Source organism: Pseudomonas sp. H3_C08, assembly GCF_054669455.1.
Genome location: NZ_CP162803.1, coordinates 4718015 through 4832046 on the forward strand (window position 1 = coordinate 4718015; position 114032 = coordinate 4832046).

Annotated in this window: 106 protein-coding genes, 1 pseudogene and 1 riboswitch (2 of these 108 running past the window's edge); of the genes and pseudogenes, 57 read left to right on the forward strand and 50 right to left on the reverse strand. The window is 59.9% G+C overall.

The window, feature by feature from the left end; all coding sequences use genetic code 11:
• Together gbdR and AB4N74_RS21585 are read right to left on the reverse strand one after the other, a co-directional pair.
• Positions 1-527, reverse strand: partial view of a choline metabolism transcriptional regulator GbdR gene (gbdR, locus tag AB4N74_RS21580; RefSeq protein ID WP_007949927.1) — the beginning only. It extends 577 nt beyond the left edge of the window; 527 of the gene's 1104 nt are visible here — the first part of the coding sequence; its start codon is at positions 525-527; its stop codon lies beyond the left edge, outside the window.
• 515 nt (positions 528-1042) lie between these two features.
• Entirely contained in the window at positions 1043-2419 is a 1377-nt protein-coding gene (locus tag AB4N74_RS21585; protein WP_460097185.1) for an L-serine ammonia-lyase, read from the reverse strand.
• 436 nt (positions 2420-2855) lie between these two features.
• On the opposite strand from AB4N74_RS21585, the gene AB4N74_RS21590 reads away from it, so the two are divergent.
• The 3 genes from AB4N74_RS21590 to choV all read left to right on the forward strand — a co-directional run bounded on the left by AB4N74_RS21590 (position 2856) and on the right by choV (position 5887).
• Positions 2856-3800 carry a choline ABC transporter substrate-binding protein gene (locus tag AB4N74_RS21590; protein WP_007918300.1) on the forward strand — a complete coding sequence of 315 codons (945 nt, stop codon included), beginning with the start codon at positions 2856-2858 and terminating at the stop codon, positions 3798-3800.
• A 66-nt stretch (positions 3801-3866) separates the two neighbouring features.
• Positions 3867-4712: a choline ABC transporter permease subunit gene (gene choW / locus AB4N74_RS21595; protein ID WP_093429887.1), complete on the forward strand. Its 846-nt coding sequence runs from the start codon at positions 3867-3869 to the stop codon at positions 4710-4712.
• Complete coding sequence (gene choV / locus AB4N74_RS21600) at positions 4709-5887, forward strand: choline ABC transporter ATP-binding protein (protein WP_034153601.1); 1179 nt, start codon at positions 4709-4711, stop codon at positions 5885-5887. Before choW ends, choV begins: the two co-directional genes overlap by 4 nt.
• A 240-nt stretch (positions 5888-6127) precedes the next feature.
• Here the strand turns inward: choV and AB4N74_RS21605 are convergent, their stop codons facing one another.
• Positions 6128-8068, reverse strand: coding sequence for a BCCT family transporter (locus AB4N74_RS21605; RefSeq protein WP_460101202.1), 1941 nt, complete (start codon positions 8066-8068; stop codon positions 6128-6130).
• A gap of 486 nt (positions 8069-8554) precedes the next feature.
• Between AB4N74_RS21605 and betI the strand changes: the two genes are divergently transcribed.
• The 9 genes from betI to yccS all read left to right on the forward strand — a co-directional run bounded on the left by betI (position 8555) and on the right by yccS (position 22406).
• The gene (gene betI / locus AB4N74_RS21610; RefSeq protein WP_008085771.1) at positions 8555-9148 is read left to right on the forward strand and encodes a transcriptional regulator BetI; all 594 of its coding nucleotides are present in this window, start codon (positions 8555-8557) and stop codon (positions 9146-9148) included.
• An 89-nt stretch (positions 9149-9237) separates the two neighbouring features.
• Positions 9238-10710 (forward strand): betaine-aldehyde dehydrogenase, encoded by a 1473-nt coding sequence (gene betB, locus AB4N74_RS21615; RefSeq protein WP_460097188.1) that lies wholly within the window; start codon positions 9238-9240, stop codon positions 10708-10710.
• Between the two features lie 153 nt (positions 10711-10863).
• Positions 10864-12567: a choline dehydrogenase gene (gene betA, locus AB4N74_RS21620; RefSeq protein WP_099757387.1), complete on the forward strand. Its 1704-nt coding sequence runs from the start codon at positions 10864-10866 to the stop codon at positions 12565-12567.
• Between the two features lie 281 nt (positions 12568-12848).
• Positions 12849-14291, forward strand: a complete 1443-nt coding sequence (locus tag AB4N74_RS21625) for a TldD/PmbA family protein (protein WP_460097190.1) — start codon at positions 12849-12851, stop codon at positions 14289-14291.
• Positions 14291-15628: a TldD/PmbA family protein gene (locus AB4N74_RS21630; protein ID WP_460097192.1), complete on the forward strand. Its 1338-nt coding sequence runs from the start codon at positions 14291-14293 to the stop codon at positions 15626-15628. The genes AB4N74_RS21625 and AB4N74_RS21630 overlap by 1 nt, the downstream gene beginning before the upstream one ends.
• A gap of 151 nt (positions 15629-15779) precedes the next feature.
• Positions 15780-17207: a multidrug transporter subunit MdtD gene (mdtD, locus tag AB4N74_RS21635; RefSeq protein ID WP_099757388.1), complete on the forward strand. Its 1428-nt coding sequence runs from the start codon at positions 15780-15782 to the stop codon at positions 17205-17207.
• Between the two features lie 80 nt (positions 17208-17287).
• A complete protein-coding gene (dbpA, locus tag AB4N74_RS21640) occupies positions 17288-18673 on the forward strand; it encodes an ATP-dependent RNA helicase DbpA (RefSeq protein ID WP_460097193.1) in 1386 nt (461 codons plus the stop codon).
• Positions 18674-18804: 131 nt separating this feature from the next.
• Positions 18805-19983, forward strand: a complete 1179-nt coding sequence (locus tag AB4N74_RS21645; RefSeq protein WP_150729903.1) for a BaiN/RdsA family NAD(P)/FAD-dependent oxidoreductase — start codon at positions 18805-18807, stop codon at positions 19981-19983.
• A gap of 230 nt (positions 19984-20213) precedes the next feature.
• Positions 20214-22406, forward strand: a complete 2193-nt coding sequence (gene yccS, locus AB4N74_RS21650; RefSeq protein WP_460097194.1) for a YccS family putative transporter — start codon at positions 20214-20216, stop codon at positions 22404-22406.
• 112 nt (positions 22407-22518) lie between these two features.
• On the opposite strand, the gene AB4N74_RS21655 is transcribed toward yccS, so the two are convergent.
• On the reverse strand, positions 22519-23256 hold the full coding sequence (locus AB4N74_RS21655) for a substrate-binding periplasmic protein (protein WP_460097195.1): 738 nt from the start codon (positions 23254-23256) through the stop codon (positions 22519-22521).
• 255 nt (positions 23257-23511) lie between these two features.
• Between AB4N74_RS21655 and AB4N74_RS21660 the strand changes: the two genes are divergently transcribed.
• On the forward strand, positions 23512-23964 hold the full coding sequence (locus AB4N74_RS21660; RefSeq protein WP_099757392.1) for a GNAT family N-acetyltransferase: 453 nt from the start codon (positions 23512-23514) through the stop codon (positions 23962-23964).
• Positions 23965-24150: 186 nt separating this feature from the next.
• On the opposite strand, the gene AB4N74_RS21665 is transcribed toward AB4N74_RS21660, so the two are convergent.
• Genes AB4N74_RS21665 through AB4N74_RS21675 form a run of 3 tightly spaced genes read right to left on the reverse strand, consistent with a single transcriptional unit; the run spans position 24151 to position 27133 of the window.
• A complete protein-coding gene (locus tag AB4N74_RS21665) occupies positions 24151-24447 on the reverse strand; it encodes a winged helix-turn-helix domain-containing protein (RefSeq protein ID WP_099757393.1) in 297 nt (98 codons plus the stop codon).
• Between the two features lie 24 nt (positions 24448-24471).
• Complete coding sequence (locus tag AB4N74_RS21670; protein WP_320336212.1) at positions 24472-24966, reverse strand: M48 metallopeptidase family protein; 495 nt, start codon at positions 24964-24966, stop codon at positions 24472-24474.
• 43 nt (positions 24967-25009) lie between these two features.
• Positions 25010-27133, reverse strand: a complete 2124-nt coding sequence (locus AB4N74_RS21675) for a putative bifunctional diguanylate cyclase/phosphodiesterase (RefSeq protein WP_320336211.1) — start codon at positions 27131-27133, stop codon at positions 25010-25012.
• 321 nt (positions 27134-27454) lie between these two features.
• On the opposite strand from AB4N74_RS21675, the gene AB4N74_RS21680 reads away from it, so the two are divergent.
• From AB4N74_RS21680 to AB4N74_RS21700, 5 genes are all read left to right on the forward strand, one after another.
• Entirely contained in the window at positions 27455-28123 is a 669-nt protein-coding gene (locus AB4N74_RS21680) for a polysaccharide lyase family 7 protein (protein ID WP_320336210.1), read from the forward strand.
• 469 nt (positions 28124-28592) lie between these two features.
• Positions 28593-28955, forward strand: a complete 363-nt coding sequence (locus AB4N74_RS21685) for a DUF6124 family protein (protein WP_116254339.1) — start codon at positions 28593-28595, stop codon at positions 28953-28955.
• Positions 28956-29056: 101 nt separating this feature from the next.
• A complete protein-coding gene (locus AB4N74_RS21690) occupies positions 29057-29308 on the forward strand; it encodes a helix-turn-helix domain-containing protein (RefSeq protein ID WP_007913766.1) in 252 nt (83 codons plus the stop codon).
• Positions 29305-30504, forward strand: a complete 1200-nt coding sequence (locus AB4N74_RS21695; RefSeq protein ID WP_257356488.1) for a type II toxin-antitoxin system HipA family toxin — start codon at positions 29305-29307, stop codon at positions 30502-30504. The genes AB4N74_RS21690 and AB4N74_RS21695 overlap by 4 nt, the downstream gene beginning before the upstream one ends.
• A gap of 385 nt (positions 30505-30889) precedes the next feature.
• On the forward strand, positions 30890-31159 hold the full coding sequence (locus AB4N74_RS21700; protein ID WP_257356490.1) for a hypothetical protein: 270 nt from the start codon (positions 30890-30892) through the stop codon (positions 31157-31159).
• 96 nt (positions 31160-31255) lie between these two features.
• Here the strand turns inward: AB4N74_RS21700 and fba are convergent, their stop codons facing one another.
• The 6 genes from fba to tkt form a co-directional block, all read right to left on the reverse strand.
• Positions 31256-32320, reverse strand: coding sequence for a class II fructose-bisphosphate aldolase (gene fba, locus AB4N74_RS21705; protein WP_007913760.1), 1065 nt, complete (start codon positions 32318-32320; stop codon positions 31256-31258).
• A gap of 271 nt (positions 32321-32591) precedes the next feature.
• Positions 32592-32924, reverse strand: a complete 333-nt coding sequence (locus tag AB4N74_RS21710) for an MliC family protein (RefSeq protein WP_008081029.1) — start codon at positions 32922-32924, stop codon at positions 32592-32594.
• Positions 32925-32981: 57 nt separating this feature from the next.
• Positions 32982-33203, reverse strand: coding sequence for a hypothetical protein (locus AB4N74_RS21715; RefSeq protein ID WP_460097196.1), 222 nt, complete (start codon positions 33201-33203; stop codon positions 32982-32984).
• 34 nt (positions 33204-33237) lie between these two features.
• Entirely contained in the window at positions 33238-34401 is a 1164-nt protein-coding gene (locus AB4N74_RS21720) for a phosphoglycerate kinase (protein ID WP_242209568.1), read from the reverse strand.
• A gap of 12 nt (positions 34402-34413) precedes the next feature.
• A complete protein-coding gene (gene epd, locus AB4N74_RS21725) occupies positions 34414-35466 on the reverse strand; it encodes an erythrose-4-phosphate dehydrogenase (protein WP_460097197.1) in 1053 nt (350 codons plus the stop codon).
• Positions 35467-35616: 150 nt separating this feature from the next.
• Entirely contained in the window at positions 35617-37614 is a 1998-nt protein-coding gene (gene tkt, locus AB4N74_RS21730) for a transketolase (protein ID WP_093429867.1), read from the reverse strand.
• A gap of 259 nt (positions 37615-37873) precedes the next feature.
• Here tkt and AB4N74_RS21735 point away from each other — a divergent pair, with 259 nt between their 5' ends.
• From AB4N74_RS21735 to AB4N74_RS21750, 4 genes are all read left to right on the forward strand, one after another.
• Complete coding sequence (locus AB4N74_RS21735; protein WP_093429866.1) at positions 37874-38869, forward strand: ArsR/SmtB family transcription factor; 996 nt, start codon at positions 37874-37876, stop codon at positions 38867-38869.
• Positions 38870-38887: 18 nt separating this feature from the next.
• Positions 38888-40078, forward strand: coding sequence for a methionine adenosyltransferase (metK, locus tag AB4N74_RS21740; RefSeq protein ID WP_093429865.1), 1191 nt, complete (start codon positions 38888-38890; stop codon positions 40076-40078).
• A gap of 230 nt (positions 40079-40308) precedes the next feature.
• A complete protein-coding gene (ligB, locus tag AB4N74_RS21745) occupies positions 40309-41985 on the forward strand; it encodes an NAD-dependent DNA ligase LigB (protein ID WP_460097200.1) in 1677 nt (558 codons plus the stop codon).
• A 97-nt stretch (positions 41986-42082) separates the two neighbouring features.
• The gene (locus AB4N74_RS21750) at positions 42083-42478 is read left to right on the forward strand and encodes a DUF1090 domain-containing protein (RefSeq protein WP_093429863.1); all 396 of its coding nucleotides are present in this window, start codon (positions 42083-42085) and stop codon (positions 42476-42478) included.
• A 78-nt stretch (positions 42479-42556) separates the two neighbouring features.
• Here AB4N74_RS21750 and AB4N74_RS21755 read toward each other — a convergent pair whose 3' ends face one another.
• Positions 42557-43006: a c-type cytochrome gene (locus AB4N74_RS21755; protein WP_093429862.1), complete on the reverse strand. Its 450-nt coding sequence runs from the start codon at positions 43004-43006 to the stop codon at positions 42557-42559.
• Between the two features lie 128 nt (positions 43007-43134).
• On the opposite strand from AB4N74_RS21755, the gene mltA reads away from it, so the two are divergent.
• Positions 43135-44313 carry a murein transglycosylase A gene (gene mltA, locus AB4N74_RS21760; RefSeq protein ID WP_460097202.1) on the forward strand — a complete coding sequence of 393 codons (1179 nt, stop codon included), beginning with the start codon at positions 43135-43137 and terminating at the stop codon, positions 44311-44313.
• Positions 44314-44434: 121 nt separating this feature from the next.
• Here the strand turns inward: mltA and AB4N74_RS21765 are convergent, their stop codons facing one another.
• On the reverse strand, positions 44435-44818 hold the full coding sequence (locus AB4N74_RS21765; RefSeq protein ID WP_008081053.1) for an MAPEG family protein: 384 nt from the start codon (positions 44816-44818) through the stop codon (positions 44435-44437).
• A 38-nt stretch (positions 44819-44856) separates the two neighbouring features.
• Positions 44857-45690: an EamA family transporter gene (locus AB4N74_RS21770; protein WP_093429860.1), complete on the reverse strand. Its 834-nt coding sequence runs from the start codon at positions 45688-45690 to the stop codon at positions 44857-44859.
• A 211-nt stretch (positions 45691-45901) separates the two neighbouring features.
• Between AB4N74_RS21770 and AB4N74_RS21775 the strand changes: the two genes are divergently transcribed.
• The gene (locus AB4N74_RS21775; protein ID WP_093429859.1) at positions 45902-47071 is read left to right on the forward strand and encodes an MFS transporter; all 1170 of its coding nucleotides are present in this window, start codon (positions 45902-45904) and stop codon (positions 47069-47071) included.
• 267 nt (positions 47072-47338) lie between these two features.
• The gene (locus AB4N74_RS21780) at positions 47339-48604 is read left to right on the forward strand and encodes a cation:proton antiporter (protein ID WP_099757401.1); all 1266 of its coding nucleotides are present in this window, start codon (positions 47339-47341) and stop codon (positions 48602-48604) included.
• Here AB4N74_RS21780 and AB4N74_RS21785 read toward each other — a convergent pair whose 3' ends face one another.
• The gene (locus AB4N74_RS21785) at positions 48605-49492 is read right to left on the reverse strand and encodes a formate/nitrite transporter family protein (protein ID WP_093429857.1); all 888 of its coding nucleotides are present in this window, start codon (positions 49490-49492) and stop codon (positions 48605-48607) included.
• A gap of 174 nt (positions 49493-49666) precedes the next feature.
• Positions 49667-50074 (reverse strand): acyl-CoA thioesterase, encoded by a 408-nt coding sequence (locus AB4N74_RS21790; protein ID WP_016984776.1) that lies wholly within the window; start codon positions 50072-50074, stop codon positions 49667-49669.
• Positions 50075-50272: 198 nt separating this feature from the next.
• A riboswitch (S-adenosyl-L-homocysteine riboswitch) is annotated at positions 50273-50371 on the forward strand.
• Between the two features lie 23 nt (positions 50372-50394).
• Here AB4N74_RS21790 and ahcY point away from each other — a divergent pair.
• The 4 genes from ahcY to AB4N74_RS21810 all read left to right on the forward strand — a co-directional run bounded on the left by ahcY (position 50395) and on the right by AB4N74_RS21810 (position 55870).
• Complete coding sequence (ahcY, locus tag AB4N74_RS21795; protein ID WP_064388105.1) at positions 50395-51804, forward strand: adenosylhomocysteinase; 1410 nt, start codon at positions 50395-50397, stop codon at positions 51802-51804.
• Positions 51805-51960: 156 nt separating this feature from the next.
• Complete coding sequence (metF, locus tag AB4N74_RS21800) at positions 51961-52806, forward strand: methylenetetrahydrofolate reductase [NAD(P)H] (protein WP_093429977.1); 846 nt, start codon at positions 51961-51963, stop codon at positions 52804-52806.
• A gap of 145 nt (positions 52807-52951) precedes the next feature.
• The gene (locus AB4N74_RS21805) at positions 52952-53764 is read left to right on the forward strand and encodes a substrate-binding periplasmic protein (RefSeq protein ID WP_093429856.1); all 813 of its coding nucleotides are present in this window, start codon (positions 52952-52954) and stop codon (positions 53762-53764) included.
• Positions 53765-53986: 222 nt separating this feature from the next.
• Positions 53987-55870 (forward strand): DEAD/DEAH box helicase, encoded by a 1884-nt coding sequence (locus AB4N74_RS21810; RefSeq protein WP_093429855.1) that lies wholly within the window; start codon positions 53987-53989, stop codon positions 55868-55870.
• A gap of 261 nt (positions 55871-56131) precedes the next feature.
• On the opposite strand, the gene AB4N74_RS21815 is transcribed toward AB4N74_RS21810, so the two are convergent.
• The 3 genes from AB4N74_RS21815 to AB4N74_RS21825 all read right to left on the reverse strand — a co-directional run bounded on the left by AB4N74_RS21815 (position 56132) and on the right by AB4N74_RS21825 (position 59674).
• Entirely contained in the window at positions 56132-56710 is a 579-nt protein-coding gene (locus AB4N74_RS21815; RefSeq protein ID WP_038358767.1) for a YceI family protein, read from the reverse strand.
• A gap of 31 nt (positions 56711-56741) precedes the next feature.
• Positions 56742-57293 (reverse strand): cytochrome b, encoded by a 552-nt coding sequence (locus tag AB4N74_RS21820; RefSeq protein ID WP_077574882.1) that lies wholly within the window; start codon positions 57291-57293, stop codon positions 56742-56744.
• 611 nt (positions 57294-57904) lie between these two features.
• Positions 57905-59674, reverse strand: a complete 1770-nt coding sequence (locus tag AB4N74_RS21825; RefSeq protein ID WP_460097207.1) for a flavin monoamine oxidase family protein — start codon at positions 59672-59674, stop codon at positions 57905-57907.
• A gap of 223 nt (positions 59675-59897) precedes the next feature.
• Here AB4N74_RS21825 and AB4N74_RS21830 point away from each other — a divergent pair, with 223 nt between their 5' ends.
• Both AB4N74_RS21830 and AB4N74_RS21835 read left to right on the forward strand, forming a co-directional pair.
• Positions 59898-61304 carry an adenosylmethionine--8-amino-7-oxononanoate transaminase gene (locus AB4N74_RS21830; protein ID WP_460097209.1) on the forward strand — a complete coding sequence of 469 codons (1407 nt, stop codon included), beginning with the start codon at positions 59898-59900 and terminating at the stop codon, positions 61302-61304.
• A 145-nt stretch (positions 61305-61449) separates the two neighbouring features.
• A complete protein-coding gene (locus AB4N74_RS21835) occupies positions 61450-62169 on the forward strand; it encodes a 16S rRNA (uracil(1498)-N(3))-methyltransferase (protein WP_099757406.1) in 720 nt (239 codons plus the stop codon).
• Between the two features lie 175 nt (positions 62170-62344).
• On the opposite strand, the gene trhA is transcribed toward AB4N74_RS21835, so the two are convergent.
• Positions 62345-62962, reverse strand: coding sequence for a PAQR family membrane homeostasis protein TrhA (gene trhA / locus AB4N74_RS21840; protein WP_007964065.1), 618 nt, complete (start codon positions 62960-62962; stop codon positions 62345-62347).
• Positions 62963-63104: 142 nt separating this feature from the next.
• Between trhA and AB4N74_RS21845 the strand changes: the two genes are divergently transcribed.
• On the forward strand, positions 63105-64025 hold the full coding sequence (locus AB4N74_RS21845) for a LysR family transcriptional regulator (protein WP_460097211.1): 921 nt from the start codon (positions 63105-63107) through the stop codon (positions 64023-64025).
• Between the two features lie 227 nt (positions 64026-64252).
• On the opposite strand, the gene madM is transcribed toward AB4N74_RS21845, so the two are convergent.
• The 16 genes and pseudogenes from madM to pilG all read right to left on the reverse strand — a co-directional run bounded on the left by madM (position 64253) and on the right by pilG (position 82633).
• Complete coding sequence (gene madM / locus AB4N74_RS21850) at positions 64253-65017, reverse strand: malonate transporter subunit MadM (RefSeq protein ID WP_016984761.1); 765 nt, start codon at positions 65015-65017, stop codon at positions 64253-64255.
• 9 nt (positions 65018-65026) lie between these two features.
• Positions 65027-65416: pseudogene (madL, locus tag AB4N74_RS21855) on the reverse strand (malonate transporter subunit MadL); the annotation flags it as partial.
• 65 nt (positions 65417-65481) lie between these two features.
• Positions 65482-66402 (reverse strand): malonate decarboxylase subunit epsilon, encoded by a 921-nt coding sequence (gene mdcH / locus AB4N74_RS21860; protein ID WP_099757408.1) that lies wholly within the window; start codon positions 66400-66402, stop codon positions 65482-65484.
• A complete protein-coding gene (locus AB4N74_RS21865; RefSeq protein WP_016984758.1) occupies positions 66399-67019 on the reverse strand; it encodes a malonate decarboxylase holo-ACP synthase in 621 nt (206 codons plus the stop codon). Before AB4N74_RS21865 ends, mdcH begins: the two co-directional genes overlap by 4 nt.
• Positions 67013-67798, reverse strand: a complete 786-nt coding sequence (mdcE, locus tag AB4N74_RS21870) for a biotin-independent malonate decarboxylase subunit gamma (protein WP_099757410.1) — start codon at positions 67796-67798, stop codon at positions 67013-67015. The genes AB4N74_RS21865 and mdcE overlap by 7 nt, the downstream gene beginning before the upstream one ends.
• The gene (locus AB4N74_RS21875; protein WP_320336202.1) at positions 67795-68646 is read right to left on the reverse strand and encodes a biotin-independent malonate decarboxylase subunit beta; all 852 of its coding nucleotides are present in this window, start codon (positions 68644-68646) and stop codon (positions 67795-67797) included. The genes mdcE and AB4N74_RS21875 overlap by 4 nt, the downstream gene beginning before the upstream one ends.
• Positions 68639-68938, reverse strand: a complete 300-nt coding sequence (locus tag AB4N74_RS21880; RefSeq protein ID WP_007913697.1) for a malonate decarboxylase subunit delta — start codon at positions 68936-68938, stop codon at positions 68639-68641. Before AB4N74_RS21880 ends, AB4N74_RS21875 begins: the two co-directional genes overlap by 8 nt.
• Complete coding sequence (locus AB4N74_RS21885) at positions 68938-69810, reverse strand: triphosphoribosyl-dephospho-CoA synthase (RefSeq protein ID WP_320336201.1); 873 nt, start codon at positions 69808-69810, stop codon at positions 68938-68940. The genes AB4N74_RS21880 and AB4N74_RS21885 overlap by 1 nt, the downstream gene beginning before the upstream one ends.
• Positions 69810-71480, reverse strand: coding sequence for a malonate decarboxylase subunit alpha (mdcA, locus tag AB4N74_RS21890; RefSeq protein ID WP_098966058.1), 1671 nt, complete (start codon positions 71478-71480; stop codon positions 69810-69812). Before mdcA ends, AB4N74_RS21885 begins: the two co-directional genes overlap by 1 nt.
• A 296-nt stretch (positions 71481-71776) precedes the next feature.
• Entirely contained in the window at positions 71777-72142 is a 366-nt protein-coding gene (locus AB4N74_RS21895; protein ID WP_093429845.1) for a DUF6124 family protein, read from the reverse strand.
• Positions 72143-72677: 535 nt separating this feature from the next.
• Complete coding sequence (locus tag AB4N74_RS21900; RefSeq protein WP_460097216.1) at positions 72678-73148, reverse strand: chemotaxis protein CheW; 471 nt, start codon at positions 73146-73148, stop codon at positions 72678-72680.
• A complete protein-coding gene (locus tag AB4N74_RS21905) occupies positions 73141-79038 on the reverse strand; it encodes a hybrid sensor histidine kinase/response regulator (protein ID WP_460097218.1) in 5898 nt (1965 codons plus the stop codon). The genes AB4N74_RS21900 and AB4N74_RS21905 overlap by 8 nt, the downstream gene beginning before the upstream one ends.
• 11 nt (positions 79039-79049) lie before the next feature.
• A complete protein-coding gene (locus tag AB4N74_RS21910; protein ID WP_460066326.1) occupies positions 79050-81098 on the reverse strand; it encodes a methyl-accepting chemotaxis protein in 2049 nt (682 codons plus the stop codon).
• A gap of 154 nt (positions 81099-81252) precedes the next feature.
• The gene (locus tag AB4N74_RS21915; protein ID WP_186620027.1) at positions 81253-81792 is read right to left on the reverse strand and encodes a chemotaxis protein CheW; all 540 of its coding nucleotides are present in this window, start codon (positions 81790-81792) and stop codon (positions 81253-81255) included.
• Positions 81793-81802: 10 nt separating this feature from the next.
• Entirely contained in the window at positions 81803-82168 is a 366-nt protein-coding gene (gene pilH, locus AB4N74_RS21920) for a twitching motility response regulator PilH (RefSeq protein ID WP_026000666.1), read from the reverse strand.
• Between the two features lie 60 nt (positions 82169-82228).
• Positions 82229-82633, reverse strand: a complete 405-nt coding sequence (gene pilG, locus AB4N74_RS21925) for a twitching motility response regulator PilG (RefSeq protein ID WP_007913673.1) — start codon at positions 82631-82633, stop codon at positions 82229-82231.
• Between the two features lie 225 nt (positions 82634-82858).
• On the opposite strand from pilG, the gene gshB reads away from it, so the two are divergent.
• The 7 genes from gshB to AB4N74_RS21960 all read left to right on the forward strand — a co-directional run bounded on the left by gshB (position 82859) and on the right by AB4N74_RS21960 (position 88906).
• Complete coding sequence (gene gshB / locus AB4N74_RS21930) at positions 82859-83830, forward strand: glutathione synthase (protein WP_093429841.1); 972 nt, start codon at positions 82859-82861, stop codon at positions 83828-83830.
• A gap of 107 nt (positions 83831-83937) precedes the next feature.
• Positions 83938-84837: an energy transducer TonB gene (locus AB4N74_RS21935; RefSeq protein ID WP_093429840.1), complete on the forward strand. Its 900-nt coding sequence runs from the start codon at positions 83938-83940 to the stop codon at positions 84835-84837.
• 172 nt (positions 84838-85009) lie between these two features.
• Entirely contained in the window at positions 85010-85582 is a 573-nt protein-coding gene (locus tag AB4N74_RS21940) for a YqgE/AlgH family protein (protein ID WP_016985971.1), read from the forward strand.
• The gene (ruvX, locus tag AB4N74_RS21945) at positions 85582-86019 is read left to right on the forward strand and encodes a Holliday junction resolvase RuvX (RefSeq protein WP_064589634.1); all 438 of its coding nucleotides are present in this window, start codon (positions 85582-85584) and stop codon (positions 86017-86019) included. The genes AB4N74_RS21940 and ruvX overlap by 1 nt, the downstream gene beginning before the upstream one ends.
• Before the next feature lie 80 nt (positions 86020-86099).
• Complete coding sequence (gene pyrR / locus AB4N74_RS21950) at positions 86100-86606, forward strand: bifunctional pyr operon transcriptional regulator/uracil phosphoribosyltransferase PyrR (RefSeq protein WP_034153653.1); 507 nt, start codon at positions 86100-86102, stop codon at positions 86604-86606.
• Positions 86607-86633: 27 nt separating this feature from the next.
• Positions 86634-87638 (forward strand): aspartate carbamoyltransferase catalytic subunit, encoded by a 1005-nt coding sequence (locus AB4N74_RS21955; RefSeq protein ID WP_007913665.1) that lies wholly within the window; start codon positions 86634-86636, stop codon positions 87636-87638.
• Positions 87635-88906: a dihydroorotase gene (locus AB4N74_RS21960; RefSeq protein ID WP_093429839.1), complete on the forward strand. Its 1272-nt coding sequence runs from the start codon at positions 87635-87637 to the stop codon at positions 88904-88906. The genes AB4N74_RS21955 and AB4N74_RS21960 overlap by 4 nt, the downstream gene beginning before the upstream one ends.
• 93 nt (positions 88907-88999) lie before the next feature.
• Here AB4N74_RS21960 and AB4N74_RS21965 read toward each other — a convergent pair whose 3' ends face one another.
• On the reverse strand, positions 89000-89431 hold the full coding sequence (locus tag AB4N74_RS21965; RefSeq protein WP_007913651.1) for an NINE protein: 432 nt from the start codon (positions 89429-89431) through the stop codon (positions 89000-89002).
• 248 nt (positions 89432-89679) lie between these two features.
• Between AB4N74_RS21965 and AB4N74_RS21970 the strand changes: the two genes are divergently transcribed.
• A complete protein-coding gene (locus AB4N74_RS21970) occupies positions 89680-90303 on the forward strand; it encodes a C40 family peptidase (protein WP_460097223.1) in 624 nt (207 codons plus the stop codon).
• 151 nt (positions 90304-90454) lie between these two features.
• Here AB4N74_RS21970 and AB4N74_RS21975 read toward each other — a convergent pair whose 3' ends face one another.
• Positions 90455-91489 (reverse strand): type IV pilus twitching motility protein PilT, encoded by a 1035-nt coding sequence (locus AB4N74_RS21975; protein WP_041063525.1) that lies wholly within the window; start codon positions 91487-91489, stop codon positions 90455-90457.
• 56 nt (positions 91490-91545) lie between these two features.
• Between AB4N74_RS21975 and AB4N74_RS21980 the strand changes: the two genes are divergently transcribed.
• The 10 genes from AB4N74_RS21980 (at position 91546) to AB4N74_RS22025 (ending at position 98668) form a co-directional block, all read left to right on the forward strand.
• Positions 91546-92232, forward strand: coding sequence for a YggS family pyridoxal phosphate-dependent enzyme (locus tag AB4N74_RS21980; RefSeq protein WP_460097225.1), 687 nt, complete (start codon positions 91546-91548; stop codon positions 92230-92232).
• Positions 92233-92255: 23 nt separating this feature from the next.
• The gene (gene proC, locus AB4N74_RS21985) at positions 92256-93074 is read left to right on the forward strand and encodes a pyrroline-5-carboxylate reductase (RefSeq protein WP_460097227.1); all 819 of its coding nucleotides are present in this window, start codon (positions 92256-92258) and stop codon (positions 93072-93074) included.
• A 10-nt stretch (positions 93075-93084) separates the two neighbouring features.
• On the forward strand, positions 93085-93675 hold the full coding sequence (locus AB4N74_RS21990) for a YggT family protein (RefSeq protein ID WP_099757419.1): 591 nt from the start codon (positions 93085-93087) through the stop codon (positions 93673-93675).
• Positions 93672-93968, forward strand: a complete 297-nt coding sequence (locus AB4N74_RS21995; RefSeq protein ID WP_007913642.1) for a DUF167 domain-containing protein — start codon at positions 93672-93674, stop codon at positions 93966-93968. The genes AB4N74_RS21990 and AB4N74_RS21995 overlap by 4 nt, the downstream gene beginning before the upstream one ends.
• Positions 93969-94298: 330 nt before the next feature.
• Positions 94299-95438 carry a homoserine O-succinyltransferase MetX gene (gene metX / locus AB4N74_RS22000; protein ID WP_460097229.1) on the forward strand — a complete coding sequence of 380 codons (1140 nt, stop codon included), beginning with the start codon at positions 94299-94301 and terminating at the stop codon, positions 95436-95438.
• Positions 95439-95445: 7 nt separating this feature from the next.
• A complete protein-coding gene (metW, locus tag AB4N74_RS22005; RefSeq protein WP_008083798.1) occupies positions 95446-96066 on the forward strand; it encodes a methionine biosynthesis protein MetW in 621 nt (206 codons plus the stop codon).
• A 26-nt stretch (positions 96067-96092) separates the two neighbouring features.
• The gene (locus tag AB4N74_RS22010; RefSeq protein WP_099757420.1) at positions 96093-96527 is read left to right on the forward strand and encodes a DUF4426 domain-containing protein; all 435 of its coding nucleotides are present in this window, start codon (positions 96093-96095) and stop codon (positions 96525-96527) included.
• Positions 96524-97120 (forward strand): RdgB/HAM1 family non-canonical purine NTP pyrophosphatase, encoded by a 597-nt coding sequence (rdgB, locus tag AB4N74_RS22015; RefSeq protein WP_008083802.1) that lies wholly within the window; start codon positions 96524-96526, stop codon positions 97118-97120. Before AB4N74_RS22010 ends, rdgB begins: the two co-directional genes overlap by 4 nt.
• Positions 97117-98322 carry a radical SAM family heme chaperone HemW gene (hemW, locus tag AB4N74_RS22020; protein ID WP_460097231.1) on the forward strand — a complete coding sequence of 402 codons (1206 nt, stop codon included), beginning with the start codon at positions 97117-97119 and terminating at the stop codon, positions 98320-98322. The genes rdgB and hemW overlap by 4 nt, the downstream gene beginning before the upstream one ends.
• Before the next feature lie 22 nt (positions 98323-98344).
• Positions 98345-98668 (forward strand): DUF3392 domain-containing protein, encoded by a 324-nt coding sequence (locus AB4N74_RS22025; RefSeq protein WP_007913629.1) that lies wholly within the window; start codon positions 98345-98347, stop codon positions 98666-98668.
• A gap of 130 nt (positions 98669-98798) precedes the next feature.
• On the opposite strand, the gene trmB is transcribed toward AB4N74_RS22025, so the two are convergent.
• From trmB to AB4N74_RS22045, 4 genes are all read right to left on the reverse strand, one after another.
• Positions 98799-99524, reverse strand: a complete 726-nt coding sequence (gene trmB, locus AB4N74_RS22030) for a tRNA (guanosine(46)-N7)-methyltransferase TrmB (RefSeq protein ID WP_123454329.1) — start codon at positions 99522-99524, stop codon at positions 98799-98801.
• 9 nt (positions 99525-99533) lie between these two features.
• Entirely contained in the window at positions 99534-100328 is a 795-nt protein-coding gene (locus tag AB4N74_RS22035; protein WP_007913621.1) for a thiazole synthase, read from the reverse strand.
• Between the two features lie 60 nt (positions 100329-100388).
• Positions 100389-100589 carry a sulfur carrier protein ThiS gene (thiS, locus tag AB4N74_RS22040; protein ID WP_122604433.1) on the reverse strand — a complete coding sequence of 67 codons (201 nt, stop codon included), beginning with the start codon at positions 100587-100589 and terminating at the stop codon, positions 100389-100391.
• Positions 100590-100660: 71 nt separating this feature from the next.
• Entirely contained in the window at positions 100661-101041 is a 381-nt protein-coding gene (locus AB4N74_RS22045) for a DUF423 domain-containing protein (RefSeq protein WP_095049454.1), read from the reverse strand.
• A gap of 74 nt (positions 101042-101115) precedes the next feature.
• Here AB4N74_RS22045 and mtgA point away from each other — a divergent pair, with 74 nt between their 5' ends.
• The gene (gene mtgA, locus AB4N74_RS22050; protein WP_093429826.1) at positions 101116-101838 is read left to right on the forward strand and encodes a monofunctional biosynthetic peptidoglycan transglycosylase; all 723 of its coding nucleotides are present in this window, start codon (positions 101116-101118) and stop codon (positions 101836-101838) included.
• A 182-nt stretch (positions 101839-102020) separates the two neighbouring features.
• Here the strand turns inward: mtgA and rpoH are convergent, their stop codons facing one another.
• From rpoH to ftsY, 4 genes are all read right to left on the reverse strand, one after another.
• Positions 102021-102875 carry an RNA polymerase sigma factor RpoH gene (gene rpoH, locus AB4N74_RS22055; protein WP_003229146.1) on the reverse strand — a complete coding sequence of 285 codons (855 nt, stop codon included), beginning with the start codon at positions 102873-102875 and terminating at the stop codon, positions 102021-102023.
• A gap of 115 nt (positions 102876-102990) precedes the next feature.
• Positions 102991-104016, reverse strand: coding sequence for a permease-like cell division protein FtsX (gene ftsX / locus AB4N74_RS22060; protein WP_077574909.1), 1026 nt, complete (start codon positions 104014-104016; stop codon positions 102991-102993).
• A complete protein-coding gene (gene ftsE, locus AB4N74_RS22065; protein WP_008065082.1) occupies positions 104013-104684 on the reverse strand; it encodes a cell division ATP-binding protein FtsE in 672 nt (223 codons plus the stop codon). Before ftsE ends, ftsX begins: the two co-directional genes overlap by 4 nt.
• Positions 104681-106189: a signal recognition particle-docking protein FtsY gene (gene ftsY / locus AB4N74_RS22070; protein ID WP_460097235.1), complete on the reverse strand. Its 1509-nt coding sequence runs from the start codon at positions 106187-106189 to the stop codon at positions 104681-104683. Before ftsY ends, ftsE begins: the two co-directional genes overlap by 4 nt.
• Positions 106190-106533: 344 nt before the next feature.
• On the opposite strand from ftsY, the gene AB4N74_RS22075 reads away from it, so the two are divergent.
• The 5 genes from AB4N74_RS22075 to AB4N74_RS22095 all read left to right on the forward strand — a co-directional run bounded on the left by AB4N74_RS22075 (position 106534) and on the right by AB4N74_RS22095 (position 111881).
• Positions 106534-107889, forward strand: a complete 1356-nt coding sequence (locus AB4N74_RS22075) for a M16 family metallopeptidase (RefSeq protein ID WP_007913612.1) — start codon at positions 106534-106536, stop codon at positions 107887-107889.
• The gene (locus AB4N74_RS22080; protein WP_099757426.1) at positions 107882-109369 is read left to right on the forward strand and encodes a M16 family metallopeptidase; all 1488 of its coding nucleotides are present in this window, start codon (positions 107882-107884) and stop codon (positions 109367-109369) included. Before AB4N74_RS22075 ends, AB4N74_RS22080 begins: the two co-directional genes overlap by 8 nt.
• On the forward strand, positions 109369-109983 hold the full coding sequence (gene rsmD / locus AB4N74_RS22085; protein ID WP_038358861.1) for a 16S rRNA (guanine(966)-N(2))-methyltransferase RsmD: 615 nt from the start codon (positions 109369-109371) through the stop codon (positions 109981-109983). The genes AB4N74_RS22080 and rsmD overlap by 1 nt, the downstream gene beginning before the upstream one ends.
• Before the next feature lie 63 nt (positions 109984-110046).
• The gene (locus AB4N74_RS22090; RefSeq protein ID WP_460097237.1) at positions 110047-111042 is read left to right on the forward strand and encodes a hydrolase; all 996 of its coding nucleotides are present in this window, start codon (positions 110047-110049) and stop codon (positions 111040-111042) included.
• The gene (locus AB4N74_RS22095) at positions 111039-111881 is read left to right on the forward strand and encodes an AraC family transcriptional regulator (RefSeq protein ID WP_257356546.1); all 843 of its coding nucleotides are present in this window, start codon (positions 111039-111041) and stop codon (positions 111879-111881) included. Before AB4N74_RS22090 ends, AB4N74_RS22095 begins: the two co-directional genes overlap by 4 nt.
• Positions 111882-111983: 102 nt before the next feature.
• Here the strand turns inward: AB4N74_RS22095 and AB4N74_RS22100 are convergent, their stop codons facing one another.
• Positions 111984-112838, reverse strand: coding sequence for a sulfurtransferase (locus AB4N74_RS22100; protein ID WP_460097239.1), 855 nt, complete (start codon positions 112836-112838; stop codon positions 111984-111986).
• Positions 112839-112870: 32 nt separating this feature from the next.
• Positions 112871-113542 carry a TetR/AcrR family transcriptional regulator gene (locus tag AB4N74_RS22105; RefSeq protein ID WP_007913599.1) on the reverse strand — a complete coding sequence of 224 codons (672 nt, stop codon included), beginning with the start codon at positions 113540-113542 and terminating at the stop codon, positions 112871-112873.
• A gap of 146 nt (positions 113543-113688) precedes the next feature.
• On the opposite strand from AB4N74_RS22105, the gene AB4N74_RS22110 reads away from it, so the two are divergent.
• Positions 113689-114032, forward strand: the start of a protein-coding gene (locus AB4N74_RS22110) for a coniferyl aldehyde dehydrogenase (protein ID WP_460097241.1). The gene runs 1087 nt beyond the window's last position; only the first 344 of its 1431 coding nucleotides appear in the window; the start codon lies at positions 113689-113691; the stop codon falls past the right edge of the window.

The following is a 114032-nucleotide window of genomic DNA, read 5'->3' on the forward strand; positions in this document are numbered from 1 at the left end:
AGCGGCGCGGTACCGCCGGAGCTGGTGAAACGGTTACGGTCGAGGGTGAACAAACGGGTGCTCATGGCCACGCGCGGGAAAGCTTCCTGCATCGCCGCCAGACATTCCCAGTGCACGCTGCAATCGAAACCGTCGAGCAGACCCGCGCAGGCCAGGGCCCAACTGCCGGTGCATACGGCGCCGAGGCGCTTGGACTGGCGCGCCTGGCTTTGCAGCCAGGAAACGTGTTCACGGGTAACGGTGCGTTGAATGCCGATGCCGCCGCAGACAATCACAGTGTCCAGTGGCGGGGCTTTGTGCATGGAGGCGTCTGGCGTGATTTGCAGACCGTCACTGGCCCACACCTGGCCGCCATCGACGGTGAGAGTGCTCCAGCGATACAGCTCGCGACCGGACAATTGGTTGGCCATGCGCAGGGGTTCTACTGCGGAGGCCAGAGAAATCAGCGTGAAATTGTCCAGCAGCAGAAAGCCGATGGATTGAGGCGCACGGTTCTGGGGTTGGGCCCCGGAGTTGAACGACGTCATCGCGGTATCTCCTCACACAAAGCGGGTGATGGCCTCAGGCGGAGGCTCTTGTTATTGCCAGCGTTCTCGCGTGGGAGACGGGCTTTGTTATGACAGAGCAATTGCCATGCCTAAAATTGAATGGCTGTTCAATAACTCCTGAAAACGACGTCGCGACGTGTCTATACGAGCCGTCCGACGAAAGGTGTTTCGAAGTGCCATCAGCGTTGCTGAGCGCCCTGCCCCCAGGGGTGTGAGCAAATCGGTAGCACTTGTGGGAACTGGCCTGCGCGCAGTTTGTGGGGAGTGTCACCGCAAGCACGGGTGACGGACGGTAGGGGGTGCTGAATGCATGTAACAGCTGGGAAAGACTCTTATCTGTTTGCGACGCGCTAAAAGGTGGCGTGATTTATTGTCTGTGTTCACTTGATGAGCAATTTTGACTGGTCTGACGCTATCGCGAGCAGGCTCACTCCTACATTTGGAATGCGTTCCCCTGTAGGAGCGAGCCTGCTCGCGATGGAGGCGACTCGGTCTCAGCACTCAACCGCACTGACCGCCAATCCACCACGCGATGTCTCTTTATATTTGTCATGCATATCAGCGCCGGTATCACGCATGGTGCGGATCACCCGATCCAGCGAGATAAAGTGCTGACCATCGCCACGCAATGCCATTTGCGCCGCGTTGATCGCCTTGACCGCGGCAATCGCATTACGCTCGATGCACGGCACCTGCACCAGGCCACCGACCGGATCGCAAGTCAGCCCAAGGTTGTGTTCAAGACCAATCTCCGCTGCGTTGCACAACTGCTCCGGCGTGGCACCAAGAATCTCCGCCAGCCCCGCCGCCGCCATCGCACACGCCGAACCGACTTCGCCCTGGCAACCCACTTCGGCGCCCGAGATCGAAGCATTCTTCTTGCACAGAATCCCCACCGCCGCTGCACCGAGGAAGTAATCGACCACGTTGGCGTCAGTCACCGCTTCACTGAACTTCATAAAGTAGTGCAACACCGCCGGAATGATGCCCGCCGCGCCATTGGTCGGCGCCGTGACCATGCGCCCACCCGCCGCGTTTTCTTCATTAACCGCCAGAGCGAACAGGTTGACCCACTCCATCGCGCTCAGCGTCGAGCCGATCACATTGGGCTTGCCCAATTCCTGAAGACTGCGATGCAACTTCGCCGCACGTCGACGTACATTCAAACCGCCGGGCAGGATGCCTTCGTGCTTGAGGCCCTGCTCAACGCAATCCTGCATCGCCCGCCACAGTTTCATCAGCCCGGCGCGGATCTCTTCTTCACTGCGCCAGACCTTTTCGTTGGCCATCATCAATTCGGCAACGCGCAGGTTGTTTTTCTTGCACAACTCCAACAGCTCAACCGCGCTGGAAAAGTCGTAGGGCAACTCAGTGCGATCCAGATCGACCACGCCGCTGGAGGCCTGCTTTTGATCGACGACAAAACCGCCACCCACCGAATAGTAGGTGTCGCGATGCAGTTCGCCGTGATCGCCGTCAGCAACAATCGTCATGGCATTGGGATGGAAAGGCAGATTTTCATCGATCAGGCGCATGTCCCGCGCCCAGACAAACGGCACCGACAAACGACCATCCAATAAAAGTGTGTGAGTTTCGCGCAGGGCCTGAATCCGCGGGCCGATCTGCGAGGGGTCGATTGCGTCCGGCCACTCGCCCATCAAACCCATGATCACCGCGTTGTCGCTGCCGTGACCGATACCGGTAGCCGACAGCGATCCGAACAATTGCACTTCTATACGACGCACCTGTTCCAACTGGTGCTTGTCCCGAAGCGACTCGACGAACAACGCCGCGGCGCGCATGGGCCCGACGGTGTGGGAACTGGAAGGGCCGATGCCGATTTTGAACAGGTCGAAAACGCTGATAGCCATTGCTGCAGAGCTCCTGAGGATGCCGGTCCGGGGCGTGAAGCGCCCGCTGGCGGAGCTGCTACGCTCAAGCTGCGATCCGCCGGAATGCCCGCATCATCAGGCTTTTGTCGGAGCGCACGGCGTCTGACACCGACGCACTCATGTCCACCAGCGCCGCGCCGTTTTCGCCCCGGTTTTTCGCCGTTTTTGTGCGGTTCAGATGGCCATTCGGGGCTGAAAAAAGCTGTAAACGACGTCACTGACACTGGATGCGACCATCCCTGTACTGGATACGACCCCCCCTGTAGGCGTCAGATTTTCACTGGTACATGATCGTTATGACTCGATTGCAAGGCGCCGTGGTAGAGCTGTCTCCAGAACGCCATCCAACCGCAACCTATAAGTGCGGTGGTCCACAGTCGGAACACTGCCAAAAAAAACACCAAGGAGTCCATCCATGAAAGGTTCCCCGTCGTTGTTGTTGGCCGCCATGCTGAGTCTGCCGTTACTGGCGCAAGCTGCAGAACCGGCACAGTGCAGTACCGTTAACTTCTCCGATGTCGGCTGGACCGACATCACCGCTACCACCGCTACCACCTCCGTTGTCCTCAACGCCCTCGGCTACAAGACCAAGACCACCATGATCTCCGTGCCCGTGACCTACAAGTCGCTGGCCGACGGCAAGAACATGGACGTGTTCCTCGGTAACTGGATGCCGACCATGGAAAACGACATCAAGGCCTACCGCGACGCCGGCACCGTAGAAACCGTGCGCACCAACCTCAAGGGCGCCAAGTACACCCTCGCCGTGCCGCAAGCCCTGTATGACAAAGGTCTGCATGACTTCGCCGACATCGCCAAATTCAAGAAAGAACTCGACGGCAAGATCTACGGCATCGAGCCTGGCAATGACGGCAACCGTCTGATCCAGAGCATGATCGACAAGGACGCTTTCGGCCTGAAAACCGCCGGTTTCAAAGTCGTCGAATCGTCGGAAGCGGGCATGCTCTCGCAGGTGGATCGCGCGCAAAAACGCGACACCGCCGTGGTCTTCCTCGGCTGGGCGCCACACCCGATGAACAAGCGCTTCAAGATTCAATACCTGACCGGTGGCGATGATTTCTTCGGCCCCGATTTCGGTGCTGCGACCGTAGCGACCAACACCCGCAAGGGTTACGCCGAGGAATGCAGCAACGTCGGTCAGTTGCTGAAGAACCTGGAGTTCACCGTCGACATGGAAAGCGAACTGATGGGCAACATCCTCGACGACAAGATGAAGCCTGACGCGGCCGCGAAGGCCTGGCTGAAAAAGAATCCACAAGTGCTCGATACCTGGCTCGCTGGCGTGACCACCATTGACGGTAAACCTGGCCTGGAGGCCGTGAAAGCCAAGCTTCAGTAATCGCTTATGCCGGGTGGGTTCGCCCGCCCGGGCTGTTTATTTCCTTGCATGCGGACGTTCACTACCATGCTGATTGATCAGAAAATACCTTTAGGCCAGTACATCGCGGGCTTCGTTGAATGGTTGACGCAACACGGCGCCAACACCTTCGACGCAATCGCCGTGACACTGGAAACGATGATCCACGGCGTGACGTTTGCGCTGACCTGGTTCAACCCACTGGTCTTGATTGGCCTGATCGCACTACTCGCTCACTTCATTCAGCGTAAATGGGGCCTGACTGCGTTCGTCATTGCCTCCTTCCTGCTGATCCTCAATCTGGGGTACTGGCAGGAGACCATGGAAACCCTCGCCCAGGTCATGTTCGCAACCCTGGTCTGCGTGGTCATCGGCGTGCCGTTGGGCATCGTCGCCGCGCACAAACCGATGTTCTACACGGTCATGCGTCCGGTACTCGATCTGATGCAGACCGTACCGACCTTCGTTTACCTCATTCCTACCCTGACCCTCTTCGGGCTGGGTGTGGTGCCAGGCCTGATCTCCACAGTGGTGTTCGCCATCGCTGCGCCGATCCGCCTGACCTACCTGGGCATCCGCGATGTCCCGCAAGAACTGATGGACGCCGGCAAGGCCTTCGGCTGCTCGCGTCGCCAATTGCTCTCACGGATCGAACTGCCTCACGCCATGCCGAGCATCGCGGCCGGCATCACCCAGTGCATCATGCTGTCGTTGTCGATGGTGGTGATCGCTGCACTGGTAGGCGCCGATGGACTCGGCAAACCGGTGGTCAACGCACTGAACACTGCTGATATCGCCCTGGGCTTCGAAGCGGGCCTGGCGATCGTACTGCTGGCGATCATGCTCGACCGTATCTGCAAACAACCCGACGCTAAAGCAGGGGGTGACGCATGAGCATAATTCGCTTCGAAGACGTCGACGTAATCTTCTCCAAAGACCCGCGCGAGGCGCTCAAGCTGCTGGATCAGGGCATGACCCGCAACGAGATCCTGAAGAAGACCGGACAGATCGTCGGCGTGGAAAAAGCCACGCTGGACATCAATAAAGGCGAGATCTGCGTGCTGATGGGCTTGTCCGGCTCGGGCAAGTCGAGCCTGCTGCGCTGCATCAACGGCCTCAACACCGTGAGTCGCGGCAAGTTGTTCGTCGAGCATGAAAACCGTCAGATCGACATCGCCTCCTGCACCCCGGCCGAACTGAAAATGATGCGCACCAAACGCATCGCCATGGTCTTTCAGAAGTTCGCCCTGATGCCTTGGCTAACGGTGCGCGAGAACATCAGTTTCGGTCTGGAAATGCAGGGTCGCCCGGAGAAGGAACGCAAGAAGCTCGTCGACGAGAAACTCGAACTGGTCGGCCTGACCCAATGGCGCAACAAGAAGCCCGACGAACTCTCCGGCGGCATGCAGCAGCGTGTTGGTCTGGCGCGGGCGCTGGCGATGGACGCCGACATTCTATTGATGGACGAACCGTTCTCGGCCCTCGACCCGCTGATCCGTCAGGGCCTGCAGGATGAACTGCTGGAACTGCAACGCAAGCTGAGCAAGACCATTGTCTTCGTGAGCCACGACCTCGACGAGGCGCTCAAATTGGGTAGCCGCATCGCGATCATGAAAGACGGCCGGATCATCCAGTACAGCGTGCCGGAAGAGATCGTGCTGAACCCGGCGGACGACTATGTGCGCACTTTCGTTGCGCACACCAATCCGCTCAACGTACTTTGCGGTCGCAGCCTGATGCGCACCCTGGACAAGTGCAAACGCATCAATGGTTCGGTGTGCCTCGATCCGGGCGGCGATTCGTGGCTGGACCTGGCCGAAGGCAACACCATCAAAGGTGCGCGGCAGAATGGTTCGGTGCTGAACCTGCAGAACTGGGCACCGGGGCAAGCGGTAGAGGGGCTGGAGCGCAAGCCGACGCTGGTGGACTCGAACATCGGTATGCGCGATGCACTGCAGATTCGTTATCAGACCGGCAACAAGCTGGTGCTGCACGATGACAATCATGTGGTGGGGATCTTGGGCGACAGCGAGTTGTATCACGCGTTGCTGGGCAAGAATCTCGGTTAAGGCGGGATAAAAAAAGGGATCGCGGTGAGCGATCCCTTTTTTATTGGGTCAGGAAAAAAGCCCCTCATCGGAACGCCGCCCGCCTAGCCCTCTCCCAGAGGGAGAGGGGACTGACCGAGTTGTACTTTCAAGCTATATCGACCTGAGAAATCGAGTCGAACTCAGTTATTGAAAAGCCCCCGATCTGCTCCCTTCCCCCTCTCCCTTGGGGAGAGGGTTGGGGTGAGGGGGCTTTTGACTTTAGCTATACACCCGGCCAAGGAGCTGCCGATGGCTTTCAAACTGATCGAGCACATCCCGCGTGATCTGATCCTGCGTGAAGCCCATCAGGTCGTAATCCTGGCTGCCGTTGTGCAGGTACACCTCGGCGCGGTAGTAACGCTGGCGCGCTTCATCGGATTGCGCCGATTCGGTCGGGGTCGCCAGATAGCCGTCCAGGCTCACTTCGTAAACGAAAGGGTTGCCCTCTTCCATCTCGATACGCACACCCATGCAGCGCTTGGATTTACCCAGCAGCGTCTGCACTTCCAGACCCTGCGCACGCATCTGCGCAGCAGCATCTTCCAGCGCCGGGCTGACCTGCTTGTCCATGAAGCGTTGCACCACCGATTGGCTCGGTTGCAGATCCAGTTGCGTCAGACGCTCGCTGAAACCACGACGACCGCGCTCCGCCAGCTGCGCCTGCTCCTGTTCGATCTGCACGTCCTGACGCATGGCCTTGTGCAAGCCGAACATGAAGAACACCAGCACCACCGAGAACGGCAGACCGGCCAGCACCACCATGGTTTGCATGGCTTCGAAGTTACCGGCAAACAGCAGACCGATGGTCACCAGGGTGATCACCACCGACCAGAAGATCCGCAGCCAGTGCGGCGCATCTTCATCGACGTTACCGCCCTTGCAGGACAGATTCGCCATCATCACCGCGCCGGAGTCGGCCGGGGTCAGGAACAGCACGAAGCCAACAAAGATCGACACACCGATAACGACTTTCGACGCCGGGTAGTGCTCAAGCAATTGATAGATCGCCATCGACGGCTGTTCCAGTGCCGTCTTGCCAAGCTCCACCGCCCCCTGGTTCATCACCAGGTCCAGTGCCGAGTTACCGAAGATCGACAGCCAGGCCAGGGTGAAGCCCAGCGGAATCAGCAGCACGCCAGCGACCAGCTCACGCACGGTACGACCACGGGAAATACGCGCGATGAACATGCCTACGAATGGCGCCCAGGAAATCCACCACGCCCAGTAGAACAGGGTCCACAGGCCCATCCAGCGCTCGGACTTGGCGTTGTCGCCTTCGTACACATAAAGGTCGAAGGTTTTCAGCACGATGCCATTGAGGTAGTCGCCGATGTTCTGCACGAAGCCGTTGAGCAGGTGCAAAGTCGGGCCAAACAACAGCACGAAAATCAGCAGACCGCTGAACAGCACGATGTTCAGGTTGGACAGACGGCGGATGCCGTTTTCCACGCCGGACACGGCTGCGATGGTCGCCACGGTGCTCATCACGATGATCACGATCAGCAGGTTGGTGTTGCTGTGTTCCATGCCGAACAGGTTTTCCAGGCCCGAGGACACTTGCAGCGAACCAATCCCCAGGTTGGTCACCAGACCCAGCAGGGTCACGAACATGCCGAAGCCGTCCACCGCGTGACCGGCCGCGCCCTTGACCCAACGCTCGCCGACCAGCGGATACAGCGCCGAACGCAGGGCCAGCGGCTGGTTATGCCGGTAAGCAAAGTACGCCACGGCCAGACCGACCAGTGCGTAGATCGCCCAGCCGTGCAGACCCCAATGCAGGAACGTCAGCTGTACTGCCTGACGCGCGGCCAAGTTGCTGGCCGAAGCGCCTTCCGGCGGATTGAAATAGTGATCCAGTGGCTCGGATGCGCCGAAGTACAACAGCGAAATACCGATACCCGACGAGAACAGCATCCCCGCCCAGGCGCCGTAACTGAAATCCGGGGTGTCGTCCTTGCTGCCCAGTTTGAGTTTGCCGTACGAAGAAAACGCCAGGCCCACCACAAACACCAGGTAGGCGGCGATGACCACCATGTAGTACCAGCCGAAGCTGCGCGACAACCAGGCCTGAGCGATACCCAACAGTCTGCCGGCCTCTTGCGGGGCGATAATCAGAATGGCGGTCAACAACAGAATCAGCGCGGTAGAGGTGTAAAACACCCAACCGTTGACCGTCACCTTCTCGGGCGGGGTCTTTATAAGCGAGGCAGAACTCATGGCACAAATGCTCCAGGCAGTGCGAGAGAAGAACACAAGGCAACACGGAACCCGACCAATCGGTTAGTTGGCAGCCGACCGGCGGGTGATATAAAGACACCCCGAAAAAAGCCCGAACCTGCCGAAATGGCGCTGCGAATCGCTTTCGTGGCCGAAGGTGGACGGACGGTCATCCGAAACCTGGCCCTGAGCGTCTTGCCCTTTCAACACGTCCATCGAATCGCGAACCGCGCCATGCCCCACGCAGGTTTCGAGCTGTTTCGGATGTCGGTTTTATCGCCACTTACACGTAGGAAAAAGCTGTAGGCAGCGACGATTTGTCGCAGATCTTATTCTTTGTTGATTGAACGTTCAATCAAAACAAAATAGACTGGCCCTCAATCCGATCGGCGTGATTCGCCGCTCGGAAGGCCTAAGGAGATGTGCAAGATGCCCAAGGTCGGTATGCAACCCATCCGCCGCCAACAACTGATCGAAGCCACATTGCAGGCGGTCGATCAGGTCGGAATGGGGGACGCCAGCATTGCGCTGATCGCCCGTTTGGCCGGTGTCTCGAATGGCATCATCAGTCATTACTTTCAGGACAAGAACGGCCTGATTGCCGCCACGATGCGGTATCTGATGACCGCCCTCAGCGAGAGCGTCACCGCGCGCCGTCAGGCGCTGGCAGATGACAGCCCACGGGCACATCTGCAGGTGATCATCGAAGGCAACTTCGACGCCAGCCAGGTCAATGGCCCGGCAATGAAAACCTGGCTGGCCTTCTGGGCCACCAGCATGCACCAGCCGTCTTTGCACAGGTTGCAGCGGATCAACGATCACCGTCTGTATTCCAACCTGTGCTGTCAGTTCCGCCGTGTGCTGCCGCTCGAAGATGCGCGCAGCGCAGCGCGGGGGCTGGCAGCGTTGATTGACGGCTTGTGGTTGCGCGGCGCGCTGTCGGGAGACGCTTTCGACACGGCGCAGGCGCAACAGATCGCTTACGAATACATGGATTTCCAATTGGCCAAGAAGGTGAGCTAGAGCACACAGAAAACGCTCGGCCCCTGAACCGCCACCGCAGCCTCACCGCGGTGGTCAACGCCAACCACCAATGCACTTGCGAGGACACTATGGCCCGTTTCGAACTGCAAAAACTTTACATCGATGGCGCGTACTCCGACGCCGGCAGCGATGCCACCTTCGAAGCCATCAACCCGGCTAACGGTGAAGTCCTCGCACAGGTGCAACGTGCGACCAAGGAAGACGTCGAGCGTGCTGTGGTCAGCGCTGAAAAGGGCCAGAAAATCTGGGCCGCGATGACCGCCATGGAGCGTTCGCGCATCCTGCGTCGCGCCGTCGACATCCTGCGCGAGCGCAACGATGAACTGGCCACGCTGGAAACCCTGGACACCGGTAAATCCTTCTCCGAAACCAAGTACGTCGACATCGTTACCGGTGCTGACGTGCTGGAATACTACGCAGGCCTGGTGCCAGCGATCGAAGGCGAGCAGATCCCGCTGCGCGACACTTCTTTCGTCTACACCCGTCGCGAGCCGCTGGGCGTTGTCGCCGGTATCGGCGCGTGGAACTACCCGATCCAAATCGCGCTGTGGAAATCCGCGCCAGCCTTGGCTGCCGGTAACGCGATGATCTTCAAGCCAAGCGAAGTGACCTCGCTGACCACCCTGAAACTGGCCGAGATCTACACCGAAGCCGGCGTTCCAAACGGTGTGTTCAACGTCCTGACCGGCAGCGGCCGTGAAGTCGGCACCTGGCTGACCGAGCACCCGCGCATCGAAAAAATCTCCTTCACCGGCGGCACCGACACCGGCAAGAAGGTTATGGCCAGCGCTTCGGCTTCGTCGCTGAAAGACGTGACCATGGAACTGGGCGGCAAGTCTCCGCTGATCATCTGCGACGACGCCGATCTCGATCGTGCTGCCGACACCGCGATGATGGCCAACTTCTACAGCTCCGGCCAGGTCTGCACCAACGGCACTCGCGTGTTCGTTCCGGCGCACCTGAAAGCCGCTTTCGAAGCCAAGATCGTTGAGCGCGTTGCACGCATCCGCGTCGGCAACCCGGAAGACGAAAACACCAACTTCGGCCCGCTGGTCAGCTTCGCGCACATGGAAAGCGTGTTGGGTTACATCGCCAAGGGTAAAGAACAAGGCGCCCGCGTGCTGTGCGGCGGCGACCGTCTGACCGACGGCGAATTCGCCAAAGGCGCGTTCGTGGCACCTACCGTGTTCACCGATTGCACCGACGACATGACCATCGTTCGCGAAGAAATCTTTGGCCCAGTGATGGCGATCCTCTCCTACGAGACCGAAGAAGAAGTGATCCGCCGCGCCAACGACACCGACTTCGGTTTGGCCGCCGGTATCGTCACCAAAGACCTGAACCGCGCACACCGCGTGATTCATCAACTGGAAGCCGGTATCTGCTGGATCAACGCCTGGGGCGAGTCCGACGCAAAAATGCCGGTCGGCGGTTACAAGCAGTCGGGTGTTGGCCGTGAGAACGGCATCAGCTCGCTGAACAACTTCACCCGCATCAAATCGGTACAGGTCGAGCTGGGCGATTACGTCTCGGTGTTCTAAGACCCGAGTCTTGTATTGCTCGTGAGGCCGTCTTCGCGAGCAGGCTCGCTCCCACATTGGAACAGTGTCTCCTATGGGAGTGAGCCCGCTCGCGATTCGAGTGCAAAGCACTCGTCAGGCCCGACCTGACCACATCTAAAGAGGGTGCATTCAATGTCCCAAGAATTCGATTACATCATCATCGGTGCCGGCTCGGCCGGTAACACCCTGGCGACCCGTCTGACTGAAGACGAAGGCGTCACCGTTCTGCTGCTCGAAGCTGGCGGTCCGGACTACCGTTTCGACTTCCGCACGCAAATGCCCGCTGCCCTGGCATTCCCGCTGCAAGGTCGTCGCTACAACTGGGCCTACGAAACCGATCCAGAGCCACACATGGACGGTCGCCGCATGGAATGCGGTCGCGGCAAAGGCCTCGGCGGTTCCTCGCTGATCAACGGCATGTGCTACATCCGTGGCAACGCGATGGACTACGACGGCTGGGCAAAACTGCCAGGCCTGGAAAACTGGTCGTACCTCGACTGCCTGCCGTACTTCCGCAAAGCGGAAACCCGCGACATCGGCCCGAACGACTACCACGGTGGCGAAGGCCCGGTCAGCGTGACCACGCCGAAGGCGGGCAACAACCCGCTGTTCCACGCCATGGTGGAAGCCGGTGTACAAGCCGGTTACCCGCGCACCGAAGACCTCAACGGTTACCAGCAGGAAGGCTTCGGCCCGATGGACCGCACCGTGACGCCGAACGGCCGTCGTGCATCCACCGCCCGTGGCTACCTCGACGTCGCCAAGAAGCGTTCGACCCTGACCATCGTCACCCACGCCCTGACCGACAAGATTCTGTTTGAAGGCAAACGTGCGGTCGGCGTGCGTTACCTGGTCGGCGACGCTGAAGAGCGCGTTGAAGCCAAAGCGCGCAAAGAAGTGCTGCTGTGCTCCGGCGCCATCGCTTCGCCGCAGATTCTGCAGCGTTCCGGTGTCGGCCCTGCCGAACTGCTGAAATCCCTAGACATCCCGGTCGTTCACGACCTGCCGGGCGTCGGTGAAAACCTGCAGGATCACCTTGAGCTGTACCTGCAATACGCTTGCACTCAGCCGGTTTCGCTGTACCCGTCGCTGCTCTGGTACAACCAGCCAGCCATCGGTGCCGAGTGGCTGTTCAACGGCACCGGCATCGGCGCCAGCAACCAGTTCGAAGCCGGCGGTTTCATCCGTTCGCGTCCGGAATTCGAATGGCCGAACATCCAGTACCACTTCCTGCCGGTAGCGATTAACTACAACGGCAGCAACGGTGTGAAAGAGCACGGCTTTCAGGCACACATGGGTTCCATGCGTTCGCCAAGCCGTGGTCGCATCCAGGCCAAGTCGAAAGACCCGCGCCAGCACCCGAGCATCCTGTTCAACTACATGGCCACCGAGCAAGACTGGCAGGAATTCCGCGACGGCATCCGCCTGACCCGTGAAATCATGCAACAGCCGGCGCTGGACGCTTTCCGTGGCCGCGAAATCAGCCCGGGCATCGAAGTGCAAACCGATGAGCAACTGGACAAGTTCATCCGCGAGCACGCCGAAACCGCGTTCCACCCGTCCTGCTCGTGCAAGATGGGCACCGACGAGATGGCTGTAGTGGATGGCGAAGGTCGCGTGCACGGCATGCAGAGCCTGCGTGTGGTCGATGCCTCGATCATGCCGATCATCACCACCGGCAACCTCAACGCGCCAACGATCATGATCGCCGAGAAAATCGCCGACAAGATCCGTGGCCGCCAGCCGCTGCCGCGTAGCACCGCGCCGTACTACGTCGCGGGCGATGCGCCGGTGAAGGGCAAGCCGATGCGTGATATCACCCCGGCTGCTCAGTAAGACGTAATACCGAGGCGCGGCCTTCGCGAGCAGGCTCGCTCCCACAGTAGATCTCCAGTGAACACAAAATTTGTGAACACCCGGAATCCAATGTGGGAGCGAGCTTGCTCGCGAAGGGGCCCTCACATTCAGCAAAAATTCCCCCGCTACACAGTAAATCCCCCTACACCCCCTCTTCACTTGATCCTACCCCCACGCAGGCCTACTCTAGACCTCGCGCAACCGTTTCACCCCCTCCCCGCCGCTGCTCTACCGCTTCCCCCTGACAAGGAGGTTCCCGAATGTTCGATTTCCACCCCCAGCTCAAGCAGCGCTTCGCTGCCTTGCGCACGGGCGCTGAGTTTTTTTCCCTGCGGTATGTACGCGAGTCCGGGCAATATCTGTCGGTGCGCAAGAATGTCGCCGAGCCGCCGAGCCTGAGACGCGACGAAGGCGCGATGCTCACAGTGCGCGTCAATGGCGTTGAGGCCTACGCGGCGACCAACGACCTCTCGCAACAAGGTCTGCAAGCCGCCCTCGAACGCGCCGAGCAGCAAGCCCGCCGCCTCAAACCGCACGCCTTACTCGACCTGCGCGATCAGCCGGTGTCCAGCGATCGTGCTGATTACTTTTCACCCAATCTCGACCAAGCCTTCCCGTCCCTGAGCGAATGTTTTGAGCTGCTCGGCGCGGAATCCGCCTCGGTGCCAAAGGATGAGCGCCTGGTGAATTGGGAAGTGAGCATTGGCCTTACCCACGTCGAACAGATCTACCTGAGCAGCGCCGGGGCTGAATTGCGCCAAGCGCAGCGCTTCGTCTATCCGGGCCTCGACGTCACCGCTTACGATGGCAACGACAGCCAGACCCGTAGCCTTGGCCGCGAGAATTTCGGCCAACAGGGCGGCGCTGATGTGATCAGCCGCTGCGGTTTGATCGGCGCCGGCCCGCAAGTCGCCGATCAGGCCCTGCAACTGCTGCTTGCGCCGAACACCCCGCAAGGCCCGCGCGATCTGCTGCTGATGCCCGATCAAATGATGCTGCAGATCCACGAATCCATCGGTCACCCGCTGGAACTCGACCGCATCCTCGGTGATGAACGCAATTACGCCGGCACCAGTTTCGTCAAAGCCAGCGACTTCGGCAGCCTGCAATACGGCTCGAAACTGCTCAACGTGACGTTCGACCCGGGCATTCCCGAAGAACTCGCCAGCTATGGCCACGATGACGATGGCAGCAAGGCCAGCAAACAATTCCTGATCCGCGATGGCCTGTTGTTGCGCCCGCTGGGCGGTGCGCTGTCGCAGTTCCGCGCCGGTCTCGATGGCGTTGCCAACAGCCGCGCCTGCGGCTGGAACCGCCCGCCGATAGACCGCATGGCCAACCTCAATATCGAACCGGGCGATCAGCCTCTGAACAAACTGATCGAAGGCATCGAGCACGGCATCCTGATGAGCACCAACCGCTCATGGTCGATCGACGATGCGCGCAACAAATTCCAGTTCGGCTGTGAATGGGGCCAGTTGATCGAAAACGGTGAACTGAAAGGTGTGGTGAAAAACCCGAACTACCGGGCGATTTCCGCGCACTTCTGGAAAAGCCTGCGCGCCGTCGGCGACGCCAACACCGTCAAGGTGCTGGGCACGCCGAACTGCGGCAAGGGCGAACCGAACCAGGTGATCCGCGTCGGCCACGCTTCGCCGGCCTGCGTATTCAGCAACGTTGATGTGTTTGGGGGAGACGCCTGATGAGCATTTCGAAGAGTCAGTCCGACGCCTTCAAGGTCATGGTCAATTGGCTGCGCGACAGCGTGCGCGAGCCGGAACAGTTCACCCTCAGCTATGCCGCCGAATCCTCGGCGTTCGTGCGTTTCAATCACGCCAAGGTGCGTCAGGCCGGGCAAGTGCAGCAGGCCAATATCGTCCTGAAACTGATCAACGACGGTCGCCACGCCGACCTGCAAGTCACCCTGTCCGGTGATCAGGAAGGCGATCTGCAACGCCTCGCCGAAGGCCTGCAACAACTGCGCGAAACCCTGCCGCTGCTGCCGCAGGATCCGTACCTGTTGCTCAACCACAACGGCTGGCAGAGCAAAAATGTGCAGGAGCATCCGCTGCCGGACACCGAACAGGTTGTCGATGAAATCTGCACTGCCGCTGAAGGTCTGGATCTGGTGGGTTTCTATGCCGCCGGCCCGATCAGTCGTGGTTTCGCAAGCTCAGCGGGGGCTTTTGGCTGGCATCAGGCCAACAGCTTCAATTTCGATTTCAGCCTGTTCCACCAGAACGGTGAAGCAGTGAAAGCCAGCTACGCCGGGCATGACTGGAGCAGCGAAGGCTTCGCCAAGCGTTTCGGCCAGGCCCGCGAGCAACTGGAATTTCTCGGCCGACCGCTGCGCACCTTGGCGCCGGGGCAGTACCGTGCGTATCTGGCACCGGCGGCGCTGGAAGAAATCATGGGCATGCTGAGCTGGGGCGGTTTCTCGGCGCAGTCGATCGCCAGTAAGAGCAGCCCGTTGCAGAAGCTGTATGTCGGCGATCAGGCGTTCAGTCCACTGCTGTCGCTGGATGAGAAAGTCAGCGAATCGCTGAGCCCGGCGTTTTCCGGCGAGGGTTATCCGCGCAGTGATTTGCGCCTGATCGTCGAAGGCAAGGCTGGTGATCAACTGGTCGGCTCGCGCAGTGCAGCGGAATATGGCCTGACCGCCAACGGCGCCGGCGGCGGGGAAATGCCGAGTGCGTTGAACATGGCGGCGGGAGATCTGGCGCAAGCAGAGATCCTCAAACAGTTGGGCACCGGGCTGTACATCAGCAACCTGTGGTACCTGAACTTCTCGGATCAACCGGCGGCGCGCATGACCGGCATGACTCGGTTTGCGACCTTCTGGGTCGAGAACGGCGAGATCCAGGCGCCGGTCAGCACCATGCGCTTCGACGACAGCGCTTACAGCCTGCTGGGTTCACAGCTGGAAGCGTTGACCGCCGAGCGTGAGTTGTTGCTGTCGGCGAGTACGTACAGCCAGCGCAATACCTCGTCGGCGTTGCTGCCGGGGGCGTTGGTGAGCCGTTTGACCTTGACCCTGTAAACGCAAAACCTGTGGGAGCGAGCCTGCTCGCGAAAGCGGTAGATCAATCGACATCGATGTTGAATGAAATGGCCTCTTCGCGAGCAAGCTCGCTCCCACACTGACCGCGCTCGACAATGGATATGCATTAACTTCAACGACAAGAGGTTCCATGCCCAACCGCCCGCCTCTCGACGCCATCACCGCACGCTGGTTGCCGTGGGTCGTCGCCATTGCGTTCTTCATGCAGTCCCTCGACGGGACCATCCTCAACACCGCCCTGCCGGCCATGGCTCGGGATCTGGCCGAAGACCCGTTGCGCATGCAAGGCGTGATCATCGCCTACATGCTCACCGTGGCCTTGCTGATACCGGCCTCAGGCTGGATCGCCGACCGTTTCGGCACCAAGAAAATCTTCTTCGGCGCGATCTTGTTGTTCAGCTTCGGCTCGCTGCTCTGCGCCTTGTCGAGCAGTCTGAGCATGCTGGTCGGCGCCCGGGTGATTCAGGGCCTGGGCGGTGCGCTGATGCTACCGGTCGGGCGACTCGTCGTACTGCGCGCCTATCCGCGATCCGAACTGGTGCGGATCATGGGCTTCATCACCATCCCCGGCCTGCTCGGTCCGCTGATCGGCCCGACCATGGGCGGCTGGATGGTCGAGTACCTGACGTGGCACTGGATCTTCCTGATCAACCTGCCGGTCGGCGTGATCGGTTGCTACGCCGTGTGGAAATTCATTCCCGACCTGCGCGGCACCGAGCGCACGCGTTTCGATAGCCTGGGTTTCCTGCTGTTCGGCGCGGCGATGATCCTGATCACCATCGCCATGGAAGGCCTTGGCGAACTGCACTTGCCGCATCTGCGGGTGATGTTGCTGCTGTTCGCCGGTCTGGCGTGTCTGGCGGCGTACTGGTTGCGCGCCGGGCACATCGAAAACCCGCTGTTCGCGCCATCGCTGTTCAAGACCCGCACGTTTGCCGTCGGCATTCTCGGCAACCTGTTCGCCCGCCTGGGCAGCGGCGCATTGCCATTTCTGGTGCCGTTGCTACTGCAAGTGGCGCTGGGCTATTCACCGTCGCAAGCGGGGATGAGCATGCTGCCACTGGCGGCGGCGGCGATGTTTGCCAAGTGGATGGCACGGCCGCTGATTGAGCGGCTCGGTTATCGCATCGTGCTCACCGGCAACACCCTGGCACTGGGGATCATGCTGGCAAGCATGGGCCTGGTCAGCGAGCAGACGCCATACTGGTTGTTGCTGTGCCTGCTGGCAGTGCTGGGCGCGATCAACTCGCTGCAATTTACGGCGATGAACACCGTGACGCTGATTGATCTCGACGATGCCAGCGCCAGCAGCGGCAACAGCTTGCTCTCGGTGGTGGCGCAGTTGTCATTGAGTCTGGGCGTTGCCTGCGCCGGCGCGTTGCTCGGCGGGTTTACCGCAGAGATCGGTAACGATGGCGTGGAGACCGTGCTCGGCGCGTTCCAGCTGACCTTCGTCACCGTCGGCATCATGGCCATGCTCGCTGCGACGATCTTCTCGCAACTGTCGAAAGAAGACGGCCGCCGTGCCAAACGCCCGGAAGAACACATCGAACATTAACCACTGTTCGTCCAGAACTTTCGAAGAAAGTGGCACGGGGCTGCTACACTGCGCGACATTTTGTTTTGCAGGCCAGTCCCGTGACCACCATCGCCACCGCTTTTAATACTCTGCCGCTGTCCGCCGCCATGCTGGCTAACCTCGAATCCCTCGGTTATGCCCAGATGACGCCGATCCAGGCGCAGAGCTTGCCGGTGATCCTCAAAGGGATGGACCTGATCGCCCAGGCCAAGACCGGCAGCGGCAAGACCGCCGCGTTCGGCATCGGCCTGCTCAACCCGATCAACCCGCGCTACTTCGGTTGCCAGGCGCTGGTGATCTGCCCGACGCGCGAGCTGGCCGACCAGGTTGCCAAGGAAGTCCGTCGTCTGGCCCGTGCCGAAGACAACATCAAAGTCCTGACCCTGTGCGGCGGCGTGTCGTTCGGCCCGCAAATCGCTTCGCTGGAGCACGGCGCGCACATCATCGTCGGCACCCCGGGGCGTATTCAGCAGCACCTGCGCAAGGGTTCGCTGGTTCTCGACGGCCTGAACACTTTGATCCTCGACGAAGCCGACCGCATGCTCGACATGGGCTTCTACGACGCCATCGAAGACATCATCATCAAGACCCCGGAGCGCCGTCAGACCATGCTGTTCTCTGCCACTTACCCGGTGGGCATCAAGCAACTGGCGTCGAAGTTCATGCGTGATCCGCAAACGGTGAAAGCCGAAGCGTTCCACGATGACACGCAGATCGAGCAACGTTTCTACGAGATTTCCCCGGAAGATCGTATGAGCGTGGTGACCAAAGTCCTGCACCACTTCCGTCCGGCGTCCTGCGTGGCGTTCTGCTTCACCAAGCAGCAAGTGCAGGAAACCGTCGATCACCTGACCGCCAAAGGCATTTCCGCCGTCGGCCTGCATGGCGATCTGGAGCAGCGTGACCGCGATCAGGTGCTGGCGATGTTCGCCAACCGCAGTACCTCGGTACTGGTTGCCACCGACGTCGCCGCCCGTGGTCTGGACATCGATGCGCTGGACATGGTGATCAACGTCGAACTGGCGCGCGATTCGGAAATCCACATTCACCGCGTTGGCCGTACCGGTCGCGCTGGCGAGAAAGGCATCGCGATCAGCCTGGTTGCACCGGGCGAAGCGCACCGCGCGCAAGCCATCGAACAACTGCAGAAATCGCCGCTGAACTGGGATCAGGTCGATAACCTCAAGTCCCAGGGCCTCGCCCCGCTGCAACCGCCGATGACCACCCTGTGCATCGGTGCTGGCCGTAAAGACAAGGTTCGTCCGGGCGACATTCTGGGTGCACTGACTGGCGATGCCGGCATTCCGGGTGCACAGGTTGGCAAGATCGCGATTTTTGACTTCCTGGCTTATGTAGCCGTTGACCGCACCGTGGCCATGCAGGCCTTGCAGCGTCTGAACGACGGCAAGATCAAAGGCCGTTCGCTGCGCGTACGCATCCTCTGACCTGATCGTTCCCACGCTCTGCGTGGGAATGCATCCCGTGACGCTCCGCGTCACATAACAACGGACGCAGAGCGTCCATGGCGGCGTTCCCACGCAGAGCGTGGGAACGATCATTGTGTGAGGACACCGTTTTGCGCTCTACCGAAGTCGTGATCATTGGCGCAGGCGCCGCTGGGTTGATGTGTGCACTGACCGCCGCCGGGCGTGGGCGTCAGGTGTTGCTGCTCGACCACGCGAACAAGGCCGGCAAGAAAATCCTGATGTCGGGCGGTGGCCGCTGCAATTTCACCAACATGTACACCGAGCCGAGCAATTTCCTCTCGCAGAACCCACACTTCTGCAAATCCGCGCTGGCGCGCTATACCCAGTGGGATTTCATCGGCATGGTCGGCAAACACGCCGTGCCGTACCACGAGAAGAAACTCGGCCAGTTGTTCTGCGATAACAAATCCAGCGACATCCTCGAAATGCTCCTGACCGAGTGCGATCAGGTCGGCGTCGAGTTGCATCTGGACACCTCGATCCAGACCATCGAGAAGGTCGAAAGCGGTTACTTGCTCGACACCACCCTCGGTCAGGTTCAATGCCAGTCGCTGGTGATCGCCACCGGCGGCTTGTCGATCCCGACGCTGGGCGCTACCGGTTTCGGTTATCAGGTCGCCAAACAGTTTGGCCATGAACTGCTGCCGACTCGCGCCGGTCTGGTGCCGTTCACCATCACCGATCAACTCAAGGAACTGTGCACCGAGCTGTCCGGCACTTCGGTGGATTGTCTGGTCAGCTGCAACGATCAGAGCTTTCGCGAGAACATCCTCTTCACTCACCGAGGCCTCAGTGGTCCGGCGATTTTGCAGATTTCCTCGTTCTGGGAATCCGGCGACACGGTTGAGATCAACCTGCTGCCGGATCACGACGCGGCGAGTTGGTTGCAGCAGCAAGTGGCCGAGCGTCCGAACAGTGAATTGAAAACTCTGCTGGGTGAGATTTTCACCAAGAAGATGGCCAATCTGCTGGCGGACAACTGGTTCGTGTCCAAACCGATGAAGCAATACACCCACGCGGAACTGGCGGAAATTGCCGAGAAGCTCGGCAGCTGGAAAGTCGTGCCAGCGGGGACTGAGGGTTATCGCACGGCCGAAGTGACCCTCGGCGGTGTCGACACTCGCGAAGTCTCCTCCAAGACCATGGAATCGCTGAAAAGCCCCGGCCTGTATTTCATCGGTGAAGTGCTCGACGTCACCGGGCATCTGGGCGGTTTCAACTTCCAATGGGCCTGGGCCTCGGGCTACGCCGCCGCGCAGTACGCTTAACTCAAGGCCAAATACAAAACCCTGTGGGAGTGAGCCTGCTCGCGATAGCGGTGAATCAGTCGATGAATGCATTGGCTGACACACCGCTATCGCGAGCAGGCTCACTCCTACAGTTGTTATGTGTGATGCAGTAAGGAACACTTTTTGCTGTCAGATGTGATCGGCGCCATTGCGTCGGCGTCATTACTGGCTCAATTTAGCGGCATCGCCTCGGAAGGCCTTCGCACTTCATGTCCTCGACCTCGTTTCGTCAGTCTTTGCGGCGCCTGTGGGCGCTGGATAAATTCAGCTACAGCGTGCGGGTGTTCATCGCCCTGACCGGCAGCATGGCGCTGTGTTGGTATCAGGATGAAATGGGCCTGCTGATCCCGTTATTCCTGGGGATTATCGCCAGCGCCCTGGCCGAAACCGACGACAGTTGGCAGGGCCGCCTCAACGCCCTCGCCGTGACACTGGTGTGTTTCAGCATCGCCGCGCTGTCGGTGGAATTGCTCTTCCCCTACCCCATCGTGTTTGCCATTGCTTTGGCGCTGGCCAGTTTCGGCCTGACCATGCTCGGTGCGCTCGGCGAGCGCTATGGCGCGATTGCTTCGGCGACGCTGATTCTGTCGGTCTACACGATGATCGGCGTTGATCAGCGCGGCGGTGCGGTCACCGATTTCTGGCACGAACCGATGCTGCTGGTCGCCGGTGCCGCATGGTACGGCTTGCTCTCGGTGGTGTGGCAGGCGCTGTTTTCCAACCAGCCAGTGCAGCAGAGTCTGGCGCGGCTGTTCCGCGAACTGGGATTTTACCTGAAGCTGAAATCGTCGCTGTTCGAGCCGATCCGGCAGATGGACGTCGAAGCCCGGCGGCTGGAACTGGCCCAGCAAAACGGTCGCGTGGTGGCGGCGCTGAACAGTGCCAAGGAAATCATCCTGCACCGCGTCGGCAACGGCCGCCCCGGATCGAAAGTCAGCCGTTACCTGAAACTGTACTTCCTCGCTCAGGACATCCACGAACGCGCGAGTTCTTCGCACTATCCGTACAACGCACTGGCCGAAGCGTTCTTCCACAGCGACGTGCTGTTCCGCTGCCAACGCCTGTTGCGCCAGCAAGGCAAGGCCTGCCGCGCTCTGGCCGAATCGATCCAGATGCGCCAGCCATTTATTTATGACGCGAGTTTCGCCGAAGCCCTCAGCGACCTCGACGCCTCCCTTGAACACCTGCGCATCCAGAGCAATCCGGCCTGGCGCGGATTGCTGCGCTCACTGCGCGCCCTGGCGGCCAACCTCGGCACCCTCGACCGTTTGCTCAGCGACGCGAGCAACCCCGACGCCTTGGCCGATGCGACTGACAGCAGCCTGCTTGACCGCTCGCCGCGCAACCTCAAAGACGTCTGGGTGCGCCTGCGCACGCAACTGACGCCGACGTCTCTGCTGTTCCGGCATGCCCTGCGCCTGCCATTGGCGCTGAGTATCGGTTACGGCATGGTGCATTTGATTCACCCGTCGCAGGGTTACTGGATCATCCTCACCACGCTGTTCGTCTGCCAGCCGAACTACGGCGCGACGCGGCGCAAACTCGGTCAGCGAATTTTCGGCACCGCCATCGGCCTGACCGTGGCGTGGGCGCTGTTCGATTTGTTCCCGAGCCCGTTGGTGCAGTCGTGCTTTGCCATCGCTGCCGGCGTGGTGTTCTTTACCAACCGCACCACCCGCTACACCCTGGCGACAGCGGCGATCACCATCATGGTGCTGTTCTGCTTCAATCAGGTCGGCGACGGTTACGGACTGTTCCTGCCACGGTTGTTCGATACCTTGCTCGGCAGCCTGATTGCAGGCCTGACGGTGTTCCTGTTCCTGCCGGACTGGCAGGGCCGGCGCCTGAACAAAGTGCTGGCCAACACCCTGACCTGCAACAGCATCTACCTGCGCCAGATCATGCAGCAATACGCCGCTGGCAAAAGTGACGACCTCGCCTATCGGCTGGCCCGCCGCAACGCGCACAACGCCGATGCAGCGCTGTCGACAACGCTGGCGAACATGCTCATGGAGCCGGGGCATTTCCGTAAGGAAGCCGATGTCGGTTTCCGCTTTCTGGTGCTGTCGCACACGTTGTTGAGTTATCTGTCAGGGCTGGGTGCACACCGCGAGACGCAGTTGCCGGCGGATGTGCGCGAGCATTTGATTGATGGCGCCGGGGTGAAACTGGCAACGAGTATTGATGAAATTGCCCAAGGGCTGGCCAACAAGCAGCCGGTGGCGATTCAGAGTGACGAGGAAGAAGCGCTGGCCAATGAGCTGGAACAGATGGCCGATGAGATCGATGAGGGGCAGCGGTTGGTGCAGACGCAACTGGCGTTGATCTGTCGGCAGTTGGGGCCGTTGCGTACCTTGGCGGCGCATTTGATCAAGGACACCTCAGAAATCAGCGGCGGTTGACAGGGCGTCATCGCGAGCAGGCTCACTCCTACAGGGGAACGCATTCCAAATTGTAGGAGTGAGCCTGCTCGCGATAGCGACATCTGCCACACAGAGGATTCTGGATCGACCCTCACATCCCATGCTGTCTCAACAACTTGTCATAACTCCCATCCGCCTTCATTGCCGCAATCGCCTTATCAAACCCCGCGACAATCTGCTCATGCTGCGGATTCTTCAGGCTCACCAATATATGCAGGCTGTTCTCACTCAACGGCTTGGGTAAAAACTCCACCGAATTGCGCACCTTGGCGGATTCCCGCGCCAGGTAATACTTCGCCACATACTCATCTTCCAGCGTCAGCTTGACCCGATCCGCCGCGAGCATGCGCACGGCCATGGCGAAGTTGTGCACAGGGACTTTCTGCAACGCCGTGTCGGCATCGAACGGCGCCGAATAGGCGTAGCCGCGCACCACCGCAATCGGATAGGTGTGCAGTTGCTGCAGATTGGAATAGTCGAGTGGCGTGTCTTTGCGCTTGAGAAAGCGGATGCGGTTGAGCAGGTATTCCTCGGAAAATTGCCCGAGCTTGGTCCGCTCGTCGTTGTACCAGGCGTTGACCAGCACATCGTAACGGCCCTCCCCCACGCCAAGCAGCGCCCGTGCCCACGGCACCTGCTCGTAACCGCTGGCGTAACCGGCTCTGGACAGCGCGGTGCTGACAATGTCGGTGGCCAGGCCGCCGTTGACCAGCGTGTCGTCGGTAAAGGGTGGCCAGATATCAAACACCAGCCGCAGCTTATCCGCTGCAGCGGTCTGAGCCAGCAAGAGCAATCCGATCAAAGCAAAGGCTCGATGCAAACGCGGCATGCTTGAAAATCCTTAGCGGGCAAGTTGCCCAGCATGTTTTCAGCCAAAACCCCAAGGCCCCTTACCGGCAAAACCCAGGCCCTAACATTAGCTCATTGCAGCCAATGCACAGGGCTCTCCAGCAGATTACACAAAGTCACCGAGGCTGCGAGAAAGGAATGATGGCATTTTGACCTTTGTCACAGACTCTTACGCCATACAGACATCTTTGCCGTGGGCGCTTAGTATCGGGCGACACGTTCAAGGAATCGGCAAATGACAATCGAATGGGTCTGCAAACATCACAGTGATCTGGGCAAGGAACAGCTATACGCGCTGTTGAAGCTGCGCTCGGACGTGTTCGTCGTCGAGCAGAAATGCGCCTATCCGGACCTCGATGGCCAGGATCTGGAAGGCGACACCTACCATCTGATGGGGTGGGAGGATGACCAGTTAATGGCGTACCTGCGCCTGCTGGATCCGGAATCCCAGGGGGGTGACGTGGTGATCGGCCGCGTGATTACCGCACCGCAGGGGCGCGGCAAAGGGCTGGGGCACGAAATGATGGAGCAAGCACTGAAACAGGCCGAGAAGCATTGGCCGCAGGTGCCGATCTATCTGTCGGCGCAGGCGCATTTGCAGGGGTATTACGGCAAGTACGGGTTTGTTGTGGCGGGTGAGGAATATCTGGAGGATGACATTCCGCATATCGGGATGCGTCGTTCCTGAAGAGCCCCTCACCCTAGCCCTCTCCCGGAGGGAGAGGGGACTGACCTTATTGTCTTGCGGCAGACATCGACCTGAAAAGCCGAGTCGATTATGGATTCAGAGAAATTCGCTCAAGTCGGCGTACTTCTCCAATATCCCCCAATCGGCTCCCTCTCCCTCTGGGAGAGGGCTGGGGTGAGGGGCTTTTCAGGGATATCCCAGAACTGCCTTGATCTGCCGCAAATTACGCTCGATCCACCCACGATCAATCGCCCCCCACTCGCGAATCCGATAGCGCCCGGCGTGATTGCGCGCACCCTCTTCCTGCTCAAATTCACAGACGATATCCAGATCCGCCAACGCGGCAATCGTGTCCTGCGCCGTGCGCCGGGGCATGCCGGTCACGTCGGTCAGCGTCGGCACGCTCGGCGCCAGACCGCTGTCGATCAGGTACGCCACATACAAGCGGCGGTAGAAACTGCTTTTGGTCTTGCTGACGTCCATCCACACCTTCCTGGTTGCGTACTGTTAAGCCTGCATATCGCGCCACGTCAGGTACACACGCAGATCAAACTCGACCTGGTGATACCCCGGCAGCATGTGCTCGCACAATTTATAGAACGCCTTGTTGTGATCCGACTCTTTGAAGTGCGCCAGTTCATGCACCACGATCATTTTCAGAAAGTCCGGCGCGGCGTCTTTGAACAACGAGGCGATACGAATCTCTTTCTTGGCCTTGAGCTTGCCGCCCTGCACCCGTGAAACCGTGGTGTGCAGACCCAGTGCGCGGTGGGTCAGGTCGAGGCGGTTGTCGAACAGCACCTTGTCGATGGCCGGGGCGTTGCGCAGGTACTCCTGCTTCAGGTCCAGCGCGTAGCTGTACAAAGCCTTGTCGCTCTGCACGTCGTGTCGCCCTGAATAGCGTTGATTCAAGTATTCACCCAGACGCCCTTCGGCAATCATCTGGCGCACCTGGTCCTGCAATTGCGCGGGATAGGCCTGGAGGTACTTCAACACAGTCATGGACGGGCGACACGGTTCGAAAAGGTGCGCCAGTGTAGCGAATTCAACCGGGCAGCGCGCTCCAGTCAAACGGTTCGGCGAAGCTGACCGCATCCTCGGCCATCAGCGGCCGCGCGACGAGGAAACCCTGCACGTATTCGCAGCCATGGGCTTGCAGCCATTGGTATTGCTCGATGGTTTCCACCCCCTCGGCAATCACCAGCAAACCGTATTGTTTGCACAGACTGATCACCGTACTGACCAGCGAGGCGTCGCGTTTGGAGTCCGGCAACCGCGCAATAAGATGGCGATCAAGCTTGAGGGTATCCAGCTCCAGATCACGCAAATGCGCCAGCGAACACGGCCCGGAACCGAAGTCATCCAGCGCCACCCGCACGCCCAGATTGCGCAGCAACCGCAGTTGTTTGCGGGTTTCGTCGGGATTCTGCATCAGCGCTTCTTCGGTGACCTCGACCTCCAGTTGCCGAGGCTGCAAGGCATGTCGTTCCATCACCTGACGCAACTCGGTGACCAGATTCGGCAGGCTGAACTGGGTGTTGCTCAAACTCACACCGAGCACCAGATCTTCGGCAAACAGGGTTTCCCAGGCTTTGCGCTGACCGGCACCACGATGATAAATCCAGCTGCCGAGGCGGCTGATCAGCCGCGCCTCTTCCAGCAACGGCAAGAACAACCCCGGCGGCACATCGCCAACGCTCGGGTGCTGCCAGCGCAACAAGGCTTCGAAGCCACGAATCTGGCCCGTGTCGATGGCCACCTGCGGCTGATACACCAAGTTGAAATCGCGGTTCTCGATGGCGGCACGCACACTTTCTTCAAGCATCAATCGCGAACGCGCCCGGCCGTTCATTTCATGATCGTAGAAACGATATTGTTGGCGCCCGGCGCGCTTGGCTTCGTACATGGCGATGTCGGAGGCACGCAGCAACCCGTCAAGGTCCGAGCCGCAGTCCGGGTAAGTGGCGATGCCGATGCTGGCGCCTAGAGCGATGTCCAACCCTTCAATCTGCTGACAGATCGACACCCGTTCGATGAGTTTTTCGGCAATCTTCGCCGCTTGCTCGGGAAACTCCAGATCCAGCAGCGCGGTAAATTCATCGCCGCCCATGCGCGCAAGAATGTCGAACGGCCGCAGACATGCCTTCAATTGCTCGGAAACCCAGCGCAACACCCGATCGCCGGCATCGTGGCCTAGCGAATCGTTGACCCGTTTGAAGCCATCGAGGTCCAGATACAGCAACACCCAACTGCTGTCGCTGCGCTCGCCACGCAGCAGCAGGTTTTCAACGGTCTGGTAAAACCCGCGTCGGTTGAGCAACCCGGTCAATGGATCGGTCACCGCTTGAAATTCCAGTTGCTGGTGCAAGTGTCGAACCACCGACATGTCCAGCACGGTCACCACCATCGCATGTTGCTCGCTGGGCAGCGCGGCGCAGGACAGCGCCACCGGCACTTGCTGGCCGGGCGCGGTGCGCAACAAGGCGTCGTGGAGTCTTAGCGTCTCGCCACGCTTGTAGCTGGCATAAAACTCGGAATCGGCCCACAGCGGAATGTGCGGTTTCTGCAGGTAGTCGAGAAACTCCTTACCTTCCAGCTCCTTCACCGGCGCATTGAGCAGTCGTGAAATCGCCGGGTTGGCAAAGCGGATCAAACCGTCCTCGCCCACCACCAATATCCCTTCGGCAGCGTTATCCAGCACCGAAGCATTGAAGGCGCGCGCCAACTCCAGATCATGACTCAAGCGCTGCAACGCGCGGCGATTGCGCTGATGTTCCAGCAACGCCTGAACTTTGGGCTTGAGGATCTGCGGGTCGAACGGCTTGAACAGGTAATCCACCGCGCCACTGGCATAGCCTTTGATCACGGCGTCCTGGGATTGCTCGTTGGCAGTCAGAAAGATAATCGGCGTCAGGCGCGTGCGCTGGCTGCCACGCATCAATCGCGCAACTTCAAAGCCATCCATGCCCGGCATCTGCACATCCAGCAGCACCAGATCGACGTCGTGGGAGAGCAGAATATTGAGCGCTTCGAAACCGGAGGCTGCGGTGAGGACGTGCCAATCCTGGCGCTGCAGCAACGCGCGCATGCTGATCAGATTTTCAGGGTAATCATCAACGATCAAAAGGACAGAGCTGCCTTCACCTGGCGGGGGTTGCGCGCATTCCATGCTGCTTCTCTTGTCGGGACTTTCGGTCGGTTTCCGATAAAAACCGCACACATACTGAGCCTTCACTCTAGTACTGGATCCAGGAAAGCAGAAGCTGTCATCAGGCCATCATTTAACCAAAGCGTGAGTTTGCCGACTAACGGTCACCGCTGAAGCCCCCGGAAACCGGCAGAGATGGCATTTCGACAGGATGTTGACGTCAATCATCTGCCAAACGGGCATTAACAAAAAATCCCTCTACGCTTATAAAGGCCGCCCGAAAAGGCGCGGGCTAGAGCTTCTGGCACCCGCGTTCAGGATGAACTGAGTGGAAGAACCGACATGATCGACCTCGCAACCTGGAACCTCAGCGTTCCCGTTGGCAGCCCGCCATACACCGTCGAAACCTCAAAACTGGTGAACGGCTTCAAAGATCAGTACTTCCATTCCGACACCGGCACCTTGTTCTTCTGGTCACCGGTTACCGGGTCAAAAACCGAAAACGCCATTTATCCGCGCACCGAACTGCGCGAAACCTACAGCAACGGCAGCCTGCGCAACTGGTATTACCCGGATGCCGACAATTCATTGCGCGCGACCGTCACGGTGAACAAAGTGCCGAGCTCCGGCAAGATCGTCATCGGCCAGATTCATGCTTATGAAAGCCAGAAGCCGATGGTCAAACTTGAATATCAGTACAAGACAAAAACCGAGACCGGCAACCTGGTGATCAAGGTGCGCATGCATCCGGACGAGGATGAGAGTCGCGTCATCACGCTGGCGACCGGGATCAAACTGGATCGCGAATTCAACTACTTGATTCACCTGAGTCCTGGCGGTGCGTTGGGTGTGAGTGCGGCGGGATATCAGTGGGATTCACAGATAAGTGCGACTTGGCGGAATAAGCCGCTGTATTTCAAGGCCGGGGTTTATGTGCAGGACAACACAGGGTACACCAGTGAAGGTGGGCAGGTGACCTTCTCCAAACTCGACATTGATCACGATAAATAACCCAAACCCCACTGCAGGATCTGCCGAAGGCTCGGGCCGCGATCGGACGATCTTTTGATCTTGTTTTCGCTTCTAAAAAGACAAAATCAAAAGATCGCAGCCTTCGGCAGCTCCTACCTTTAAACAGTGCTGTTTAGATCTGTCGGCGGTTACTTCCAGATGCCTACAACACCTTGCGTCGTTGCCTACCACTACGCCAGAATCCGCCGGCTTGTGCGCCTGGCGGGCCATCGGTAACTTGATTCGCGTCACTGATTTCCAGTGATCGGGTTTAGTAGCCCGTGGTGTTTTTCAGTTTTGTGCAAAGCGCATCCGTCGGTGATTGCTGTCCGACTTGATGGTGGCTGTGTGCAGGGCGCTTCGGCGCGCCGGTCAATGCTGAATACTCCCCGGTCTACTAACCTGCGCACAGCTGCCACCCTTCTTTTAGTAGAGAAGACGAAGCGGCTCCATCAGGAGTTTTCAGCTAATGATCAAATCAACGCCACACCCGCCAGAAACAGATCTCGCATCCCCTTACGAATCCCTCGATTCAAAAAAACTCAACGACGCCGCCGAGCGCGCCCTCGACCATTACCTCAAACCGTCCGCCTTCATCATGGCCAGCACGCACAAACCCGAGCCCATGTACCTCGCCAACCCGAAGTACAACACCGAATCGCTACTGGCCAACGCCAGCGAAACCCTGGGTTCAGCCAGCGAAATGCTCAACAACTTCGCCGCCATGCTCGACACCTCACACCGCAAGACTGCACTGGGCATTGCGCAGGTGGTCATGCTTGGAGAGCTGGCGGTGAATCAGGCGCTGGATCACGTTGAACTGAAGGAGTAGTCGTCCACAAAAAAGCCCGTTTCACGACGGGCTTCTTGAGCCAAATGGATTAAATGTTCCGCATACGCTACATTGACATAAAAATGTTACGGTAGCGCAACATGGATTACTCTCTTTTGATTACCCGTCTCGGCATTCAATTACGTGAAAAACGTATAAATCGTGGCCTGACGCAGGCGCAGCTCGCCGATCTGGCGGGACTGACGCGATACAAAGTCATCGCGGTGGAGAAAGGCACCCTTTCTGTCGGCATGATCGCTTACGCGCGGGTTTTGGCTGCGTTGGACTGCGAGCTCTCGGTGGTTCCAGCAACGATGCCAACTCTTGAAGAGCTTGGAGATTTATTCGAATGAAAATGGCCTCTCTTCAAGTCAGCACCCCTGAAGGTAATAGCGGCAGACTTTTCAGCGATGCCGATGATTTCACTTTCCGTTATCACGAAGATGCATCGCCACAAATGGCGATCAGTCTCTCGATGCCTGTACGACATGACGAATTTCGTCGGCGCGAGCTGCACCCTGTTTTTCAGATGAACCTGCCAGAAGGCTACGTACTGGAGCAGTTGCGCAACCGCTTGGCAAAGACTGTGAACGTCGACCCAATGCTGCTACTGGCGCTTTCCGGCAGTACATCGCCCATTGGTAGAGTTCACGTACGCTCTGAAACCGTTGATGCCTTGTTGGAGGCGCGAGAATTTCCGGGAGAAAAACTCGAAGAGATTCTCACGTGGGACGGTACGGAAGATATCTTCGCCGACATGCTTGATCGCTACATCCTGCGGGCAGGCATTTCAGGTGTTCAACCCAAGTTGCTGGTGCCGGAGCGGCAAGAAATAGCGTTGCCGAGAGTGACATCCAAAACCTCGGATCTGATCATCAAGAGTGGAAGAGACGAATTCCCGGGCTTGGCGATCAACGAATTCCTTTGCATGTCCATGGCGAAAGACGCGGGGATTCCCGTTCCACCGTTTTACCTTTCCGATAATGCCAAGCTGTTTGTCATGCGTCGATTTGATCGCGACGACCAGCTCAACCCCATTGGGTTTGAAGACATGGCCGTGCTGATGGGGCTGTCGGCTAATCAGAAGTACAGCAAAAGTTATGCGGCAATCGCCAAGGCTGTCCGAGTGTTTTGCCCGGTGAGACACTTGCGTACGTCGCTTGATCAACTCTTCGATAGCGTCGCCCTGAGCTGCATCGTTGGAAATGGCGACGCTCACTTGAAAAATTTCGGTTTGCTCTATTCCGAACCGACGCAACGCGATGCGCATCTGGCGCCCGCTTACGACATCGTCAACACCACGGCCTATATTCCAGAAGATGTTCTGGCATTGGATCTGGCGGGCAACAAGTCAATGTTCGCCTCACGACAAGGACTACTGGAGTTCGCTCACACCTGTGAAATCGACCAACCCAAGGAGCGCATTCAGCATCTGCTTGCCTCGGTTGAAGCGGTGCTCGAGCGCTATCCTCAGTATCGTGAACAAGCACCTCATGTGGTCAACGCCATTGAGCAAGCGGCAGCGCCATTTTCTCTGACTTTTGGATAGCGTCGTAACCGCGAGAAATCACTTCCCACTAAACCCGCCTCACGACGTTTTTTATCAGCAGTTTTAAACGGCTCAAACTTAGTTAACCCTAGCCTTCAACTCACCCTTCAGATAATGCTTATACATCGCTTTCAGCGAGATCTTAATTAAATAAATCCGTCCACTTTTGACACTGCCTCTTGTTGACACTTCCTTGTTTCACTCACAAAAAGCGCATAGCCCTTATAGCAAAAAAATATTAAAACCTGTCAGTTATTACAGGTCCATTCCACAAAAGAAACACTTAACATCCCTCACGCCACAAGCAGATGAAAAAGACACTTGACTGGAACTGTCTTATTTATATGAGGTAAGTTCCTATTAACATTTACAAGGAGTAATAACCATGGCGAATGAAACCGTTATCAACAACATTCTCAAGGACGTAAGTGGGAATTATGTTATTTCTGGGACGTCCAAGCCCAACAACACCGTTTACGTTACCGTTACAGGCGGCATTCCCACCCTAGGATCAGGAACATCCTGGGCAAACGGAGGCTATAGCTTTCAAATTAATTTCCCGAAACCCGGAAAATACGAGGTTGTTGCGGAAGCATTGATCAATGGTGCGCCTGACAATACAAAATGGTCAGCTCCGTACACCATCACTGTTTGAAAGACAATAAATCCTACGCCGTCTTATTTAATAATCAGTATAAAAAAACCGCCTCTTCAGGCGGTTTTTTTATTTACGCTGATTTAACGCTCAGGCTTAGTTAACCTTGGCGTTCAACTCACCCTTCAGATAACGCTGATACATCGCTTCCAGCGAGATCGGCTTGATCTTCGAAGCATTACCCGCAGTACCAAACGCTTCATAACGAGCGATACACACATCACGCATCGCCGTCACAGTCGCGCCGAAGAATTTACGCGGGTCGAATTCGCTCGGGTTGGTGGCCATCAGGCGACGCATCGCACCGGTGGATGCCAGACGCAGGTCGGTGTCGATGTTGACCTTGCGCACGCCGTACTTGATGCCTTCGACGATTTCTTCAACCGGTACGCCGTAGGTTTCTTTGATGTCGCCGCCGTACTGGTTGATGATCGCCAGCCATTCTTGTGGCACCGACGAGGAACCGTGCATCACCAGGTGGGTGTTCGGGATGCGTTTGTGGATTTCCTTGATGCGGTCGATCGCCAGAACGTCACCGGTAGGTGGCTTGGTGAACTTGTAGGCGCCGTGGCTGGTGCCGATGGCGATGGCCAGGGCATCGACTTGGGTGCGCTTGACGAAGTCAGCGGCTTCTTCCGGGTCGGTCAGCATTTGGCTGTGATCCAGAACGCCTTCAGCGCCGATGCCGTCTTCTTCACCGGCCATGCCGGTTTCCAGCGAACCCAGGCAGCCCAGCTCGCCTTCTACCGAAACGCCGCAGGCGTGCGCCATGGCCACGGTTTGTTGGGTAACGCGGACGTTGTAGTCGTAGTCGGTCGGGGTCTTGCCGTCTTCGCCCAGCGAGCCGTCCATCATCACCGAGCTGAAGCCCAGTTGAATCGAGCGCTGGCAGACGTCGGGGCTGGTGCCGTGGTCCTGGTGCATGCACACCGGGATGTGCGGGAATTCTTCGATCGCGGCGAGGATCAGGTGACGCAGAAAAGGCGCGCCGGCGTATTTGCGAGCGCCGGCCGAAGCCTGAACGATCACCGGGGAGTCAGTCTTGTCAGCGGCTTCCATGATGGCGCGCATCTGCTCAAGGTTGTTGACGTTGAAGGCTGGAACGCCGTAGCCGAATTCGGCTGCGTGGTCCAACATCTGGCGCATGCTGATAAGTGCCATTGTGTGTGTCTCTCCCGGTTGAGGGTCGTTAATCGTGCCAGCCTGCCGGAGCGGCGGCGGCTATTCAAGTGATTGCAGATCGGGGGTTGAGGCCCGGTCTGGTGATTCGATAAAGCAAAATCCTGAGAGCTACACAGAACCCCTGTGGGAGCGAGCTTGCTCGCGAATGCGGCTTGGCATTCAGCATTGATGCAAGCTGATCCACCGCTTTCGCGAGCAAGCTCGCTCCCACAGTTGGATCTATTTCCACATTGGGCCTGCGTTGTTGCAATTATTCAGCCTTGCAGCCGCGGCCGATCAGGTCATTGGTGGCGACCCAGTACACCAGGCCTTCCTCACCCTTGACGTGAAACGCCAGCATGCCGTCGCTGTACAGCGTGCCCGAGGCGCCCGGTTCTTCTTTCAGGCGATAGACCTGATCACCGCCACCCAGTCGAACATCGACTTCCTTCTGGCCGGCATCGGCGTAACGCCACAGCACTTTGGCCTGGCTGTCGCAGGTCCAGGTGGTCCAGTTGTCCGCCGGGGCAGACGACTGAAACAGGTTCAACTGCGCGCAACCGCCCAACAATGCCAACGCCGCAATGGCGATCAAGCCTTTCATCCGTGTTCCTCGACTGACGGCGCACGCCGCCAGCCCTGAGTTAAAGAGTCAGACCCGTCAAGGACAACCATGTTCCTTGGCCGGGGTTTGCGTCTCGTATTTGTCCAGGCCGTCCGGCCCCGAGCGCTTGTTCAGCACCGGGTTGGTTTCGGCCTGCCAGTCGGCCTGATAACAGCCCCTCTGCGACTCGCTCGGCGCCGGCGTGGCTTCGGCCTTCGGGTTACTCCCGCAGGCCGCCAGCGTACCGGTCAGCAACAACAGTGCTAACGACTTGACCATGTAAACACTCCTTTGCCTGGCCAAACGGGCGGCCTCAGGCCTTGGCCCGGCTTTCCAGGACTTCTACGGCTGGCAGCACTTTGCCCTCGACGAATTCGAGGAACGCGCCACCACCGGTGGAAATGTAGGAGATTTGCTCAGCCACGCCATATTTATCAATGGCGGCCAAGGTATCGCCACCGCCAGCAATCGAGAATGCCGAGCTTTCAGCGATGGCCTGAGCCAGCACTTTGGTGCCGTTACCGAACTGGTCGAATTCAAACACGCCGACCGGGCCGTTCCACAGAATGGTTTTCGACGATTTCAGCAGTTCGGCGAAGTTGGCTGCGGTTTGCGGGCCGATGTCCAGAATCATGTCGTCTGCCGCGACGTCAGCAATCAGCTTGACGGTGGCTTCTGCGGTTTCAGCGAACTCTTTGGCAACCACTACGTCAACCGGCAGCGGCACGCTGACTTTGGCAGCGATGGCGCGTGCGGTGTCGAGCAGATCCGGTTCATACAGCGACTTGCCAACCGGGTGACCGGCCGCCGCGAGGAAGGTGTTGGCGATGCCGCCGCCGACGATCAACTGGTTGCAGATCTGGCTCAGGCTGTTCAGCACGTCGAGTTTGGTCGAGACCTTGGAGCCGGCAACGATGGCCGCCATTGGCTGAGCCGGCGCGCCGAGGGCTTTGCCCAGTGCGTCCAGTTCAGCGGCCAGCAGTGGACCAGCAGCCGCAATCTTGGCGAACTTGGCCACGCCGTGGGTCGAACCTTCGGCGCGGTGAGCGGTGCCGAAAGCGTCCATCACGAACACGTCGCACAGAGCAGCGTATTGCTGGGCCAGTTCGTCAGCGTTCTTTTTCTCGCCCTTGTTGAAGCGCACGTTTTCGAACAGCACGATGTCGCCGGCCTTGACGTCAACACCGCCCAGGTAATCAGCCACCAGCGGCACTTCACGGCCCAGGGCCTTGCTCAGGTAGTCAGCGACAGGCTTGAGGCTGTTCTCGGCAGAGAATTCGCCTTCGGTCGGACGGCCAAGGTGCGAGCAGACCATCACGGCCGCGCCTTTTTCCAGGGCCAGCTTGATGGTCGGCAGCGAAGCCAGGATACGCGCATCGCTGGTGACAACACCGTCCTTGACTGGGACGTTGAGGTCTTCGCGGATCAATACGCGCTTACCTTGCAGATCGAGGTCGGACATCTTCAACACGGTCATGGGTCGCACTTCCTACGGTTTTTTTGAAGTTGCTGTTTGCAGATAGTGTTCTGCTACGTCCAGCATTCGGTTGGCAAAACCCCATTCGTTGTCGAACCAGGCCAGGATGTTCACCAGCTTAGGGCCGGAAACACGGGTCTGACTGGCATCGACGATGGCCGAATGTGGGTCATGGTTGAAATCACAACTGGCGTGCGGCAGCTCGGTATAGGCGAGCAGACCTTTGAGCGGGCCGCTGGTGGCGGCTTCGCGCAGGATCCGGTTGACCTCATTGGCATCGGTCGCGGTGGCGGTCTGCATCGTGATGTCGAGGCAGGACACGTTGACCGTCGGCACGCGTACGGCTTTGGCCTGAATTCGCCCGGCAAGTTCCGGCAGCAGGCGCTCGATGCCGCGCGCCAGACCGGTGGACACCGGGATCACCGACTGGAATGCCGAACGGGTGCGGCGCAGGTCTTCGTGGTGATAGGCATCGATCACCGGCTGGTCGTTCATTGCCGAGTGAATCGTGGTGATCGACACGTAATCGAGGCCGATCGCCTTGTCGAGCAAGCGCAACAGTGGCACGCCGCAGTTGGTGGTGCAGGAGGCGTTGGACACCAGCAGTTCGTCGCCGGTCAGGCAATCCTGATTGACGCCGTAAACGATGGTGGCGTCGACATCCGCCTCGCTGGCCATTGGCTGCGAGAACAACACGCGCGGCGCGCCAGCGTCGAGAAAACGCTGGCCGTCTTCACGGGTGTTGTAGGCACCGGAACATTCAAGCACCAGATCGACGCCCAGTGACCCCCAATCGATGCCTTCGGGGGTGGCACTGCGCAGGACCTTCACGCAGTCGCCATTAATATGCAGACAATCGCCTTCTACTCGCACCTCGCCCGGAAAACGGCCGTGAGTGGAGTCGAAGCGTGTCAGGTATTCGATGCTGGCCATGTCCGCCAGATCGTTGATCGCGACAATTTCAAACCCGGCTTTCTCGCCTCGCTCAAACAACGCACGCAAGACGCAACGACCAATGCGGCCGTAGCCGTTGAGTGCAACTTTGAAGGGACGCGGTTGAGGCATGGGGTTCTCGATTACCGTGGTGAATCGGGTAGTGCGATGTTGCCCGAACCAACGCTTTCGCGAGCAGGCTCGCTCCCACAGGGAAACGCGTTCCAATGTGGGAGCGAGCCTGCTCGCGAAGGCGTCAGCTCAGACGACATCTTTTCTGGATCAGTCTTCCAGCAGCTCTTCAGCCTGACCCAGGATGTTTTCCAGGGTGAAGCCGAACTCTTCGAACAGTGCCGAAGCCGGAGCCGATTCGCCGTAAGTAGTCATGCCAATCACGCGACCTTCCAGACCCACGTACTTGAACCAGAAGTCGGCGTGTGCCGCTTCGATCGCGATACGCGCGCTGACCTGCAACGGCAGCACGGCTTGTTTGTAGCCGGCGTCCTGAGCATCGAAAACGCTGGTGCACGGCATGGAAACCACACGTACCTTGCGACCTTGCTCGGTCAGCTTGTCGAACGCCTGAACAGCCAGACCGACTTCCGAGCCGGTGGCGATCAGGATCAGCTCAGGCTCGCCTGCGCAGTCCTTCAGCACGTAACCGCCACGGCTGATGTCGGCAATCTGGCCGGCATCGCGTTCCTGGTGTTGCAGGTTCTGACGCGAGAAGATCAGCGCCGATGGGCCGTCCTTACGCTCCAGAGCGTTTTTCCAGGCCACGGCCGATTCAACGGCATCGGCTGGACGCCAGGTGTCGAGGTTCGGTGTGGTACGCAGGCTGGTCAGTTGTTCGATCGGCTGGTGCGTCGGGCCGTCTTCGCCCAGACCGATGGAGTCGTGGGTGTAGACGTGGATCACTTGCTTCTTCATCAGCGCGGACATGCGCACGGCGTTGCGGGCGTATTCCATGAACATCAGGAAGGTCGCGCCGTAAGGCACCAGGCCGCCGTGCAGGGTCACGCCGTTCATGATTGCGGTCATGCCGAATTCGCGCACGCCGTAGTACATGTAGTTGCCGCTGGCATCTTCAGCGCTGACGCCTTTGCAACCTTTCCACAGGGTCAGGTTGGAACCGGCCAGGTCAGCGGAGCCGCCGAGCAGTTCCGGCAGCAATGGACCGAACGCGTTCAGGGTGTTCTGGCTGGCTTTACGGCTGGCGATGGTTTCGCCTTTGGCCGCCACTTCAGCGATGTAAGCCGAAGCTTTTTCGGAGAAGTCAGCTGGCAGCTCACCGCTCAGACGACGTACCAACTCGTTGGCTTCGGTCGGGAATGCAGCGGAGTAGGCAGCGAAACGCTGATCCCACTCGGCTTCGGCCGCGCGACCTTTTTCCTTGGCATCCCACTCGGCATAGATGTCGGCCGGGATTTCGAACGGGCCGTGGTTCCAGTTCAGCGCCTGACGGGTCAGCGCGATTTCCGCATCACCCAGTGGGGCGCCGTGGCAGTCTTCTTTGCCCTGCTTGTTCGGCGAGCCGAAACCGATGGTGGTCTTGCAGCAGATCAGCGTTGGCAGCGGGCTCTTGCGCGCGGTTTCGATGGCGGTCTTGATCTCTTCCGGGTCGTGACCGTCAACGTTGCGGATCACTTGCCAGTTGTAGGCTTCGAAACGCTTCGGCGTGTCATCGGTGAACCAGCCTTCGACTTCGCCGTCGATGGAGATGCCGTTGTCATCGTAGAAAGCGATCAGCTTGCCCAGACCCAGAGTGCCAGCCAAGGATGCGACTTCGTGGGAAATGCCTTCCATCATGCAGCCATCACCCAGGAACACGTAGGTGTGGTGGTCAACGATGTTGTGGTTTGGGCGGTTGAACTGCGCTGCCAGGACTTTTTCTGCCAGAGCGAAACCGACGGCGTTGGCCAGGCCCTGACCCAGCGGGCCGGTGGTGGTTTCAACGCCCGGGGTGTAACCGAATTCAGGGTGGCCCGGGGTGCGGCTGTGCAGTTGACGGAACTGCTTGAGGTCTTCGATCGACAGGTCGTAACCGGTCAGGTGCAGCAGCGAGTAGATCAACATCGAGCCATGGCCGTTGGACAGCACGAAGCGGTCACGGTCGGCGAACGATGGATTGCTCGGGTTGTGCTTGAGGTAGTCGCGCCAAAGCACTTCGGCGATATCTGCCATACCCATAGGGGCACCGGGATGGCCGCTGTTGGCTTTTTGCACGGCATCCATGCTGAGGGCACGAATGGCGTTGGCACGCTCACGACGGCTAGGCATCGCTGATCTCCTGGGTGTGAATAGATTGAAACGGAAAAAAGGAGGGCATTTTCCCTCACCGGAGCGCCTCGGGGCAATGACAGATAGTCATCCGGAGGCGTTTTTCCAATGGATAGCAGTGGTTTCGGTAGGTGAAACCTTTCCGCTGTTCGTTTGTAGAGTTAACCGTTTCGGGAGAAGTGCCATTTATCGAGCAATATCAAAACTTTTTGATATTGGCCTTGCGATGATTTGCCCCCCTCTCTAGACTGCCAGCCCTATGAACTTACGCGTGCCTTCCATTCGCCATGACGATTGCGACGAGCTGGCGGCCCTGTGCAAGGCCGGCGGCGATCCGCTGCGCCTGAATGTATTGCGCGCGCTGGCCAACGATTCGTTCGGCGTGCTGGAGCTGGCGCAGATTTTCGGCATTGGTCAGTCCGGCATGAGTCACCACCTCAAGGTGCTGGCCCAGGCTGATCTGGTGGCGACGCGCCGCGAAGGCAACGCGATCTTTTATCGCCGCGCCCTGCCCCACACCGAATTGCTCGGCGGCAAGCTGCACGCTGCATTGTTAGAAGAAGTCGACAACCTAGCACTGCCTGACGACGTGCAAGCGCGCATCGAACAGGTTCACGGCCAACGTGCCGCCGCCAGTCAGGACTTTTTCACCCGGGTGGCGGAAAAATTCCGTGCCCAGCAAGACTTGATCGCAGGCCTGCCGCAGTACCGTGACAGCGTGCTGGCCCTGCTCGACAAACTGAACTTCGATGGTGCAGCCACGGCCATTGAAGTCGGCCCCGGCGATGGTGCTTTTTTGCCGGAACTGGCCCGTCGCTTCGGCACCGTAACCGCGCTGGACAACAGCCCGGCGATGCTCGAACTGGCGCGCCAGGTATGTGAACGTGAACAGCTGGCTAACGTCAGCCTGCAATTGGCCGATGCATTGAATGGCACAAGCCTTACGGCCGATTGCGTGGTGTTGAACATGGTGTTGCACCATTTCGCCGCGCCGGCCGACGCACTCAAGCATATGGCCAACCTGCTGCAACCGGGCGGTAGCCTGCTCGTGACAGAGTTATGTAGCCACAACCAGAGTTGGGCCAGGGAGGCCTGCGGTGATCTGTGGTTGGGGTTTGAACAGGACGATTTGGCCCGTTGGGCCACCGCTGCGGGACTCGTTCCCGGGGAAAGCCTCTATGTAGGCTTACGTAATGGTTTCCAGATCCAGGTCCGCCATTTTCAGCGACCGGCTGGCGACACTCACCATCGGTAAATTCAGGAAAACATCGAGATGAGCGAATACTCCCTCTTCACCTCCGAGTCCGTGTCCGAAGGACATCCGGACAAAATCGCCGACCAGATTTCCGATGCGGTGCTGGACGCCATTATTGCCCAGGACAAACACGCACGCGTTGCCGTGGAAACCCTGGTCAAGACCGGCGTGGCCATCGTTGCCGGTGAAGTGACCACCAGCGCCTGGGTCGACCTGGAGCAGATCGTTCGTGACGTAATCTGCGACATCGGCTACACCAGCTCCGAAGTCGGCTTCGACGGCGCGACGTGCGGCGTGATGAACATCATCGGCAAGCAGTCCCCAGACATCAACCAGGGTGTTGACCGTGCCAAGCCTGAAGATCAGGGCGCCGGCGACCAGGGCCTGATGTTCGGCTACGCCAGCAACGAAACCGACGTGCTGATGCCAGCGCCGATCACCTTCTCGCACCAGTTGGTGCAGCGCCAGGCCGAAGCCCGTAAATCGGGTCTGCTGCCTTGGCTGCGCCCGGACGCCAAGTCGCAAGTGACTTGCCGTTACGAAGGCGGCAAGGTTGTTGGTATCGACGCGGTTGTTCTGTCGACCCAGCACAACCCTGAAGTGTCGTACAAAGACCTGCGCGAAGGCGTGATGGAGCTGATCGTCAAGCACGTGCTGCCTGCCGAACTGCTGAGCAAAGACACCCAGTTTCACATCAACCCGACCGGCCAGTTCATCATTGGCGGCCCGGTAGGTGACTGCGGTCTGACCGGTCGCAAGATCATCGTCGACAGCTACGGCGGCATGGCCCGTCACGGCGGTGGCGCGTTCTCCGGTAAAGATCCATCGAAGGTTGACCGTTCGGCTGCCTACGCTGGCCGTTACGTGGCCAAGAACATCGTCGCGGCCGGCCTGGCCGAGCGTTGCGAGATTCAGGTTTCCTACGCGATCGGTGTGGCTCAGCCTACCTCGATCTCGCTGAACACCTTCGGCACCGGCAAGATCAGCGATGACAAGATCGTCAAACTGGTCCGCGAAGTGTTCGACCTGCGTCCATACGCAATCACCACTATGCTCGACCTGCTGCACCCGATGTACCAGGAAACTGCAGCGTACGGCCACTTCGGTCGCGCGTCAGAGACCAAGACCGTTGGCGAAGACACCTTCACCACGTTCACCTGGGAAAAAACCGACCGCGCCGACGCCCTGCGTTCTGCTGCTGGTCTGTAAGACTCCCTGGCGGTACAAAAAAGCCCCGCACGGTTCGCCCCGTGCGGGGCTTTTTCATGCCTGAAATACAGTTTTGAACTCGCCCCCCTGTGGGAGCGAGCTTGCTCGCGAAGGGGCCAGCCGAACCGACATCAATTTCCGGCCAGACACACCCCGCAAAATACCCCGTCTACCACGCTCCAGATTGTCTTCTAACCTTCAAGCATTCCCCCTGAGCAAGGACGCTCACCATGCTTGTCACGCTGCGCCTGCTGTTTGTTTTCCTCGTGGCCTGTACGGCCCTCAACGCCCACGCCGATTGCCCGAAATGGCCAGCTACTCAAGCAAAAAGCGAAATCACCGCCCTGCACAAACAGATCAACCAATGGGACGACGCCTATCACCGCGAAGGCCGCTCGCTGATTGCCGACGAACTCTACGATCAGTCACGTCTGCGCTTAAGTGAGTGGCAGCGCTGCTTCGATCTGCCACCCGCACCTGTGCCACTGCGCACCGCCTCAGGTTCAATCACCCACCCCATCGCCCATACCGGTCTGGATAAATTACACGAAGCAGCCGCCGTGGAAGCGTGGCTACGCGACCGCCGGGATGTCTGGGTACAACCCAAGATCGACGGCGTCGCGGTGACGCTGATTTACCGCGCAGGCGTTCTGCATCAGGCCATCAGTCGTGGTGACGGGATTCGGGGCCAGGACTGGACGCCATCAGCGCAAAAGATCGCCGCCATTCCGCAACGCCTGACGCAACCGCTGGACCTGCTGGTACAAGGCGAACTTTATTGGCGCTTGAACGAACACGTGCAAGCCAAATCCGGCAGCGTCAACGCTCGCGCCACCGTCGCCGGATTGATGGGGCGTAAATTCCTGAATACAGAACAAGCCGCCGAAATCGGATTCTTCGCCTGGGACTGGCCGCAAAGCCCCCTGGACTTGCCCAAGCGAATAACCGGATTGGCGGCGCTGGGTTTCGCCACGACGGAACCTTACAGCCAACCGGTCAGCGAACTCGCAGAGGCGCAGAAATGGCGCGATCACTGGTATCGCTCACCCCTTCCCTTCGCAACCGACGGCGTGGTTCTGCGTCAGGGTCAGCGCCCACCCGCCGAACGCTGGCAGGCACGTGCTCCCTACTGGGCCATCGCTTGGAAATACCCATTCGCGCAGGTACTGGCCGAAGTCCGCAAGGTTAATTTCAAGATCGGGCGCACCGGGCGCATCACCCCGGTGATCGAGCTGAACCCGGTCAGGCTCGATGACCGAGAGATAAAACGGGTCAGCGCCAGTTCGCTAAAACGCTGGCAGGCACTGGATATTCGTCCTGGTGATCAGGTCGCCATCAGCCTCGCCGGCCTGACCATTCCCCGGCTCGACGGCGTCGTGCTGCGAACCGCCGAGCGGGCAGAGATCAACCTCCCCAACGCCGACGACTTCCATACCTTGAGTTGCTGGCAACCTACCCCTGGTTGCGAAAGCCAGTTTCTCGCCCGCTTGACCTGGCTCAGTGGCAAGCAGGGACTGGCGATGCAGCATGTCGGTCGCGGCACCTGGGAGAAACTTTTCGAAACAGGCCGCCTGAATAACCTGCTGGATTGGTTGACCCTTGATGAGCCGGAGCTTGCTAACATTGCCGGCTTTGGCGAACGCAGCAGCGCCCGCCTGATGCACAGTTTTCACAGCGCCCGCCAACGGCCCTTCGCTCAGTGGCTCAAGGCTTTGGGCTTGCCGCCAAGCGGTGAGGCACAACTCCCCGATTCATGGCAGGAGCTGGCACAACTAGACACCGAACAATGGCAGGCAGAACCCGGTATCGGCCCCGGTCGCGCAGCGCAATTGAGCGCCTTCTTCCGCGACCCGCAGGTGTTAGCCTTGAGCGATACCTTGCGGAACGCCGGCATCGACGGTTTCTGAGCACGCAATCCCGGTACCCCGGGAACCCAACCACCACCGAGGCGCTCCAACAGCGCAGTGCCGCCCCGACCCGATTGCCTTTGCACATGGAGCTTTTATGAAATTTCTCGCACCGCTCGCCATGCTGACCCTTTGTGGCGTGATGGCCGCCCCTGTCATGGCCGACGAAGACGCCCCGGGCCTGACCGGTTGCGCGGCCAAGAAGCAAGGCATCATGAACCAGATCGAACAGGCCAAGTCGCGTGGCAACGCTGATCAGCAGGCAGGCCTGGAAACTGCCCTGCGTGAGGTGACCGAACACTGCACCGACGCGGGCCTGAAGAAAGAACGCGAAAACAAGGTGCTCGACGCCAAGCACGAAGTGAGCAAGCGCCAGGCTGATCTCGACAAGGCGATGAAGAAAGGCGATCCAGAGAAGATCAACAAGCGCAAAGACAAACTCGCCGAATCGCGCAAAGAACTTCAGGACGCGCTGGACGAAATCGATAAGTAAAAATCAAAAGATCGCAGCCTGCGGCAGCTCCTACATTGATCAGGGCAGGAGCTGCCGCAGGCTGCGATCTTTTAAATATCAATGATCGCGAAACTGTTTATGACAAGCGCTGCAGGCATCTTCAACTTTCTGCACCGCAGGCCCGAGATTGCTGGCCTTGTACGGCTGCACCTGGCTGGCAATCACCAATTCACCGGTGGCGGCTTCAAGGTTGCGGGCCATTTCCTGAAAACGTGCCTGTTGTTTCCAGACATCGTCCTTGGCGCTGGTGTGATCTTCTTCGCGAACCTGCGGGAAGTGCTTCCACGGCTCATGAGACAACGCATCAAGCTTGACCGCGCCCTCGGCGAATTTCGGCCCGTCGAACGGAATGCGCCCACGCAACATGCCTCCCAGATCTTCACCGGTCTTGAGCATCTGTTTGAAGATCGCCTTGCGTTGGCCCAGTGGAGAATTCGGATCGACACCGCCACAGGCGGACAAGGTCAGACAGGCCAGCAATACAACAGAAATGCTTTTAAGAGTCATGGTGGCTTCAGGTCACGGAATTCGGCGGCCAGTATCCTCGCGTCACCGCCAAACACCAATAGCCCTATTAAAAATACGGGTTGCTCGAGCGCATGGAGCACTCGGTCAACCGGCACAGGAATTACTCCATGAACAGCTCTTTCAAGGCCTGGCGTCACCCGCTGATCGCATCCCTGCCTCTAATGGCGATTCTCGCTGGCTGCACCGGCGGTGATAGCGCCAAACCAAAAACCCACGCACTGGCCACTTATTCCAGCGCCACCTGGGAAGCACTGCCGGCAGTATCCGATAGCGATCTGGTCGCCGGTTTCGGTTCGTGGCGTAGCGCCTGCACCCGACTCAAAGCTGATGCCGTATGGGGCTCCACCTGCGCCGCTGCGGCCAACGTGCCACAAAGTGCTGGCGAGATTCGCGCCTTCCTTAAGCAAAACCTCGACGTTTACGGCCTGCGCGCTGAAAACGACAACCCGAACGGGTTGATCACCGGTTACTACGAACCGGTCTACCCCGGCAGCCTGACGCCCACCGACACGGCCAATGTGCCGGTGTACGGCGTGCCCGAAGACATGATCATTGTCTCGCTGGACAGCATTTACCCGGAGCTGAAAGGCAAACGCCTGCGCGGCCGCCTCGAAGGTCGCGTGCTCAAGCCTTACGACGATGCCGCCACCATTGAATCCAAAGGTGTAAAAGCTCCGGTGGTTGCCTACCTGACCGACCCGATGAATCTGCAATTCCTGCAGATCCAGGGTTCCGGGCGAATTCAGACCGAGGACGGCAAACAGTTGCGCATCGCTTACGCCGATCAGAACGGCCATCCGTATCGCCCAATCGGGCGCTGGCTGGTCGAGCAAGGCGAGCTGAAGAAAGAAGACGTGACCATGAGCGCGATCAGCAACTGGGCCAAGGCCAATCCTTCGCGCATTCCGGAACTGCTGGGCAGCAACCCGAGCTACGTGTTCTTCACGCGCAACCCGGACAGCAACGAAGGCCCGCGCGGTTCGCTGAACGTGCCGTTGACTGCCGGTTATAGCGCGGCAGTGGATCGCAAGGTGATTCCGTTGGGTAGCCTGCTGTGGCTGTCGACGACAAAACCGGATGGCACGGTACTGGTTCGCCCGGTGGCGGCACAAGATACCGGCGGCGCGATTGCCGGCGAGGTGCGTGCGGATCTGTTCTGGGGCACCGGTGATGCGGCCGGACAACTGGCCGGGGACATGAAACAGCAGGGGCAGATCTGGATGCTCTGGCCCAAAGGCGCAGCGCTGCCGCAAGTACCGCAGGTGGCTGATACAGAGAAGAAGTAACCCTTGGAATTTGCTGAGGTAATCAGATAGCTATCGCGAGCAGGCTCACTCCTACAGGGGAACGCATTCCAAAATGTAGGAGTGAGCCTGCTCGCGATGAGGCCATCAGCAACACCGATAATCAAACAGACACAAAGAAGAACGAAGCAATCAACCCCATCCCCACAAACCACACCAGCGAGCGCAGGATCGCCCAGTCCGCCAGGTAGCAAATGATGTAGAGCAGGCGACTGGTGATAAACAGCACCGCCAGCACATTGACCGTCACCAGCTCCGCCGTCCCAACCAGGTGCGCAACAATCACTGCCGCCGCAAATGCCGGCGTCACTTCAAAGCTGTTCATCTGCGCGGCATGGGCACGCCTCGCCACACCGTTGAGACTTTCGAGAAAGTCGCGAGGGTCGTGGTTGTCACTCAGCCGGTAGCCACCCACGGCTTTCGCTACGCCAGTGCAGATATACGGCAGGAAAATCGCAATCAACACACACCACAGAGCCACCGTCATAACGCCGTCCTTTTTCGAGTTTTAGAGTTCGCGAGCGGTCAGAACTTCATTACCAGCATGCCGATCAGTACCAGCCCACAGGCTAAGAGCCGCGGCCGGCCAAAAGGTTCTTTGAGGTAACGCATACCGAACAGCACTACCAGAATCACGCTGATCTCGCGCAATGCCGCCGCCTCCGCAATCGAGCCCAATTGCATCGCCCACAGCACCAGAGCGTAGCTGGCCAATACGCAGAAGCCCACCGCCAACCCCAGCTTCCATTGCTCACGCCAGAACAACATGAACGCCGGACGCTTGGCGACCCATGCCAACAGCGGAAACGGCCAGGCGCTGAGCAGCGTGACCCAGACCAGATAATCCAAAGGATGGGACCAGCGCCGCAACGCCTGGCCATCAATGTAGGTGTAGCAGCCGATGCACAGGCCGATCAGCGCCACCACCGGCAGCATCGACCATGGCAAATGCTTGCCACCGCCACCCTGCCATAGCAGACAAACCATGCCGAACGGGATCAGCATGATGCCGAAGATTTGCTGCGTGGTGAGCACCTCTCCCGCGAAGATCAGGGTCAGCGCGAGCACCACCAAAGGCGATAATCCACGCATCAGCGGATATACCAGCCCGAGATCGCCGACCCGGTAGGCTTGAATCAGCAGATAGCGATAAAGCAGTTCAAAGGCTGCCGAAGCGAGAATCCACGGCCAGATTTCCATGGGCGGCAAGCTCACGAATGGAAACGCGATGGCAACGACCAGCAGCGCCACGGTGTCCATGCACGCCACTACCAACAGTCGCTCGGCGCTAAACTTGATTAACGTATTCCACGTCGCATGCAACAGCGCCGCCATCAATACCAAAGCTGTCGCCAGCACGTTCCACTCCTTATTGTTGTTAGCGAGCCAATTAGTCAGATTATTGATTCGCGATGTGTCAGCAGCTGTTTATACTGCAAGCGACCACGCCGCACTCAGTTGCGCACAGAAAAAACCAATAATTCCTGCCTGTACCGCCCTCCTTCGAGAGCGGTCGTCGGCCTGCGTATGCCTGATCAAAGCGTCAAGACTATCGACAGAGACCTTGCGCATGCCACTCGCCTTGCTTGCACTCGCTGTTGCCGCGTTCGGCATCGGCACCACTGAATTCGTCATCATGGGCCTGCTGCCCGATGTCGCCCGGGACCTCTCCGTGAGCATTCCCCATGCGGGCCTGCTGATTACCGGCTACGCCCTGGGCGTGGTCTTCGGCGCCCCGATCCTGGCGATCGGCACCGCAAACATGCCGCGCAAAGCAACGTTGCTGGGCATGACGCTGATGTTCATCCTCGGCAACATCCTCTGCGCACTCGCGCCGAACTACGCGACGCTGATGGCCGCTCGTGTGGTCACAGCCCTCTGTCACGGCGCGTTCTTCGGCATTGGCTCGGTGGTTGCCGCCGGGCTGGTCGCACCGAACAAACGCGCGCAGGCGATTGCAATGATGTTCACCGGCCTGACCTTGGCCAACGTTCTCGGCGTGCCGCTGGGCACAGCGCTCGGGCAGTACGCCGGCTGGCGCTCGACGTTCTGGGCGGTGTCGGTGATTGGTGTGATTGCGGCGCTCGCGCAATGGTTGTGGCTGCCAAAACACATCCCCATGGACAAGGCCAATCTCGCCAGCGAATTCAAGGTACTGGGCAAGGTCAACGTGTTGCTGGCTCTGGGCATGAGTGTGCTCGCGTCGACCAGTCTGTTCAGTGTGTTCACTTACATCGCGCCGATCCTCCAGGACATCACCGGCGTCAGCCCGCATGGCGTGACGGTGATGTTGCTGTTGTTCGGCGTCGGTTTGACCGGTGGCAGCATGCTCGGCGGGCGTCTGGCTGATAGCCGTTTGCTGCCGTCGCTGGTTGGTGTGGCCTTGGCGGTGGTGGTGATTCTGGCGGCGTTCAGTCAGACCAGTCGCTCGGTGGTACCAGCGGCAATCACGCTGGTGCTGTGGGGGATTTTCGCTTTTGCGCTGTGCCCGATTCTGCAACTGCTGATCATCGATCAGGCGCATGAAGCACCGAACCTGGGCTCGACGTTGAACCAGAGCGCATTCAACCTTGGCAACGCAGCGGGTGCGTGGATCGGCGGACTGGTGGTGGCCAGTGGCGCGGATCTGGCGGACTTGCCATGGACGGGTGCGCTGGTAGGTGTATTGACGGTGCTGACGGCGCTGTTTTTCATCTATCTGCAACGTCGCGAAGCGGCTGCGGTCAATGTGTCCGGCTAGCCCTCACCCTAACCCTCTCCCAGAGGGAGAGGGGACTGAATGGGGGATGCTTCAGAAGTACGCCGACCTGAACGCGCATTGCCGAATCCATAATCGACTCGGTTATTCAGGTCGATGCATGCCACAAGACAATAAGGTCGGCTCCCTCTCCCTCCGGGAGAGGGCTGGGGTGAGGGAAGCTTGTGCCCTCTGTCGCTCTCAGCCCATCAAACCCCTGCGCCCAAACATCGGGCGCGCTCCACTCACCCCTCATCCAAAGGACCCCGGATGCTTGAACTTGTCGCCGCTTTCATCTGCCTCACCACCCTCCTCACCTTCGTCAATTTCCGCTTCATCGGCCTGCCGCCGACCATCGGCGTGATGGTCACCGCGCTACTGTTCTCGCTGATCCTGCAAGGCCTGAGCGTGCTCGGTTACCCCGGTCTCGAAGAACGCGTGCAGCAACTGATTGGCCAGATCGACTTCGGCGATCTGCTGATGAACTGGATGCTCTCGTTCCTGCTGTTCGCCGGCGCCCTGCACGTCAACCTCAACGACCTGCGCAGCTACCGCTGGCCCATCGGTCTGTTGGCGACTTTCGGTGTGTTGATTGCCACCACGGTGATCGGCAGTCTCGCCTATTACATTTTTGCCCTGTTCGGCTGGCACGTGAGTTTCCTGTACTGCCTGTTGTTCGGCGCGCTGATTTCGCCGACCGACCCGATTGCGGTGCTCGGCGTGCTGCGTACCGCCAATGCCTCGAAACCGCTGAAAACCACCATCGTCGGCGAGTCGCTGTTCAACGACGGCACCGCTGTAGTGGTGTTCACCGTGTTACTGGGCATCGCCCAACTCGGCGAAACCCCGACCATCAGCGCCACCGCGATGTTGTTCGTTCACGAAGCGATTGGCGGTGTGCTGTTTGGCGGCCTGATCGGTTATCTGGTTTATCGAATGATCAAAAGCGTCGAGCAACACCAGATCACCGTGATGCTGACGCTGGCGCTGGTCATTGGTGGTTCGGCGATGTCTACCGAGATTCACGTTTCCGCACCGATTGCGATGGTGGTCGCAGGTCTGATCATCGGTAACGTCGGGCGCAATCTGGCGATGAATGACATGACCCGTCGTTATCTCGACGGTTTCTGGGAATTGCTCGATGACATGCTCAACGCGCTGCTGTTCGCGCTGATCGGCATGGAGCTGTTGCTGCTGCCATTCAACTGGCTGCACATGGCTGCAGCGGGTTTGCTGGCGGTGGCGATTCTGCTGTCGCGCCTGCTCACCGTGGCCCCGGCGATTGTCCTGCTGCGCCGCTGGCGGACGGTGCCGGCCGGCACCATCCGGATTCTGACCTGGGGCGGTTTGCGCGGCGGTGTTTCGGTGGCACTGGCGCTGGCCCTGCCATTGGGCCCGGAGCGCGATCTGCTGCTGAGCATCACTTACATCGTGGTGCTGTCATCGATCCTGTTGCAGGGTCTGACCATCGGCAAACTGGTCAAGTACGCAACTCGCAACGAGCCCGTGACCATCAGCGAAGCCGCTCACCACTGATCATTTTTTGATCTCCTGCGGTTCAGGTTTCCCGGCCTGATCCGCAGGCTCCTTAGGCGCACCGCTCTCGCTGCGAATCTGCGCATGGCTGATCAGCGCAAAGATAAAGCTGCCACCAATGATATTCCCCGCCAACGTGGGACCTGCGAAGACCATCCAGAAATCGCTCCACGGCAACTCGCCGGCAAACACCAGATACGACACTTCCGCTGAACCCACCACAATATGGGTGAAATCGCCGAGCGCCATCAGATAGGTGATGAGGATGATGATCCACATCTTCGCGCTCTCCATGGACGGGATCATCCAGACCATGGTGGCGATCATCCAGCCGGAGACAATGCCTTTGGCGAACATCTGACTGGCGTGGTTCTCCATCACCTTGCGGCCAATTTCGAGGAAGGCGTGGTCAGTCTTGGTGTCGAAGATCGGCAGTTCGAGCATCACGTACGCAACCAGAATCGTCCCGCACAGATTACCGACCAAAACCACTGTCCACAGGCGGATCAGCCGGCCGAAGTTTTTCAAGGTCGGTTTGGTCATGACCGGCAATACGGCGGTCAAGGTGTTTTCGGTAAACAGTTGCTGGCGGGCGAGGATCACCGCGAGGAAGCCTGCGCAGTAGCCGAAACTGGCGATTACCTTGAACTCGTCACCTTCGGGCAGACGCGAATTGAGCAGGCCCATGCCCATCAATGACAGGCCCATGGTCAACCCCGCCGCCAACGCCGACCACCAGAGCGCGGCGATGCTGCGTTCCAGTTCCTGATCGCCTTGGGTGCGGATGATTTCATGCAGAACGGCCGCGCGGGGCGGCTGGCTTTTCTCGACTTCGTGTTGCTCATCGGCCGAGAGATCGGGGGTCTTGCCGTCGGTGGGGGTGGTCATGGCGTGGGAACCGTGGGGGTGGTGTTTACCTACGACCCCGGCGGTTCATGGCTGTTCAGTGGCCTGATCAATCTTCGGTGACAGGACAACCGCTTTCGCGAGCAAGCTCGCTCCCACAGGTACAGCGTGATCCTTGTGGGAGCGAGCTTGCTCGCGAAGAAAGCACCGCCGATGTTATTTGGTGACCAATTCATCTTCCTGGAACTGATCTTTCACATATTTGATTTCAGTGCGCCCGTGCGGAGCCGGCAAACCGTCTTCACCGAGGTTCACAAACACCATCTTCTCAACCGTCAGAATGCTTTTGCGGGTGATTTTGTTGCGCACTTCGCAGGTCAGGGTGATCGAGGTGCGGCCGAACTCGGTGGCGGTGATGCCCAGTTCGATGATGTCGCCCTGGCGCGAGGCGCTGACGAAGTTGATTTCGGAAATGTACTTGGTCACCACGCGCTGATTGCCCAACTGGACGATCGCGTAAATCGCCGCTTCTTCGTCGATCCAGCGCAACAGGCTGCCACCGAACAGGGTGCCGTTGGGGTTGAGGTCTTCGGGTTTTACCCATTTGCGGGTGTGGAAATTCATCTTCACTCCTGAGTGTCTTGCCGAACGATGGACGGTATCTTGGCAGACTGAGCGGTCAGGCTCCATGCGGCTTCGACTATGGTCGTCATTAACGATCTTCATCTGGCCGACAGAAACCCTTTGGAAGATCAGTCTAGACGGCTATAATCGCCCCCGTTTCAAAACGGTAACGTTCACTTGCTACCGTTTTCCCGCCACCTGTCCGAGGGGCGCTGCAGCAGGTTCAACCTGTCAGGCTCGGATGGGGCGTTGACTGGCTCAGGCCGGACACTAAACGCACAACGGCGCCCATTCGCATACATTACGAATGGAGGCTCTTCATGAGCGCTGTTATCACGCCTGCAGATTTTAACGATTACAAAGTTGCCGACATGTCCCTGGCTGCCTGGGGCCGTCGCGAAACCATCATCGCCGAATCGGAAATGCCGGCCCTGATGGGTCTGCGTCGCAAGTACTCCGGCGAACAGCCGTTGAAAGGCGCCAAGATCCTCGGCTGCATCCACATGACCATTCAGACTGCCGTGCTGATCGAAACCCTGGTTGCCCTGGGTGCCGAAGTACGCTGGTCGTCCTGCAACATTTTCTCGACTCAGGATCAGGCTGCTGCCGCTATCGCTGCTGCCGGTATCCCGGTTTTCGCCTGGAAAGGCGAAACTGAAGAAGAGTACGAGTGGTGCCTGGAGCAGACCATCCTGAAGGATGGCCAGCCATGGGACGCCAACATGATCCTCGACGACGGCGGCGACCTGACTCAGCTGCTGCACGACAAGTACCCACAAGTACTGGATCGCGTTCACGGCGTGACCGAAGAAACCACCACCGGCGTACACCGTCTGCTGGACATGCTGGCCAAAGGCGAGCTGAAAATCCCGGCCATCAACGTCAACGACTCGGTGACCAAGTCCAAGAACGACAACAAGTACGGCTGCCGTCACAGCCTGAACGACGCGATCAAGCGTGGTACCGACCACCTGCTGTCCGGCAAGCAAGCGCTGGTCATCGGTTACGGTGACGTGGGCAAGGGTTCGGCTCAGTCGCTGCGTCAGGAAGGCATGATCGTTAAAGTCTCCGAAGTTGACCCGATCTGCGCCATGCAAGCATGCATGGACGGTTTCGAACTGGTTTCGCCGTTCATCGACGGTATCAACGACGGTTCCGAAGCGAGCATCGACAAAGCGCTGCTGGGTAAGATCGACCTGATCGTGACCACCACCGGTAACGTCAATGTTTGCGACGCGAACATGCTCAAAGCCCTGAAGAAGCGCGCTGTTGTCTGCAACATCGGTCACTTCGACAACGAAATCGACACCGCTTTCATGCGCAAGAACTGGGCATGGGAAGAAGTGAAGCCACAGGTACACAAGATCCACCGTACCGGCCCGGGCGCGTTCGACGCGCAGAACGACGACTACCTGATCCTGCTGGCCGAAGGCCGTCTGGTTAACCTGGGTAACGCCACTGGCCACCCAAGCCGCATCATGGACGGTTCGTTCGCCAACCAGGTTCTGGCACAGATCTTCCTGTTCGGCCAGAAGTACGCCGACCTGTCGCCAGCCCAGAAAGCCGAGCGCCTGACCGTTGAAGTACTGCCGAAGAAACTCGACGAAGAAGTGGCCCTGGAAATGGTTCGCGGCTTCGGCGGCGTGGTCACCCAACTGACCAAGCAACAGGCTGACTACATCGGCGTGACCGTCGAAGGCCCGTTCAAGCCGCACGCTTACCGCTACTAACAGGTGCTTGCTCGCTCTCCCTGTGGGAGCGAGCCTGCTCGCGAAGGCGGTTTATCATTCAGCATCCGTGTTGTCTGACCCGGCGCTTTCGCGAGCAGGCTCGCTCCCACACGGGATTGCAGCGCCTCGAAGGTTCTTGTTTCCAAGGGTATGACCATGTCCCAAGACCGTCGCTACAGCTTCGAGTTCTTCCCGACCAAGACCGATGCTGGGCATGAAAAGCTGCTCAACGTTGCCCGTCAGTTGGCAACGTACAATCCCGATTTCTTCTCCTGCACCTATGGAGCTGGTGGTTCGACCCGTGATCGCACCCTCAACACCGTTCTGCAACTGGAAAGCGAAGTCAAAGTACCGGCCGCACCGCACCTGTCGTGCGTCGGCGACAGCAAGGACGACCTGCGCGGCCTGCTGAACGAATACAAGGCTGCCGGCATCAAGCGTATCGTCGCGCTGCGTGGCGACCTGCCATCCGGCATGGGCATGACCAGCGGTGAGCTGCGTCACGCCAATGAACTGGTTGAATTCATTCGTGAAGAAACCGGTGATCATTTCCATATCGAAGTTGCCGCTTACCCGGAGATGCATCCGCAAGCACGCAACTACGAAGACGATCTGGCCAATTTCATCCGCAAGGCCCGTGCCGGCGCCGACAGCGCAATCACCCAATACTTCTTCAACGCCGACAGCTACTTCTATTTCGTCGAGCGTTTGCAGGCGCAGGGTGTGGATCTGCCGATCGTTCCGGGGATCATGCCGATCACCAACTACAGCAAACTCGCGCGCTTCTCTGATGCCTGCGGTGCGGAAATCCCGCGCTGGATCCGCAAGCAACTGGAAGCCTACGGCGATGACACGCAAAGCATTCAGCGCTTTGGTGAGCAAGTTGTCAGCGAGATGTGCGAACGCCTGCTGCAAGGTGGCGCGCCGGGTCTGCACTTCTATTCAATGAACCAGGCTGAGCCTAGCCTGGCGATCTGGAATAACCTGAAGTTGCCGCGTTAAGCCTCATAGAAAGATCAAAAGATCGCAGTCTTCGGCAGCTCCTACTGGGGTGTCGCAGCTGCGATCTTTTGCTTTTAAAGGCCCGAAACAGAGCTTGTGCAGGCACTTTCTGGCTCTTTCGCGTTTCTCGTCGTAATCTCAAGCCATGCCTTTGATCACGCAATTATTCGCCGTGCTGGTTTTTGCTTGCCTGAGCTTCGCCGCTCGAGGCGAAAAGTTGCGTATTGTCACCGAGCCGTGGGCGCCCTATGTCTACGAAGAGAACGGTAAAAACCTCGGGCTGGATTACGAAACCACGGCCATTGTCTTCAAACGTCTGGGCATCGAAGTCGAATGGCAGTTCTTGCCGTGGAAGCGCTGCCTGTCGATGCTTGAGACCGGTCAGGCCGATGGCGCGCTGGACATTTTTCACAGCGACGAGCGCGACGCCACCCTGCTTTACCCGAGCGAGCCGCTGTCGGACGTCGAGTTCGTCCTGTTCTACGCCAACGACCGGCCGCACCCGTTCAGCAAACTCGAAGAGCTCAAAGGCCTGACCATCGGCACCTCGCCGGGTTATCTGTACAGCCCCGATTTCAGCGAATCAACACTGTTTACCCGTGAACCGGCACCGACCCACGAAGCCAACTTCGGCAAACTGGTGCGCGGCCGCATCGACTTGCTGATCACCGATCGCCGTGTCGGTCAGCACTTGCTCGATGAGCTGGATATTCGCGATCAGATCACCGAAAACCCCACTGTCATTAGCCGCCAGAGCCAGTTTCTCGCGGTTAGACGCAATGCCGGCATGGATTTGCTGGTGCAGCGATTTGGCGCCGAGCTCAAGCGATTCAAGCGCGAACCGGCTTACGCCGAGCTGAGCGCACGCTACGGCGCGGCTCCCGCCATGGCTGCGCCGCTGGGCAATGCCACGGCCAGCGGCAAAACCGTTGAGCAGCAGGAAAGCAGCGCGCAGTGATTGCTCTGTTATACTCCGGCGTTCCCGCCAGGCTCACGCCCGGACGCCCGGAACCGTAACAGGCCTCTCGACCCGCTACAGCGCAGCTTTGCAGCCCGCGCGAGCACTCCAGACGTGCCTTCGGAACCGCAGCAGGACCGGACGGGATTGCGTCCTCTTAAACGTGATTCGCGCCAGGCAAGACTCCCATTGGGCCAAGCCCTAACTAAAACAGGATTACTCATGTCCTTTGCTTCCCTCGGTCTCTCCGAGGCTTTAGTCCGCGCCATCGAAGATGCGGGCTATACCGAGCCTACTCCGGTGCAACAGCGGGCCATTCCCGCCGTGTTGCAAGGTCGCGACCTGATGGTTGCGGCACAGACAGGTACCGGTAAAACCGGCGGTTTCGCCCTTCCGATCCTGGAGCGGTTGTTCCCCAACGGTCACCCGGACAAATCCCAGCGTCATGGCCCGCGCCAACCGCGCGTACTGGTCCTGACCCCGACCCGCGAACTCGCGGCCCAGGTTCACGAGAGCTTCAAGATCTACGCCCGTGACCTGAAATTCGTCAGCGCCTGCATCTTCGGCGGCGTCGGCATGAACCCACAGGTTCAGGCCATGTCCCGCGGCGTCGACGTACTCGTTGCCTGCCCGGGTCGCTTGCTCGACCTCTGCGGCCAGGGCAGCGTTGACCTGTCCCATGTGGAAATCCTCGTCCTCGACGAAGCCGACCGCATGCTCGACATGGGTTTCGTGCACGACGTGAAGAAAGTCCTCGCGCGCCTGCCGTCCAAGCGTCAGAACCTGCTGTTCTCGGCGACCTTCTCCAAAGACATCACCGACCTCGCCGGCAAGCTGCTGCACAACCCGGAACGCATCGAAGTGACGCCGCCGAACACCACGGTCGAGCGCATCGAACAACGCGTGTTCCGTCTGCCGGCCAGCCACAAGCGTGCGCTGCTGGCGCACCTGATCACCGCCGGCGCGTGGGAACAGGTGCTGGTGTTCACCCGCACCAAGCACGGCGCCAACCGTCTGGCCGAGTACCTGGACAAGCACGGCCTGCCGGCTGTAGCGATCCACGGTAACAAGAGCCAGAACGCGCGCACCAAAGCGCTGGCCGACTTCAAGGCCAACCAGGTACGCATCCTGGTTGCGACCGACATCGCCGCACGCGGTCTGGACATCGATCAGTTGCCACACGTGGTCAACTTCGAACTGCCGAACGTCGATGAAGACTACGTGCACCGTATCGGCCGTACTGGCCGTGCCGGTCGTTCGGGCGAGGCGATCTCGCTGGTTGCCCCGGACGAAGAGAAACTGCTGAAAAGCATCGAACGCATGACCAAGCAGAAAATCGCCGACGGCGACCTGATGGGCTTCGATTCGAGCACCATTGAAGCCGAGAAGCCGGAAGTGCGTGAGCGTCCGGACGTGCGTAACCCACGCAATCCACGTGGCCCACGCGGCGACGGCCCGAATGGCGGCGGAGGTGGCGGCGGTCGTAAAGACAAAGGCAAAGACAAGGGCAAGGAAAAACCGGCCGGCGAACGTGGCGAGCGCCCTGCTCGTCAGCAGAAACCGCGCGAAGGCACTCCGAGCCGCGAACAGCGTCCGAGCCAACCGCCACGTGCGGCGGCTGATCGTGCACCGGACGAGTTCCTCGACGACGATATCGATAACTTCGGTAACCGCGTTGATTACGTACCAAAACCAGCCCCTGCCGGCGGCCGTGGCCGTCGTCCAGGCGCACCGGCTCAAGGTGCAGGCGCAGGTTCGGGCGCACCACGTGGCGGTCAGTCGCAGGGTCGTCAGAACGGTCCGCGCAACAGCAACGGTTCGAGCACCGGCACCCCGCCAGCCAAGCGTAGCGGCCCGCGCAACGGCGCACCGCGTGATGGTCAGTCGGGTCGTCGCGACGAATCCTCCTCGTCCTCGCGCAATCGTCGTCCGGCCCGTGACGATCAGCCACGCAGCGAGCCAGCCGTGCAGAACCCGCGCAGCAACGGCCCGAAGATCATGCACAAGGAATCGAAAGCCGACCGCTTCCCGACGCCTGAGCAGCTCGATCAACTGCCAAGCCGCCCGCGTGGCGAAAAACCAGCATTGCTGACCCGCAATCGCTGAGTTAACGCCGCCATATAAAATGCCCCGACTCGCAAGAGCCGGGGCATTTTTTTGCCGCCACGAATCCCCCTGAATCACCGCATATACCCTGTGGGAGCGAGCCTGCTCGCGAAAGCGGTCATTCAGCCAACATCATTGCTGACTGACCCGCCGCCTTCGCGAGCAGGCTCGCTCCCACAGGGGATGTGTGTGTGTGTCGTAGGCAATAAAAAACGCCCCCGATCTTTCGACCGGGGGCGTTTTTGTGTGGCGGGAGGAAAGTTATTTAACTTTCACGCCTTCCAGCGAGATATCCAGATCCGCAGTTTGCGAGGTAGGACCTGGGCCCTTGATCCCGAAATCGTTCAGGTTGAGGGTGGTCTTGGCGTTGAAGCCAGCGCGTTCGCCGCCCCATGGATCCTTGCCTTCGCCGTTGAACGTAGCCTTGAAGGTCACAGGCTTGGTCACACCGTGCAGGGTCAGGTCGCCAGTCACATCAGCAGTCTTTTCACCGGTCGATTTAACGGCGGTGGAGACGAACTTGGCATCAGCAAACTTGCCAACGTCGAGGAAGTCTTTGCTGGCGATGTGCTTGTCACGTTCAGCGTGGTTCGACCACAGGCTGGCGGTTTTCACATCAACCGAGATCTTGCTGGCTTCAGGCTTGGCCGAATCCCACGAGAATGTACCGTCGAAATCCTTGAAAGTACCGTGAATGAAGCTGTAGCCCAGGTGGCTGATTTTCCAGTCAACGAAGGCGTGCTGACCTTCCTTGTCGATTTTGTAGTCCGCAGCCATGGCCTGACCAGCCGAGAGCAGTGCAGAACCGATTGCCAGAGCGGCCAGAGTCTTTTTCAACATGCTTTCTTTTCCTTTGAGTCGAGGTTGAATTTCAGGCTTTGCGACCGAGCATTCGCGTCAGGGTCGCATCACGATCGATAAAGTGGTGCTTCAATGCTGCCAACGCATGGAGGCCGGAAAAAATTACCAGTGCCCACGCGAGCCAGAGATGAATCACCCCAGCGGTATCTGCCTGATCCGGTAGCCCGGAAACCAGTGCAGGAACTTCAAACAGGCCAAACACCGGAATCCCGACACCGTCTGCGGTGGAAATCAGGTAACCGGCAAGCATCACAGCGAACAGCGCCAGATACAGAAACCCATGGCCGAACTTGGCGCCGATACGGGTCATCCGGCTGTAGCTTTGCAGCGTCGGCGGCGGTGGGCTGATAAAGCGCCACAGCACCCGCAACACCATCACACCCAACAGCACCAGACCGATGCTTTTGTGCAGATCCGGCGCCTCTTTGCGCCAGCTGCTGTAGTAATCCAGCCCGACCATCCACAGGCCCAGCGCGAACAGCCCGAAGACCACCAGCGCCACGCCCCAGTGCATGAAGATGCTGACCCAACCATAGCGCGAAGAAGAGTTACGTAGCTGCATTGCCCAAATCCTGTGAGAACTGCGAACCAAGACTAGCGAGTTATCTATCGAATTAAAGCGGAAAATTTTGCTTTGAAATATCGAGAAATACGATCAAGAGTCTGAAAGTGGCGTGTTAAGGAAAGATTAAAGGCGATTTTGGCGTGGGACGTCTGGACAAATGATCGTTGCTGAACCCTCGGGCGCCTGCACAAGCGCAAGCAAAGGTGGCCAAGGGAAACTGCCGAACGGGACAGAGTTATTCAAGTAACCGGTTCTTTATTCATGGCTGATTAGTTATGAAGTACCGCCGGTGGTTGCAGGCAATCGGCGCTGTAGGGATCTATCTGGCATTTATGCGCGAGTTCTGAACTATAACCGCCAGGTAAGAAACGCCCGTTGGAGCAACCTGGAAGTGCAATCAGCAAAAGCATGAGCGTGAACGTTTTCATCAAGTGCCTCCTATTTTTCCCAGCATAGAATTGGCGCCGGGGCACCCGCTATCACCTCACTCTGAGTATTTTGTGGGAAGGCTCCGGTACACAAGTAAGCTCCGTGACCGGATGGCGAAGGACAAAAATGCAGGAAAAAAAACGCGACCCGAAGGCCGCGTTTTTTATTGAAGCAAAGGCTTACTGCGCCTTGGTCTCAGTAGTGGCTGCCGGCTTGGCCGCTGGCTTCTTCGCCGGTTCAGCCTTTTTCGCTGCCGGTTTGGCCGCAGGCTTTTTCGCCTCGGTTTTAGCCGCTGGCTTCTTCACCGCTGGCTTGGCCGCCGCTTTCTTCGCCGGTTCAGCTTTCACCGGGGTCGCTGGCTTCGGTGCTTCCACCGGAGCTGGCGCAGGTGCTGGAGTCGGCGCAGGCGCTGGAGCAACCGGAGCAGGAGCCGGTTCTGGCGCCTTCACAGACTCTGGCTTCTTCTCGTCATCCGAACCGCCGAACAGATTAGTGAAGAAGTTGCCCTTCTTCGCCGCCACGGCACCCGCCGCGCCTGCCGCTGCTGCAGCCGGCACTACTTTGGCTGGCTCGAACGATTTGCCTGCCGCCAGATCTTCAACCTGACTCGCCGCCCGCTGACCGGTGCGCAGTGCGCCTTCCAGCGTGCCCGGGTACAAGGTGTCGGTGTGTTCGCCGGCGAACGTCACGCGTTGCAGTGGACGTTCCCACAGACGCCAGAACTTGCTGATCTGCCCCGGGCCGTAAGCCAGGTAGGCGCCGCCCATCGACGGGTCGGTGCTGTAGCGACGGATTTCATAACCGGTGAACGAGCCACGAGCCTGTGGATAAAACGCGTGCAGACGAATTAGCACCTGATCGACCATTTGCTTGTCGCCAAACGCCTGCATCACACGAGCGTTGTCGCCGGACAGGTTGATCACCACGTTGGCGCCGCCCTTCAGGGCAGGTTCGATCCAAAGCATGCCGAGACCGGTGTTGCTGTAGATCTCGCCGGACATGCGCGCCTTGCTTTCCCACACCGGCGTCTTGAACTTCAGCATGATCTGGTCGCGCCAGCCGTAGTTGGTGCCTTTGATCGCGGCCAGATGCTGGGCATCCAGTGCCGGCGTCAGGGCAATCTTGTTCAGTGCGCGCAATGGCACGGCCAGTACGACGTAATCAGCCTGGTAGCCAACACTGCCGACCTTGACGGTCACGCCGTCCTTGTCCTGATTGATCGCCGACACCGGCGAGTTGGTCTTGATGGTCTTGATCTGTTTGACGAACGCCTGCGCCAGCACTTGGCTGCCGCCGACCAGACGCGAAGCGCGCAGGTCACGGTCGGAGATGCCGCGATACACGCGGTTCTGCTGAGCGAAATACAGCAGCGACAGACGCGAAGGCTCGTCGTAGTGGGTGCGGATGTCCTGGTTGATCAACTGACGTGCGGTGGCCGGCAGGTTCTGCTTGTCGAGCCAGCTCGATACGGTGATCTGGTCCAGTGCGTGCAGGGTGCTGGTTGCCGCCGGGTTCTGCGGATCGTCGATGGAACGCGCCAGATCATCGAGGGTTTTCTGGTAGCGCTTCAAGGCATCGGCGGTGGCCGGCTGCTTGGTCGCCAGATCGGCGGCAGAGAAATACTCGCCGTCGATCAGGTAGCCCGGGGTCCGCACGAATTCCGGCGCCGGCGTGGTGCCCAGCTTGAACGTCGAAACGTACTTGTTCAGCACTGGCTGGGTCTTGTCGTTGCCGATCCACTCGCTGGTGGCCATACCCGAGCGACCACCCAGGCTCGGTTTGGCTTCCAGCAGGGTGACCTGCCAGCCTTTGTTTTGCAGCTCATAAGCGGCGGTCAGGCCCGACAGGCCGCCGCCGATCACGATTGCAGTTTTATCCTTGGCCAGCGCTGTAACGCTGAACAGCCCCAACATCACCAGCGCACAGGCGCGCAGCCAACCGACAGACATTCAGCGAACTCCGGAAATACACATAGGAAAAAGCAGTTTTGCGGGTCAGACGACCCAAAGAACCGCGAAGAATACGTTAGCCATCAAAACGCCGCCAGCGACGTCTATCGGCTCATACAAAGTAGCTCAATCGACACAATGGGTTGTCCCCGCGCGATGCATTGCATAGGCTTGCGCGATTGTTTGCCCGCGCCTGACGCGAGCCGCCTCGAGGAGACTGTAAATGGGCCTGAATAACCAGTGGATGCAACGCGACCTCGCGGTGTTGTGGCATCCCTGTACCCAGATGAAAGACCACGAACAGCTGCCGCTGATCCCGATCAAGCGCGGCGAAGGCGTCTGGCTCGAAGACTTCGAAGGCAAGCGCTACCTCGACGCCGTCAGCTCGTGGTGGGTCAACGTGTTCGGCCACGCCAACCCGCGCATCAACCAGCGCATCAAGGATCAGGTCGATCAGCTGGAACACGTGATTCTGGCCGGTTTCAGCCATCAACCGGTGATCGAGCTGTCCGAGCGTCTGGTGAAGATGACCCCGGAAGGCCTGAACCGGGTGTTCTATGCCGATAACGGTTCGTCCTGCATCGAAGTCGCGCTGAAGATGAGCTTTCATTACTGGCTCAATCGCGGCCAACCGAACAAGAAGCGCTTCGTCACCCTGACCAACAGCTACCACGGTGAAACCATGGCAGCGATGGCGGTCGGTGACGTGCCGCTGTTCACCGAAACCTACAAAGCGCTGTTGATGGACACCATCAAGGTGCCGAGCCCGGATTGCTACGGACGCCCCGAAGGCATGAGCTGGGAAGACCATTCGCGCAATATGTTCGCCGCCATGGAACAGACCTTGGCAGAAAATCATGACAGCGTCGCGGCAGTGATCGTCGAGCCGTTGATTCAGGGTGCCGGCGGCATGCGCATGTATCACCCGGTGTATCTGAAATTGCTTCGCGAGGCCTGCGACCGTTACGGCGTGCACCTGATTCTCGACGAGATTGCCGTTGGTTTCGGTCGCACCGGGACGATGTTTGCCTGCGAGCAGGCCGGTATTCGCCCGGACTTTCTCTGCTTGTCGAAGGCGCTGACCGGCGGCTATCTGCCGCTGGCGGCGTGCCTGACCACCGATGAGGTCTACAGCGCGTTCTACGACGACTATCCAACCCTGCGCGCCTTCCTCCATTCGCACAGCTACACCGGCAACCCGCTGGCGTGCGCGGCGGCACTGGCGACGCTGGATATCTTCGAGCAGGACAACGTCATCGCGAACAACAAAGCGCTGGCTCAGCGCATGGCGTCGGCGACGGCGCATCTGGTCGATCACCCGAACGTCTCCGAAGTACGCCAGACCGGCATGGTCCTGGCCATCGAGATGGTCAAGGATAAAGCCACGAAAGAGGCCTACCCTTGGCAGGAACGTCGCGGTTTGAAAGTGTTCCAGCATGCACTGGAACGTGGCGCGTTGCTGCGCCCGCTCGGTAGCGTGGTGTATTTCCTGCCGCCGTACGTGATCACCCCGGAGCAGATCGACTTCCTCGCCGAAGTGGCCAGCGAAGGCATCGATATAGCTACGCGTGACAGCGTCAGCGTCGCCGTGCCAAAAGACTTCCACCCGGGGTTCCGCGATCCAGGCTGATTCAAAAAATTTGTGGCGCCTGAACTGCCGCTTTCGCGAGCAAGCTCGCTCCCACAGGGGAATGCATTCCAAATGTGGGAGCGAGCTTGCTCGCGAATGAAGTCGACACCGATCCACCTGATTCACATCTTTCCAGAGACCCGAAATGAGACTGTCCCGCTTCTTTATCGACGCCCCCCTGAGCACCGGCGAACACGAATTGCCGGAAGCCCAGGCGCATTACATCAGCCGCGTACTGCGCATGGCCGAGGGCGATGCGGTGCAGCTGTTCGACGGTTCCGGCCATGAATTTCGCGGCGCCCTGCTGGAAGTCGGCAAGAAGCGCGTGACCGTACAGATCGATGAGCAATTCGCCGGCCAGGTCGAATCGCCGCTGCACATTCACCTCGGCCAGGGCCTGTCCCGAGGCGAGCGCATGGATTGGGCAATTCAGAAAGCCACCGAACTGGGCGTGAATGAAATCACCCCGATCTTCAGTGATCGCTGTGAAGTCCGCCTGAAAGATGAACGTGCCGACAAACGCCTGCTGCACTGGCGTCAGGTGGCGATCAGCGCGTGCGAACAATGTGGACGCTCGCGGGTGCCGGTGATTCATCCGCCGGTGTTGCTGGCGGACTGGATCAAGCAGACCGAAGCCGAGTTGAAACTGGTGCTGCACCCGGTGGCGGAGCCGTTGGTGAGTCATGCCAAACCGGCGACGCTGGCGTTCCTGATCGGGCCGGAAGGTGGTTTGACGGATGCCGAGGTCGAGCAGGCCAAGAGCAACGGCTTCCACGCCGCCCGCCTTGGACCGCGCGTATTGCGTACCGAGACGGCGCCGGTGGTTGCACTGGCGGTGGCCCAGCAGCTTTGGGGTGACTTCTAAGGCCTCTTCGCGAGCAAGCTCGCTCCCACAGTAGATCTCCAGTGAGCACAGATTTTGTGAACACCCTAGATACAGTGTGGGAGCGAGCTTGCTCGCGAATGCGGTGTGTCATTCAGCAAAAATGTTGGTTGACCTGACGCCTTCGCGAGCAAGTTCACTCCCACAGGGATTGCATTTACAGGACATAAAACAGAATCGCGACAAAGTGCAGCAAACTCCCGGCAATCACGAACAAATGCCAGATCCCATGCGCATGCCGCAGTCGGTGATCCAAGGCAAAAAAGATAATCCCCACCGTATACAAAACCCCGCCCGACGCCAGCCAGGCAAACCCGGCCGTACCCAGCGCCGCAATCAAAGGCTTCACCGCCACCAACACAATCCAGCCCATCACCGCATAAATCACGATCGACAGAATCCGCGCCTCCGAACGCGGTTTGATCTCTTGCAGAATGCCGATCAGCGCCAGCCCCCAGACAATTCCGAACAACGTCCAGCCCCACGGCCCACGCAGGGTGACCAGACAGAATGGCGTGTAGCTACCGGCAATCAGCAAATAGATCGAAAAATGATCGACCTTCTTCATGATCGCTTTCTTGCGCCCGCGCACGCTGTGGTACACGGTCGAGGCGCTGTAGAGCACCAGTAAGGTAAACGCGTAGATCGCCACACTGACAATCTTCCACGGGCTGCCGTCGAGGCTGGCGATCACCAGCATCCAGACGCCGCCGATAAACGCTGCCACTGCCCCGACCAAATGCGTCCAGGCGTTGAGTTTTTCTCCGTGATACATGTATCGCTCACCTCAATATTCGTTACCGCAGCGCGCAAGGCTCGGGCCTTGAGCGTAAAAGCGCAATGTTTCTGTTCAACATCAGCCTGCGCGCGTCGTGGTAATTGGGCACAATCGGCCGATACCAAAAAGAGTCCGCGCCATGCTGATCGACGAAGAATTGACCCTGAAAAAACTCGAGGTGTTCCTCGCTTTCATGCGTACCGGCAACCTCGCCCGCGCCGCTGCCGAGTTGCAGACCAGCAACGTCAGCGTGCACCGCGCCATTCATTCGCTGGAAAGCGCCCTGCGCTGCCCGTTGTTCAAGCACGAAGGCCGTAACCTGACGCCGCTGGAAAGCGCTTACGTGCTGGAAGAACGGGCGCAGAAGCTGATCAACGACGTCGTCGAAAGCGTGCGCCTGACCCGCGAAGCCGCCGGGTTCTCCGCCGAACGCTTCAAACTCGGCTCGCTGTATTCGCTGACCGTGAAAACCGTACCGCAACTGATCATGGGCCTGAAAATCCGCCGCAGCGAACTCAATATCGACCTGATCCTCGGCTCGAACATCGACCTGCTCTACAAGCTGAAGAACATGGAAGTCGACGCGATTCTGGTGTCGCTGGATGACAGCATCAACGACCCGGATTGCGAGCAGATCGCGCTGTTTTCTGACGACATCTTCCTCGCCACACCGGCGGATTCAAAGTTTGCCCAGCGCAGTGAAGTGGATCTGGCGGAAGTCCGGGATGAAACTTTTATCACCTTGACCCAGGGTTTTGCCACGCATCAGGACGGTAACCGGGTATTCAAGCAGGCGGGGTTCGAGCCGAAAGTGGCGATGCAGGTGAATGACATCTTCACGCTGTTGAGCATGGTCAGTTCGGGAGTGGGTTATGCATTGCTGCCGGGGCGGATTGCGGCGGTGTATGAGAATCGGGTGAAGTTGATTCCGCTGCAGGAGAAGTACCGGTTGCAGCAGCACATTGGCGTGGTGTTTTTGAAGGCCAAGGAGAGGGATCCGAATTTGCTGGCGTTGCTGGCGGAGTGTCGGATGCATGCCAATCGACAGGCTGGGATTTAGAGCAAAATCAAGATCAAGAGCAACCCCCTCACCCCAGCCCTCCCGAAACGTCGGACCGCCCCCAAGGGGTAGAGGGGGGAAGGGAGCAGACCGGGGGCCTTTCAAAACCTGAGTTCGACTCGGAAATTTCAGGTCGGCGTACTTCCAACATTCAGCTCGGTCAGTCCCCTCTCCCTACGGGCGGTCCGACGTTTCGGGAGGGCTAGGGTGAGGGCAGCTCTTAGCTGTTATCCCACCAACCCGCGCATCGCCAAAAACAACAGCGAAGGCCCAAGCAAACACCCAAGCGCGGTATAAAACGCCGCCGTCAGACAGCCGTAAGGCACCAGCTTCGGATCCGTCGCCGCCAACCCGCCGGCCACACCACTGGACGTGCCCATCAGCCCGCCGAAAATCACCGCGCTGCGTGGATTGTTCAGGCCAATCATCGGAGCCACGAACGGCGTCATCACCATCACCAGAATCGCCTTGATCAACCCCGCTGCAATCGACAGCGCCATGACCTCGGAACTGGCGCCAATCGCCGCGCCGGTCACCGGGCCGACGATGTAGGTCACCGCGCCGGCACCAATAGTGGTCAGGCTAACGGCATCGGTATAACCGAACGCCATCGCCACACCAACACCCGCCACGAACGACGTGCCTACGCCGACAAACAGCGCCAGCACCCCGACGAACCCTGCCCGTTTCAGCTCATCGACACTCACGCCAAACGCCGTGGCCACAATCGCAAAATCGCGCAGCATCGCACCACCGAGCAAACCGATGCCCGACAGCAACGGAATATCCACTACGCCCTTCTGCCCACCGGTCAGCGCGCCGCCGACATACGACAGCACCAGCCCCAGCAAAATGGCGATGGCCGAGCCGTGCAAACGGCCCTTGGTGAAGGTGTTGGACATCCAGTAGGACACCCACATGGTCAGGCCGACAATCAGGAAACCGCTGATCAAACCGTAGCCGGTGATCACTTTCATCATCGATTCGTACATGGCGATTACCCCCGCAGTCTTGGCTGGAGCGATCGGGGTCTGCTCCTTGTTGCCCATGCGCGTCAGCACGGGCACCAGGGCAAAAGCGATCACCACGGCAAGCGTCCCGGCGAGAATCGCCATTGGCCCGCCCTTGAGCGCGCCGTACACGTTCTGCTGCGCTGCCATCGCCACTACGATCGGAATGTAGATAGCGCTCCAGAACTCGACACCCTGCTCGGTCTTGCCCTTGAGCCAGCCGCTTTTGTTCAGATAACTGCCGAGGCCAATCAACAGCAGCATCGCAATGCCGACGCCGCCGACGTTGGCCGGCACGCCGATCAGCTTGCCGAGCAGTTCACCGACCCAGATACCCACCAACGTACAAAAGGCGAGAAACGCCACACCGTAAATAATCATTGTTGTAGTCCTCAAAGTGCATCGTCGAATGTTGTTTTTGTTGTTCGAAGCTTGAGTCGGCGGTTTTAGAGTTGGTGGCCACCCTCCTCACGCAACAGCGCCTGCAAGGTGTCGAGACGCGCACTGTCGAAGGCAGTGACCGTGCCCTGTTCGAACACCCGGCGCGCCAGCCCGGTCAGCACCGCACCGGGCGGCAGTTCGATCTGTAAACGCACGCCGCGCTCGTAGGCGCTTTGTACGGTGCCGCGCCAATCCACTACGCGACACATGTTGAAGGCGAGGTCGTCGCGCAGCGCTTCGATTTTGGTCACAGGACGCGCGCGGCTGCCGCTCAGGTAAGCGATTTTCGGAGTTTTCAGTTCAACTTTGGCGAAGGCCTCGGCGAGGGTTTGTGCAGGTGCCTCCAGCAGCGGACAGTGCGACGGCACACTCACCGCCAGGCGTTTCGCCAGACCAGCGCCACGACTGCGCGCCAGTTCAGCCACCACTTGCATGGCCTCGTCACTACCGGCGATCACCACCTGGTTATCGGCATTGATGTTGGCCAGGTGCACCGGCGAATCTTCGCTGTGCACCTGTGCGAGCAGTGTTTCGACTGTGGATAATTGCAGGCCGATGATCGCGGTCATGCCGTAGCCCTGTGGATAAGCCTGCTGCATCAACTCACCGCGCAGGCTGACCAGATGCAGCGCATCGCTGAAGCTCAACGCTCCAGCGACCACCGCTGCCGGGTAAGCGCCGATGGACAAGCCGGCGACGTAATCCGCCGTGAGTCCGTCCTGCAATAACTGTCGTGAAGCCGCGACGCCGGCGATCAGCAGGCACAGCTGAACCGCCCTCGTCGTGCGCAATGCTTGAGCAGAATCGAGCAGCAAAACATCTTCGCCAAGTACATCACTGGCTTCGACCAAGGTTTCCCGAGGCAAGCGCTGAAACATGCCCGCCTGCTGCGCGCCCTGGCCGGGGAACACCAGCAGACTGCTCACGCTGCCTGCTCCTGCGGATTCCACGGATCAATCACCAGGCAAGCCTGATGAGCATTTTTCAGCAGCACCCGCGCCGAACCGCTAGCCCATTCACGCAAAGCCACAGCACCAAACGGCGTCTGCAATTGCATATCCACCCGGCACACAGCCTGATCAAAAACCGCGACAAGTTTGCGTGCCTGATTACGCGTGATCAGTTGCGGTGTACGCAGAATCAAATCGAGATCACTGGCCGCGTGCATCGCGGTAAAACCGCTGGCCAATTCAAACCCGACACTGCCGCTGACACCCCAGACCCAACCGCAATCGTCGAGCATCGGCCGCAGCTGTTGGAGCGCGTGCATGACTGGCAGATTGCGCTCACTGTCGACGTGACACAGCGCCTCTGGACTGACCCGACAGGCAATCGAATCGACGGCCATAAATGCCGCCCAGCGCTGCTCGCGCAACACACCGCGCACGCCGACCGCGACAAAACCCTCAGCACTCAACGCCCGTCGCACTACCACCGGTTGCCCGGCGGCTAATGACTCGACGGCCCACAGCGGCGCATCCGCCGGCAACTGCGCCGGGGTCATGCCCCAGAGCAGATCGTGGGCCAGAGGCGTGCTCACCACTGCGCCCTCAGCAGTTCGCGAACCTTGCTGGAGGCCGCACGATTCTTCGCGCCGAGGCGATTGCTCAGATCAGTGCTGACGACATCGCCGATGGCTTGCTTCAGGCACTCGTTAACTCTCGATAGATCCTCCGCCGTCGGCTGCTCAATCTGCTGCACCGACAAGGTTTCCCAGAGCAATCCGAGGCTGGCATAGCTGTCGATGTCATAAGCCATCGGCGGCACACTGGCGGCCAGCGCTTCGAGCTCTTCAACACTGCGCAACGTCACCCGCGCCGCCGACGCCTTGCCCATCGCATGCACCATCACGCCCGGATCGCGCAGCGCAATCAAACGGTTGGCCTGATAACCATGAGCGAGAAACGCCCCGGACATTGCCTTACCGACCAGTAATGCAATCACCGGATGCCCGGCCAACCGCGCACGGGCATAACTGTCCGCCGCACCGGCCAGCGCCTGATGAATGCCGAGTGCTTCTTCGCGCCGACCATAAGCCTGGCTCGGCACATCGACGATGGCGATGATCGGGCGTTTCTGCGCTTTGTCACGATCAGCAGTGATCGCGTCATCCACAGCCTTGGCCAGACCCCAGCCTTCAAGCAAGCCGACTTCGCCATTGCGAGCACGCGGAAAGCGATTGTCCGGGTCAGCGACCACGGCGATAAAACGCCCAAGTTCACCATCGGCAACCCGCAGCGATGGCGGCAAACCCTCAACGGCTTTCGCCCCGGCGCTCAAGGCGTCGAACCAGTTCAAACCGCGCAGTGAATAACCGCTCATGAGCGCTCTCCTTGATACAGATCGCGAACCACCGACGGTTCGATTTGCGGGTCAGTGTTCAGACTGCTCAGGCGTTGCAGAAACCATTCGGCGCGTTGGCTGCGTGGTTGCTTTGGCAAACCTTGCTGCAGCAATTCGCCAACCTGCTGACGAATCTTCGCCACATCATCGGCGACATAACGATCCACCAAACCAGTGTCGAAACGCTGCTCGCCACCGGTCAGGCTCCAAATGAACGGCCGGTCGCGGGAGTCGTATTCTTCGATCCCGGCTTCTTGCTCGATCACTTGCGGGCCGTTCAAACCGAGGCGTGCTTCCTGAGTCACCAGCAAATAGCTGCACAGCGCCGCCGCAATCGACATACCACCAAAACAACCAACGCTACCGGCGACCACGCCAACCACTGGTTGGTACTGCTGCAAATCGACAATCGCCGCATGAATATCGGCAATCGCCGCCAGCCCGAGATTGGCTTCCTGCAAGCGCACGCCACCGGTTTCCAGCAGCAACACCGCGCGGGTCGGAATGCCTTTGCGGTTGTCTTCAGCCGCCAGTTCCAGCGCGCCGGCAATCTTCGCCCCGCCGACTTCGCCAAGGCTGCCGCCCTGAAACGCGCCTTCAATTGCGGCAATGACCACTGGCAAACCGTCGAGGCTGCCCTTGGCGATCACCACGCCGTCATCGGCCTGCGGCACCACGCCCTGACGTTCAAGCCACGGCGACATCAGCCGTTGAAACGGGTCGAGCAATTCGCGAAAACTGCCGGCATCGAGCAAGGCTTTCGCCCGTTGCCGCGCGCCGAGTTCGACGAAGCTATGTTTGTTCAAAAGCGCTGCGCTGTCAGTCATGGCCGATCTCCTCGAAACCTTGTTCCAGACGCAAGCGCACCACCCCCGGCGTCGCGCCGAAATCGTGGATATCGATGGCCATCGCCGGCGGCGTGGTGCCGTCGAACATCCGCGCAAACAGGTGCTGCCAACGCAACTGCGCGCCGTTGACCGAGGTCTGCACATTGATTGTCAGTTTGCCGGCCAGACCCGGTTCGATCAGCACTTCCAGATCACCCGAGCCGACACAACCGACCAGCGCACGGCCGCGTGGCGGCTGCCCGGCGGGGAATTCAAACGATAGGGTTTCCATCAAAACGCTCCCTGAAGGATGCCGTCGCGCTCGATGCGATCGAGCAGCAGTGTGGCGGCGAGCAAGTCGGCGGCGCCACCGGGCGAGGCATTCAATGCGATGAGTTGTTGATCGAGATCGTGCAGGCGACGGCGACCGCTGAGGCTGGCGCTGCCACCGGCGTCGAGCACCGCTTGCGCGCCGGACTGCATGGCGTGCAGACCCTCTTCGCCGGCGCGGTAGAGCACGCAGGTGTCGGCGAGGTCAGTCATGATTGCGAGCAAGGCGTCGAGCCGGGCGTTCTGTTCGCCGTGGCCATTGGCGCGGCTGCGTTTGAGTTGCGGCAGGCCACGTTGCAACACCGAGGGGAAGCCGAGTTGCGCTTCTTCACGAGCGCCGCGTGCGCCGTAACGCAGGGCGACTTGGGCGCCGTGGCTCAAAGGTTTTGGTGCGTAGCGGTCATCCAGCAGGGCGAGACGTGCGGCGCGCAGGGTCACGGCATTGGCGCTGGAGGATTGCGGTTCCAGCGCAGCGGCGGTCACCAATAGTCCCAGCGCCCAAATGGCGCCGCGATGCGTGTTCACGCCGTTGGTGGTCGTGAGCATCGCTTGCTCGCCTTCACGACCGATCCGGCCAATCGCTTCGCGTAACGTTGAATCGACTTCACCGATTGCAACCGCCGCTTCCGCCATTTCCTTGAACGCCGGCCACAACGACAGCGCCGAAGCGTGCATCAGGCCCAGGTGCAGATCGGTGTGCGCGCCATTGCCGCGACGGTCGACCAGCGCCGGTTTCGGCGACAGATCGGCTTCGTCGATCAGCGCGTCCACCGCCAGATCAGCCAATCGATCAGCCAGGGACAGCGGTTTCGCTTGCAGGTTAAATGCGTGCATTACCAGCTCCTGAATTTCGCGGGCGGGTTGTACAGGCCGCCGGACCACTCGACCAGATCGGCCACGCTTTTCGCCGCGAGCAATTCGCGGGTGGCGTCGGTGCGGCGGATGCCGAGGTCTTCGGGCAAGGCGATCAGGCCTTCGCGGCGCATGCGTTCGGTGTCTTTCGGGTTGTGGCGCAGGCCGATCGCGGTGACGCCGGCGACCGCTGCGATCATCGCCTGGCGCTCTTCCAGCGAGCGTGCCTTGTACAGGTAGGCGATGCCTTCTTCGGTGAGCAGGTGGGTGACGTCATCGCCGTAGATCATGATCGGTGCCAGCGGCATGCCGCTTTTCTTCGCCACTTCCACCGCGTCGAGGGTTTCGACGAAGGTCGGCTTACCGCCCTCCTGGAACGTCTCGACCATTTGCACCACGAGTTTCTTGCCGCGTTCGAGCATCGGTTGCTGCGCATCGTCGTGGCGCATATCGAGCCACGCCGGGGTGCCGTGACGGCGGCCGCGCGGGTCGTGGCCCATGTTCGGCGCACCGCCGAACCCGGCGAGACGGCCACGGGTGACGGTCGAGGAATGGCCATCGCCATCGACTTGCAGCGTCGCGCCGATAAACAGGTCCACCGCGTATTGCCCGGCCAGTTGGCAGAACATCCGGTTGGAACGCAGCGAGCCGTCGCGGCCGGTGAAGAACACGTCGGGGCGCGCGGCGATGTAGTTTTCCATGCCCAGTTCGGTGCCGAAGCAATGCACGCTTTCGACCCAACCGCTCTCGATTGCCGGGATCAAAGTTGGGTGCGGGTTGAGCGTCCAGTTGCGACAGATCTTGCCTTTGAGGCCGAGGGATTCACCGTAGGTCGGCAGGATCAGCTCGATGGCGGCGGTGTTGAAACCGATGCCGTGGTTGAGCGACTGCACGTTGTGTTTTTCGTAGATGCCACGGATCGCCATCATCGCCATCAGCACGTGCACAGGCTTGATATGGCGTGGGTCGCGGGTGAACAGCGGTTCGATGTAGAACGGCTTGTCGGCCACCACCACGAAGTCGACCCATGAGGCGGGGATGTCCACGCGCGGCAGTTCGCTGACGTCGTCGACCAATTGGTTGACCTGGACGATGACGATGCCGTCGCTGAAGGCGGCCGGTTCGATCAGTGCCGGAGTGTCTTCGGTGCTCGGGCCGGTGTAGATGTTGCCGGCGCGGTCGGCCATGAACCCGGCCGAGAGCACGACGTTGGGGATCAGGTCCACCACCAGCCGGGCGTAGAGTTCGATGTAGGTGTGGATCGCGCCGATTTCCAGCAGGCCGTCTTCCAGCAACTGGCTGATGCGCAGGCTCTGGGTGCCGGCGAAGGAGAAATCAAGCTTGCGGGCGATGCCGCGTTCGAACAGGTCGAGGTGCTCGGAGCGGCCGACGCTGGGCATGATCATGTGCAGGTCGTGGAGCTTTTCCGGGTCGGCTTTGGCCAGCGAGCGCGAAAGGAAATCCGCCTGCTTCTGGTTGTTACCCTCCAGCACCACACGGTCACCGGGGTGGATCAGCGCTTCGAGCGCGGCGACGATCTTGTCGGTGGGCAACACCACACCGTCGGCCAGCCCGCGCACCTTGTCGAGCCGGCGCTGCTTCTCATCGCGCCGCCGCGTCCAGCGCGAGTCGGGGGAAATTGTTGTTGTCATGCTCACTCCACGGGGTTCGCTGTCGTGGAGCTAAGGTAGGCGTGTGGGGTGGGGGCATCAATCAAGCGCGGTGGTGAATCGTTACGCTGAGCGTAATGGTCAAGAGCGCCCTCACCCTAGCCCTCTCCCGGGGGGAGAGGGGACTGACCGAGGTGTATGGCGCCTTACATCGACCTGCCTCACCGAGTCGATTATGGATTCACAGCGGTACTTTCAGGTCGGCGTAACTTGTGAGCATCCCACGGTCGGCCCCCTCTCCCTCCGGGAGAGGGCTGGGGTGAGGGTCGGCTTTTAAATCATTCCGTCGGCACCAACCTATCCAACAAACGATTGACGGCCATCTCCGCCACCATCACCACCTGCGCAATACCTTGCACAGTCTTGCGGTGCGTACCTTCCACCATTGCCGCATGGTTGTTGAGCATCACCGTGGCCGACCCGAGGGTTTCGCTGGCGTCGGCCAGCAGGGATTCGGTGTCGGCATTGGGGTTGGCCATGTACAGCGTGTTCGGGGTGTAGGGCGTGGCCATCAGGTCGGCGTTGGTCGGGCCAAGGTAATGATCGAGGGCGCGCTCGGCGGCTTCGTGGAATTTCTTCGAATCGGGGGATTCGTAGGGGGATGCCGGGTCGGTGACCGGCGGGTTTGGCGTTACTTTGAACATTTACCAGATCCTCATTCGGGCTAGCCACCGCTTCTCTACTAAAAGAAGTGGAGGCAGCTGTGCGCAGGTTAGTAGACCGGGGATCTGGGAAACCGGCGCGCCCGAAGGCGCCCTGCGCACAACCACCATAAAGTGCAGGTATGCAGTACCTGACTGTCTGATGAGCTATACGCCCCAAATATGACGGGCTACTAAACCCGATCACTGGAAATCAGTGACGGAATCAAGTTACGCAGCATGCCCAAGGCGCACAAGCCGGCGGATTCTGGTGCATGCGTAGGCAGCGGCGCAAGGATTTGTAGGCCAGGGAGCCGTAACACAGAGTGTCTTTAAACAGCTGTGCTAAAGGGTGTTTATTGCGCACAAAGATTGAGGATTTGTCTGTCGGATTTAAGGTGTGGCGAACGACGCTTTCGCGAGCAAGCTCGCTCCCACAGGGGATCTTCAGTGAATGCAGATTTTGTGGACGACATAAGCCCACTGTGGGAGCGAGCTTGCTCGCGAAGAGGCCAGCAAGATCACCGCAAACTCAGGATCAGTGGACGAGACCCGCATCCACCAACAACTTCTCCAACCCCAACAAATCCGGCACCTTCGCCACTTGCTCCCCGACCTGCACCGCCGCCTGCTCCAATTCACACAACGGCACATCGACATAGCTCAACTGACTGTCGAGCTTGTAAGAGCGCGGAATCCCCTGCACCAGCAGCGCAATGAACTTCAACTCCGGCAACCCGCCCAGCGCATTCAAAATCACGATCCGCGCGCGCTCGCCAATGACGATTTTCTGCCCGCACGCCGATTCAAAACTCAGCAACGGAATCTGCCGCTCACGCCACGTAACCTTGCCGAGATACCACGGCGGCGTGTCCAGATCGAAGGCGCTGGCCTGGTAATCGATCAGCTCTGCGACAGCGACGTTAGGCAGGATCAAATTGCGATCCGCCAATGGCAGCAGCAACCCGGTCAGCTGACTGCTGCGCTGATTATGCCGGCGCTCATGCATGTTTCTTGCTCCACTGGGCAATGCTTTCAAGCAGCACCGACTCTTGATACGGCTTGCCGAGGTAGTCGTTGACGCCAATGGCCATGGCACGGTCGCGGTGTTTCTGCCCGGTGCGTGAGGTGATCATGATGATCGGCAAGTGTTGCAGGCGTTCGTCGTTGCGTACCTGGGTGGCGACTTCGAAGCCGTCCATGCGCGGCATTTCGATGTCGAGCAGCATCAGGTCGGGCATGTGTTCTTCGAGCAGCAGCATGGCGTCGACACCGTCCTTGGCGGTCAGCACGTTCATGCCGTGGCGTTCGAGCAAGCGGCTGGTGACCTTGCGCACGGTGACCGAGTCGTCGACCACCATAACCAGCAGTGGTTTGTGCGGTTCGCTGTCGATCTCCGGCAGCGTTGGCGGCTGCACAACCCGTGCTTGCATCGCGCGGATCGGAGCAAGCAGATCGAGAATCAGCACCACTCGACCATCGCCAAGAATCGTCGCGCCAGACACGCCCTGCACCGCCGCAAACTGCGCGCCAAGACTCTTCACCACAATCTCGCGGGTGCCGGCCATGGTATCGACCAGCACCGCGATGCGCCGGTCGTTGTAGTGCACCAGCAGCACCGGTAACGGCAGGTTCTGGCCGAGCAGTTTCGGCCGTGGTGCGGTTTTCAGCAGTTCGCCGAGGTAGCACAGTTCATAGGTCTGGCCGCCGTAGTGGTAGCGCGGTGGATCCTGGCGGAAGTGCCCTTCCAGATCATTCGGCAGAACACGGACGATGCCTTCGATGGTGTTCAGCGGAATCGCATATTGATCCTCGCCACACTGCACCATCAACGCGCGGTTGACCGACACGGTGAATGGCAAACGAATACGGAAATGCACGCCCTGCCCCGGCACCGAGTCGATGCTCATGCTGCCGCCGAGCTGCCGCACCTCTTCGTGCACCACGTCCATGCCGACGCCGCGTCCGGAAATCTGCGTGATCTTTTCCGCCGTGGAAAACCCCGGCTGGAGGATGAACTGCAACACGTCGCGGTCGCTGATTTCGGCCTCCGGCGCGAGCATGCCGCGCTTGATCGCCTTGCGCCGCACCGCTTCCAGCGGCACGCCGGCACCGTCGTCGCGAATGTCGAAAACGATGTCGCCGCCCTCGCGGGACAGGTCCAGGCTTACCGTGCCCTGCGCCGGTTTGCCTGCCGCCAGCCGCACCTCGGCGGACTCCAGACCATGATCGACGGCGTTGCGCAGCATGTGCTCCAGCGGCGCAGCCATGCGTTCGAGTACGTTGCGATCCATCTCGCCTTCGGCGTTGCCGACGACAAACGCGACGTCTTTGTTCAGCTCTTCAGCGACCTGGCGGACGATGCGTTTCAAACGCGGCAACATGCGCTCGAACGGCACCATGCGCGTGCGCATCAGGCCTTCCTGCAATTCGGTGTTGATGCGGCCCTGTTGCTGCAACAGGTTCTCCGCGTCGTGATTACGCCGGTCGAGGGTTTCCTTGAGGTCGAGCAAGTCGGAGGCCGATTCGAACAGCGCGCGAGACAGTTGCTGCAACTGCGAATGGCGGTCCATTTCCAGCGGATCGAATTCTTCGTAGCCGAGGCGTTCGGCATCGACCTGCTGACGGCTGAGTATCCGCCCCTGGGTTTCAGTGTCGAGACGGCGCAACTGATCGCGCATGCGTTCGATGGTGGTTTCCATCTCGTTCAGGGCGATCTGCGCGTCGTTGACCTGCTGTTCGATACGGCCACGGAAGATCGAGGTTTCCCCGGCCAGATTGACCAGCTCATCGAGCAGTTCGGCGGAGACTTTGACCATGTCCGCGCCAGCGTCAGCAGCCGGCGGCGCCGCGTCAGTCTTGACCGGAACGGGTAGCACTGGCGGCGTTTCTATCGTCACCGGATGGCTGAAGTTCTGGATCGCGTTGATCAGCCGATCGGCCGGTGGACACGGCTGCCCGGCGCGCACGCCATCAAGCATTTGCGCCAAGCGATCATGACCACGCTGCACCAGCGCAAACAGCTCCGCCGATGGCTGCAAAGCGCCGCTGGAAAGACTTTCGTAAAGGTATTCCAGCTCATGGGCGAGGTCGCCGATCGGCCCGATCTCGACCATCCGCGCGCCACCCTTGAGGGTGTGCAGATCGCGCAGCAGGGTTTCCACTTCCTGGCGATTGCCCGGCTCGGCTTGCCAGCGCAGCAGCGCGGCGCCGGAGTTTTCGATGATGTCGAAACCTTCTTCGAGGAAGATTTCCAGCAGTTCGGGATCGTGGCCAGCGCTGTCGTGCTCGGTTGTTGCTGGCGGCGCTTCGGCGACGCTGTGGCCCTGACGTACCTGACGGATCGTGTCGATCAGATCCTGCGCCGGGATCAGCGGCTGATGGCTTTGCAGTTGATCAAGCAACAATGCCAAACGCTCATGACTCTTGAGCAGCAAGCGCCCCAGGCTTTCGCTGTAGTGGTAGCGACGATCCACCAAGCCTTCGTAAAAGCTTTCCAGCTCTTGGGCCAGATCGCCAATGGCCTCGACTTCAGCCATCCGCGCGCCGCCCTTGAGGGTGTGCAGATCGCGTTGCAGCGAGGACAGCGGTGCAGCGTTGTCCGGGTCGCTCAACCAGCGCTGCAAGGCTTGGCCCGAGCTATCGAGAATGTCGACCGCTTCTTCAAGGAAAATCTCGACGATCTCGTCATCGGGTTCAAGCGCCGTTGCCTTTTGCTGCAACTCGGCGGTGGCGCTGCCCAGTTCACGGACGCTCAGGGTGCGGCTGCCATCGCTGCGAATCAGGCCCATGGACGATGGGTCGAGGCTCTGATCGAGCAGATCATGCAACGCCCGGATCCGCGCCGGTTGTGGCGTGACTTCCTGCCCGGCGGCCAGTTCGTCGAGCATGTTGATCAGCGCTTCGTGGGCGTTCTGCGCTTCGCGGAAAAACTGTTCGCTGACCGCCAGGCTGCTTTCTTCAACCGCGCCATACAGGTCGAGCAAGGCTTCGCACAACACGTCCACCGGCAGCAGATCCGCCAAATGCGCGCCTTCGCCAAGGGTGGTCAGTTCATCCAGCAAGGCGCTGAGTTCCTGACGCTCGCCGGGGTGTTGTTGCCAGCGCTGCAACAGGCTTTCGGCGTCGAGCAGGATGTCCATGCCCTGAGCGAGGAAGTTGTTGATCAGTTGCGGATCACGCTTGATCCGCAGGCCGGTGTGCGGCGCATCGAGGATCGATTCCAGGCGCTCGGCAAGCAGGGTTTCCGAGCGTTTGATCAGCGACTGTGCACCCACAATCGGCGCCAGCGGATCATGCTTGAGTTGACGCAGGCCGACGCGGAATAGGCCCTCGGCTTCCAGCAGCAACTCCACTTCGTCGAGGTCCAGCGGCAACTGATGCGCCTTGAACTCGCGGGCCAGTTGATCGAGCGGCGCAGCGAGTTCGGCAATCGGCAGCACACCGGCCATCGAAGCACTGCCCTTGAGCGTGTGCAGGGCGCGCTGCAATTCATCGCTGGCCTGTAGCGGCACATGCTCGGCGGCTTGATCGAGAAAGCGATTGAGGCTGGCGAGGTGGGTTTCGGCTTCTTTACGGAAGATTTCCAGCAGCAGCGGATCGAGCGCCGCGACATCGTCCACGTCTTCGGCGGCCAATGGCTCGTCACCTTTGGCCAAGGCGTGAGCACGGGCCGCGAGCTGATCGACATCGCCGCGCTGGCGCTGGTTACTAGTGGCGAATTCGCTGATCAACTCGGGCAGCAACAGCACGGTGTCGGTCAGCACTTGCTGCACCACCGAGCCCGGTTCGACACTTTGTTCGAGCACGCGGTTGAGCAGGTTTTCCACCGACCACGCCAGCTCACCGAGAATCAGCGCGCGGACCATGCGCCCGCTGCCCTTGAGCGTGTGGAAGGCGCGACGCAGTTCGGTCAGCGCATCGCGGTCCTGCGGATTGGCAATCCAGCGCGGCAGGTATTCGTGGAGGACTTCGAGGACCTCGTCGGTCTCTTCGAGGAACACTTCGCGCAGCTCATCGTCGACCGGTTCTTCATCGGCCGGCGGCGGCATCAGGCTGCCGGGGGTGATCAGCGCTGGCGGGTTGAGCGCTGAAACCGGGCTGGCCAGAACATCGGCCAGCGACTGCACGGTTTCCGGGTCATCAAGCGCTTGCATGTCCTGCATCACCAGCGCTTCGCTGGGGCTGAGCACGTCGTCGAGCACGGGCACATGCGGCTCATTTGGAAAGAACCCCAGACTCGCAAGGGACTTCTGCGCGACATCCAGCAACTGCTCGCTCGGCGCCTGCGGGTCGTCGCTCAGACGTTCGAGGTAATACTCGAGGCTGCTGATGACATCGGCCAGGTGATCCAGCTCTTCCCAACCCGGCTCGTGCGGATCAAGCAACAGATGTTCGCGGATAAACCCGTTGCACGCCTCGACCAGACTTGCCGCGCGGTTCAACGGAATCATCGCCAGTGCCCCGCGCACCTGAGTCAGCAGCGCCGGCAACGGTTGCAGGTGCTGGCGATCCCAATCGGCGTCGATGTAGTCGACGATCATGTCCTTGGCTTGTTGCAGGCAGATGCGCGCTTCCTTGATGACGATCTGATGGATCTGCGTCAGGTCGGTGGTTGGCAGGCGCGTATCTTCCGGGCTTTCCGGCTCGACGGTGCCGACCATTCCGGCCAGCGTCGCTTCGACGTAGAGCAGCGCGCCGGCAACGTCCATCAGGATCGCGTCGTTCGGTTCGCGCTGGCCCTGAGCGAGGCTGAGCACCACGGCCAATTGATCAATGATCACTTTGCGCGGCTGGCCGAAACCGAGCACCGCGAGGGTGTCGGCGATCTGCCGCAGGGGTGCGAGCAGGTTTTCCAGATCCGAGGTGTGCTGGCGGTCGCTGCGCACGAACAGGTCGAGGCGCTCCTTGACCCGCACCAGTTCTTCACACAACGCCGCCAGCACCGAGCGCATCGCATCGCGATCGGGGCCGGCCAGGCGCGCGCGTTCTTCGTCGACCATCGCGCTGTCGGGCAAAGCGTCGTCCAGGGAGTAGCGATCTTTCATGGTCAGCATCTGCCCGGTGGGATGTTCGGCTTTGGCAATATAGAACAACAGGCTTTTCAGCAGCTCAGCCGGAGGCGGCTGATTGAGGCCGGACATACCTTGCTCGAGCAGACGCTTGAGCTCTTTGTCGGCATCCTTGAACAGGCTGCGCAGCGCCGGGCTGTTGGCGATGACGCCTGCGCGCATGCCCTCGACCAGCGCCGAGGTGACTTGCCACAGCGGACTCAGCGGCGAATCACCGCTCAGCGCTTCGAGGCGAGTGAATACTTTGGCCAGATAACCGAGGTGGGTCTGGTCATCCTGCTCGCGCAGCAAACCGACCAAAGCCATTTGCAGCATCTGGCGCAATTTGCGCAGCACGTTCGGCAGTTCTGCCGGCTCCAGCAGTGCCAACGCTTCTGCGTTTAGCGGTGCCAGTTCGGGCAATTGCGGGCTGAACAGGCTGGTTTCAGACAACAGGCTTTCGCCACGGGCGCTGCGCAGATCGTTGATCAGCGGCAGCACCACCAACGGCAAATCTCTCCGGGCGCTCTGCACGCGGTCGAGGTAAATCGGCAATTGCCCAAGGGCTTGCAGCAACAGGTGCAGGGCTTCGTCGCGATGGCTGACGCGCTCGTGCTGCAAGGCTTCGACCAGATGTTCCATTTCTTCGGCGAGCAAGGCTGCGCCGTAGAACTCGACCATCTGCAGACTGCCGTGGACCTGATGGATGTAATCCAGGCACTCCTCCAGTCCGGGAAAGGCCTGCGGATCATCGAGCACGGCTTCTATCGCCTGATGCGCCTGTTTCAGCGTTTCGGCAATTTCACCTTTGACCCATTCGAGGGCCACGTAGTCGTGCCGATCACCCATAACCACTCCACTCACGCTTTATCTGTCGCCGCCGGCAAGGTGAAGCCGGACACCGAACGCCGTAGCTGACTGGCCATTTTCGTCAGGTTGCCGATGCTCTCGGCGGTGGCCGTGGAGCCGGACGAGGTCTGCGAGGTGATCTGCTGGATCACGTTCATCGTCAGCGAGATCTGCCCGGCCGAAGTCGTCTGCTGCTGCGCTGCGTTGGAGATGCTTTGAATCAGCGCCGCGAGGGTCTTCGACACGCCTTCGATTTCTTCCAGGGCCACACCGGCATCCTGCGCCAGTCGCGCGCCGCGCACCACTTCGGTGGTGGTTTGCTCCATCGAGATGACCGCTTCGTTGGTGTCGGTCTGAATCGCCCGCACCAGGGTTTCGATCTGCCGTGTGGCGGCGGACGAGCGTTCGGCCAGCCGCTGCACTTCATCGGCGACCACGGCAAACCCGCGCCCGGCATCACCAGCCATCGACGCCTGAATCGCCGCATTGAGGGCGAGGATGTTGGTCTGGTCGGCAATGTCGTCGATCAGGCTGACGATGTCGCCGATTTCCTGCGACGACTCGCCCAGACGCTTGATGCGTTTGGCGGTGTCCTGAATCTGTTCGCGAATATTGTCCATGCCGTGGATGGTGTTGTGCACCACCTCGTTGCCCTTGTTGGCGATCTCCACGGACCGCTCGGCTACCGCTGAAGACTCAGCGGCGTTGGCCGAAACCTGGTCGATGGATTCGGCCATGTCGCTGATCGCCGTCGAGGCTTCGGAAATCTGCTGAGCCTGATGCTCCGAGGCCTGGGCCAGGTGCATGGCGGTGGCCTGGGTTTCCTGCACGGCGGCGGCAACCTGGCCGGCGGTGAGGTTGATCGTCGCGACCAGATCGCGCAATTGGTCGACGGAATAGTTGATCGAGTCGGCGATGGTGCCGGTGAAGTCTTCGGTCACCGAAGCGGTCACGGTGAGGTCGCCGTCGGCGAGGTCTTCGATTTCGTCGAGCAGGCGCATGATCGCGTTCTGGTTGCGCTCGTTCTTCTCGGCGGTTTCACGCAACTGGCGATTGGTTTCGCGGACCATGACCATGCCGATGAGGATGATCGAGGCCAGCGCCAGCAAACCGAGGACGTAGCCGCCGATGGTGTCAGTGTTGCGCCCACCGGCAAGGTTCTCGAAGCGAGTGGCCAAGTGCGAGGCTTCGTCGAGCAGGGTTTGCGAGAGGCTGAAGATATTGCTCGCCGATTCACGAACCTTGAACAGCTCCGGCGAGGTTTCGAGGATTTCATCGACGGAGCCGGAGACAAACTGGAACAGCTCAGAGATTTCGCTCAAACGCGCACGGGCGTCGCGATCTTCGACCTGGCTGATTTTCAGCGCCGGGTTGCCTTGCAACATGCCATTGAGCACTTGGCCGAAACGCGTGGCGTCGCGGCCAAAGGCATCGGCGGCTTGCTGGGAGTTTTCGTCGCCGGCAAGCACGGTGTTGACCGCGCCGAGGATACGTTCGGCGAGCAGCGATTGGCGCTGGGCCATCGCCACTTGCGTGGCTGGGGCGCCACGCTGGAGGAGGATTTCGACGACTTTTTCGTATTCGATCTGCAACTGCGGCACGGTTTCGGCCAGCGTTGCGGCGACCTGATGCAGCGACAGCACGGTCTGTTCGCTGGAAAGAATCGCGTCGGTGTTTTTCAGAAGGCGCTCCCAGTCGAGCTGCACGGCGCGCATTTCCGGGCGCACGGTGGCCGGGGCTGGCGGCAGGCCGGTGGCCGGGTCGCCCTTCTTCAGGTAACCCCAGCGCTGGGCGAAATCGTTGCGCGCGTCGCTGAGCAATTTGAACGCGGCAGCCTTGCCGGCGGCGGCTTCGGTGGCGTTCTTGGCGATGCGTTGCGAGAGCACGCGCAGCTCACCGGCGTGGCCGATGTACTGTTTGTCGTAGTTCGCTTGGGTGTTGAGGTACGCGAAGTTGGCGAACAGCAGCATGATGAACACGATCAGTGCGATGAACAGCACGATGATCTGCGAGCGACTGCGCGAGCCTTCCGCCGGCTTGCCTGTTTTTGCTTTTGTCATCGGTCCTCGCCCTTAACCCACACCTTTGAGGCCTGCTGCAATCCCTGTGGGAGCGAGCTTGCTCGCGAAAGCGCTGGGTCAGCCAATATTTATCTTGCCTGACACGCCCTCTTCGCGAGCAGGCTCGCTCCCACAGAGGACAGTGTTGAATCTGTTATATCGCGACACTCATGAACACCGGGGATTTGGCCAGCGCAAACAAACTGAACACCCGCCAGTTCTGCTCGCGGCGGAAATAGCCTTTGACGAACTCGGCCTTCGAGCCCTGGCGTTTGCTGATCGACAGCGGTTCAAAACTGTTCTGCTCAAAGTGCTGCAGGCCGATGACTTCATCGACCATCAGCCCGGCAAACACATCGCCATGCTCGACCACCAACACCCGCCGCTGTTTACGCAACGGCGACAGTTCATGGCCGAAGAAACCGCACAGATCCATGATCGGCAGCAGCCGCCCGCGCAGGTTAGCCACACCTTTGACCCACGGCTTGACCCCGGGCAACTGGGTGAATCGCGGTTCATGCAGCACTTCGCTGACTTCGCCCATCGGCGCCACATACCAATGCTCGCCAAGGCGAAAGCCGATGCCGCTCCAGCGATCCTGGCGCGCCGCTTGCGACGGCAGGTCCGCCGCCAGCAAGCGGCAGCGCTGGTCGATCTGCCAGAGCAGTTCGAACGCGGTCAGCGATTCGCTCATGGTTGCGCGATCAGCCTTTGAGCACGTTGTTCAGGGTCTTGATCAGGGTGTCTTCGTCGACCGGTTTGGTCAGGTAATCCTTGGCGCCCTGACGGGTGCCCCAGACCTTGTCGGTTTCCTGATCCTTGGTGGTGATGATGATCACCGGGATATGTCCGGTTTCCGGGTCTTTGGTCAACTGACGGGTTGCCTGAAAACCATTGAGGCCGGGCATGACGATGTCCATCAATACCGCGTCAGGTTTTTCCTGACGGGCCAGGGCCACGCCGTCGGCGCCGTTTTCGGCCTTCAGCACTTCATGGCCGTGCTTTTCGAGCATGCCGGTGAGTTTGTACATTTCAGTCGGCGAATCATCAACGATCAGGATGCGTGCCATGGTTTTCCCCATTTTTCTTGTCGACGCGCGGCCCGCTGGCCGAGCGTCACTGTACGTGTCTTACTGCGGCAAAACGGCGGCGAAGCCCGGAACATGGGCCTGAATCGCGTTGAGCAGTTCTTCCTTGCTGAAAGGCTTGGTCAAAAATTGATCAGAACCGACAATCCGCCCCTTGGCCTTGTCGAACAGCCCGTCGCGCGATGACAGCATGATCACCGGTGTGGCCTTGAACGCGCTGTTGTTCTTGATTAAAGCGCAGGTCTGATAACCATCCAGACGCGGCATCATGATGTCGACAAAAATGATCCCGGGATGGTTGTCGGCGATCTTCGCCAGAGCGTCGAAACCGTCGATCGCCGTGATCACTTCGCAACCGACATTCTTCAACAATGTTTCGGCGGTGCGACGAATCGTTTTCGAGTCGTCGATCACCATGACCTTCAAGGCGCTGGACTGCTGTTCCATAAGAGGGCTCTACCGTCGCCTTTGCGAATCAATTTGTCCGTTTTGCGATGACTGATGGCCGGAAACCCTTGATGTTCAAGGGCCAGCACTGCTTGGCAGCCTTTTTAGCACAGTCTCCAGATGCAATCTATCGACGGGTTTTTCCTTGACCGAAAACCCGCCCGGCGCCACTCTGGCGGCACTTTTTCAATACCGATCCGGTAGCCAATTTTCGAGGAAAACCCAATGAGCGTTCGCGTCGGGATTGTCATGGACCCTATCGCCAGCATCTCCTATAAAAAGGATAGCTCGCTGGCCATGCTGCTGGCCGCGCAGAAGCGTGGCTGGGAACTGTTCTATATGGAACAGCGCGACCTGTATCAGGGCGAAGGTCAGGCACGGGCGCGCATGAAGCCGCTGAAAGTCTTCGCCAACCCGGAAAAATGGTTCGAACTGGACGCCGAGCAGGACAACCTGCTGAGCGATCTCGACGTGATCCTGATGCGCAAGGATCCGCCGTTCGACATGGAGTTCGTTTATTCCACCTACCTGCTCGAACAGGCTGAAACCGCTGGCGTGCTGGTGGTGAACAAACCGCAGAGCCTGCGCGACTGCAATGAAAAACTGTTCGCCACGCTGTTCCCGCAGTGCACGCCGCCAACCATCGTCAGCCGCCGCGCCGACGTGCTGCGTGAGTTCGCCGCGAAACACGGCGACGTGATCCTCAAGCCGCTGGACGGCATGGGCGGTACTTCGATCTTCCGCCACCGTGCCGGTGATCCGAACCTGTCGGTGATTCTCGAAACCCTGACCGCCCTCGGTGGCCAGCAGATCATGGGCCAGGCTTACCTGCCGGCGATCAAGGACGGCGACAAACGCATTCTGATGATCGACGGCGAGCCGGTGGATTACTGCCTGGCGCGGATTCCGGCGCAGGGCGAAACCCGTGGCAACCTCGCGGCCGGTGGTCGTGGTGAGGCGCGCCCGCTGACTGAAAAGGATCGCTGGATCGCCGCCCAAGTCGGCCCGACCCTGCGTGAGAAAGGCCTGCTGTTCGTTGGCCTCGATGTGATCGGCGAAAACCTCACCGAAATCAACGTCACCAGCCCGACCTGCATCCGTGAAATCGACAATGCCTTCGGCACTGACATTGGCGGCATGTTGATGGATGCCATCGCCAAGAAGCTGCAAGCCGCCGGCAAAATGCCACAAGCTTGATGCACGTCACATGCAGTCTGTCGCTTGAAGCGTGAAGCCCAAGGCGTGAAACCAACATTGCGTTATCATGCGCAGCCTCTGAAAAACGCGATGTTGGTTTTCTTGTCATGACCCTCCCGTCCGATCTGCCCGCAGAACTCGCCCACCGTGGCGTGCGCCCGGCCGATCGCCTCGGTTTTACCCTGTTTCTCGCGGCGCTGATCCATTTGGCGCTGCTGCTCGGCGTCGGCTTCACGATGGTCGAGCCCAAGCAAATCAGCAAAACCCTGGAAATCACCCTCGCCACCTTCAAGAGCGAAAAGAAGCCGGAGAAGGCTGACTTTCTCGCTCAACAGCATCAGGAAGGCAGCGGCACGCTGGACAAGAAGGCGATTCCGAAGACCACTGAGGTGGCGCCGTTCCAGGACAATCAGGTCAAAAAAGTCACCCCGCCACCGGCCGCCAAACCGCAAGTGCAGGAAGCCGCACCCAAAGCTGCGGTGACCACCGTCGCGCCGAAACCTAAAAAAGCGCCGACCAAGAAAGAAGAAGCCAAAACCGAAGTCAAACCGACAGTCGACGCGCCGGAGTTCGACAGCTCACAGCTGTCCAGCGACATCGCCAGCCTCGAAGCCGAACTGGCCAAGGAACAGCAGTTGTACGCCAAGCGCCCGCGTATTCACCGTTTGAGCGCGGCGTCGACCATGCGCGACAAGGGTGCCTGGTACAAGGATGACTGGCGCAAGAAGGTCGAGCGCATCGGCAACCTCAATTACCCCGAAGAAGCACGGCGCAAGCAGATCTACGGCAATTTGCGCCTGATGGTCTCGATCAACCGCGACGGCTCGCTGTATGAAGTGCTGGTGCTGGAATCGTCCGGCCAGCCGCTGCTGGATCAGGCGGCGCAGCGCATCGTCCGGTTGGCAGCACCGTTTGCGCCGTTTACCGGGGACTTGTCGGATATCGATCGTCTGGAAATCATTCGTACCTGGAAATTTGCTCGCGGCGACAAACTCTCGAGCAACTGACACACCACAGAAACCTTGTGGGAGCGAGCTTGCTCGCGAAGAGGCCGGGACATGCACCATTGATATTGCCTGACCTGGCGCCTTCGCGAGCAAGCTCGCTCCCACATTTGATCTGCGTTGTTCTCTGATCCTCAGCTTGTCAGTTTGCCCCTTCGACGCCACACTAGCGCACATGAAAAACGTCAGCCCCAGCTACCTCAAGCATCAATTCCTGATCGCCATGCCACACATGGCCGACCCGAACTTTGCCCACACCTTGACCTACATCGTCGAGCACACGGCCAATGGCGCTATGGGGATTGTGGTCAACCGGCCGCAAGAGCTGAATCTGGCCGACATCCTTGAGCAATTACGTCCGGACATCGACCCGCCAGCACTCTGCCAGCATGTGCCGATCTTCATTGGCGGCCCGGTGCAGACCGATCGCGGTTTTGTTCTGCACCCGGCGGGCAAGACCTTCCAGGCCACCGCGCAATTGGACGGTGATCTGGCCCTCTCGACCTCGCAGGACGTGCTGTTCGCCATCGCTGACGGCGTCGGCCCGGCAAAAAGCCTGATTGCCCTCGGTTACGCCGGTTGGGAAGCCGGGCAACTGGAAGCCGAACTCGCCGACAACGCCTGGCTGAACTGCCCGTACGACGCCGACATCCTGTTCAACACCAGCAGCGAACTGCGTCTGGAAGCGGCGGCCCGGCACTTGGGGATCAACCTCAGCCTGCTGACCAGCCAGGCAGGTCACGCCTGATGGCCCTGCGCCTGATTCTCGGCTTCGACTACGGCACCAAACAGATCGGCGTCGCGGTCGGCCAGGTGATTACCGGCCAGGCTCGTGAGCTGTGCACCTTGAAGGCACAGAACGGCGTGCCGGACTGGAACCAGGTCGAAGCCCTTATAAAAGAATGGAAACCCGATGCCGTTGTTGTCGGACTGCCGCTGAACATGGACGGCACCCCGAGCGACATGTGCGTACGCGCGGAAAAGTTTGCCCGCCGCCTCAATGGCCGCTTCAATCTGCCCTTCTATACCCACGACGAACGCTTGACCACGTTTGAAGCCAAAGGCGAGCGACTGGCCCGTGGCGGTCAAAAAGGCAGTTACCGCGACAACCCGGTGGACGCCATCGCCGCCGCTCTGCTGCTGCAGGGCTGGCTCGATGAAAACACTGCATTGTTTGAATCCTGACAAGCGCTTCGGCGCTTTTCTTTTGAGTGAAAAACCGAGTCGCGTCCAAGGATCCGACTCGCCCCCAACAAGGAGCAACCATGAGCCTGCCAAATCCCGCCGATCTGATCAGCCAGATGGCGACCCGCCTCAAGGCGCACCTTGCCCAGCGTGAAATCACTGAACCGCGTTACATCGGCATCCGCACCGGCGGCATCTGGGTCGCGCAGGCCTTGCTCAAGGAACTGGGCAGCGATGCGCCACTGGGCACGCTGGATGTGTCCTTTTACCGCGACGACTTCAGCCAGAACGGCCTGCACCCGCAAGTGCGCCCGTCCGCCCTGCCCTTCGAGATCGAAGGCCAGCATCTGGTGCTGATCGACGACGTATTGATGAGCGGCCGCACCATCCGCGCTGCCATGAACGAATTGTTCGACTACGGCCGCCCGGCCAGCGTGACCCTGGTCTGCCTGCTGGACCTCGACGCCGGCGAGCTGCCGATCCGCCCGAACGTGGTTGGCGCGACGCTGTCGCTGGCCGCACATGAACGGGTGAAGCTGTCCGGCCCCGAGCCGCTGACGCTCGAACTGCAAGACTTCAACCTTTAATCCGCCCTATTGAGAGTCCCCTTCGCGATGACGCCTCTAGATACCAAGCGCCCGCTGCAGCTCAATGATCAGGGCCAGCTGCGCCACTTCCTCTCGCTCGACGGCCTGCGCCGCGAGTTGCTGACGGAAATCCTCGACACTGCCGACTCGTTCCTCGAAGTCGGTGCCCGGGCGGTGAAGAAAGTCCCGTTGCTGCGCGGCAAGACCGTGTGCAACGTGTTCTTCGAAAATTCCACGCGCACCCGCACCACCTTCGAACTGGCGGCCCAGCGGCTGTCGGCGGACGTGATCACCCTGAACGTGTCGACCTCGTCGGCAAGCAAGGGAGAAACGCTGCTCGACACCCTGCGCAACCTCGAAGCCATGGCCGCCGACATGTTTGTCGTGCGCCACGGTGATTCCGGCGCCGCGCACTTCATCGCCGAGCATGTTTGCCCGCAAGTGGCGATCATCAACGGCGGCGACGGCCGTCACGCGCACCCGACGCAGGGCATGCTCGACATGCTCACCATCCGTCGGCACAAGGGCGGCTTCGAAAACCTCTCGGTGGCCATCGTCGGCGACATCCTGCACTCGCGGGTCGCACGTTCGAACATGCTCGCGCTGAAAACCCTCGGTTGCCCGGACATCCGCGTGATTGCGCCGAAGACCTTGCTGCCGATCGGCATCGAGCAATACGGCGTGAAGGTTTACACCGACATGACCGAAGGCCTGAAAGACGTCGACGTGGTGATCATGCTGCGCCTGCAGCGTGAGCGCATGACCGGCGGCCTGCTGCCGAGCGAAGGCGAATTCTACCGCCTGTTCGGCCTGACCACTGCGCGTCTGGCCGGGGCGAAACCGGATTGCATCGTCATGCACCCGGGGCCGATCAACCGGGGGGTGGAGATCGAGTCCGCAGTGGCCGACGGCCCGCACTCGGTGATCCTCAACCAGGTCACCTACGGCATCGCCATTCGTATGGCCGTGTTGTCCATGGCCATGAGCGGGCAAACCGCGCAGCGTCAATTCGAGCAGGAGAACGCCCAGTGAAGCTCAGCATTCTCGGCGCACGCGTCATCGACCCAAGCAGCGGCCTGGATCAAGTCACCGACATTCACGTTGAAGCCTGCAAGATCGTCGCCCTCGGCGCCGCTCCAGCGGGTTTCACGGCAGTAGAAACCATCGACGCCCAAGGCCTTGTCGCTGCTCCGGGCCTCGTCGACCTCAACGTTGCCCTGCGCGAGCCGGGTTACAGCCGTAAAGGCTCGATCATCAGCGAAACCCGCGCGGCCGCCGCCGGTGGCGTGACCAGCCTGTGCTGCCCGCCGAAAACCAAACCGGTGCTCGACACCTCCGCCGTGGCCGAGCTGATCCTCGATCGTGCCCGCGAGGCCGGCAACACCAAAGTCTTCCCGATTGGCGCCTTGAGCAAAGGTCTGGACGGCGAGCAACTGGCCGAACTGGTGGCGCTGCGCGACGCCGGTTGTGTGGCGTTCGGCAACGGTCTGGAGAGCTTCCGCAACACCCGCACCCTGTGCCGGGCGCTGGAATACGCGGCGACCTTCGACCTGACGGTGATATTCAACTCGCAGGATCACGACTTGGCTGAAGGTGGCTTGGCTCACGAAGGCGCGGTGGCCAGTTTCCTTGGCTTACCGGGGATTCCGGAAACCGCTGAAACCGTGGCCCTTGCCCGTGACCTGCTGCTGGTCGAGCAGACCGGCGTACGTGCGCACTTCAGCCAGTTGACCAGCGCTCGCGGTGTTGCCCTGATTGCTCAGGCTCAGGCCCGTGGCCTGAAGGTGACGGCGGACGTGGCGTTGTATCAGCTGATTCTGACCGACGAAGCGCTGATCGACTTCAGCAGCCTGTACCACGTGCAACCGCCGCTGCGCACCCGTGCGGATCGCGATGGTCTGCGTGAGGCAGTGAAATCCGGTGTGGTCACGGCGATTTCCAGCCATCACCAGCCGCACGAACGCGACGCCAAACTGGCGCCATTCGGCGCGACCGAGCCGGGCATCAGCAGTGTTGAGTTGCTGTTGCCGCTGGCGATGACGTTGGTTGAGGATGGGTTGCTGGATCTGCCTACCTTGCTGGCGCGTTTGAGCGCTGGCCCGGCTGAAGCGCTGCGTCTGCCGGCGGGCAAACTGGCAGTGGGTGGTGCGGCGGATATCGTGCTGTTCGATCCGCAGGCTTCGACGGTGGCCGGTGAAGGCTGGTTGTCGAAGGGTGAGAACTGCCCGTTCATTGGGCACACTTTGCCGGGTGTGGTTCGCTATACGCTGGTGGATGGGCGGATCAGTCACCAGGCTTGATACCGCGTCGCCCCATTCGCGAGCAGGCTCGCTCCCACATTGGATCTGTGAACGACACAAATCCCCTGTGGGAGCGAGCCTGCTCGCGAAGCTTTACTGGAAGGCGCCTCTGCCTTCGGCGTTACGCACCGAGACCTGATCATTCAGCGTCCAGAAGTCATACAGCACCCCCAGAAAGAACAACCCGCCTGTCAGCAGATAGATCAGCCCACTGATCCACTTGCCCTGATACATCCGGTGCACACCCAATGCTCCGAGGAACGTCAGCAGAATCCACGCCACGTTGTACTCGATCGGCCCTGCGGTAAAACGCAGATCCGCCTCGCGATCCATCGCCGGGATCAGAAACAGGTCGATCAGCCAGCCAATACCCAGCAAACCGAAGGTGAAGAACCAGATCGTCCCGGTCACCGGTTTGCCGTAATAGAAGCGGTGAGCACCGGTAAAACCGAAAATCCACAGCAGATAACCGATGATTTTGCTGTGCGTATCTTGCTGCTGAACAAATTGTTGATAGGGGTTCATGAAGACCTCGATTCACACGATAGATAAATATTCTTGAATTCTTTGTGACTTTTTTACAGGTAGCCGACGTACGGCAAATGTTACCGTTGCTACCGTCAAAGCCTTATAGCACCTGACTTCTGTCCGACAATTGCGTCCATTTGCCGCTTATTTGGTTCCGTTGGCCTCCAACTGAATCGACCAACGGACTCGGAATGAAAAAAAACTCTGTTATAAAGTTGCGCGCTATCACTAAAGAGCCACGCCTAATGCGACCATTTTTCAAGACATGGCTAACCATCTGCCTGTTAATGCCACTGGCCGCCCACGCCACCAATCGTGAGCAACGTCTTCCTAACGTTAACGGCTTTACCCCTAAATCCCATGCTTCGGCTCCCTCGAGCAAAAGCAGCAAAAGCAAAACCACCACGCTGAGCAGCAAAAGCCAAAGCAAGCTGGTGCCACCGATGGCGAGCAAGGAAAGCAGCAATGTGCTGAGCCGTGCGGTGAACGTCCTCGGTACCCCTTATCGTTGGGGCGGCAGCAGCCCAAGTAAAGGCTTCGATTGCAGCGGTCTGGTGAAATACGCTTTTAACGACGCCACGTTCGACCTGCCACGCACCTCCAACGCCATGGCCAGCGGTCACGGCGAGAAAGTCGAGCGCAAGGATCTGAAGCCGGGCGACTTGATTTTCTTCAACATCAAGAGCCGTCGGGTCAACCATGTTGCCATCTACCTGGGCAACGATCGCTTCATCCACGCTCCGCGTCGTGGCAAAGCGGTGAGCATCGATACGTTGAACAAGCCGTATTGGGAACAGCATTACGTAGTTGCCAAGCGAGTATTGCCGAAAGAGCCTGCAAGCAAGCAGATGCGCGTCGTTCAACGCTGAGCTGACTGACCCGCAACGGGTATCGCCAGCACTGACCTCTTCGCGAGCAAGCTCGCTCCCACAGGTGAAAGCATTCCAATTGAAGGAATGCAATCAATTGTGGGAGCGAGCTTGCTCGCGAAAGGGCCGGCTAGAACACCGAAAATCTCCCTCAAAAATTATCCGGCGTCCGCGCCTTCTCCCGCGCATGTTCGCGGCTGATCAAGCCCTTGGTCACCAGTTCCTTCAGGCACATGTCCAGTGTCTGCATGCCCAACGACCCACCCGTCTGAATCGCCGAATACATCTGCGCGACCTTGTCCTCGCGGATCAGGTTACGGATCGCCGACGTCCCCAACATGATCTCGTGCGCCGCCACCCGCCCGCCGCCGATCTTCTTGATCAACGTCTGCGAAACCACCGCCAGCAACGACTCCGACAGCATCGAGCGCACCATCGACTTCTCGTCACCGGGGAACACGTCGACCACGCGGTCGATGGTTTTCGCCGCCGAGGTGGTGTGCAGCGTGCCGAATACCAAGTGCCCGGTTTCGGCTGCGGTCAGCGCCAGGCGAATGGTTTCCAGGTCACGCATCTCACCGACCAAAATTACATCCGGGTCTTCACGCAGTGCCGATCGCAACGCAGTGGCGAAACTGCGGGTATCACGGTGGACTTCACGCTGATTGATCAGGCATTTGCGCGATTCGTGAACAAACTCGATCGGATCTTCGATAGTCAGGATGTGGTGATGCCGGTGGGTATTGAGGTAATCGATCATCGCCGCCAGCGTGGTCGATTTGCCGGAACCGGTCGGCCCGGTGACCAACACCAGACCGCGCGGCGCATCGGTGATCTTGCGGAAGACGTCGCCCATGGCGAGGTCTTCCATGCTCAGCACTTTCGACGGAATCGTACGGAATACGGCGCCGGCGCCACGGTTCTGGTTAAAGGCGTTAACCCGGAAACGCGCGACACCCGGCACTTCGAAAGAAAAGTCGGTTTCCAGATGTTTCTCGAAGTCGACCCGCTGGGTGTCGTTCATGATGTCGTAGATCAGTTCGTGCACTTGCTTGTGATCCAGCGCCGGCAGATTGATCCGCCGCACGTCGCCATCGACGCGGATCATCGGCGGCAGACCGGCCGACAGGTGCAGGTCGGAAGCTCCCTGTTTGGCGCTGAAGGCCAGCAGTTCAGTGATATCCATAGCGCTCCTCAATTCCAGTAGAATGCCGCGAACCTTCCGACCGCTGGCGCCTCTTGATGTCCACGATAGCAGACAACATCCAACTGGTTAGTTCGCGCATCCAGGCAGCGGTAACAGCTGCAAACCGCGCTGAAAACAGCGTCCAGCTGCTCGCGGTCAGCAAGAACAAACCCGCCCAGGCCCTGCGCGAAGCATATGCCGCCGGCCTGCGCGACTTTGGTGAGAACTACCTGCAGGAAGCCCTGGGCAAACAGCTCGAACTGGCCGACCTGCCCTTGAGCTGGCACTTCATCGGCCCCATTCAATCGAACAAGACTCGTGCGATTGCCGAGCATTTCGACTGGGTGCACTCCGTGGATCGCCTGAAAATCGCTCAACGCCTGTCCGAACAGCGCCCGGCCGAGTTGCCGCCGCTGAACATCTGCATTCAGGTCAACGTCAGCGGCGAGGCGAGCAAGTCCGGCTGCACCCCGGCCGACCTGCCGGCATTGGCCGCGGCCATCAACGCCCTGCCACGCCTGCAACTACGCGGCTTGATGGCAATTCCCGAGCCGACCGAAGATCGCGCCGAGCAAGACGCGGCCTTCGCCGCCGTGCAGAAATTGCAGGCCAGCCTCGATCTGCCGCTCGACACACTGTCCATGGGCATGAGCCACGACCTCGAGTCGGCCATTGCCCAAGGCGCCACTTGGGTGCGTATCGGTACGGCCCTGTTTGGTGCCAGAGATTATTCCCAGTCTTGAACGATTCCAGATAAGGACCACACATGAGCAACACACGTATTGCGTTTATCGGTGCGGGCAACATGGCGGCCAGCCTGATCGGCGGCCTGCGCGCCAAGGGCCTGGAAGCCGCACAGATCCGCGCCAGCGACCCGGGTGAAGAAACCCGCGCCAAAGTCAGTGCCGAACACGGCATCGAAACTTTCGCCGACAACGCCCAGGCCATCGACGGCGTCGATGTGATTGTGCTGGCAGTCAAGCCACAGGCGATGAAAGCCGTGTGCGAGGCGATTCGCCCAAGCCTGAAACCGAATCAACTGGTGGTCTCCATTGCCGCTGGCATCACTTGCGCCAGCATGACCGCCTGGCTTGGCGAGCAGCCAATCGTGCGCTGCATGCCCAACACCCCGGCACTGCTGCGACAGGGCGTCAGCGGTTTGTGCGCGACCAGCGAAGTGACCGCCGAGCAGCGTCAGCAAGCCGAAGAGCTGCTGTCCGCCGTCGGCATTGCCCTGTGGCTGAACGAAGAGCAGCAACTCGATGCGGTCACCGCCGTCTCCGGTTCCGGCCCGGCGTACTTCTTCCTGCTTATCGAAGCCATGACTGCTGCTGGCGTCAAACTGGGTCTGCCAAAGGACATCGCCGAGCAACTGACTCTGCAAACGGCGCTGGGCGCGGCACACATGGCCGTCTCCAGCGATGTCGATGCTGCCGAACTGCGTCGTCGCGTGACCTCGCCAAACGGCACCACGGAAGCTGCAATCAAATCATTCCAGGCCAATGGCTTCGAAGCCCTGGTCGAAACCGCACTCGGCGCCGCCGCGCACCGCTCGGCCGAAATGGCCGAACAACTGGGCAAATAAGGAGCCTTACATGATTGGATTGAACACCGCAGCGGTTTACGTGCTGCAAACCCTCGGCAGTCTGTACCTGCTGATCGTGCTGCTGCGCTTCGTGCTGCAACTGGTACGGGCGAACTTCTACAACCCGCTGTGCCAGTTCGTGGTCAAGGCGACCCAGCCGCTGCTCAAGCCACTGCGCCGGATCATTCCGAGCCTGTTTGGTCTGGACATGTCGTCGCTGGTGCTGGCGATTCTGGTGCAACTGGCGCTGATGGCGTTGACCCTGCTGCTGACTTACGGCACCACCGGCAACCCGCTGCAACTGTTTATCTGGTCGATCATCGGCGTGACCGCACTGTTCCTGAAGATCTTCTTCTTCGCCCTGATCATCAGCGTGATTCTGTCGTGGGTTGCGCCGGGCAGCCACAATCCCGGCGCTGAGCTGGTCAACCAGATCTGCGAGCCGGCGCTGGCGCCGTTCCGCAAGTTCCTGCCGAATCTTGGCGGTCTGGACCTGTCGCCGATCTTCGCCTTCCTCGCGCTGAAACTGATCGACATGCTGGTGATCAACAATCTGGCGGCGATGACGATGATGCCGGAAATCCTGCGCTTGCTGATGTGAGCTGGTTCCGTTGGGACGGTGACGACTTGATCCTCGAGTGTCACCTGCAACCGGCAGCCCGCAGCGATGACTTCGCCGGGCTGCACGGTGATCGTTTGAAGATTCGCCTGACTGCACCGCCGGTCGAGGGTAAGGCCAATGCTTATCTGATGGGCTTTCTGGCCAAGGCGTTTGGCGTTTCCAAGAGCCAGGTCAGTTTGCTCAGTGGTGAGCTGAACCGGCAGAAGCGGGTGAAGATCTGCTCGCCGAAGAAGTTGCCGGATTTGCCTGGGTTGGTTGGGCGCTTGTCTTGAGTTTGGCGGCGTCTGTACCCCTCACCCCAGCCCTCTCCCCCTGGAGAGGGAGCCGATCTATGGTGTTTTCAAAACTTGAGTTCGACTCGATATCTCACGTCGGCGTATCTCGAACATCCTCCCCCATCAGTCCCATCTCCCTCCAGGAGAGGAACCTGATTTGGCTGGTTTTCAGGACCTGAGTTCGACTCGACAGATCAGGTCGGTGTAGCTCAAAAGAACACCTCGATCAGTCCCCTCTACCTCTGGGAGAGGGCTAGGGTGAGGGCCGCTTGCCGCTAACCCCCCCGGTCTTTAGACTTACGCCTCATTTCAACGAGAGCAGGGTCGATGCCAACTGCCTTTCCCCCCGATTCTGTTGGTCTGGTGACGCCGCAAACCGCGCACTTCAGCGATCCGCTGGCGCTGGCCTGTGGCCGCTCGCTGGCCGCCTATGACCTGATCTACGAAACCTACGGCACGCTGAACGCGCAGGCGAGCAACGCCGTGCTGATTTGCCATGCCTTGTCCGGCCATCACCACGCTGCCGGCTATCACAGCGTCGACGACCGCAAACCCGGTTGGTGGGACAGCTGCATCGGCCCGGGTAAACCGATCGACACCAACAAGTTCTTCGTGGTCAGCCTGAACAACCTCGGCGGCTGCAACGGCTCCACCGGCCCGAGCAGCGTCAACCCGGAGACCGGCAAACCGTTTGGTGCCGATTTCCCGGTGCTCACCGTGGAAGACTGGGTGCACAGCCAGGCGCGGCTGGCCGACCTGCTCGGCATCCGCCAGTTCGCCGCAGTGATCGGTGGCAGTCTCGGCGGCATGCAGGCGCTGCAATGGACCATCACTTACCCGGATCGTGTGCGTCACTGCCTGGCCATCGCCTCGGCACCGAAGCTGTCGGCACAGAACATCGCCTTCAACGAAGTTGCGCGTCAGGCGATCCTCACCGACCCGGAATTCCACGGCGGTTCGTTCCAGGAAGCAGGTGTAATCCCCAAGCGCGGGCTGATGCTGGCGCGGATGGTCGGCCACATTACTTACCTGTCCGACGATTCGATGGGCGAGAAATTCGGCCGCGGCCTGAAGAGCGAGAAGCTCAACTACGACTTCCACAGCGTCGAATTCCAGGTCGAAAGCTACCTGCGTTATCAGGGCGAAGAGTTCTCCGGACGCTTCGACGCCAACACCTATCTGTTGATGACCAAGGCACTGGATTACTTCGATCCGGCGGCGAACTTCGACGATAACCTGGCGAAAACCTTTCAAAACGCCACGGCCAAGTTCTGCGTAATGTCGTTCACCACCGACTGGCGCTTCTCTCCGGCCCGCTCGCGGGAATTGGTGGATGCGCTGATGGCGGCGCGCAAAGACGTCAGCTATCTGGAAATCGACGCACCGCAGGGCCACGACGCCTTCCTGATTCCGATCCCGCGCTACTTGCAGGCGTTCGGCAATTACATGAACCGCATCACGTTGTGAGAAAGCCATGAGAGCTGATCTGGAAATCATCCAGGAATGGATCCCCGCCGGCAGCCGCGTCCTCGACCTCGGTTGCGGTGACGGCGAGCTGCTGACCTGGCTGCGCGACAACAAGAATGTCACCGGTTATGGCCTGGAAAACGACGCCGACAACATCGCCGAGTGCGTGGCCAAGGGCATCAACGTCATCGAGCAGGATCTGGACAAGGGGCTGGGCAACTTCGCCAGCAACAGTTTCGACATCGTCGTCATGACCCAGGCCCTGCAAGCCGTGCACTACCCGGACAAGATCCTCGACGAAATGCTCCGGGTCGGCCGCCAGTGCATCATCACTTTCCCGAACTTCGGCCACTGGCGCTGCCGCTGGTATCTGGCGAGCAAGGGCCGCATGCCGGTGTCCGAGTTTCTGCCGTACACCTGGTACAACACACCGAACATTCACTTCTGCACCTTCGAAGACTTTGAAGAACTTTGCCGCGAACGTGATGCGAAGGTCATTGATCGGCTTGCCGTGGATCAACAGCACCGTCACGGGTGGGCCAGTAAGCTATGGCCTAATCTGTTAGGTGAGATCGGTATCTACCGCGTCAGCAGCCCGCAGCTTGCAGACCACAAAGTCGCGGTCTGAATCCCGTCATTTCGAGGAGCACGATCATGGGTCGTTTAGCGTTGTTGTTATTGACTGCCTGCCTGAGCGCCAGCGCCATGGCGGCCGACGTCATCAAGGGCGAGCGCCAGGAAACCTTTGGCGACGTCACGGTGCACTACAACACTTTCAACTCGACGTTTCTGACGCCGGACATCGCCAAGGCAGCGGAGCTGATCCGCAGCAAAAATCAGGGCGTGATCAATGTCTCGGTGATCAAGGACGGCAAACCACTGATCGCCAACGTCACCGGCATGGTCAAAGACCTGACCAGCCAGAGCGTGCCGCTGAATTTCCGCCAGATCACCGAACAGGGCGCGATCTACTACATCGCCCAGTACCCGGTGGAGCAGCAGGAAACCCGCACCTTTGAGATCAAGGTGCAGAACGGCGACAAGATCAACACCATCAATTTCAACCAAGAACTCTTTCCCGGCGAATGATGAACATCAAGCAGCTCGTACTGGCCAGCCATAACGCCGGCAAACTCAAAGAACTCCAGGCCATGCTCGGCGAATCGGTGCAACTGCGCTCGATTGGCGAGTGGAGCAAGGTCGAGCCGGAAGAAACCGGTCTGTCGTTCGTCGAGAACGCGATCCTCAAGGCGCGTAATGCCGCGCGCATTTCCGGGTTGCCGGCGCTGGCCGACGACTCCGGTCTGGCGGTGGATTTCCTTGGCGGTGCGCCGGGCATCTATTCGGCGCGTTATGCCGACGGCAAGGGCGATGCGGCGAACAATGCCAAATTGCTCGATGCACTGAAAGATGTGCCGGAAGCCGAGCGCGGTGCGCAGTTCGTCTGCGTGCTGGCATTGGTGCGTCACGCCGATGATCCGTTGCCGATCCTCTGCGAAGGCCTGTGGCACGGACGCATCCTGACGGCCGCCAGCGGCGAGCACGGTTTCGGTTATGACCCGCTGTTCTGGGTGCCGGAGCGTGATGTGTCCAGCGCCGAACTGAGTCCGGCCGACAAGAACCAGATCAGCCACCGCGCCCGTGCAATGGATCTGCTGCGCCAGCGTCTGGGCCTGAAATGACCCGTGACTCTTCTGCGCCGTCGCTGATTGTCGGCGGCGCCGCTTCTTCGCCTCGGGCACCGCTGCCAACGCTGCCGCCCCTGGCGCTGTACATCCACATCCCGTGGTGTGTGCGCAAATGCCCGTATTGCGACTTCAACTCGCACACTGCCAGCCCGGTGTTGCCGGAGCAGGAATACGTTGATGCGCTGCTGGCCGATCTCGATCAGGATCTGCACGCCGTGTACGGTCGTGAAATCAGTTCGATCTTCTTTGGTGGCGGCACGCCGAGCCTGTTCAGCGCCGAAGCCCTCGGGCGGCTGCTGGAAGGCGTCGAACAGCGGATTCCGTTTGCCGACGACATCGAAATCACTCTGGAAGCCAATCCCGGCACCTTCGAGCAAGAGAAGTTCGTCGCCTATCGCAAACTGGGGATCAATCGCCTGTCGATCGGCATCCAGAGCTTCCAGCAGGAAAAGCTCAAGGCGCTGGGGCGGATTCACAACGGTGACGAAGCGGTACGCGCGGCCGGTATGGCGCGGCAGGCCGGGTTCGATAACTTCAACCTCGACTTGATGCACGGTTTGCCCGATCAATCGCTGGACGATGCCTTGAGCGATTTGCGCCAGGCCATCGCGCTGAATCCGACGCACATTTCCTGGTATCAACTGACGCTGGAACCGAACACGGTGTTCTGGAACCAGCCGCCGGTGCTGCCAGAAGACGACACACTGTGGGACATTCAAGAGGCCGGGCAGGCGTTATTGGCCGAGCACGGTTATGCACAATACGAAGTGTCGGCTTATGCCCAGGCCGGGCGCCCGGCGCGGCATAACCTCAATTACTGGAGCTTCGGCGACTTCATCGGCATTGGCGCGGGTGCGCATGGCAAGCTCAGCCATCCGGACGGGCGCATCGTGCGTACCTGGAAAACCCGTTTGCCGAAGGACTATCTCAACCCGACAAAAAGCTTTCAGGCCGGCGAGAAAGCACTGACCAACGACGAGATGCCGTTCGAGTTTCTGATGAACGCTTTGCGCCTGACCGCAGGCGTCGAATCGCGCCTGTATCCTGAGCGCACCGGGCTGTCGCTGGAAAGCCTCGCTGAAGGCCGGGCAGCGGCAGAACAAAGCGGTCTGTTGCAGGTCGAACCGTCACGTCTGGCGGCCACCGAGCGCGGACAGCTGTTTCTCAACGACTTGCTGCAACAATTTCTGACCTGACTTCAGTCCCAAGGGAAAACGCATGGATTTGATACTCGACCTGCTCGCCACCGTCTCCCGCTGGAGCCGCAGCAACCTCTCGGAAATCGCCCTGGCGCTGGTCGGCTGCCTGCTGGTGCTGTTCGGCGCCGACTTCAAAGGCTGGGTTGAGCAACGCCTGGGCAGCATCGCCGGCGCCCTGCGCGTGCCATTGATGGCGCTGCTCTGCGTGATCGGCAGCGGTGCGGCGCTGATCTATGCAACGCCTTGGGTTATCAAGGGTTTGAGCCAGTTCAACAACTACAGCCTGGCGCCAGTCCTGCTGGTGGTGCTGGTGCTGATCGGCGTCGTCGCCGACCGCCGCTGATCTTTCAGCACACCCAAAACGACTGTAGGAGTGAGCCTGCTCGCGATTGCGGTCTGACATTCAACCTCTTCGGTGACTGTCACCCCGCAATCGCGAGCAGGCTCACTCCTACATTTTTACCGCGTGATGCTTAGGACTGTTTTTCGAACTTCAGGTCCCACACGCCATGGCCAAGACGTTCGCCGCGGCGTTCGAACTTGGTGATCGGGCGTTCGGCCGGGCGTGGTACGCACTTGCCGTCTTCGGCGAGGTTGCGATAGCCCGGGGCGACGTTCATCACTTCCAGCATGTACTCGGCGTACGGTTCCCAGTCGGTGGCCATGTGCAGAATGCCGCCAACCTTCAACTTGCTGCGCACCAGTTCAGCGAACGAGGCCTGAACGATACGACGCTTGTGGTGGCGGCTCTTGTGCCACGGATCCGGGAAGAACAGCATCAGGCGATCGAGGCTGTTGTCGGCGATGCAACGGTTGAGCACTTCGATCGCGTCGCAATCGTAGACCCGCAGGTTGGTCAGGCCCTGAGTCAGCACGCCATTGAGCAGCGCGCCGACACCCGGACGGTGAACTTCCACACCAATGAAATCCTGATCCGGTGCGGCCGCAGCCATTTCCAGCAGCGAGTGGCCCATGCCGAAACCGATCTCCAGCGAGCGCGGTGCCGAACGGCCGAACACTTGATCGTAATCCACCGGCGCGTCGGCCAGCGGCAGCACGTACAGCGGCGCGCCCTGATCCAGACCGCGTTGCTGGCCTTCGGTCATGCGCCCGGCGCGCATCACGAAGCTCTTGATGCGGCGGTGTTGGCGCTCGTCGCCTTCTTCCGTCTGGACAGGCGTGTCGTTCGATTCAGTCATCAATGGCTCTTACTTGATCAGACCATCCAGCGGCGAAGAGGCGCTGGCATAGAGTTTTTTCGGCATACGGCCAGCGAGGTAGGCCAGACGGCCTGCAACGATGGCGTGTTTCATGGCTTCAGCCATCATCACCGGCTGCTGGGCGTGGGCGATGGCCGAGTTCATCAGCACCGCATCGCAACCCAGTTCCATGGCGATGGTCGCATCGGACGCAGTGCCGACACCGGCATCGACCAGCACAGGGATTTTGGCTTCTTCGAGGATGATCTGCAGGTTGTACGGGTTGCAGATCCCCAGACCGGAACCAATCAGACCGGCCAGCGGCATGACCGCGATGCAGCCGATTTCCGCCAGTTGGCGTGCGATGATCGGATCATCGCTGGTGTACACCATCACGTCGAAGCCTTCCTTGACCAGCGTTTCTGCGGCCTTAAGGGTTTCGATGACGTTAGGGAACAGGGTCTTCTGGTCGGCCAGCACTTCCAGCTTCACCAGATTGTGACCATCGAGCAGCTCACGGGCCAGGCGGCAGGTGCGCACGGCTTCGATGGCGTCGTAGCAACCGGCGGTGTTCGGCAGGAAGGTGTAGCGCTCCGGCGACAGCACGTCGAGCAGGTTCGGCTCGCCTTCGATCTGGCCCAGGTTGGTGCGGCGCACGGCGAAGGTGACGATCTCGGCACCCGAGGCTTCGATGGCCTGACGGGTTTCTTCCATGTCACGGTACTTGCCGGTACCGACCAGCAAACGCGACTGGTAAGTACGACCGGCCAGCACAAAAGGCTTGTCGCTACGAACGATGCTCATGGGGAATCCTCTTTAGGAGTGAGGGTCTTGCAGAATTCTGTGCCCTTGCAGACCTGGCGATCAGCCGCCGCCGATGGCGTGTACCACTTCGACGTTGTCGCCGTCGTTGAGGGTGGTGTCGGCATGCTGGCTGCGCGGGACGATATCCAGATTGAGTTCGACTGCCACTCGACGTCCAGTCAGTTCCAGACGAGTGATCAGGGCCGCAACGGTCTCGCCGTCGGGCAGTTCAAGGGATTCGCCGTTCAACTGAATGCGCATGCGTAACGCCGCCATCATTTTTAGGGGCTGGCATTCTAGCCCGATCATGACCTAAAGGTCAGCACCAAGCGTCAAGCGGTTGGTTGCAAGCGCCAGGCGGCGAGGCCCAGGCATAGCCAGCCAATCAGGAACGCCAGGCCTCCAAATGGGGTGATGATGCCGAGCTTGCTGATGCCGGTGGTGGTCAGCACGTACAGGCTGCCGGAGAACAGCAGGATGCCAATAGTGAATGACACGCCGGCCCAAGTGACCAGTCGGCCCTGAATCTGCGTGGCCAACAGCGCCACACCGAACAACGCCAGAGTGTGCACCAATTGATAGGTGACGCCGGTATGGAAGATCGCCAGATACTCGGGTGTCAGGCGGTTTTTCAGGCCATGGGCGGCGAATGCACCCAAGGCGACCCCGGTGAAACCGAAAAAAGCGGCCAGCATCAAAAAGCCACGCAGCATTGGGAACTCCAGTCAGACGCGATCGGCAGGGTCTGTATAATGGCCCGCTCCACCGGTTCGGCCAAGCCATCTCTATGCTGCGTACTATTTTCCGTCGTCTCACGAAGGCCCTGCTCTGGTTCGCGGGAGGCAGCGTCTTGCTGGTGCTGGTGTTTCGCTTCGTGCCACCGCCGGGCACGGCGTTGATGGTCGAGCGCAAAGTCGAATCCTGGGTCGATGGCGAGCCGATTGACCTGCAACGTACCTGGAAGCCATGGGACGAGATCTCCGATGACCTCAAAGTCGCGGTCATGGCCGGTGAGGATCAGAAGTTTCCCGAGCATTGGGGCTTTGATTTCAGTGCGATCCAGGCAGCGTTGGCCCACAACGAGCTTGGCGGGTCGATTCGCGGCGCCAGCACCTTGAGCCAGCAGGTGTCGAAAAACCTGTTTCTGTGGGCCGGCCGCAGCTATCTGCGTAAAGGCCTGGAGGCGTGGTTTACCGCGCTGATCGAGGTGTTCTGGCCCAAGCAGCGGATTCTTGAGGTGTATCTCAACAGCGTCGAGTGGGATGACGGGGTGTTTGGCGCCGAAGCCGCAGCCCGCCATCACTTTGGTGTGAGCGCGAAGTCGTTGTCGCGGCAGCAGGCGAGTTATCTGGCGGCTGTTCTGCCCAACCCTCGGGTGTGGAGCGCTAGCCATCCGACCGCTTATGTCTCGCGCCGGGCCGGGTGGATTCGTCAGCAGATGAGTCAGTTGGGTGGGGATAGTTATCTGTTGGGGCTCAACGATTCCCGCCGCGCACCTTGGTCTGAATAACGCTGAAGATCCCCTGTGGGAGCGAGCTTGCTCGCGAATGCGGTGGATCATCCAGCAGTGGCGGTGACTGACACTCCGCTTTCGCGAGCAAGCTCGCTCTCACATGGGTTTTGTGTGAAGCCGGAAATGAAAACGCCCCGATCATCGCTGATCGGGGCGTTTTTTTATTGCCTGCTCGCCGGTTATGCGGCGATCGACAACTTGAGCTTGTTCATCGCGCTCTTCTCGAGCTGACGGATCCGCTCGGCCGACACGTTGTACTTCTGCGCCAGGTCGTGCAGCGTGGCTTTCTCTTCGGCCAGCCAGCGCTGGTAGAGGATGTCGCGGCTACGTTCGTCCAGCACTTCCAGCGCTTCGTGCAGGTTGTGATTGGAGTTGTCGCTCCAGTCGGCATCTTCCAGTTGACGCGCCGGGTCGTACCGGTGGTCTTCCAGGTAGTTGGCCGGCGACTGGAAAGCGCTGTCGTCGTCGGCTTCAGCAGCCGGGTCGAAGGCCATGTCATGGCCGGTCAGGCGACTTTCCATTTCGCGCACTTCACGCGGCTCGACGCCGAGGCTTTCCGCCACACGGTGGACTTCCTCGTTGTTCAGCCACGCCAGACGTTTTTTCTGGCTGCGCAGGTTGAAGAACAGCTTGCGCTGGGCCTTGGTGGTCGCGACTTTCACAATGCGCCAGTTGCGCAGGATGAACTCGTGAATTTCCGCCTTGATCCAGTGCACGGCGAACGACACCAGACGCACACCCATTTCCGGGTTGAAGCGCTTCACAGCCTTCATCAGGCCGACGTTACCTTCCTGGATCAGGTCAGCCTGAGCCAGACCGTAGCCGGAATAGCTACGGGCAATGTGTACGACAAAACGCAGGTGGGCGAGCACCATCTGCCGAGCCGCCCCCAAATCCTGCTCATAGTAGAGACTCTCGGCCAGTTCACGCTCCTGCTCCGGCGTCAGCAATGGAATGCTGTTGACGGTGTGCACGTAGGCTTCCAGGTTCGCACCCGGAACCAACGCATACGCAGGTTGCAAAGAATTGGTCATACGAAAAAACCTCCCACTTACATACTCGTGCCTCTCGGCACTGCGAAAAATTGACCGGGAATTCAAGTGCAAGTTCCCAAAAAAACCGCGAGGTCAATCACGCGCAAAAAAGATTCTACTTCGGCGCCAGCTCCCTGAGATGGCGTGCGACTGCAATCCATGCACCGATATAACCCAACAGCACCGCGCCAAGCAAGAGCGACAGACCGTCGGCAACTGGCACTCCGGCCAGCGCGAAATCACTGCCGTACAAGCCGGCCAGTCCAACCACCGCATCGTTCAGCCAGTTCAGGCCGAACGCCAATACACCCCAGGACAGTAGCCCCGCACCGAAGCCATACAACGCGCCCATATAAAGGAAAGGGCGACGCACATAACTGTCAGTGCCGCCGACGAGTTTAATCACTTCTATCTCGGTGCGGCGGTTTTCAATATGAAGACGAATGGTATTGCCTATCACCAAAAGTAATGCAGAAACCAGCAGCACCGTCAGACCGAAGACAAAACGATCGCCAAGCTTGAGGATCGCGGCCAAACGCTCGACCCAGACTAGATCAAGTTGCGCCTGTTGTACCTTGGGCAATTCGGAAAGTTTTTGTCTTAATGCTTCCAGCGTCGGCTTGTCGACCTCGTTCGGGGTGACCAGCACCACGCCCGGCAACGGGTTCTCCGGCAGCTCGCGCAGGGCTTCGCCCAACCCGGATTGCTGCTGAAACTCTTCCAGCGCCTGATCGCGGCCGACATATTCAGCATCCGCTACGCCGGGCATGCCTTTGATCTGCTCGCGCAACGACTCGCCCTGCTCCGGGCTGGCGTCGAGTTGCAGATACAGCGAAATCTGCGCCGCACGCTGCCACGAACCGCCAAGACGCTCGACGTTGTTGAGCAACAGGGACAAGCCCATTGGCAGACTCAGCGCGACCGCCATCACCATGCAGGTGAAGAAGCTGCCGATCGGCTGCTTGCCGAGACGACGCAGGCTGTCGAGCAGACTGGCGCGATGGCTTTCGACCCAGGCACGGAACAGCGTGGCGAAGTCCGGGCCATCGTCTTCGTCGTGTTTTTTCTTCTTCGGTGGCTGCGGATCGGCGGCTTTCGGGGCCACGCGTTCGGAAACCTTCGGACTGCGTGTCGCACTCATTCTCCGGCCTCCCCGTCGCCAATCAATCGGCCGCGTTGGAGGGTCAGCATGCGGTGACGCATGCGCGCGATCAGTGCCAGGTCGTGACTGGCGATCAGCACGCTGGTGCCCAGACGGTTGATGTCTTCGAATACGCCCATGATTTCCGCCGCCAGACGCGGGTCGAGGTTACCGGTCGGTTCGTCCGCCAGCAGCAAGGCCGGGCGGTGCACGATGGCGCGGGCGATGCCGACGCGCTGTTGCTGACCGGTGGACAGGTCGCCCGGGTACAGATCGGTTTTATCCGACAGCGCCACGCGCTCCAGCGCCGAGTCGACACGCTTGGCGATTTCGGCCTTGGACAAGCCAAGAATCTGCAGCGGCAAGGCGACGTTGTTGAACACCGTGCGATCGAACAGCAGTTGGTGATTCTGGAACACCACGCCGATCTGCCGACGCAGGAACGGAATCTGCGCGTTGCTGATGGTGCTCAGGTCTTGCCCGGCCAGCAGCAGTTTGCCGCTGGTCGGACGCTCCATCGCCAGCAACAGGCGCAACAACGTGGATTTACCGGCGCCGGAGTGGCCGGTGACAAACAAGAACTCGCCACGACGGACTCGAAAGCTCAGCTCATGCAAGCCGACGTGACCGTTCGGGTAGCGTTTACCGACCTGTTCGAAACGAATCATGAACGCTCCCGCTCGGCAAACAGTGCCTGGACAAAGGGTTCGGCTTCAAAGGTACGCAAATCGTCGATGCCTTCACCGACGCCGATGTAGCGGATCGGTAAGCCGAACTGCTTGGCCAGGGCGAAAATCACGCCGCCCTTGGCGGTACCGTCGAGCTTGGTCAGCGCCAGGCCGGTCAGTTCGACGGTCTGGTTGAATTGCTTGGCCTGGTTGATGGCGTTCTGGCCGGTGCCGGCGTCGAGCACCAGCAGCACTTCGTGCGGCGCGTCGGCGTCGAGCTTGCCGATCACCCGGCGAACTTTTTTCAGTTCTTCCATCAGGTTGTCTTTGGTGTGCAGACGACCGGCGGTGTCGGCGATCAGCACGTCGATGCCACGTGCCTTGGCGGCCTGCACGGCGTCGAAGATCACCGAAGCCGAGTCGGCGCCGGTGTGCTGGGCGATGACCGGAATCTTGTTGCGCTCGCCCCAGACCTGAAGTTGCTCTACGGCAGCGGCGCGGAAGGTGTCACCGGCGGCGAGCATGACTTTCTTGCCTTCCAGTTGCAGCTTCTTCGCCAGCTTGCCGATGGTGGTGGTCTTGCCGGCGCCGTTGACGCCCACCACCAGAATCACGAATGGCTTGTTCTGCGAGGCGATTTTCAGCGGTTGTTCGACCGGCTTGAGCATCGCCGCCAGTTCGGCCTGCAGGGATTTGTACAGCGCGTCGGCGTCGGCCAACTCTTTGCGGGCAACCTTCTGGGTCAGGCGCTGGATGATCTGCGTGGTGGCTTCGACGCCGACGTCGGCGGTGAGCAGACGGGTTTCGAGGTCATCAAGCAGATCGTCGTCGATGGTTTTGCGGCCAAGGAACAGGCTGGCCATGCCCTCGCCGATGCTGGCGCTGGTTTTCGACAGGCCTTGCTTGAGGCGGGCGAAGAAACCGGCTTTGGCTTCTTCGGTGCGCGGGGCTTCGACCGGGGCCTCGGTAACCACTTCAACCGGCACAACTGGCGCAGTGACGACCGGTGCAGGTGCAGGTGCAGGTGCAGGTGCAGGTGCAGGCTCGGGTTGTTGAACGACTGGAGCAACAGGCTCAGCAACAACCGGCGCAGGCTCGACAACCGGCTCAACCACAGGCGCCCGAGCCACTTCGGGCACCATCGCAGCAGGCGCTGGAATTTCCGGGGTGATGTGTGGCGCAGCTTCTTCAACCAACGCCACCGGCTCTTCCGCCACCGGCAAGGTCAGCCACGGTTCAGCCGCAGGAGTCAGTGGTAGCTCAGCCGCCACAGGCGCTTCAGGCTCAGGCTCAGGCTCAACCGGTTGCAACACTGGCTCGGCAATCGGCAGCACAATCGGTGCCGGCTCTTCTTCTATGACTGGAGCCGGCGCAGGCGCTGGCTCAGGAGTCACCGGCGGCTGTTCGACGACGGGTTCCTGCGGTTTCTTACGCAGCCATCCGAACAGGCTTTTCTTCTCGCCAGCCGCAGCTGGGGTCTTCTTGTCGTCGTTGGAACCAAACATGGAGGACGGCTATCTCACAGTAGCGACGCGCCATAAGGGCGCCCCGGCAAATAAATATTCGATGCAGAACAGACTGTGTTTCATCCAGCTTGTTCACGCGCAACATTTTGTCGAGGCGCCAGCGGCACCTCAAAGAATCGTATAAACGAAGGACTAAACCGGCAAATTCGGCGAAAAAGCGAAGTTTAGTCGATAAACCGTAGCTTTCTGCCGCAAACCCATTCAGCCAGATCAGGTCTGAAAACCTGATAGGCGTGGTCGCCGGTAAAACGGATCAGTATCCTAGCACCCTCTCGCCCGCCGACGCTAAGACCAAGCGGGCAGCCCAACAGGTTAAAAAACGAATGAATGCTCTAGCCCGCCGCGCTGCAGGCCTGCTGCTCAGCACAGTCTGCCTGCCCCTTTCGGCCCTGGCGGCCGACCCGCAACCGACTCATGAATTCACCCTCGACAACGGCCTCAAGGTCGTCGTGCGCGAAGACCATCGCGCACCGGTGGTGGTCTCGCAGGTCTGGTACAAGGTCGGTTCCAGCTACGAAACCCCGGGCCAGACCGGTCTGTCCCACGCGCTTGAGCACATGATGTTCAAGGGCAGTGAAAAAGTCGGTCCCGGCGAAGCCTCGCTGATCCTGCGTGACCTCGGCGCCGAAGAGAACGCCTTCACCAGCGACGATTTCACCGCTTATTACCAGGTGCTGGCCCGCGACCGTCTGGGCGTCGCCTTCGAACTGGAAGCCGACCGCATGGCCAATCTGCGCCTGCCGGCCGACGAGTTCGCCAAGGAAATCGAAGTCATCAAGGAAGAGCGCCGTTTGCGCACCGATGACAAGCCGATGTCCAAGGCTTACGAGCGCTACAAGGCCATGGCCTACCCGGCCAGCGGTTACCACACGCCAACCATTGGCTGGATGGCCGACCTCGACCGGATGAAAGTCGAGGAGCTGCGCCACTGGTACCAATCCTGGTACGTGCCGAACAACGCCACGCTGGTCGTAGTCGGTGACGTTACTCCGGACGAAGTGAAAACCCTCGCCCAGCGCTATTTCGGCCCGATCGCCAAGCGCGACGTGCCGCCAGCGAAAAAACCGCTGGAGCTGGCCGAACCCGGCGAACGCCAGATCACCCTGCACGTGCAGACTCAGTTGCCTAGCTTGATGCTCGGTTTCAACGTGCCAAGCATTGCCACGGCTGAAGACAAACGCTCGGTCAACGCCTTGCGCCTGATCTCGGCGTTGCTCGACGGCGGTTACAGCGGGCGCATCCCGACGCAACTGGAGCGCGGCGAAGAGCTGGTCTCCGGCGGTTCGTCGAGCTACGACGCCTATACCCGTGGCGACAGTCTGTTCACCCTGTCGGCAACCCCGAACACCCAGAAGAAAAAGACTATCGCGCAAGCCGAGGCGGGCTTGTGGAAACTGCTGGAACAACTGAAAACCACCGCACCGTCCGCTGAAGAACTGGAGCGCGTGCGAGCACAAGTGATTGCCGGTCTGGTCTTCGAACGTGATTCGATCACCAGTCAGGCCACCGCCATCGGTCAACTCGAGACCGTAGGTCTGTCGTGGAAACTGATGGACACCGAACTCGCCGATCTGGAAAGCGTGACCCCGCAAGACATCCAGAATGCCGCCAAGCTGTATTTCACCCGCGAACGTCTCAGCGTCGCCCACGTCCTGCCACTGGAGACGACTCATGAGTAAGCGCAAATCCCCACGCCTGCTGCTCGGCCTGATCGCCGTGGCGGTGATCGGCTCTGCCGCGCTCTACCTGTCGCCGGGCGCTGACAGCAATGCCAGCGAAGCCCTCGACAACGCCAAGACCAGCCAGAAGCTGCAATCACTGACCGAACTCGACGGCAAGGCCCCGGCCAGCCGCAAACTCGACGTGCAAACCTGGAACACCGCCGAAGGCGCCAAAGTATTGTTCGTCGAAGCCCATGAGCTGCCGATGTTCGACATGCGCCTGATCTTCGCCGCCGGCAGCAGCCAGGACGGCAGCGCGTCGGGTCTGGCGGTGCTGACCAACGCAATGCTCAACGAAGGTGTCGCCGGTAAAGACGTCGGCGCCATCGCGCAAGGCTTCGAAGGCCTCGGTGCGGATTTCGGCAACGGTGCTTTCAAGGACATGGCGCTGGCTTCGCTACGCAGCTTGAGTGCCACCGACAAGCGTGAACCGGCGCTGAAGCTGTTTTCGGAAGTGGTTGGCAAACCGACCTTCCCGGCCGATTCGTTCGCACGCATCAAGAACCAGCTGCTCGCCGGTTTCGAATACCAGAAACAGAACCCCGGCAAACTCGCCAGCCTTGAGCTGATGAAGCGCTTGTACGGCGATCACCCGTACGCGCATTCGAGTGACGGTAACCCGCAGAGCGTGCCGAAGATCACCCTCGCGCAGTTGCGTGAGTTCCACGCCAAGGCCTACGCCGCTGGCAACGTGGTGATCGCGCTGGTCGGCGACCTGTCGCGGGCGGACGCCGAAGCAATTGCCAATCAGGTCTCTTCTGCCCTGCCGAAAGGCCCGGCGCTGGCGAAGATCGCCCAGCCACAGGAACCGAAGGCCAGCACAGGCCATATCGAGTTCCCGTCGAAGCAGACCAATCTGATGATCGCGCAACTGGGTATCGACCGTGACGATCCGGATTACGCCGCGCTGTCGATGGGCAACCAGATCCTCGGTGGCGGCGGTTTCGGCACGCGCCTGATGAGTGAAGTGCGCGAGAAGCGCGGCCTGACCTACGGCGTGTACTCGGCGTTCAGCCCGATGCAGGTACGTGGCCCGTTCATGATCAACCTGCAAACCCGCGCAGAAATGAGCGAGGGCACCCTGAAACTGGTGCAGGACGTGCTCGCTGACTACCTGAAAACCGGGCCGACGCAGAAGGAACTCGACGACGCCAAACGCGAACTGGCCGGCAGCTTCCCGCTGTCCACCGCGAGCAATGCCGATATCGTCGGCCAACTCGGCGCGATGGGCTTCTATAATCTGCCGCTGAGCTACCTGGATGACTTCATGCGTCAGTCGCAAAGCCTGACCGTGGAACAAGTCCGCGACGCTCTGAACAAACACCTGAGCACGGACAAAATGGTCATCGTCACCGCTGGCCCGACCGTGCCGCAAAAGCCGTTACCGGCCCCATCTGATAAACCTGCCGAGCAACCGCTCGGGGTTCCGGAGCACTAATGGCTACCCGATCGCCTAAAAAACCTGCGCAAAACGTCCACAACGGTGTGAACCAGTTGCGCATCATTGGCGGCCAATGGCGCAGCCGCAAGCTGAGCTTCCCCGACGCACCGGGCCTGCGCCCGACGCCGGATCGCGTGCGTGAAACCTTGTTCAACTGGCTCGCACCGTACGTTGAAGGGGCCAAGGTGCTTGATCCGTTCGCCGGCAGTGGCGCGCTGTTTCTCGAAGCGCTGTCCCGTGGCGCGGCCATGGGTCAGGCGCTGGATGCCAGCAACATTGCGGTGTCCAGCCTGAAAGAACACCTCGGCACCCTGCGCTGCACCAACGGCCAGGTGCAGACCGCCGACGCCCTGCGTTATCTGGAAACCCAGACCGCAACACCGTTCGACCTGGTATTCCTCGACCCGCCGTTCAACCAGAACCTGCTGCCTGCCGTCTGCACCTTGCTCGAAGAGCGCCAGTGGCTGGCGCCGGACTCGTGGATCTACACTGAAAGCGAAACGGCGCCATCGACGCTGGGCCTGCCGGGCAACTGGCGCCTGCACCGCGAGCAGAAATCCGGCCGGGTTTACTACGCGCTGTGGCAACGTACGGCAGAGATCGCCGGTTAACCGACCGGTCTGAATAAGCGGCGCCCCTTCCAACAGGGTCGCCGCTCTGCATCGAGAACCATCGTGTCCGCCTCTTCAGAACGCTTCAAACCCGCCTTCGGCCTCGGCAATCCGCACCTGCAAACCTTGTGGGGGCCGCTGTGGCGCAAAACCGTACATATCTCGCGTGAACGCGAACGCCTGTGGCTTGAGGATGGCGACTTTCTCGATCTCGACTGGCACGGCCCGCACACCGCCGATGCACCACTGGTGCTGGTGTTACACGGTCTGACTGGCTCCTCCAATTCGCCTTATGTAGCAGGCATCCAGAAGTCACTGGCTGATCAAGGCTGGGCCAGTGTTGCGTTGAACTGGCGCGGCTGCTCGGGCGAACCGAATTTGCTGCCGCGCAGCTATCACTCCGGCGCCAGCGAAGACCTCGCCGAAACCATCAGACATCTGCGCGCCAAACGACCGCTGGCACCGCTGTATGCCGTCGGCTACTCCCTGGGCGGCAACGTGCTGCTCAAACACCTCGGGGAAACCGGCAGCGCCAGCGGCGTGCTCGGCGCCGTAGCGGTATCAGTGCCGTTTCGCCTCGACCAATGCGCCGACCGCATCGGCCAGGGATTTTCCAAGGTCTATCAGGCGCACTTCATGCGCGAGATGGTCGCCTACATCAAGAACAAGCAGCGGCAGTTTCAGCACGACGGGCGTAAAGAAGGACTCGCCGCGCTGGCCGCCCTCGGCTCGCTGGAAAACATGCGCACCTTCTGGGATTTCGATGGCCGGGTAACCGCGCCGTTGCACGGGTTCGAGGATGCCGAGGATTACTATCGCCGCGCTTCTAGCCGCTATTTCCTCGGCGAGATCCGCACGCCGACCCTGATCATTCAAGCGGCGGACGATCCTTTCGTGTTCCCGCACAGTTTGCCGCAGGCCAATGAGCTATCGGCGTCAACCGTCTTCCAATTGCAGGCACGCGGTGGGCATGTCGGCTTTGTCGACGGTTCGATTCGTCAGCCCGGCTACTATCTGGAACGACGCATCCCGCAATGGCTGGCGCGCGTGCCCACATGAGCGATCAGGGCGAGTCGATCCGCTTCTGGCAAACCGCGCCGCTGGCCGGGGTCGAGTTGCTGTCGGCGCGCTACATCGATCATCGTTTCGCCCCGCATGTGCATGACGGCTATGTGATCGGCATGATCATGGCCGGCGCCCAGCGTTATCGCTATCGCGGCGCCGAGCATCTGGCTGGCAGCGGCACGCTGGTACTGATCAATCCGGACGAGCTGCACACCGGGCACAAGGGCACCGAGGACGGCTGGCTGTATCGGGCGTTTTATCCCGATACCGCGCAAATCGTTTCGCTGCTGGATGAGCTGGAGCTGTCCACCAGCAACCTGCCGGCGTTCAGCGCCACGTTGTATCGCGATGCGGATCTGGTCAACGGCTTTGCGCAGTTGCACCGTCTGCTCGAAAGCCCGACCACCGCGCTGCAACAGCAGACGGTGTGGCGCGAGATGATGTTGCGGCTGTTGCAGCGCCATGCGGCAGTGCCCGTGCCCGGCCGAGCCGGCAAGGAACACCGCGCGGTGCTGTTGGGCAAAGAACTGCTGCGCGCGCAACTGGCGGCGCCGCCATCGCTGGAAGAGCTCGCGGCGGCGGTCAATCTGTCACCCTTCCATTTCGCCCGAGTATTCCGTCGCGCCACCGGCATGCCGCCGCACACCTGGCTGATGCAGCAGCGCATCGCCCAGGCCCGCGCACTCCTGCAACATGGCTGCCTGCCCGTGGAGGTCGCCACGCAATTGGGTTTTGCCGACCAGAGCCATTTGAGCCGACAGTTCAAACAGGCTTATGGTGTCGGGCCCGCCGCTTACCGCAGCGCCCGACAGCTTCCTTCAGACAACGAATAACCAATGTGGGAGCGAGCCTGCTCGCGAAAGCGGTTGTTCATTCAACATTAATGTCGACTGATCCGACACCTTCGCGAGCAGGCTCGCTCCCACAGATGTTGGTTATTCGCCGGTGGCGATACCGCGCGAAGGCTCGTTGATCCACTCACTCCACGACCCGGCATACAACGACCCCAACGGATAACCCGCCAGACACAAGGCAAACAGGTTATGACACGCCGTCACGCCGGACCCGCAATACGCAACCAGATCCGCTGGCGAACGCTCACCCAGCTTCGCGGCAAAACGCTGCTTGAGTTGATCCGCCGGCAGGAATCGTCCATCGCTGCCGAGGTTGTCGGTGAACGCCGTGCATTGCGCACCGGGAATATGCCCGGCAACCGGATCAATCGGCTCGACCTCACCTTTGAAACGCGGCAAAGCCCGGGCATCGATCAATGTCAGTGCTGGTTGATCAAGGCGCTGTTGCAATTGCTCGGCGCTGAGCAGCAGGCGGGTGTCCGGCTGGCCACTGAAATTGCCACGGGTAACCGTCGGCGCATCCAGGCTCAGCGGGAGCCCCGCCGCATGCCACGCCTTGAGCCCGCCATCGAGAATGAACACACCGTCGCGCTTGCCCAGCCAAGCCAGCAACCACCACGCCCGCGCCGCGTAGGCACCGGGACCGTCGTCGTACAAAACCACGTCGCTGTCGCTGTTGATGCCCCACGCCTGCAGCCGCTCGATCAACGCCGCCGGCTCGGGCAACGGGTGACGGCCAGTCACGCCTTTGACCACTTTACCGCTGAGGTCACGCTCAAGGTCAGCAAAGCTCGCCCCGGCAATGTGCCCTTCGGCATAGCTGCGCTGACCGTAGTCCGGGTCTTCGAGGGCAAAACGACAATCGAGAATCACCAGCCCTGGCTGCGCCTTGCGGGCATCCAGTGCTTCGGGGCTGATCAGTTGCGCAATCGGCATAACAGGCTCCTGGGGGATTTCAACAGAACGGTTTATTTCACGTCTTCGAGGGCCTGGGCCAGCGGCACGTAGAACTCCTCGAACAACGCATTGACCTCGTCACGCGCCTGCTCGGTGACAAACCCGGCTTCAAGCACCAGCACCTGATACACGCCACGTTTAATAGCTTGTTCACTGAGGTGGTTGGAGTTTTCGCGGGTGGTGCACAGGAAGCGCACCCAGGACGTCAGGATGATCCAGGCATTGAGGGTCAGGGATTCGATCTGCACGCGATCCATATCAAGGATCCCGGCGGCAACAAAACCTTCGTAGATCGCCGCGCCCTGAATCACGCAGCGCTGGGAAAAGCGCCGATAGCGGGCGGCCAGTTCCGGATCGCTGTCGAGCAGATGCTCCAGATCGCGGTGCAGAAAGCGGTAGCGCCACATCGCCGAGAGCAATTCCTTGAGATAGAAACGCTTGTCCTCGACCGTCGCCGCGCGCCCCTGCGGCGGACGCAGAAAGCTGTCCACGAGGCTTTCGTACTCACTGAACAACACGGCGATGATCGCCTGCTTGTTGGGGAAGTGGTAGTACAGGTTGCCCGGAGAAATCTCCATGTGGGCGGCAATATGATTGGTGCTGATGCTGCGCTCGCCCTGCTGATTGAACAGTTCAAGGCTGTTCAGCACGATACGCTCGCTGGTTTTTATTCGTGGGGCCATGGCTTGAGCTTTAATTCAGAGTGCGTTGGGGGGCATCTTACGACCTAACCGGAAATGGATAAAACACTGCCGTGCAAGGAAGTCATTTGACTTTCTAGAGCATAGACTCTAAAAAGTTCATCACTACAATAAATCCGGAGCAGACCATGACTGCCGACGTTGCTTACCTGCAAACGCTGCAACAACCGCTGGCCGAACTGGACCGGTTGTTCGAGGCGCAGCGGGCTGCGTATGCCGCCAATCCGATGCCGCCCGCCGCCCAGCGCCAGCAATGGCTCAAGGCCCTGAGTGATTTGCTCAGCAACGAGCGTCAGGCCTTGATCAAGGCGATAAGCTCCGATTTCAGCCATCGCAGTGGCGACGAAACCTTGCTCGCCGAACTGATGCCGAGCCTGCACGGCATTCATTACGCCAGCCGCCATCTCAAAGGCTGGATGAAAGCTTCGCGGCGCAAGGTCGGCATCGCGTTTCAGCCCGCTTCGGCAAAAGT

What these genes read in the sequence shown, in the direction of transcription:
- AB4N74_RS21755 (WP_093429862.1), bottom strand. Translation starts at nt 43,006, where the DNA reads ATGACTCTTAAAAGCATTTCTGTTGTATTGCTGGCCTGTCTGACCTTG.
- AB4N74_RS21780 (WP_099757401.1), top strand. Translation starts at nt 47,339, where the DNA reads ATGCTTGAACTTGTCGCCGCTTTCATCTGCCTCACCACCCTCCTCACC.
- ahcY (WP_064388105.1), top strand. Translation starts at nt 50,395, where the DNA reads ATGAGCGCTGTTATCACGCCTGCAGATTTTAACGATTACAAAGTTGCC.
- AB4N74_RS21965 (WP_007913651.1), bottom strand. Translation starts at nt 89,431, where the DNA reads ATGAACCCCTATCAACAATTTGTTCAGCAGCAAGATACGCACAGCAAA.
- mdtD (WP_099757388.1), top strand. Translation starts at nt 15,780, where the DNA reads ATGCCCAACCGCCCGCCTCTCGACGCCATCACCGCACGCTGGTTGCCG.
- AB4N74_RS21835 (WP_099757406.1), top strand. Translation starts at nt 61,450, where the DNA reads ATGAGACTGTCCCGCTTCTTTATCGACGCCCCCCTGAGCACCGGCGAA.
- betB (WP_460097188.1), top strand. Translation starts at nt 9,238, where the DNA reads ATGGCCCGTTTCGAACTGCAAAAACTTTACATCGATGGCGCGTACTCC.
- AB4N74_RS21670 (WP_320336212.1), bottom strand. Translation starts at nt 24,966, where the DNA reads ATGACTGTGTTGAAGTACCTCCAGGCCTATCCCGCGCAATTGCAGGAC.
- AB4N74_RS21815 (WP_038358767.1), bottom strand. Translation starts at nt 56,710, where the DNA reads ATGTTGAAAAAGACTCTGGCCGCTCTGGCAATCGGTTCTGCACTGCTC.
- rdgB (WP_008083802.1), top strand. Translation starts at nt 96,524, where the DNA reads ATGATGAACATCAAGCAGCTCGTACTGGCCAGCCATAACGCCGGCAAA.
- AB4N74_RS21825 (WP_460097207.1), bottom strand. Translation starts at nt 59,674, where the DNA reads ATGTCTGTCGGTTGGCTGCGCGCCTGTGCGCTGGTGATGTTGGGGCTG.
- ftsY (WP_460097235.1), bottom strand. Translation starts at nt 106,189, where the DNA reads ATGTTTGGTTCCAACGACGACAAGAAGACCCCAGCTGCGGCTGGCGAG.
- AB4N74_RS21915 (WP_186620027.1), bottom strand. Translation starts at nt 81,792, where the DNA reads ATGAGCGAATCGCTGACCGCGTTCGAACTGCTCTGGCAGATCGACCAG.
- betA (WP_099757387.1), top strand. Translation starts at nt 10,864, where the DNA reads ATGTCCCAAGAATTCGATTACATCATCATCGGTGCCGGCTCGGCCGGT.
- AB4N74_RS21680 (WP_320336210.1), top strand. Translation starts at nt 27,455, where the DNA reads ATGATCGACCTCGCAACCTGGAACCTCAGCGTTCCCGTTGGCAGCCCG.
- mtgA (WP_093429826.1), top strand. Translation starts at nt 101,116, where the DNA reads ATGCTGCGTACTATTTTCCGTCGTCTCACGAAGGCCCTGCTCTGGTTC.
- ligB (WP_460097200.1), top strand. Translation starts at nt 40,309, where the DNA reads ATGCTTGTCACGCTGCGCCTGCTGTTTGTTTTCCTCGTGGCCTGTACG.
- AB4N74_RS21830 (WP_460097209.1), top strand. Translation starts at nt 59,898, where the DNA reads ATGGGCCTGAATAACCAGTGGATGCAACGCGACCTCGCGGTGTTGTGG.
- ftsE (WP_008065082.1), bottom strand. Translation starts at nt 104,684, where the DNA reads ATGATTCGTTTCGAACAGGTCGGTAAACGCTACCCGAACGGTCACGTC.
- AB4N74_RS21710 (WP_008081029.1), bottom strand. Translation starts at nt 32,924, where the DNA reads ATGAAAGGCTTGATCGCCATTGCGGCGTTGGCATTGTTGGGCGGTTGC.
- AB4N74_RS21980 (WP_460097225.1), top strand. Translation starts at nt 91,546, where the DNA reads ATGTCCACGATAGCAGACAACATCCAACTGGTTAGTTCGCGCATCCAG.
- AB4N74_RS21660 (WP_099757392.1), top strand. Translation starts at nt 23,512, where the DNA reads ATGACAATCGAATGGGTCTGCAAACATCACAGTGATCTGGGCAAGGAA.
- AB4N74_RS21975 (WP_041063525.1), bottom strand. Translation starts at nt 91,489, where the DNA reads ATGGATATCACTGAACTGCTGGCCTTCAGCGCCAAACAGGGAGCTTCC.
- AB4N74_RS21655 (WP_460097195.1), bottom strand. Translation starts at nt 23,256, where the DNA reads ATGCCGCGTTTGCATCGAGCCTTTGCTTTGATCGGATTGCTCTTGCTG.
- tkt (WP_093429867.1), bottom strand. Translation starts at nt 37,614, where the DNA reads ATGCCTAGCCGTCGTGAGCGTGCCAACGCCATTCGTGCCCTCAGCATG.
- mltA (WP_460097202.1), top strand. Translation starts at nt 43,135, where the DNA reads ATGAACAGCTCTTTCAAGGCCTGGCGTCACCCGCTGATCGCATCCCTG.
- AB4N74_RS22095 (WP_257356546.1), top strand. Translation starts at nt 111,039, where the DNA reads ATGAGCGATCAGGGCGAGTCGATCCGCTTCTGGCAAACCGCGCCGCTG.
- metW (WP_008083798.1), top strand. Translation starts at nt 95,446, where the DNA reads ATGAGAGCTGATCTGGAAATCATCCAGGAATGGATCCCCGCCGGCAGC.
- AB4N74_RS21900 (WP_460097216.1), bottom strand. Translation starts at nt 73,148, where the DNA reads ATGCATGAGCGCCGGCATAATCAGCGCAGCAGTCAGCTGACCGGGTTG.
- AB4N74_RS21750 (WP_093429863.1), top strand. Translation starts at nt 42,083, where the DNA reads ATGAAATTTCTCGCACCGCTCGCCATGCTGACCCTTTGTGGCGTGATG.
- ftsX (WP_077574909.1), bottom strand. Translation starts at nt 104,016, where the DNA reads ATGAGTGCGACACGCAGTCCGAAGGTTTCCGAACGCGTGGCCCCGAAA.
- AB4N74_RS21970 (WP_460097223.1), top strand. Translation starts at nt 89,680, where the DNA reads ATGCGACCATTTTTCAAGACATGGCTAACCATCTGCCTGTTAATGCCA.
- pilH (WP_026000666.1), bottom strand. Translation starts at nt 82,168, where the DNA reads ATGGCACGCATCCTGATCGTTGATGATTCGCCGACTGAAATGTACAAA.
- AB4N74_RS21935 (WP_093429840.1), top strand. Translation starts at nt 83,938, where the DNA reads ATGACCCTCCCGTCCGATCTGCCCGCAGAACTCGCCCACCGTGGCGTG.
- AB4N74_RS21880 (WP_007913697.1), bottom strand. Translation starts at nt 68,938, where the DNA reads ATGGAAACCCTATCGTTTGAATTCCCCGCCGGGCAGCCGCCACGCGGC.
- pilG (WP_007913673.1), bottom strand. Translation starts at nt 82,633, where the DNA reads ATGGAACAGCAGTCCAGCGCCTTGAAGGTCATGGTGATCGACGACTCG.
- AB4N74_RS22010 (WP_099757420.1), top strand. Translation starts at nt 96,093, where the DNA reads ATGGGTCGTTTAGCGTTGTTGTTATTGACTGCCTGCCTGAGCGCCAGC.
- gshB (WP_093429841.1), top strand. Translation starts at nt 82,859, where the DNA reads ATGAGCGTTCGCGTCGGGATTGTCATGGACCCTATCGCCAGCATCTCC.
- AB4N74_RS21625 (WP_460097190.1), top strand. Translation starts at nt 12,849, where the DNA reads ATGTTCGATTTCCACCCCCAGCTCAAGCAGCGCTTCGCTGCCTTGCGC.
- AB4N74_RS21700 (WP_257356490.1), top strand. Translation starts at nt 30,890, where the DNA reads ATGGCGAATGAAACCGTTATCAACAACATTCTCAAGGACGTAAGTGGG.
- betI (WP_008085771.1), top strand. Translation starts at nt 8,555, where the DNA reads ATGCCCAAGGTCGGTATGCAACCCATCCGCCGCCAACAACTGATCGAA.
- AB4N74_RS21735 (WP_093429866.1), top strand. Translation starts at nt 37,874, where the DNA reads ATGAACTTACGCGTGCCTTCCATTCGCCATGACGATTGCGACGAGCTG.
- AB4N74_RS21715 (WP_460097196.1), bottom strand. Translation starts at nt 33,203, where the DNA reads ATGGTCAAGTCGTTAGCACTGTTGTTGCTGACCGGTACGCTGGCGGCC.
- trhA (WP_007964065.1), bottom strand. Translation starts at nt 62,962, where the DNA reads ATGTATCACGGAGAAAAACTCAACGCCTGGACGCATTTGGTCGGGGCA.
- choV (WP_034153601.1), top strand. Translation starts at nt 4,709, where the DNA reads ATGAGCATAATTCGCTTCGAAGACGTCGACGTAATCTTCTCCAAAGAC.
- AB4N74_RS21665 (WP_099757393.1), bottom strand. Translation starts at nt 24,447, where the DNA reads ATGGACGTCAGCAAGACCAAAAGCAGTTTCTACCGCCGCTTGTATGTG.
- AB4N74_RS21790 (WP_016984776.1), bottom strand. Translation starts at nt 50,074, where the DNA reads ATGAATTTCCACACCCGCAAATGGGTAAAACCCGAAGACCTCAACCCC.
- hemW (WP_460097231.1), top strand. Translation starts at nt 97,117, where the DNA reads ATGACCCGTGACTCTTCTGCGCCGTCGCTGATTGTCGGCGGCGCCGCT.
- proC (WP_460097227.1), top strand. Translation starts at nt 92,256, where the DNA reads ATGAGCAACACACGTATTGCGTTTATCGGTGCGGGCAACATGGCGGCC.
- AB4N74_RS21775 (WP_093429859.1), top strand. Translation starts at nt 45,902, where the DNA reads ATGCCACTCGCCTTGCTTGCACTCGCTGTTGCCGCGTTCGGCATCGGC.
- AB4N74_RS21585 (WP_460097185.1), bottom strand. Translation starts at nt 2,419, where the DNA reads ATGGCTATCAGCGTTTTCGACCTGTTCAAAATCGGCATCGGCCCTTCC.
- choW (WP_093429887.1), top strand. Translation starts at nt 3,867, where the DNA reads ATGCTGATTGATCAGAAAATACCTTTAGGCCAGTACATCGCGGGCTTC.
- AB4N74_RS21895 (WP_093429845.1), bottom strand. Translation starts at nt 72,142, where the DNA reads ATGTTCAAAGTAACGCCAAACCCGCCGGTCACCGACCCGGCATCCCCC.
- fba (WP_007913760.1), bottom strand. Translation starts at nt 32,320, where the DNA reads ATGGCACTTATCAGCATGCGCCAGATGTTGGACCACGCAGCCGAATTC.
- rpoH (WP_003229146.1), bottom strand. Translation starts at nt 102,875, where the DNA reads ATGACCAATTCTTTGCAACCTGCGTATGCGTTGGTTCCGGGTGCGAAC.
- AB4N74_RS21810 (WP_093429855.1), top strand. Translation starts at nt 53,987, where the DNA reads ATGTCCTTTGCTTCCCTCGGTCTCTCCGAGGCTTTAGTCCGCGCCATC.
- metK (WP_093429865.1), top strand. Translation starts at nt 38,888, where the DNA reads ATGAGCGAATACTCCCTCTTCACCTCCGAGTCCGTGTCCGAAGGACAT.
- yccS (WP_460097194.1), top strand. Translation starts at nt 20,214, where the DNA reads ATGTCCTCGACCTCGTTTCGTCAGTCTTTGCGGCGCCTGTGGGCGCTG.
- AB4N74_RS21590 (WP_007918300.1), top strand. Translation starts at nt 2,856, where the DNA reads ATGAAAGGTTCCCCGTCGTTGTTGTTGGCCGCCATGCTGAGTCTGCCG.
- AB4N74_RS21805 (WP_093429856.1), top strand. Translation starts at nt 52,952, where the DNA reads ATGCCTTTGATCACGCAATTATTCGCCGTGCTGGTTTTTGCTTGCCTG.
- trmB (WP_123454329.1), bottom strand. Translation starts at nt 99,524, where the DNA reads ATGACTGAATCGAACGACACGCCTGTCCAGACGGAAGAAGGCGACGAG.
- AB4N74_RS21630 (WP_460097192.1), top strand. Translation starts at nt 14,291, where the DNA reads ATGAGCATTTCGAAGAGTCAGTCCGACGCCTTCAAGGTCATGGTCAAT.
- AB4N74_RS21905 (WP_460097218.1), bottom strand. Translation starts at nt 79,038, where the DNA reads ATGGGTGATCGGCACGACTACGTGGCCCTCGAATGGGTCAAAGGTGAA.
- mdcE (WP_099757410.1), bottom strand. Translation starts at nt 67,798, where the DNA reads ATGAGCGGTTATTCACTGCGCGGTTTGAACTGGTTCGACGCCTTGAGC.
- mdcA (WP_098966058.1), bottom strand. Translation starts at nt 71,480, where the DNA reads ATGACAACAACAATTTCCCCCGACTCGCGCTGGACGCGGCGGCGCGAT.
- ruvX (WP_064589634.1), top strand. Translation starts at nt 85,582, where the DNA reads ATGGCCCTGCGCCTGATTCTCGGCTTCGACTACGGCACCAAACAGATC.
- thiS (WP_122604433.1), bottom strand. Translation starts at nt 100,589, where the DNA reads ATGCGCATTCAGTTGAACGGCGAATCCCTTGAACTGCCCGACGGCGAG.
- AB4N74_RS22080 (WP_099757426.1), top strand. Translation starts at nt 107,882, where the DNA reads ATGAGTAAGCGCAAATCCCCACGCCTGCTGCTCGGCCTGATCGCCGTG.
- metF (WP_093429977.1), top strand. Translation starts at nt 51,961, where the DNA reads ATGTCCCAAGACCGTCGCTACAGCTTCGAGTTCTTCCCGACCAAGACC.
- AB4N74_RS21690 (WP_007913766.1), top strand. Translation starts at nt 29,057, where the DNA reads ATGGATTACTCTCTTTTGATTACCCGTCTCGGCATTCAATTACGTGAA.
- AB4N74_RS21885 (WP_320336201.1), bottom strand. Translation starts at nt 69,810, where the DNA reads ATGCACGCATTTAACCTGCAAGCGAAACCGCTGTCCCTGGCTGATCGA.
- AB4N74_RS21875 (WP_320336202.1), bottom strand. Translation starts at nt 68,646, where the DNA reads ATGACTGACAGCGCAGCGCTTTTGAACAAACATAGCTTCGTCGAACTC.
- AB4N74_RS22025 (WP_007913629.1), top strand. Translation starts at nt 98,345, where the DNA reads ATGGATTTGATACTCGACCTGCTCGCCACCGTCTCCCGCTGGAGCCGC.
- AB4N74_RS21990 (WP_099757419.1), top strand. Translation starts at nt 93,085, where the DNA reads ATGATTGGATTGAACACCGCAGCGGTTTACGTGCTGCAAACCCTCGGC.
- AB4N74_RS21910 (WP_460066326.1), bottom strand. Translation starts at nt 81,098, where the DNA reads ATGACAAAAGCAAAAACAGGCAAGCCGGCGGAAGGCTCGCGCAGTCGC.
- AB4N74_RS21955 (WP_007913665.1), top strand. Translation starts at nt 86,634, where the DNA reads ATGACGCCTCTAGATACCAAGCGCCCGCTGCAGCTCAATGATCAGGGC.
- AB4N74_RS22105 (WP_007913599.1), bottom strand. Translation starts at nt 113,542, where the DNA reads ATGGCCCCACGAATAAAAACCAGCGAGCGTATCGTGCTGAACAGCCTT.
- pyrR (WP_034153653.1), top strand. Translation starts at nt 86,100, where the DNA reads ATGAGCCTGCCAAATCCCGCCGATCTGATCAGCCAGATGGCGACCCGC.
- AB4N74_RS21695 (WP_257356488.1), top strand. Translation starts at nt 29,305, where the DNA reads ATGAAAATGGCCTCTCTTCAAGTCAGCACCCCTGAAGGTAATAGCGGC.
- AB4N74_RS22075 (WP_007913612.1), top strand. Translation starts at nt 106,534, where the DNA reads ATGAATGCTCTAGCCCGCCGCGCTGCAGGCCTGCTGCTCAGCACAGTC.
- AB4N74_RS22100 (WP_460097239.1), bottom strand. Translation starts at nt 112,838, where the DNA reads ATGCCGATTGCGCAACTGATCAGCCCCGAAGCACTGGATGCCCGCAAG.
- AB4N74_RS22035 (WP_007913621.1), bottom strand. Translation starts at nt 100,328, where the DNA reads ATGAGCATCGTTCGTAGCGACAAGCCTTTTGTGCTGGCCGGTCGTACT.
- AB4N74_RS21685 (WP_116254339.1), top strand. Translation starts at nt 28,593, where the DNA reads ATGATCAAATCAACGCCACACCCGCCAGAAACAGATCTCGCATCCCCT.
- AB4N74_RS21785 (WP_093429857.1), bottom strand. Translation starts at nt 49,492, where the DNA reads ATGACCACCCCCACCGACGGCAAGACCCCCGATCTCTCGGCCGATGAG.
- AB4N74_RS22045 (WP_095049454.1), bottom strand. Translation starts at nt 101,041, where the DNA reads ATGCTGCGTGGCTTTTTGATGCTGGCCGCTTTTTTCGGTTTCACCGGG.
- metX (WP_460097229.1), top strand. Translation starts at nt 94,299, where the DNA reads ATGCCAACTGCCTTTCCCCCCGATTCTGTTGGTCTGGTGACGCCGCAA.
- AB4N74_RS21845 (WP_460097211.1), top strand. Translation starts at nt 63,105, where the DNA reads ATGCTGATCGACGAAGAATTGACCCTGAAAAAACTCGAGGTGTTCCTC.
- epd (WP_460097197.1), bottom strand. Translation starts at nt 35,466, where the DNA reads ATGCCTCAACCGCGTCCCTTCAAAGTTGCACTCAACGGCTACGGCCGC.
- rsmD (WP_038358861.1), top strand. Translation starts at nt 109,369, where the DNA reads ATGGCTACCCGATCGCCTAAAAAACCTGCGCAAAACGTCCACAACGGT.
- AB4N74_RS21820 (WP_077574882.1), bottom strand. Translation starts at nt 57,293, where the DNA reads ATGCAGCTACGTAACTCTTCTTCGCGCTATGGTTGGGTCAGCATCTTC.
- AB4N74_RS21940 (WP_016985971.1), top strand. Translation starts at nt 85,010, where the DNA reads ATGAAAAACGTCAGCCCCAGCTACCTCAAGCATCAATTCCTGATCGCC.
- AB4N74_RS21675 (WP_320336211.1), bottom strand. Translation starts at nt 27,133, where the DNA reads ATGGAATGCGCGCAACCCCCGCCAGGTGAAGGCAGCTCTGTCCTTTTG.
- madM (WP_016984761.1), bottom strand. Translation starts at nt 65,017, where the DNA reads ATGTACGAATCGATGATGAAAGTGATCACCGGCTACGGTTTGATCAGC.
- AB4N74_RS21765 (WP_008081053.1), bottom strand. Translation starts at nt 44,818, where the DNA reads ATGACGGTGGCTCTGTGGTGTGTGTTGATTGCGATTTTCCTGCCGTAT.
- AB4N74_RS21720 (WP_242209568.1), bottom strand. Translation starts at nt 34,401, where the DNA reads ATGACCGTGTTGAAGATGTCCGACCTCGATCTGCAAGGTAAGCGCGTA.